Genomic DNA, 92,548 nt, shown 5'->3' on the forward strand with positions numbered 1-92,548 from the left:
TCTACGTGTTGTAAATGAGCATTCCGATTGGACTCGCATCCGAGCCTGTTTTTAACGAAGCATCACCGATGCGCAGCCACTTTTCGTACAGAGCCTAGGCTCGGTGCGCAATATAGGCCATCATCCCCGGCCTTACGCCGATCACGACTCGCGCTGACACCATGACCCGTACCCAGAAAGCCGTTTTCATTGCTGCCGCCATCGTCGCCCTGATTCTGGGCGTGATCCTCAGTCAGGTGCTGCCTGGCCGCAGCTCCCAGGACCAGGCGGCGCTCAACGACGCGGGTATTGTGCTGCTCCCCAAAAGCCGCCAATTGCCGGCCCTGAGCATGACCGACCAGAACGGCGCGGCTATAGCGCTTGATGGCTTGAAAGACCAATGGACGCTGATGTTCTTCGGCTACACCTTCTGCCCGGACATCTGCCCCACGACGCTGGCGCAGATCAAACAGATCAGGACCGAGCTGCCCGAAGAGACAGTCAAGCGTATGCGGGTGGTACTGGTCAGCGTCGACCCGAACCGCGACACGGCGCAGCAGCTCAAGCAGTACCTGGGCTACTTCGATCCGCAGTACATCGGCCTGACGGCACCTGTCGCTGATATTCAGACACTGGCCAATGCGGTGAGCATTCCGTTCATTCCCGCAGACACCAGTAAACCGAACTACTTCGTCGATCACAGCGGTAACCTGGCCCTGATCGGCCCGGACGGTACCCAGCGAGGCTTTATCCGCGCACCGCTGAACAACCAGAAGCTGGTGAAGCAACTGCCGGGAATGCTGGAAAGGGATTAGGACCTGTGAGATTCCTGCGAGAGTGACCGGGGCAGCGATCCGCGTTGCTCACGAAGACTTGGTCCAAACGCTCTATTTTCTGGAGGCTTTACCGGCCTCTTCGCGAGCAAGCTCGCTCCCACGACACGCATGTATAACTATGAGCGCAGAGCGTGGGAGCGATAGAGCGTTCCAGAACGCAGTCCCCGATGCTCTGCGTCGCAAGGGACGCAGAGCATTGGCGCGAGAACCGCAGGTTGCGATCAGATCAGAACGCCGGAACCACAGCGCCTTTGTACTTTTCGGCCAGGAACGTTTTCACTTCCGGGCTCTGCAAGGCGGCGACCAGCTTCTTCATCGCGTCCGAGTCCTTGTTGTCCGGGCGGGCCACCAGAATGTTCGCGTAGGGCGAATCGGCACCTTCGATGATCAGCGCGTCCTTGGTCGGATCGAGCTTGGCGCTCAAAGCGTAGTTGGTGTTGATCAGCGCCAGATCGACCTGAGTCAGTACGCGGGGCAGCGTGGCCGCTTCCAGCTCACGGAATTTCAGGTCTTTCGGGTTATTCACGACATCCGAAGGCTTGGACAGAATGTTGTCCGGCTCCTTCAGGGTGATCAGACCGGCCTTGGCCAACAGCAGCAAGGCGCGGCCTTCGTTGGTGGCGTCATTGGGCAGCGCGACGTTGGCGCCATTGGGCAGGTCTGCCAGCGTCTTGAGCTTGTCCGAGTAAGCGCCGAAAGGCTCGATGTGCACCTTGGCCACGGCCACCAGATCAGTACCTTTGCCCTTGTTGAACTCATCCAGATATGGCTGGTGCTGGAAGAAGTTCGCGTCCATACGGTTCTGCGACACCTGCACGTTAGGCTGAATGTAGTCATTGAACACCTTGATGTTCAAATCCACGCCTTCTTTGGCCAGGGTCGGTTTGACGAACTCGAGGATCTCGGCGTGTGGCACGGCAGAGGCCGCGACGGTCAGGGTTTCGTTGGCTTGCGCGGACAAGGCAGTGACAGCGGCGAATATGGCCAATAGTTTTTTCATGCAACAACTCCTTTGGGCCCGTGCGAGACGGGCCGATACCAACGGGTTCGATCAACGATGTGTGAAATGCGCGACCAGTCTGTCGCCGATGGTCTGCAGAATCTGCACCAGCACCAGCAACAATACGACCGTCACGAACATCACATCGTTCTGGAAGCGTTGATAACCATAACGAATCGCCAGGTCGCCCAACCCGCCAGCGCCCACGGCACCGGCCATGGCCGTGAACGACACCAGCGCAATGGCGGTCACCGTGATCGCTGCCAGAATGCCCGGCCGCGCTTCGGGCAGCAGCGCCTTGACGATGATCTGCCGAGTCGTTGCGCCCATGGCCTGCGTGGCTTCGATGATACCGCGGTCCACCTCGCGCAAGGCTGTCTCTACCAGACGCGCAAAGAACGGCGTGGCGCCGGCGATCAGCGGCGGCAACGTGCCGAGGATGCCCAGTGAGGTGCCGGTAATGATCTCGGTCAGCGGCATCATCACGATCAGCAGGATGATGAACGGCAGCGCGCGCAGCATGTTGACGATCACCCCGACCGTGGCATACAGCTGCTTGTGCTCCAGCAACTGACGCGGCGAGGTGAGAAACATCAGCACGCCCAGCGGCAGGCCGAGCAGGATGGTGAAACCGAGCGATACACCGAGCATGATCAGCGTGTCGCCAGTGGCCACCCAGATCTCGTACCAGTCGACATTGGAAAACAGGTTCAGGAAAGCGTCCATCAGCGCAGCACCTCCATATGAACATCAGCGGCGGTGAAGCGCGCGAAGGCGGCGTCCATGTCGCCGCCGGTGATGGCCAGCGTCAACTGCCCGTAAGGGGTGTCCTTGATGCGGTCGATACGACCGGCGAGGATGCTGTAATCGACGCCGGTTTCCCGCGCCACCGTACCGAGCAACGGCGCGTAGGTGGCCTCGCCCTGAAACGTCAGACGCACGATACGGCCTTGAACGTGAGCGAAGTCGTCACGCTGCTCGTTCTCGTCGACCTGCTCGTCTTCCTGCACAAAGCGCCTGGTGGTCGGGTGTTGTGGATGCAGAAACACATCAGCGACCCTGCCGTGCTCGACGATCACCCCGGCGTCCATCACGGCCACCTGATCGCAGACGCGACGAATCACGTCCATTTCATGGGTGATGAGCACGATGGTCAGCTTCAGCTCACGATTAATCTCGGCCAGCAGTTGCAAGACCGACGCAGTGGTCTGCGGGTCCAGTGCGCTGGTGGCTTCATCGCACAGCAGGATTTTGGGTTTGGTAGCCAGTGCGCGGGCTATGCCGACGCGCTGCTTCTGGCCGCCCGACAGTTGTGCCGGGTACTTTTTGGCGTGATCGGACAGGCCGACCCGCTCCAGCAACTCGGCCACGCGCTGGTCGATCTGCTTGCGCGGCATATCGCCTGCCAGGGTCAGCGGCATGGCGACGTTGTCGGCCACGGTTTTGGACGCCAGCAGATTGAAGTGCTGAAAAATCATCCCGACCTGTTGGCGGAAGCGGCGCAGGCCGTTGGCATCGAGCGCAGTGACGTCTTCGCCATCGACCACGATCTGTCCACCACTCGGGGTTTCCAGGCGGTTGATCAGGCGCAGCAGGGTACTTTTGCCCGCGCCGGAGTGGCCGATGATGCCGAACACCTGGCCGCTGTCGACGCGCAGGCTGGTGGGGTGCAGGGCCGGTATTTCCTTGCCTGCCACCCGATAGGTTTTGTGGACGTTATGAAACTCGATCACGGAGCGAACCTTGTGGGGCGCGTTAAAAAATCAGCGCAGTGGCTAGAGCGCCACCTGCTTCGTTACCTCGGCCGGATAAAGCCGGGCGCGCATTTTAGCCTGTCCGGCCCGCTGTGCTTAGCATTTATTTACCGGCTGTCCTGTGCAATGGGCATAACACGACCGTTGGTGAGCGTATGCGGAAAATAAAAGGAACGGCTGTTTTTAGCTCCGGTCACTTCTTGGATACCGTGATTTCCCGCTTACGCCAGGGAAGTCGTAATCAGCGAACCCAACTCAATGATTGGGGCGAGATAAGGAGTCTCTGATGGCTAGCAAGAACGCACCACCTGTAACCCAAACGCCCAAGAGCGAAATGGCAGGCACCGACACCCTGGACCGTGGCAATACCAACGAGAAGCTGGAAAGTCTCGAGCAGTTTCGCTCGGACGCCACCCAGCAAGCCCTGCGCACCAACCACGGCGTCAAGATTTCCGATAACCAGAACACCCTGAAAGTCGGCAACCGCGGCCCGTCGCTGCTCGAAGACTTCATCATGCGTGAAAAGATCACGCACTTTGACCATGAGCGTATTCCGGAGCGTATCGTTCACGCCCGCGGTACTGCAGCACATGGTTATTTCCAGACTTACGAAGACCATGGCGCCCTGAGTAAAGCAGGCTTCCTGCGTGATCCGGGCAAGAAGACTCCGGTCTTCGTGCGTTTCTCCACCGTTCAGGGCCCACGCGGCTCGGGCGATACCGTGCGTGACGTGCGTGGCTTTGCCGTCAAGCTCTACACCGACGAAGGCAACTTCGACCTGGTGGGCAACAACATGCCGGTGTTCTTCATTCAGGACGCGATCAAGTTTCCTGACTTCGTGCACGCGGTGAAACCCGAGCCGCACAACGAAATCCCGACTGGCGGCTCGGCGCACGACACTTTCTGGGACTTCGTCTCGCTGGTGCCGGAATCCGCGCACATGGTGCTGTGGACCATGTCCGACCGTGCGATCCCGAAAAGCCTGCGCACCATGCAGGGCTTTGGTATCCACACCTTCCGCTTCATCAACACCGAAGGTGAGTCGAGCTTCGTGAAGTTCCACTGGAAGCCCAAGTTCGGCGTCTGCTCGCTGGTCTGGGACGAAGCGCAGAAGCTCGCCGGCAAGGACACCGACTTCCACCGCCGCGACCTGTGGGAGTCCATCGAGATGGGCGACTACCCGGAATGGGAACTGGGTGTACAGATCGTTGCCGAGGAAGATGAGCACAAGTTCGACTTCGACCTGCTCGATCCGACCAAGATCATCCCGGAAGAACTCGTGCCGGTCACCCCGCTGGGCAAGATGGTCCTGAACCGTAACCCGGACAACTATTTCGCCGAGACCGAGCAGGTTGCCTTCTGCCCTGGCCACATCGTGCCGGGTATCGATTTCTCCAACGATCCGCTGCTGCAAGGTCGTCTGTTTTCCTACACCGACACGCAGATCAGCCGTCTGGGTGGACCGAACTTCCACGAAATCCCGATCAACCGTCCGATTGCGCCGAACCACAACGGTCAGCGTGACGCACAGCATCGCACCACTATCGACAAGGGCCGCGCTTCCTACGAGCCGAACTCGATCGATGGCGGCTGGCCGAAAGAAACCCCTCCTGCTGCAGAAAATGGCGGCTTCGAGACCTACCCTGAGCGTGTTGAAGCGCACAAGGTGCGTGAGCGCAGCGAATCGTTCGGCGACCACTTCTCGCAGGCCACCCTGTTCTTCCAGAGCATGAGCCACCACGAGAAAGAGCACATCATCGCGGCCTACAGCTTCGAGTTGGGCAAGGTCGAGCGCGAGTACATTCGTGCCCGTCAGGTCAACGAGATTCTGGCCAACATCGATCTCGAGCTGGCCAAGCGTGTAGCCGCCAACCTCGGCTTGCCAGCACCGACTGCCGGTACCGTACCAGCGCGTCAGACTTCGGTTAAAGAGTCGCCTGCGCTGAGCCAGGTCAACCTGCTGTCTGGCGATATCGTTTCGCGCAAGGTTGCCATTCTGGTGGCTGACGGCGTCGACGGTAAAGCGGTCGAAGCCATGAAAGCCGAGCTGACTGCCGAAGGCGCACACGCCAAGGTATTGGGCCCGACCTCCGCACCGGTCAAGACGGCTGACGGCAAGAGCCTGCCAGTGGACGCATCGGCTGAAGGCCTGCCTTCGGTCGCGTTCGACGCAGTCTTCGTACCGGGTGGCAAGGCTTCGATCGAAGCGCTGAAAGGCGACGGCGTGGCATTGCACTTCATCCTCGAAGCCTACAAGCACCTCAAGGCCATCTCCTTTGCCGGGGAAGCCAAAGAGCTGCTGAGTCTGCTACGCCTGGAAGAAGATGCGGGCCTGCTGGAGGTATCCGATAGCAAATCGTTCAAACCGTTCTTCCACGCGATTGCTCAGCACCGTGTGTGGGATCGTGAAGTGAAAGCCAAGGCTGTTCCGGCTTGATCTGACGCTGCTACGCGTATCGCTCCCACGCTCCGGCGTGGGGGCGCCTCTCCGGACCCTCTGCGTCCGCTTTTACGCTCTCTCCCCCCCCCCGCTTATACTCCCGAACACTTCTCGTTCCTCACGCTCCGCGTGGGAATGCAGTTCTGGACGCTCTGTGTCCGCTTTGAAGGATCGACTCAGGACTTGGCTGGTGTCAGGATGATCTGCGCTTTTTCATTGCGCTCGATCTGGCGACGCAATTGCAGTTCGAAATCCGGATTGGTCTTGACCACTCGCTTGGTCAGCAACGTCGCCAGCCACGGATAGTCTTCGGTGCGCGGCACCACCATCAGCACTTCGCAGTTGAACGCTACGGTATCGGCTGCGATATCGTCCAGTTGGCGACGTAGTGCACGCATATCGCCGATCTTGAGTTCAATCGTCGTGCTTTCTGCCGACGGATCAATCAGCTTGGCAACCCTTCTGGCCTCGGCCGCCTTCAAATCCGCTTCGGCTTTTTCCAGCTCGGCCTTGCGCGCATGGGCAATGGCGCCGTTGACGCCGCTGGTCAGCGCCGGTGCCTTGGGCATCAGGGCGCGTGCACGGCTCAGCGCAGAGGCCGCCGCGTTCATGTCACCCTTCTGCAGGCTGATCTGGCTACGGCTCAGATAGGCTTCGGCCAGACGACGCTGAAAAGGCTCCAGACGGATGTCGGCAGGATTGGCCGCCTGCAACGCCGCCAATTGGTCCTCGGCGGTTGCCAGCTCATTGCCGGCGATGTTCTGCTCGAGCTGAGCGAACGCGTCAGGCTGAGCCTCGGAGGCAGGCGTCTCGACAGTGGGCGCACTCTGGCAGGCACCCAGCAGGATGGAAAATGCGACAAGCAGCAGATAGCGTGGGGCGAACGGCTTCATTCCTGCGATTCTCTAGTTTGCGCAAAAAACGAGCAAGTCTACACCGCTCGCCTGGGTAGAACAAAGCTGAGCAAGAACAACGCCGCAGCGGATACCACTATAGACGGTCCGGCAGGGGTGTCCTTGAACCAGGACAATGATAGCCCGGCACACACGGCTATCACGCCCAACAGGCTCGCGCCCAGCGCCATTTGCTCCGGCGAACGGGCGTGACGCTGTGCCGCAGCCGCCGGGATGATCAACAGCGACGTAATCAGCAGAACACCGACGATTTTCATCGCGACCGCGATCACCACGGCGATCAGCAGCATCAACGTCATGCGCAGTGTAGCAACCGGCAGGCCTTCAACCCGCGCCAGCTCTTCATGCACAGTCATTGCCAGCAGTGGGCGCCACAGCGCGACGATCAGCACCAGCACCAACGTGCTGCCGCCCAGAATCCAGCCCAGATCAACCGGACTGATAGCCAGCAGATCGCCGAACAGGTAGGCCATCAGGTCGATGCGCACTTCGTGCATGAAACTGAGCACCACCAGCCCCAGCGACAAGGTGCTTGGCGCCAGAATCCCCAGCAGCGTGTCCGAAGCCAGCGGCTGACGCTGCTGCAACGTGACCAGCAACACCGCCAGCAGCAGGCAGCCGACCGTCACCGCGATGGTCGGGCTGATATCCAGCAGGAAGCCCAGTGCGACGCCGAGCAGCGCGGCGTGGGACAGTGTGTCGCCGAAATACGCCATGCGCCGCCAGACCACGAATGATCCCAGCGGGCCAGCGACCACGGCCAGAGCAACGCCTGCGAGCAAGGCATACAGTAGAAAATCAGCCATGCTTGCAGCTGTCTCCGTGAACGTGAGTGTGAGAGGTCGCAGCGTCATTCACCACCGCGCCATGCAGATCATGGGCGTGGTCGTGATGGTGGTGATAAATCGCCAGGCTCTGCGCATTGTTGCCGAACAGCTCGACAAAGGCCGGGTCATGGCTGACCTGCTCGGGATGCCCGGAGCAGCAGACGTGGCGGTTCAGGCACACCACCTGATCGGTGGTGCTCATGACCAGATGCAGATCATGGGAAACCATCAGCACGCCGCACTGGTGGCGGTCGCGCAGCCGGGTAATCAGGCTGTACAGCTCGGCCTGTCCAGCCACATCGACACCCTGCACCGGTTCGTCGAGGACCAGCAACTCAGGCTTACGCAACAATGCGCGGGCCAGCAGAACACGCTGCATCTCGCCGCCGGAAATGCCTTGAATCGGGCTGTCGATGACCTTTCCGGCGCCGACTTCTTCCAGCGCCGACGCTGCGGCCGTGCGATCCACACCGGGAACCAGGCGCAGGAAACGCAGCACCGACAGCGGCAGCGTCTGGTCCACATGCAGCTTTTGCGGCATGTAGCCGACACGCAACTTCGGCTTGCGCCAGACGCTACCGGAGTCGGGCTTGAGCAGCCCCAGCACCGCTCGCACCAGCGTGGTCTTGCCGGCACCGTTGGGGCCGATCAGGGTGACGATCTCACCGGGTTTGACGCTCAACTGGATGTCATCCAGAACGTTTTGCCCGGAAAGCGTCACGGCGACCTTGTCCAGACGTATCAATGCATCCGACATCAAGCGGCCTTGCAGCCAGCGCACACGCCGACGATCTCGACCGTCTGGCCTTCGACCGCGAAGCCGACGCCTGCGGCGGCATCGACCACGGCATTGCTGATGGCCGGGTGCTGCAGCTCGATCGCCGCATGACACAGGCGGCAAATCAGGAACTGGCCCTGATGCGCGTGAGTGGGGTGGTTGCAGCCAGTGAAGGCGTTGAGCGAGGCAATCCGGTGCACCAGTCCGTTTTCCAGGAGGAAATCCAGCGCACGGTAAACGGTTGGCGGGGCCGCACGGCGACCGTCTTCATCACTCAGTACTGCAAGGATGTCGTAAGCACCCAGCGGCTTGTGGCTTTGCCAGACCAGTTCCAGCACGCGACGGCGCAAGGTGGTCAGGCGCAGACCCTGTTTGGCGCACAGCGCATCAGCTTCGGCGAGGGCCGAATGCACGCAGTGAGAGTGGTCATGGGGGCGACTGGCCAGGGGAGTATTGGGCATGAGCAGCGACGATATTGGCTAGAGACGTTATTATGTTACCCGTTCCTGGCTGATATGAGTGATTCGAGTGCGCCGTCTTTTAAATCTTGCTGCTGTTTTCTGGGTCAGCCTGCTGATCATCGCCCCTGCTCAGGCCGAGGTCCGAGTGCTGACCAGTATCAAGCCTCTGCAGCTGATTGCGGCCGCTGTGCAGGACGGCGTCGGTACACCGGAAGTGCTTCTGCCACCGGGTGCCTCACCGCATAACTACGCGCTGCGCCCATCCGACGTACGGCGTGTACAGGAAGTCGAGTTGCTCTACTGGATCGGCCCGGACATGGAAACCTTCCTGCCACGCGTCCTTCAGGGCCGCAAACTGCCTGCGGTTGCCGTACAGACACTGCCGGGCATGCATTTGCGTCACTTTGGCGAAGACAATGCCTCGCATGATGACCACGAGCATGATCACGACAACGACGCAGACGAACATGACCACGATCACCGTCCCGGCAGTCTCGATTCGCACCTGTGGCTGTCGACCGTCAACGCGCGAGTGATCGCCGCAAAAATGGCCGCTGACCTGAGCGCTGCCGACCCTGCCAATGCAACACGCTACACCAGCAATGCCGAGGCCTTCAGCAAACGTCTCGATACGCTGGACGCTCGTATCAAGCAGCGTGTCAGCGCAGTGGCAGGCAAGCCGTACTTCGTGTTCCACGAGGCCTTCGATTATTTCGAAGAAGCCTATGGGCTCAAGCATGCCGGCGTATTCGCCATCGCCGCCGAGATCCAGCCCGGCGCCCAGCACGTCGCCGCCATGCGCGAGCGCCTGAAAGCCGCAGGCAAGACCTGCGTATTCAGCGAACCACCCCTGCGCCCGCGCCTGGCCGAAACCCTGAGCACCGGCCTGCCGGTCAAACTGGCCGAACTGGACGGACTGGGCGGCTACACCCCGGCCACCGCGCAGGGTTACGAGCAAGTACTGCAAAAGCTGGCTGATGATTTGGCAGGTTGCCTGAGCAGTCTCTGACTGCCACCGCCCACATAGCAGCACTGCTGTGTGACGCAGAGCGTCACGAACTGCATTCCCACGCGGAGCGTGAGGAACGATAGTCATCAGGGATAACACTATCGTGCCTATGCTCCGCGTCCTCTTGCGACGCAGAGCGTCACCAACTGCATTCCCACGCGGAGCATGGGAACGATAGTCAGCCGCCCAACTAGCTCAGGCTCGCGGAGACAGGTCTGGTCTCAGAGCGCAAACGGCAATGCAATGTGCGCTTCCTGGCGCTCGGCCAGACGGCGCTCGAACTCCGCAGGATCATGAATCAGCACATCCTGCCCGGCGAAGGTTTCGGCGGCGATCAAACGTGACAGCCAGAAACGCACACAAGCGATACGCAACATGATCGCCCACAGCTTCGACTCCGCAGCCGTGAACGGTCGCAAGCCCGCATAGGCACCCAGCAAGGCGCGCGCGCGAACAGCGTCGAGCTGACCGTTTTCCCGGGAACACCAATCGTTCAGGGCAATCGCCAGGTCGTACAACATCGGACCCGAGCAGGCATTGTAGAAATCGATCAACCCGGTCAGGTGCGTCCCTTCGAACAGTACGTTGTCGCGAAACAGGTCGGCATGCAGGTTGGCGCGCGGCAGCGCCATGATCTGCGGCTTGAACGCCTCGATTTCCTGAAGGCTCTTTTCAAGCAGCGCTCGCTGAGTCTCGCCCAGGTGCGACAGAAAATTGCGCCCCTCGCTCAGCATCCAATCCAGACCGCGATCAGTCTTGCGCTCGACGATCTGCCCGCGGGTTGCCAGATGCAGGTTGGCCAGCAACTCACCAATCTGCACGCAGTGCTGGGTGTTCGGCTCGCTGATGTGCTTGCCCGGCAGACGCGGCTGCAACAGCGCCGGTTTGTCTGCCAGCTCGCGCAGCGCCCGACCGTCGGTGGTGCGCAGCGCATAAGGCACTGGCAGATCGGCTTCATGCAGCACGTCGAGCAGTTCGATGAAGAACGGCATCTCCTGAACCGGGCCGCGCTCGACCAGCGTCAGCACGAACTCGCCCTGCTCCAGGCTGATGAAGTAATTGGTGTTTTCACTACCGGCAGCGATGCCCTGATAGTCAAGCAGACGGCCGAGCCCGTAAGGGGCGAGAAATGTTTCCAGCTCGGGCCGAGCCAGAGGGGTAAAAACGGACATATCAGGACTGCCAACGATTGAAGTGAATGTAGGGTGCTACCAGCTGAATATTTCCCACTGCGGGATCAGCATGTCCGGTTGGTCCGAACGAATGAAATTGGGGCTTGTACCATCGGCGCGCACCAGAAAATAGGGTTTGCCGTGTTTCGGGGTGATTTTAACCGCATACAGAAAGCCGTTCTGGCGGTATTCCTGAATGGTTCTGTCACCGTCAGTGCGAATAGTAACGTCCGGCGCCGCAGAAGGTGGATCTTCTGCTGCAACAGCGAGCAAAGGGCAAAAGGCCAACAGCCCGGTCAATATCAGTCGATTTACCTTGCGCATGATAACCTTGTCCCTTTGTCGTCAATGGTTCGCGCATTCTAGCGCCGACCCCGCCGAAAAGGTTGATTCTGCTCATGACCCAAGCGCCACTCGTCCTGGTAGACGGTTCCTCCTACCTCTACCGCGCCTTCCACGCACTGCCACCACTGGCCACCTCCAAAGGATTGCCGACCGGTGCCGTCAAGGGCGTGCTCAACATGCTCAAAAGCCTGCGGCGCCAGTACCCGGACAGCCCGCTCGCCGTGGTGTTCGACGCCAAGGGCGGGACGTTCCGTGATGCGCTGTACAACGACTACAAAGCCAACCGGCCGAGCATGCCGGACGATCTGCGCGTGCAGGTCGACCTGCTGCATGCCTGCGTCAAAGGCATGGGTTACCCGTTTCTGTGCGTCGAAGGCGTCGAAGCCGATGACGTGATCGGCACGCTGGCACGCAGCAGCGCGGCAGCCGATCGTCCAGTGGTGATCTCCACCGGCGACAAGGACATGGCGCAACTGGTCGACGGCCACATCACCCTGGTCAATACGATGACCGGTAGCGTGATGGATGTGGCGGGCGTGAAAGAGAAATTCGGCGTCGGTCCGGAGCACATCATCGATTACCTGGCTTTGATGGGCGACAAGGTCGATAACATTCCCGGCGTGCCCGGCGTTGGCGAGAAGACTGCGGTCGGTCTGCTGGTCGGCATTGGCGGCGGCATCAAGGAGCTTTACGAGAACCTCGACAAGGTCGCTTCCCTGCCGATCCGTGGCGCCAAGACCCTGGCCGCCAAACTCGAAGAACATCGTGAGATGGCCTTTCTGTCTTACGAACTGGCGACCATCAAGATCGACGTCCCGCTGGACATCGAGCTGGATCAATTGCATTGCGGCGAGCCCGACCGCGGCACGTTGATGGAGCTGTACGCCGAGCTGGAATTCAAGAGCTGGATCGAAGACCTGCAACGCGACGCCAAACGTGCCGGCCAGGAGTTGACCGTCGAAGAGCCGACTGTCGAGGCCAGGGAAGCGGCTTATGAAGTCATTCTTCAACAGGGCCAGTTCGATGCGTGGCTGAAGAAGCTGCAGGCCGCGCCGCTGTTTGCCTTCGTCACCCAGAGCAACGGCACCGATGCCCAGCGTGCGCAACTGGTCGGCCTGTCCTTCGCCATTCAGACCCACGAAGCCGCTTACATTCCGCTGACCCACTCGTACATGGGCGTGCCGCAGCAATTGGACCGCGACACCGTGCTCAAGGCGCTCAAGCCGCTGCTGGAAGACCCTGACAAAACCAAGGTCGGCCAGCACGCCAAGTTCGCTATCAACCTGCTTGCAAATTGCGCGATCGACGGCGATCAGGCGCAAGGCATCGATCTGCAGGGCGTGCGCTTCGACACCATTCTGGAATCCTACGTACTGGACTCCACCGCCACCCGCCACGACCGTGACAGCCTGGTGGCCAAGTACCTGACGCACACGCCGATCAATTTCCAGGAAATTGCCGGCAAAGGCGCCAAACAACTGAGCTTTGACCAGATTGCCCTGGAACAGGCGGGTAATTACGCCGCCGAAGAAGCGGACCTGACCCTGCGCCTGCATGAAGTCTTCGACGCACGGCTGGCCGCGATTCCGACCCTGCAGCCGGTATTGAACGATATCGAGATGCCGCTGGTGCCTGTGCTGGCGCGTATCGAGCGCCAGGGCGCGCTGGTCGATGCCAACCTGCTGGGCATCCAGAGCGTCGAACTGGGCGACAAGATGACTGCGCTGGAGCGCGAAGCCTTCGCCATTGCCGGCGAAGAGTTCAACCTCGGCTCACCCAAGCAGTTGGGCGTGATTCTCTACGAAAAACTCGGCATGCCGATTCTCAGCAAGACCGCCACCGGTCAGGCATCGACTGCCGAGGCCGTGCTCGCCGAGCTCGCGGAGCAGGATTTCCCGCTGCCCAAGGTGTTGATGCAATACCGCTCGATGAGCAAGCTCAAGAGCACCTACACCGACCGCCTGCCGGAGCAGATCAACCCGCGTACCGGGCGGATTCACACCTCCTATCATCAGGCGGTGGCCGTCACCGGTCGCTTATCGTCCAGCGATCCGAACCTGCAGAACATCCCGATTCGTACTGCTGAAGGCCGGCGCATCCGTCAGGCGTTCGTGGCCCCCAAGGGTTACAAACTGCTGGCCGCCGACTATTCGCAGATCGAACTGCGGATCATGGCGCATCTGGCTCAGGACGAAGGCTTGCTGCATGCGTTCCGCAATGACCTGGACGTTCACCGCGCGACGGCTGCGGAGGTGTTTGGCGTCGAGCTGGAAAACGTCACCACTGACATGCGTCGCAGCGCCAAGGCAATCAACTTCGGTCTGATATACGGCATGAGCGCTTTCGGTCTGGCCAAGCAGATTGGCGTGGACCGTAAGCAGTCACAGGCGTATGTCGACCGCTACTTCGCCCGCTACCCTGGCGTGCTGAACTACATGGAGCGCACCCGCGCCCAGGCTACCGAGCAAGGTTTTGTCGAAACCATCTTCGGTCGTCGCCTGTACCTGCCGGACATCAACGCCAAGAACCAGTCCCTGCGCAAAGGCGCGGAACGCATGGCGATCAACGCGCCGATGCAGGGCACCGCTGCGGACATCATCAAGAAAGCCATGGTGGCGGTGAATGGCTGGCTGGACGAGTCCGGCCTGGATGCTCGGGTCATCCTGCAGGTTCACGACGAACTGGTGCTTGAAGTGCGCGAGGACCTGGTCGATCAGGTCAGTGAACAGATCCGTCCACACATGAGCGGCGCAGCAGAACTGGCAGTGCCATTGCTGGTGGAAGTGGGGGTTGGCAACAATTGGGACGAGGCTCACTGAGCCTGAAATGGCGAACCTGTGCGCAGGTTCGTCAAATATTGTAGGAAATGTGAACTTTTCTTCACTGCTGGAACTTAACCGTTTGGACAGGAGTCAGACGTGTCGATTGGTTGAAAAATCGATCGTGCTCCTAGTTGTGTTAAGTGTTGGCAGTTATCCAGATCCCACCCTAAGGTCTGGACCTTAAGCCCCGGAACTTCCCCCTCCCCATGCGAAGTCCGGGGTCTTTTTTGCCTGCGATTTACTCCGCAGGTGCCTTGTCTTCCAGTTCCATCCAGTCGGCCAGCACGGTGTAGGCCTCTTCCAGCCCCATGCGCTTGGGGGCCGAGAACAACTGGATGCTCACTGCATCGCCCCAGCCTTTGCGAATCTCGGCCTGAACCTTGAGCAGCGTGTTCTTGGCCGCGCCGTAGGTCAGCTTGTCGGCCTTGGTCAACAGAATGTGCATCGGCATGTTGCTGGCGATGGCCCAATCGAGCATCAGCACGTCGAAGTCGGTCATTGGATGACGGATATCCATCATCAGGATCAGACCCTTCAGGCTTTCGCGGCTGCCCAGATAGGCTTCCAGGTGACGCTGCCAGTGCAGCTTGAGCGGGATGGGCACTTTGGCGTAGCCGTAACCGGGCAGGTCGACCAGACGGCGATCTTCGTCCAGACCGAAAAAGTTCAGCAACTGGGTACGCCCAGGGGTCTTGGATGTACGCGCCAGGCTGGCGTGGGTCAGGGTGTTCAGTGCGCTCGATTTGCCCGCGTTGGAGCGACCGGCAAACGCGACCTCAAAACCTTCGTCGTCGGGGCATTGGTCGACCTTGGCGGCGCTGAGCATGAACGTGGCCTGTTGGCACAGACCGAGGATGGGGTTTTTGAGTTGCATGTGATTTCCGGTGAAGACCTGCCTGCAGGGGGTGCGGCAGGAGGTGTCGGTTTCGTTTGGATGCGTGCGCATATAATGACACACCTGTCCCCCGGCCCACACTCACACCGTATCGGGCCGCTCTGACGGATGTGCTGGAACATTCAGACATGACCTGCTTCACTCCTTATGCAAAAAGGCCGTCCTCGGTCGCCCATTTTTACAACCTCAGCGTTACACTAACGAACTCAGGCTTTCGCGTCCGGTCGAAACCACCGTCGCTTGAAGGCGATTCAATCTGCTCAGGAGTAAAGCATGCGTAATCTGATCATCAGCGCCGCTCTGGTTGCCGCCAGTCTGTTCGGTATGTCCGCCCAGGCCGCCACGCCCATCGAGGCCGGCAAGCAATACGTCGAGCTGGCAAGCGCTGTGCCTGTTGCCGAGCCAGGCAAGATCGAAGTCGTCGAGCTGTTCTGGTATGGCTGCCCGCATTGCTACGCGTTCGAGCCAACCATCAATCCGTGGGTTGAAAAACTGCCGTCCGACGTCAAGTTCGTACGCATCCCTGCCATGTTCGGCGGCCCTTGGGACGCTCACGGCCAACTGTTCATCACCCTGGACACCATGGGCGTCGAACACAAGGTTCACGCAGCCGTATTCGAAGCCATCCAGAAAGGCGGCAAGCGTCTGACCGACAAGAATGACATGGCTGATTTCGTCGCCACACAGGGCGTGAACAAGGAAGACTTCCTGAAGACGTTCGACTCTTTCGCAGTCAAGGGCAAGATCGCCCAGTACAAGGAACTGGCCAAGAAGTACGAAGTGACTGGCGTTCCGACCATGATCGTCAATGGCAAGTACCGCTTTGACCTGGGTTCTGCCGGTGGTCCGGAAAAGACCCTGGAAGTTGCCGACCAGTTGATTGCCAAAGAGCGAGCGGCTACCACAGCCGCCAAGTAAGCGCACATCATGCGCCGCTGGGGCAAAGGCAGTACCCGTATCGTTGGCCTGCATGATCCGCAGGTCAACGAACATCATCTGCTGCAAAACGGCCTGCCGGAAGACGGCAGGCTGCGTTTGCTCAGTTTCAATATCCAGGTGGGTATCAGTACCCAGCGCTACCATCACTACCTGACACGCAGCTGGCAGCACTTGCTGCCGCATGGCGGTCGGGCGGGCAACCTGCAGAAGATCGGCGATCTGATCAACGATTTCGATCTTGTCGCGCTGCAGGAAGTCGACGGCGGCAGCATGCGCTCCGGCTTCGTCAATCAGGTCGAGCATCTCGCCCAACTGGGCGGCTTTCCGTACTGGTATCAACAGCTCAATCGCAATCTCGGGCGTCTGGCGCAGCACAGCAACGGCGTGCTGAGCCGTCTGCGTCCGACCAAGATCGAGGATCATCCGCTGCCAGGCCCGGCCGGGCGCGGCGCAATCCTTGTGCGTTTCGGCGAAGGCGAGGATGCGCTGGTCGTGGTCATGATGCACCTGGCGCTGGGGACTCGGACCCGAACCCGGCAGCTTGCCTACATTCGCGAACTGATTGGCGGTTATCGCCATCAGGTGCTGATGGGCGACATGAACACCCACGCCAATGACCTGCTGGAACACTCGCCGCTACGGGATCTGGGGCTTCTGGCCCCGCAGATAGAGGCGACCTTTCCGAGCTGGCGGCCACAACGCTGCCTCGATCACATTTTGCTCAGCCCGACCCTGACGCTCGAACGCGTGCAGGTGCTGGCGCAACCCATTTCCGATCACCTGCCTGTCGCTGTCGAGATTCGCCTGCCTGACTCACTGCGTGGGGACTCACTGCCTGTGCCCTCTGGTGGAAGCCTTGCATGAGCGACGACGCGGAGCGTTGGAAAGAGAAATACCTCAAAGGGATCGAGCAACAGGATAAGCTCGAAAAGCGCTGGGATGCGCGGCTCGATTTGTTGCGACGCGGTCTGGTGCGCAGCAGCCTGGCGGCGGAGGGCTCTGACCGCGCTGTCGATGAATGCATGAAGGAAATGCGCGAAATCGTCCGCAAGGACGATATGGATGCGGGCCTGGCAGCCCTGATCCCGCGCCTCGAAAAAGCCGTACTGGACTCTGAACAACGCCGCGAAGTACGGGCCGCGCAAATCAGCTCGGCACTGACCGCACTGGTTGCACAGCTGCAGTCACTGCCGCTGCCGCGCGACGTACGCAAGCCGCTCAAGCGCTTTGCCAAGGAGCTTGAAGAGCGCGCCTCCCAGGCCCGCGAGCTGCCCCTGTTGCTCGGCGAGTTGAGCAATTTGCAGGGCCAGGCCCTGACCCAGGTTGAAAAACCCGAAGAAGGTCCGCGCCAGGGATTGCTGCAACGCCTGTTCGGTTCGCGCGAAGGCCACAGCAACGACTCCCATCCCGAGACTGCTCACCCCGACGACGCCACCTTCTCCGCGCCGGAATCGCATGAACCCGATGCCGAGCCGCGAGCAGCGAACACTCACGCCCCGCCAGACGCCCCTCCTGTCGAAGCCGAGGCTGTTGATTCCCCTGCCGCAGCACCCATTGCCGAAGACAGCACGCCGCCAGCGCCTGCCCCGGAAACCGCTGCGTCTGCCGCAGTGATACCCGCTGCGGTGACGTCTGAAGAACCTGCGCCACAGGCTACCGCCGCGGACATTGCGCCGGTATCGGCAGAAGCCGTCGCCGAACCTGCACCTGCCACCGTCGAACCCATCGATTTCGCGGATGTTCTGGCGCCAGTCCCATCAGTGCCCTACCAGCAGCGGCCCGCGCCAATCGAGGTGACAGTTGAGGAACCCGACGCAGAGGCCGAGCAGCAGCCCGAATCGGCAGAGGGCGAAGAAGGTTACGCGCTACCCTCCTCACCGGAGCCCAGCTACAGCTCGGTGGCGGCACACATTGAACAAACTCTGCTGGGCCTGCTGGACGACCTGACCCTGTCCGAGCACTTTCGCCCGCAGGTCGAGGACATGCAGTTACGCTTGAAACATGGGCTTAACTGGTACGAACTGCTGCCTATCCTCGACGATCTGGCGGTGTTGATGCTGGCGATCAACAACGGTGGTCAGCAGGAGTTCGGCACTTACCTCAAGCAGCTCAATGAGCGGCTCGAATCCTTTCAAAGCCACTTGCAGGCCGCCAGTGAAGATCACGCCGAGGATCAGACCACTGCGCGCGACCTGAACGACCAGTTGCGCGAACAGGTGGGCGGCCTGCAAAGCAGTGTTCAGGACGCCTCCGATCTGCCCAGCCTCAAGCGGGTGCTCGACAATCGGCTTGAGGCCCTGCTCGGCACCATGGATCACTACCAGCTCAAACGCGATGCCCGCGAGCGCGAAGTGGCCTCGCGCCTGCAAGGTCTGGCGGCCCGCGTCGCGAGCATGGAGCAGGAAGCCCTGGGTTTCAGGACTCACCTGGAGGAACAGCGTCAAAAGGCCCTGATCGACCCGCTTACCGGACTGCCCAATCGTGCCGCCTGGGGTGAGCGCCTCGAACAGGAGATGGCCCGGTGGCAGGAAGAAAAAAACAGCTTGCTGGTGTGCATTCTGGACCTGGACCATTTCAAACGCATCAACGATGGCTACGGGCACCTGGCTGGCGACAAGGTATTGAAGATCGTCGCCAATGTCCTCAGCAAACGCCTGCGTGCCGATGACTTCATGGCACGGTTTGGCGGCGAAGAATTTGTCATGCTGCTGCCTGCAACGCCTCTTGCCACCGGGTTGACGCTTCTGGATGAACTGCGCGCCGCCGTCGAGTCATGCCCTTTCCACTTCAAGGGCGAGCGAGTCACCATCACCGTCTCCATTGGCCTGACGGCTTTTCGCCCGTCAGAGAAGAGCGACACCGCCATCAAACGTGCCGACCAGGCGCTTTACAAGGCCAAGGAGAACGGCCGGAACCGCATCGAACAGGGCTGACTGAAACATTTTGACCTGAACAAATAGCGGGTGCCCCATGCTATTCGCACACATTTTGTTATGATGTTTCATTTCCTGCCGACGCTGCCGACCTCATGAAGCTGTATTTCTCTGCCTTGCTCATGCTCCTCCTCACTGCCTGTGCCAGCGGCCCCAGGCTGGATACCAGCCATCCCTCGGTAAATTTCGATGGCCGTGCCCAGTATGTGGTGATGCACTACACCTCGGCTTCGCTGGAACGCTCGCTGCAGTTACTGACCCATGGCGAGGTCAGCGCCCACTACCTGATCGGTGACGACAGCAAGGCCACCATCTACAAACTGGTCGATGAAAACGCACGTGCCTGGCATGCCGGCGAAAGCGAGTGGGAAGGCCGCACCTGGCTCAACTCCAGCTCGATCGGCATCGAGATCGTCAACCCGGGTTTCAAGGAAACACCGACCGGTCGCCTGTGGTATCCGTACACCGAAGCACAGACCCAGTCGATCATTGTGCTGCTCAAGGACATCGTCAAACGCAATAAGATCGACCCCAAACACATCATCGGTCATAGAGACATCGCCCCGTCGCGCAAGCAGGATCCGGGGCCGTTGTTCCCGTGGAAACGCCTCGCTGCCGAAGGTCTGGGCAACTGGCCGGACGAACGCCAGGTTGCCCAGCGTCAGGCATTGCTGGCAGTCAATCTGCCGAGCATCACCTGGTTCCAGCAGCAATTGGCACGCTTGGGCTACAGTACCCCGAAGACCGGTGAACTGGACGTCGCAACACGCCAGGTACTGGCCGCCTTCCAGATGCACTATCGCCCGGCTCGCTTCGACGGCGAGCCCGACGCACAAAGCGCGGCCATCCTGCAGGTGCTCAATCACTCGAATTGAAGCGCATGAGGGCCTGGCGCTCAAGCCCTCAGAGCGGTAAAGCCATATAGAACTGCGTGCCCTGCCCCGGCCGTGAATAAACGCCCATGCGTCCGCCGTGCAGCTGGACAATCTCCTTGCACAGCGCCAGCCCGAGCCCGGCACCGCCTTTCTTGCGGCCGACCTGGACGAAGGGTTCGAAGATCCGCCCCTGCTGTCCGTAGGCAATGCCCTCGCCGTTATCTTCGACGCTGATGATCGCCCGCTCGCCGTGACGCCTGGCCTGCAGGCGAATCAGGCCGTTCGGCGGCGTATGACGCAAGGCATTGTCCAGCAGATTATCCAGCACCCGTTCCAGCTGGGACTGATCGGCATGCAGGCGCGGCATCGGCTCCTGCATATCCAGCATCAGCACAATATCCTGTTCCTGGGCCTGATCCTCAAAGCGCACCTTGGCTTCTTGCAGCAAGGTCTCGATGGAGCACGGTGCAAGTTTGAGCTTCTGCAGACCGTTCTGATAACGCGAGAAATTCAGCAGGTCGTTGATGAGCTGCATCAGGCGCTGCATTTCTTCGGTGACCGTATTGAGCAGATCCGCCTCACGTGACTCGGGAGCGAAATGCAGACGCTCCTGAAGGAGGCCGAACGCCATGTGCATACCCGTAACCGGCGTGCGCAACTCATGCGAGGCGCGCAGGACGAACTCGCTGCGTACCCGCTCGAAAGCACGCTGCTCGGTCACATCGTGCAGCACCATCACCGCACCCAGGATGTGGCCCTTGGTGTGGCTGACCGGCGTCATGCTGTAGGTCAGCAGTCGTGACTCGCCGTCGATCTCGATGGCCAAGTCTTCCGGCGCACGCTCCAGCGTTCCGCCTCGCAGCACCAGATGCAATTGCTCATCCAGCTCGGGGCGGCCCAACGCCTCGCCCAGACTGTGCCCGAGGCGACTCTCGTCCCATCCGAGCTGGCGCTGCGCAACAGGGTTGAGGTGCTCCAGGTGGCCTTGCCGATCGATCATCAGCAGGCCATCGTCAATACTGTCGAGGACCGCCTGCAGGCGCTGCTGGCCCGCCAGAAGCTCATCGACGTTGGTCGCCTGATGCTGACGCAGGGCTTCGGCCATGATGCCGAAGCGCCGGGTCAGCAGGTTCATTTCGGCGGCCGAGGAAATGGGCAGCGTGACCTCGTAATCACCCTCACCGATGCGATCGGCAGCCTTGGCCAGCGCCTCGATCGGCGCACCGAAACGACGGGCGATGCCATGCGCGGTCACAAAGCCGATGCACAGCACCGCCAGCCCGACCAGGCCCAGCAAGCCGGCGATCCACAATGCACGATCCCTGGAGTTGATCTCGGCGTTGCTGATGTTCTCCAGCGCCTTGCGATGCACATCCATCAGACCGTTACGCAGCGTGTCGAAACTGTCGCTCAATTGCGGGTTGCCGCGTATGCCTCGCGGATCATTGCGATACTGCTGCCAGGCGGCAATGAATCGCTGATAATCGCCCCGGGTCTTTTCAAAACCGTTGCGTACGTTTTGCTGGGTGTCCTGCACCGATCCTTGCTCCAGCAGCTCTTCGAACTGCTTCTGGATTCTGTCCAGCTCAACGTCATTGCGATTGGAACCGGTCATCAACACCAGTTGATCACCCATGTTCTGGCGCAACTTCAAGCCCAGATCGAGGATGGCGAAGTTATGCTGAATCAGTGATTCCTGAGTCCGGGCCATCTGCATGACACTGACGAGCCCCAGCAGCAGCCCGAGCAAAGCGACCGTGATAAGCGCCGAAATGCTCAGAAAGAGGCGGGTGCGCAACTTCATGGCCAGCTTCATTTGAGGTATTTCATAGGTTGTACTGTTTTCGTTTGCGGTAAAGCGTCGAAGCATCGATACCCAGCGTCTTGGCGGCCTGATCAAGGGTTTCACTGGTTGCCAGTACGGCCCCGATGTGTGCCTTTTCAAGCTCGTCCAGACTCAAGGCCGCTCCCACTCGCGGTGCGTTGTTGGTCGGCTGCTCAGCCATGCCCAGATGGCTGACTTCCACGCGTTCCTGTGGACAGATGATGCTGGCTCGCTCGATCACGTTACGCAGCTCACGAATGTTGCCCGGCCAGCGGTAATTGAGCAGCGCCGCACGGGCTTCTTCGCTGAAGCCGCGAGCCGGACGAGCGTACTCCTTGACGAAACGCGCCAGAAAGCGGTCCGCCAGGGTCAGAATGTCTTCGCTGCGCTCACGCAGGGCTGGCAGATTCAGGGTGATTACGTTCAGGCGGTACAGCAGATCCTCACGGAAACGCCCGCTGCGCACCATGTCCTCAAGGTTGAGGTTGGTGGCGGCCAGGATGCGCACGTCGGCACGTCGGGTCACCGGGTCGCCGACGCGCTCGTATTCCTTGTCCTGAATGAAGCGCAGCAACTTGGGCTGCAACGTCAGCGGAAAGTCGCCGATCTCGTCGAGAAACAGGGTGCCGCCATCGGCCTGATTGACACGACCCAGCGTGCTTTCGCTGGCACCGGTGAAAGCGCCGCGGCTGTGGCCGAACAGTTCGCTTTCCATCAGTTCTGCAGTCAGCGACGGGCAGTTGATGGTGACGCAGGACTTCTTGGCCCGCTTGCTCCAGCCGTGAATCGCCCTGGCCAGCTCGCCCTTACCGGTACCCGACTCGCCCAGAATCAAGATGTTGGCATCGGTGACCGCCACCTGACGGGCCGTTTCCAGAATGGCCATCATCGAAGGGCTGTGGGAATCCAGACCATCCTTGGGCTTGCGAACCTCGCCTTCCAGTGCTTCGAGACGTGCAGACAGTTGCCTGACTTCAAGCTGCTTGGCCGTTGCAAGACGCAACTGGTCAGGACTGCACGGCTTGACCAGATAGTCGGCTGCGCCAGCCTGAATGGCATCGACAGCCGTATCCACCGCCGAATGGGCAGTCACGATCACCACACGCATCCACGGCGCCTGAATCCGCATCTGCGCCAGCACGTCCAGGCCATTGTCTTCGCCCAGACGCAAATCGAGAAAGCACAGATCGAATACTTGGCGCTGCATGAGCGTGTCAGCCTGGGCTGCGCTGTTGGCAGTGGCGACACTGTAGCCTTCGTCTTCCAGACAGTACCGGAAAGTGCGGAGGATGGCGGACTCGTCGTCCACAAGCAGAATACGGCCCTGATTCTCAGTGGCTGCTTCCATTTTTCCTACGCTCCTTAATGAATTGTCTCAGTTAGTCTCGGAATCATCGGGCAAGTTGCATGGTCAATTCTGATTGATTCTTCGGCATGCATGGTAGCTTTCTGATCAGCTAATGGCGAACAGCCTGATTAATCCGCGTTTATGCCGTTAAAACCGTCTATTCGGAGACGAAATCTCACCGCAAAAGGAACGCTCTTATGTTTTCACTGAAAAAGATTGCTCTGATCACCGCCGCCGCTGCGCTACTGGGCAGTGGCCCGGTACTCGCCCAGCCTGACCTGCCCACTCAGCTCACCGAGGCGCGCCAGGAAGGCTCGATCTGGACAGCTTTCGCGCTGAACAAGCATCTGAGCCCGTTCAAGATCGATGTGGGTGTCGAACAAGGCACTGCGACGCTCAAGGGCAAGGTTGAAAACGAGGTGGACCGCGAGCTGGCCGAGCGCATCGCGCTGGATACCAAAGGCATCGAAAAGGTCGACAACCAGCTGGAGGTGGATCCTGCTGTCGCCAGCGAGCCTGGCACCCGGACCAACATGGCTCAGCGCTTCGAGGATGCAACGCTGGTCGCGACGGTGAAATCCAAGCTGCTGTGGAGCAGCGTGACCGAAGCGCTGAATATCGAGGTCGACAGCAAGGACGGCGTCATCACCCTCAAGGGCCGGGCACAGAGTCCCGAAGCCAAAGAGCTGGCGGGTAGCCTGGCCAGCAATACCGATGGCGTGGTCAGCGTCAATAACCTGATCAGCCTCAGCGCGGCCGACTCGATCGCGGCCAAGACCCAGCCACAGTCACTGACCCCGACCGAGGAAATGAGTGACGCCTGGATCACCAGCAAGGTGAAGGCGAGCCTGATCTACAGCCGGACGCTGGATGGGCTGAACATCAAAGTGGACACCAAGGCCGGTGTAGTCAGCTTGAATGGCGTGGTTGCCAACTTCGCCGAGAAAGAACTGGCGGTGGAAATCGCGAAAAATATTCGTGGTGTCAAAGGCGTCAACGGCGATGCGCTGAAGGTCATGGCGCGCAGCGCAGGCTGAGGGTTCAGCGCCATCGCGCTGAGCGCTTCGTGCAGAACGCACGATTACAAAGGGGTAATCGTGCAGGTTGCTGGTAGGACGCTCTTGAGTGACTTATTAACATATTGATTTTAAAGAGATTTATATCGATCAAAAACTGGCATGCAGTCTGCAATAACCCATTCAACAAAGGTCGATCCACAACGACCCATCAGATTGAATGCCCACTCAGGCAAGGGGATTTTGCAGATGAACAGCCAGCGTATTGCACAATTGCGTATCTCTCCCCTGCACATCCAGCAAGGTCTTTTTCTGCTCCTTGCCTTGCTCGTCACTCTGATCGCCATTCAGCAGTTCCAGCGTTGGAATCAAACCAACGAGGCAGCTCAACCGAAACAGCAATTCATCCAGACCAGCAGCATCTCCTATCGCGGTGTTAGTGCACCAGCAGTCAAGGACATGTCCTCAAGCCTGCGCAATGTCGACGGCCTGGTTTCTGTAGATGAAGTCGCTCCGCAGCAAAAATGGGTTTTCTGACCCGACCTTAAAAAGCAGCACCCTTATTAAAACGGCATCAAAAGGAGTATCACCATGTTGAGTTGGGCAATCACGTTTCTGATCATCGCTATCGTCGCTGCAGTACTGGGCTTCGGTGGTATCGCGGGCACGGCTACTGGTATCGCCAAGATCCTGTTCGTCGTCTTCCTGGTGATGTTCGTTGTGTCGTTCTTCTTCGGTCGTCGCGGTCGAGGCTGATAATGCACACGTCATTTCGCACACTGGCCGCCGCCCTGTTGATGGGTGGCAGTGCCATGGTCATGGCAGCCAATGATGGGCAGTCTCGGGTCAATGAGCTTCTAAGCTCCGCCCCCGAGTACCGCACCACCTGGGCGAAGGTCGTCAAGAAGGAAGAGCGTTTGCCGGATTGGGTGATCAACCTGTCCGGTGCTTCCGAGCAGCAGATGACAGCGGCCACTGAAGACGGTGACAACTATCTGGTTGGACCGCTCTGCGAAACGGCCGATACGTGCAAAAGCAAGCGCCTGATCGTGGCTTTCAGCCTCGACAAGGAAGATGCTTACGCCATGTTGGTTGAAGTGCCTGCCGGTCTTCCTGCAGACAAATCGCCAACACGTCACGCGACTTACCGTTACCTGGGTAAGCCTGACGAGGGTATGCAAAAGCTCTTGAATGAAGAGCTGCGCAAGGACCCGAACTGGTATTGATCCAGAAGAAAGGTGTCGGCTCCAGGAGTCGACACCTTTCGGCTTTGTGCGGCCTGAGGAAGGTACGCACATGACCAGGGGGCCGGGACGCGTTGATCAAGTGGATCGGCGTGACCTAGGGGTACAGGGAGTACCTCCGCCAAGGGCCGGGTCAGGCAAGCCGCCGTGCAAGGCTACGAGAATGCGTCGACCTTTCGAACGCCTCCCGTGGCCTTGCAAGGCGCTTTATATTTCCTTCCTGCTTCGATCCCTAAATAGCATCCCTGGGCAACATCAGCCCCAGCGGCAGCCTGACGCGTGCTTCCAGTCCGCCTCCCGAACGATTTCTCAACTCGACATTACCGCCGTGCATGGCAGCGATACGCTTGACGATGGCCAGGCCGAGGCCGGTGCCCTTGCCACTGCGTGCGCGATCACCACGAATGAACGGGTTGAAGATGGTGTCCAGCTCGGACGGATCGATGCCCGCGCCCCTGTCCAGCACACTCAACACCACGTAGGGCGCGTTTCGGTCACCGGATACGTAGGCGGCGACTTCGATACCGTTACCGGCATGGTGCTTGGCGTTGCCAATCAGATTGGTCAGCAGGCGCTTCATCGAGACACGGCGCAGCGGGAACGGCGGAATGGGCTCCAGGCACAGACGAATGCTGTCTTCATCGTCATTGAAGGGTGCAACCACATCGCGCACCAGGTGCCCCAGATCGACCTCTTCGATCTCTTCGTCGCGCCCATCGCGGATGAACGCCAGGAACTGATCGAGAATGGCGTCCATGTCCTCGATATCGCGCACCATGCCTTCGGAGAACTCATTGTCGTTCATCAGTTCGAGAGACAGGCGCAAGCGCGTCAGCGGTGTGCGCAAGTCGTGGGAAACCCCGGCCAGCATCAGTTCGCGCTCCTGCCCGGCCTGCTCGACGTCTTCAGCCATCTGATTGAAGGCGCGGTAGACTTCGGTCATCTCGCTCGGCGTGTCACTCACCGGCAGCCGCACGCTGCGCCCCTGCCCCAACTGGCGCGCCGCAAACACCAGACGCTTGAGCGGCTGACTCAGTTGACGCACGAAAATCCAGGCGGATGCCGTGGAAAGCAACCCGATGGCCAGGAACCAGCCCAGCACGTTCCAGATCTTCTGACCGCGCAACGGGTGCGGATAAAGCGGCACTTTCAGCCAGCCATCACCCAGGCTCGGCGCTCGCACCCACAGCGCGGGTGGCGCGTGTACCCGCAGACGCACTTCCGTATCGGCGCCCAGCTCAGCCTGCATCTGCCGCTGATAGATCTCACTGTAAGGCCAGTGCTGCTCACCTTCCGGCACGCCGCCGCCCACCACCCGAATCAGACCTGCCGCCTCGGCAATCGCCTCGCGATCGTTTTCACCGGCGGCCCAGTACGCGCGCAGGGTCAGAGCAACGCCGTGGCTGTATTGCCTGTCGACCAGCACGTCTTCGTTCATCAGCAGATATACCAGCGTCAGGGCCTTGGAAAACAGCACGACGATGAGCACCAGCCAGAGCGTGCGGGAGAAAAAGCTTTGCGGGAACCAGAGCGGAGTCTTCATAACTGCAGCCATACACTTTGCAGGGCGAGCGAGGCTCGCAGGTTTGCCGAACGCGGGCCGGACCCGATGTACGAACGCAAAAAACCAGTACGTCGATAACCCTTTTAAGATTATCGACGTGACTGGCAGCAATGACGGATTTCCAGGCCGACAACCGGGTTATCAGCGACTTCCGGCACCGTCCGGAACAAATACATAACCTACGCCCCAGACCGTCTGGATATAACGGGGCTTGGACGGGTCAGGCTCGATCAGGCGACGCAGGCGGGAAATCTGCACGTCGATGGATCGCTCCAGCGCATCCCACTCCCGGCCACGCGCCAGGTTCATCAGTTTGTCGCGGGTCAGCGGCTCGCGAGCGTGCATGACCAGCGCTTTCAGTACCGCGAATTCACCGGTGGTGAGCATGTGCACTTCTTCACCGCGCTTGAGCTCGCGGGTTGCCAGAGACAGCACGTAGTCACCGAAACTGACCGACTCGTCCTCGCTGCCGGGTGCGCCGGGCACCGGTGCCGCCTGACGACGCAACACCGCCTTGACCCGCGCCATCAACTCGTCCGGGTTGAACGGCTTGGCCAGATAATCATCAGCACCCAGTTCGAGCCCCTTGATGCGGCTCAGCTCATCGCCCTTGGCGGTCAGCATGATAATCGGCACCTGATTGTTCGCGGCACGCAGACGACGACAGGCTGAAAGGCCGTCTTCACCGGGCAGCATGAGGTCCAGCACCACAAGGTTGAACACCTCACGGGCCAGTAACCGGTCCATTTGTTCCACATTTGCCACGGCGCGGGCACGATAGCCCTTGCTGGTGAAAAAACGTTCCAGAAGGCTGCTCAGCCCCGGATCGTCATCGACAATAAGGATTTTTTCGCCTTCGGCATTTTGTGCGGTGCTGCTCATCGGATGCTCCTCTGATCTCGGGGCGCATTATGGCGTAGCTGCGGTGATGCGCACCTTGTGCATTGTTAGCAGATTTTACTGGAGGCGACACTTGTGCCTGCGTTTTCGCCGAAAAAACACCCCATTTATCGGCCGATCCCCTAATCCGGCTTCGCTGGGTATAATGCGCCGCCCTCGAAGTCAGGCAACGCCGGACTCATGGCGGTTCGCCAGCCCTGAAAATAAATGCTGGCGCACGATACCCAGGCAAGGCAATTCGTACATAGCCCAGTTTTTTGCTCACAACTCCAGGTGGTTTTATGGACAGCATCAACAGCCGCATCGCCGAAGAACTCGGCGTACGCCCACAACAGGTCGCAGCGGCCGTAGCACTACTGGATGAAGGCTCGACCGTGCCCTTCATTTCCCGCTACCGCAAGGAAGTGACCGGCAGTCTTGATGACACGCAACTGCGCCATCTGGAAGAGCGCCTGCGTTATCTGCGTGAACTGGACGAGCGGCGCGTCAGCATTCTTGCCAGCATCGAAGAGCAAGGCAAGCTGACCCCGGAGCTGGCCCGCGATATCAAGCTGGCCGACACCAAGACCCGCCTCGAAGACTTGTACCTGCCTTATAAGCAGAAACGCCGCACCAAGGGCCAGATCGCCCTTGAAGCCGGTTTGGGCGAACTGGCTGACGGCCTGTTCAACGACCCGAGCCTGGCCCCGGAAGCAGAAGCAGCCCGCTTCGTCGACGCGGAAAAAGGCGTGGCCGATGTAAAGGCCGCGCTGGAAGGCGCCAAGTACATTCTGATGGAGCGCTTTGCCGAAGATGCCTCGCTGCTGGACAAGCTGCGCAGCTTCCTCAAGCAGGAAGCGGTGATCAGCGCACGCGTGGTGCCGGGCAAGGAAGAGGAAGGCGCCAAGTTCCGCGACTACTTCGAACACGACGAACCGCTCAAGAGCATGCCGTCGCACCGTGCGCTGGCGATTTTCCGCGGTCGTAACGAAGGCTTCCTGAGTTCCGCACTAAAAGTCGGTGAAGAATTGCCGGGCGCCATGCACCCGTGCGAACTGATGATCGGTGAGCGTTTCGGCATTCAGAACCAGAACCGTCCGGCAGACAAATGGCTGGCCGAAGTGGTGCGCTGGACCTGGAAGGTCAAGCTGTACAGCCACCTTGAAACCGATCTGCTGGGTGAGCTGCGTGACGGCGCGGAAACCGAAGCGATCAATGTCTTCGCCCACAACCTGCACGACCTGCTGCTCGCCGCGCCGGCCGGTCAGCGCGCCACGCTGGGGCTCGATCCTGGCCTGCGCACCGGCTGCAAGGTCGCCGTGGTCGACGCCACCGGCAAGCTGCTCGACTACGCCACCGTCTATCCGCACGTACCGAAAAACCAGTGGGACCAGACCATCGCTGTACTGGCCGCACTGTGCGCCAAGCATTCGGTCGATCTGATTGCCATCGGCAACGGCACCGCCAGCCGTGAAACCGACAAGCTGGCTGCCGACCTGATCAAAAAATACCCAGGCCTGAAGATGACCAAGGTCATGGTTTCCGAAGCAGGCGCTTCGGTGTACTCGGCATCGGAACTGGCCGCCAAGGAATTCCCGGACCTCGACGTGTCGATCCGTGGCGCGGTGTCCATTGCCCGTCGCTTGCAGGACCCGCTCGCCGAACTGGTGAAAATCGACCCGAAATCCATCGGGGTCGGCCAGTACCAGCACGACGTTTCGCAGCTCAAGCTGGCGCGCGGCCTGGATGCAGTGGTGGAAGACTGCGTAAACGCCGTGGGCGTGGACGTGAACACGGCCTCCGTGGCGCTGCTGGCACGCATTTCCGGCCTCAACACCACGCTGGCGCAGAACATCGTTGCGCATCGTGATGAAAACGGCGCGTTCAAAACCCGCGCGGCGCTGAAGAAAGTCAGCCGCCTGGGCGAAAAGACCTTTGAACAGGCCGCCGGCTTCCTGCGCGTCATGACCGGTGACAACCCGCTCGACGCCTCCGCCGTTCACCCGGAAGCCTACCCGCTGGTGCAGCGCATTGCGGCTGAAACCGACCGCGATATACGCTCGCTGGTCGGCGACGCCAGCTTTCTCAAGCGTCTGGACCCGAAGAAATTCACCGACGAGACCTTTGGTCTGCCGACCGTGACCGACATCCTTCAGGAACTCGAAAAGCCGGGCCGCGATCCGCGTCCGGAGTTCAAGACCGCAGAGTTCCAGGACGGGGTCGAAGACCTCAAGGACCTGCAACTGGGGATGATCCTCGAAGGCGTGGTCACCAACGTCACCAACTTCGGTGCATTCGTCGATATCGGCGTGCATCAGGACGGTCTGGTGCACATCTCGGCGTTGTCCGAGAAGTTCATCAAGGACCCGCGTGAAGCGGTCAAGGCCGGTGATGTGGTGAAAGTGAAGGTCATGGAAGTCGATATCCCGCGCAAACGCGTCGGTCTGTCGATGCGCATGAGCGACACGCCCGGCGAGAAAATCGATGGTGCACGCGGTGCCCGTCCAGGTTCTTCGCCTCGCCAGAACAACGCTCCGCGCAAGGAAACCACTGCCCCAGCGCCCGCCAACAATGCCATGGCGTCGCTGTTCGCCAATGCCAAGCAACTGAAGAAGCGCTGATGGATATTCCTGAAGATCTGACCCACAGCGCCTACTTCAAGATGCTCGGCTGCGAGCTGCGGCGTCTGGACGAGGGCGTTGCCGAGGTTGCGTTGCCGCTGGAGGCGCACCTGCGCAATCGCGGCAACGTGATGCACGGCGGTGCAATCTTCAGCCTGGTCGATATCGCCATGGGCCTGGCCTGTTCCAGCGTTCACGGTTTCGACCAGCGCAGCGTGACTATCGAGTGCAAGATCAACTACGTGCGTGGCGTCTCCGAGGGTGAAGTCCTGTGCATCGCCAAGGTGCTGCACGCGGGTCGCCGCACGCTAGTGGTCGAGGCCGAAGTCGTTCAGGGCGACAAGCTCGTCGCCAAAGCCCAGGGCACATTTGCGGTGATCTAGACTTGATCGAGGGCTGATGAACAGCATCCCTGCGAACTGAACCTAGCCGTACCGACATCATTTGGGTTAATTTCGGCACCATTAGCGTGGTGCCGAGTCCATTTGGGTAGTACGACAAAGAGCAGTGATTGTGAACAGGCGCTACCGACCAACCAGGCGACTACGCCAGTTCCTTTCTTCACCCTTGTAGACCGTCAAGTCCACCCCCATATCGGGGCGACCGATGCGTGAAGGATTACACCTTGAGCGAACTTTTAAACCGTCGTCTTGCATTGCTCGGCGAGCGTAACAACCTCTCTCTTCTGGAGCAGTGCCTGCACGGTATCGAGCGTGAGTGCCTGCGCGTTACCGCAACGGCAGAACTGGCCCGGACGCCCCACCCGCAAGCTCTGGGTGCCGCCCTGACCAATGGTCAGGTGACGACCGATTATTCCGAATCGCTGCTGGAGTTCATCACCCCTGCGTTGAAGAACCCGGCCGAGACCATCGACAACCTGGACCGGATCCACCGCTTCGTTTACAGCAAGCTGGGCGACGAGCTGCTGTGGAGCCCTTCGATGCCGTGCCCGTTGCCCGATGAAGAGCACATACCGATTGCCTATTACGGCACGTCGAACATCGGCAAGCTCAAGTACGTGTACCGCAAGGGCCTGGCGCTGCGTTATGGCAAGACCATGCAGTGCATTGCCGGCATTCACTACAACTTCTCGTTGCCGGAAGACGCCTGGGCGCTGCTCAAGCAGACCGAGGACTTTGCAGGCGATGCGCGCGACTACCAGTCGCATTCCTACATCGCGCTGATTCGTAACTTCCGCCGCTACAGCTGGCTGCTGATGTACCTGTTCGGCGCTTCACCGGCACTCGACGCGGGTTTCCTGCGCGGCCGCAAGCATCAGCTGGAGCAGCACTTCGACGCCGATACCCTGTATCTGCCGTACGCCACCAGTCTGCGTATGAGCGACCTGGGTTATCAGAGTGACGCCCAGGCCGATCTGACCCCTTGCTACAACGACCTGGTCAGCTACACCGACAGCCTGCGCAAGGCCGTGGCCACGCCTTACAAGCCTTACGTCGAGGTCGGCACCCATGACCAGAATGGTGAGTGGGTGCAGCTCAACACCAACGTGCTGCAGATCGAGAACGAGTACTACTCCAACATTCGTCCCAAGCGTGTGACCTATAGCGGCGAACGCCCTATTCAGGCGCTGGTGGCCCGTGGTGTGCAGTACGTCGAAGTGCGCTGCCTGGACATCAACCCGTTCCTGCCGACCGGCATCAGCCTGGAGCAGTCGCGCTTCATCGATGCCTTCGTGCTGTATTGCGCCCTCGAGGAAAGCCAGCAACTGGCCAGCCACGAATGCTCCAACGCAAGCTCGAACTTCCTGTCAGTGGTCAAGGAAGGGCGTCGCCCCGGCCTGAGCCTGATGCGCGACAACCGCCCTGTCGATCTCAAGACCTGGGCAACCGAGCTGGTGGAGAAGATCACGCCGATTGCCCGCCTGCTCGATCAGGCTCAGGGCACCGATGAGCACCTCAAATCGATTGCCGTGCAACAGGCCAAGATCGACGATACCGCGCTCACGCCGTCTGCCCAGGTGCTGGCCAGCATGGAAGCGCATAACGAGGGCTTTACCGCGTTCTCCCTGCGCCAGAGCCAGGTCCACGCCAAATACTTCCGCACTCACCCGCTGAGCGCCCAGGAACAGGCAGACTTCGAAGCCCAGGCCAAAACCTCGATCGAAGATCAGGCCGAGCTGGAAGCAACCGAGGAAGTGGTGGATTTCGACACGTTCGTGGGTTCGTATCAGGCGAGCATTCTGTCGATCAGCAACTGATCGTGCAACTACTGTGGGGGGCTTGCTCACGAAGGTGCCGGTGCAGGCGCGACTATCGTGCGGCGCTCTGCGTCGCATGCCTTTCTGGACGCTCCGCGTCCTCTTGACGACGCAGAGCGTCGAGAACTGCATTCCCACGCTGGAGCGTGAAGAGCGATCATCTCAACTATCGTGCCCAATGCTCTGCGCTTCTGCCCGAAGGGCGTGGGTGAGCTTGCTCACGAAATGGACGGTTCAAACGCCCCTTTCTGGGGGCTTGTTCCAGCCTCTTCGTGAGCAAGCTCACTCCCACAAAATATAGTCCGCACTCAGGCTTATATCGCCTTTTCGAAGATCTTCGAATTACGCTGGTAGTTGTACAGCGAGGCGCGGGCGCTTGGCAGGCGGTCGACGCTGCTGGGTTCGAAACCGCGTTCGCGGAACCAGTGTGCGGTGCGGGTGGTGAGGACGAACAGGGTCTTGATACCCAAAGCCCGGGCGCGGTTTTCAATACGCTCCAGCAACTCGTCGCCACGGCCACCGTGCCGGTATTCCGGATTGACGGCCAGACACGCCAGCTCGCCCGACTCCGAATCGGCAATCGGATACAGCGCCGCACAGGCGATGATCAGCCCTTCGCGCTCGACCACGCTGAACTGGGTGATCTCGCGTTCCAGCACTTCGCGGGAACGACGCACCAGAATGCCCTGCTCTTCCAGCGGCGTGATCAGGTCCATCAAACCGCCGACATCCTCGATGGCCGCTTCGCGCACCAGTTCGAACTGTTCCTGCGCGACCAGCGTGCCGCCACCGTCACGGGTAAACAGCTCGGTCAGCAGCGCGCCGTTCTCGGCATAACTGACGATATGGCTGCGCGCCACGCCGCCACGGCAGGCCTCGGCCGCAGCATCCAGCAGTTCTGCCTGATAGTTGGAACCCAGGCGCTGCAGGTGCGCGGGCACCTGTTGCGGACGCAGTTCGCGCACCAACCGGCCCTGCTCGTCCAGCAGGCCGGTTTCGGCGCCGAACAGCAGCAGTTTGTCAGCGGCCAGATCGATGGCTGCGCGGGTGGCGACGTCTTCGCAGGCCAGATTGAAAATCTCGCCCGTCGGTGAATAACCCAGTGGCGACAGCAGCACGATATGGCGCTCGTCCAGCAGGCGATTGATACCCTTGCGGTCGACCCGGCGCACTTCGCCGGTGTGCTGATAATCGACACCCTCAAGCACCCCGATAGGCCGTGCGGTGACGACGTTGCCGCTGGTCACTCGCAAGCGCGAGCCCTGCATGGGCGATGCAGCCATGTCCATCGACAGACGCGCCTCGATCGAAATGCGCAGCTGACCCACGGCATCGATCACGCACTCCAGCGTTTCGGTATCGGTGATCCGCAGGTCACGGTGGTAACGCGGCGTAATCCCGCGCTGGGCCAGACGGCTTTCAATCTGCGGACGGGAACCGTGAACCAGCACCAGACGCACACCCAGGCTGTGCAGCAGGACCAGATCGTGGACGATATTGCCGAAATTGGGGTGCGCAACGCCGTCGCCGGGCAGCATGACGACGAAGGTGCAATCGCGGTGAGCATTGATGTACGGAGACGCGTGGCGAAGCCAGTTGACGTATTCGGGCATGACAACAAGAGCCTGTAGAAAAAATGGACGAAGAAAAGAAGCACGCACAACGGTGTGGTGGTTATCGTCGGAACAGGCTTGGCAGCACGCGCAGTCTCCTTTTACTCAAGATGCTTTCATTAAAGCGGGTTATGCCTGACTCACTGGGGCGTCAGGCAGTAATGTTCGATCAATTGACGTAACAGACGCACTGTAGGGTCAAGACGTGACATTTCGAGGTATTCCCCCGGCTGATGCGCACAGGCGATGTCGCCCGGGCCGAGCACCAGTGTCTCGCAGCCGAGGCGCTGAAGATAAGGCGCTTCGGTGCCGAATGCTACTGCTGCGGCCGTATGACCGGTCAGACGTTCAGCGACACGCACGAGCTCAGCGTCAGCGACCTGCTCGAACGGCGCGCATTCGGGGAACAATGGCGCATAGTCGATCTGTACCTGATGCAGCTCGGCCAGCGGCTGCAGCTTCTGCCGAATGGCCGAGCGCAGCATCTCCGGGTCCATGCCCGGCAGCGGGCGCAGGTCGAATTCCAGCGAGCACTGGCCACAAATCCGGTTCGGGTTGTCGCCGCCATGAATACAGCCCAGGTTCAACGTCGGCTGCGGCACCGTGAATTGCGGGTTGCGGTACTTCGCCTGCCACTGCGTGCGCAGGCCCTTGAGTTCGCTGATGGCGTCGTGCATGGCTTCGAGCGCGCTGTGCCCAAGGCTCGGGTCGGAGGAATGGCCGCTGCGCCCGAGAATGTCGATGCGCTCCATCATCACGCCCTTGTGCAGGCGGATCGGCTTGAGCCCGGTCGGCTCGCCAATCACTGCCGCACGACCCAGCGGGCGTCCGGCCTCGGCCAGCGCGCGGGCACCGGCCATCGAGCTTTCCTCGTCGCAGGTGGCGAGGATCAGCAGCGGCTGCTTGAACGGCTGGTCAAGAAGGCCACGCACCGCCTCGATGACCAGCGCAAAGAAGCCCTTCATGTCGCAACTGCCCAGCCCGACCCAGCGGCCATCCACCTCGGTCAGCTTCAAGGGGTCGGTCTTCCACAGTGCCTCATCGAACGGCACGGTATCGCTGTGCCCCGCCAGTACCAGACCGCCTGGGCCTGTTCCGTAGGTCGCCAGCAGATTGAACTTGCCGGGCGACACTTGCTGGATGTCGCAGGCAAACCCCAGATCGCTGAGCCATCCGGCCAGCAGATCGATGACGGGACGGTTGCTCTGGTCCAGGGAAGGCTGAGTGCAGCTCACCGAGGGTGCGGCGATCAGGGCGGCGAACTGGTCTTTCATGGACGGCAACGGCATGGACGCTTCCTGTAATCGAGACGGAATACGGCCCATCATAGGGCCATAGCAACCCAGGAATAAACCGTTTCGGGCCATGTCCTGTACACTGACGGCCTCAGCAGCCGTTCAATCATGGGCTGCGCTCCCGTTTATCCGTATCAGCGTTTGGATTCCCCCGGCCATGCAAAAAGAAACTGAAATCAAACTCCGCGTCAGCCGCGAGACCCTCGCTGCACTGCGTGAACACCCGTTGCTCAAGAAGCGCAACAAAAGTGGCTGGGAGCGCCTTGAACTGTCGAACCAGTATTTCGATACCCCCGAAGGTGAGCTGGCGCAGGCCAAAGTCGCCCTGCGTATCCGCCGCGACGGCGATCAGATCATCCAGACCATGAAGACTCGCGGGCAAAGCGTGGCCGGTCTGTCCGAGCGCAATGAGTACAACTGGGACCTGAGCAAGGCCAAGCTGGACCTGAAAAAACTCGAAGGCGATTGCTGGCCCGAGCAACTGGCCGATCTGGACAAGAAAACCATCAAGCCGCTGTTCACCACCGATTTCGTGCGTGAGAAAGCCGAGATTGCGTGGGGCCGTGGCAAGGCCAAAGTGGTGATCGAAGCCGCACTGGACCTGGGTCAAGTGGTGGCCGGCAAGCAGAAGGAAGAAATCTGCGAGCTGGAACTCGAGCTGCGTGAAGGCGAACCTGCCGCGCTGCTGGAACTGGCCGCCGAGCTGGCTGCAACGCTGCCGCTGATGCCGTGTGATATCAGCAAGGCCGAACGCGGCTACCGTCTGCTCGATGCCAGCAGCTACTCGCTGAGCCTGCAGGCGCCCGCCCTGACTGCCGAAACGCCACTGGACGACGCTTATTCCGCGCTGGCCTGGCACCTGCTGGGCAGCAGCCAGCGTCTGGCCGAGCAATACCGTTTCAACGGCCACTGGCGTCTGCTGCAGGACTGGGTCGAGATGCTCGCCGAACTGCGTGCTCTGACCAGCAGCCTCGGCCAGGCCGCGCCACGCACCTCGACCGCACACCTGCGTACTGCGCTGGACGCCTTGCTGGAAGACTGGCGACCGCTGGTTCAGGCCGGGCAGGACGATGCCGATGTACGCGGTGCCGCCCACGAGCAATTCCTCGAAGAATTGCAGGACACGCGCTGGGGCGAGTTCTCGCTGAATACCTCACGCTGGTTGCTGGCCCGCAGCTGGACCGCCGAACGCAACACCCGCGGCAATCGTCAGGGCGCCGCGCTGTTGAGCAGTTGGCTGCCACGCCTGCTGGGCGAAGAAGCCACGTCCTTGCAGTTGAGCCGTTATCAGCAGCAGCCGGAAGACCTGGCCGAGCAACTGCCCCGCATCGAGCGCATCCAGTCCTGGCTGCACTGGGCACGCGGCGCGCTGGACCTGCCGGAACTGGATCGCCTGTATGGCGAACTGCGCAAACTGGAAGAACTGGCACATCTGGACATCAGCGACGAAGTCCTCGATGCCCGCGTGCAACAGGCAATCACCGTCTTCCAGAGCCGCGCCTGGAAAACCCTGCTGCGCTTGTAAGGCTGGATCAGAAGGCCGTAGAAGTGGACCAAGCGACGCTTCGTTTGTCCGCGACTGCCTGAAACGTTTTAGGGCCGCTTCGCAGCCATCGCGGACAAGTCCGCTCCTACGCCCTCCGGGCAGAAGCACTGCTGCAGGCCAGATCATTCAGCGTCATACGCAAGTCCGCTTTTGATTCTGCCCGAAGGGCGTGGGAGCAGACCGGGCGACGCTGCGCTTGTACATGATCTCCCGTTTTTTGGAGCGGACAAGTCCGCTCCTACGCCCTCCGGGCAGAAGCACTGCTGCAGGCCAGATCATTCAGCGTCATACGCAAGTCCGCTTTTGATTCTGCCCGAAGGGCGTGGGAGCAGACCGGGCGACGCTACGCTTGTACATGATCTCCCGTTTTTTGTAGGAGCGGACTTGTCCGCGAACTGCCGGGAACCGGCAGCAAAACCAGCCACCTCGGTGCACGAGGCACAACCGAGGCGGGCGCAACTCCGGGCACCAGCCCCGTCAGCGCAACAGCGGCAGGCTGGTAGTGGATTTGATCTCGGAGAGGGCCACTGTCGAGTTCACCTCCTGAATGCCGGGTACCAGCGACAGTTTTTCGAAGAAGAACCGCTCGTACGCCTCGATATCTGGCGTCACGATGCGCAGCAGAAAATCCACCGAGCCCATCAGCACATAGCACTCCAGCACCTCCGGGAAGCCACGAATCGCGTCGGTGAACTCGGTGAAGTTGGAGCGCCCGTGGGCGTTGAGTTTTACCTCGGCGAATATCTGCGTGTTCAGACCGATTTTCTTGCGGTCCAGCAACGCCACCTGACGGCGAATCACCCCTTCATCCTTGAGCCGCTGAATACGGCGCCAGCAGGGTGATTGCGACAGACCGACCTGCTCGGCAATCTGCGCACTGGAAAGCGAAGCATCTTCCTGCAGCAGCGCCAGAATCCTGCGATCGTAACTGTCCAGCTCGATTTGCATAATTAATTTTCCGAAATAGCCTGCAGCGCATTAACAAGTCTTATAAAGACTAATCCACCCAATGATGGACCAGAAATTTCTTTTCACGCATGCAAAGATTTCCAGCATCCTTGTGGAGTATCAGCATGCCCAATCTCGAAGCCCTCACCCTCCCTTCGCAACGTCCAGATAGCTGGTCGTCCAGCAATGCGCAGTGCTGCGCACGCTACCGTGTCTGCGCCGAAGCCGAGCCTGCCTTGCTCTGTCAGGTGTTGAACCTGTTTGCCATGCAGTACCTGATTCCCGACCAATTGAGTGCCGTGCAGCAAGAGAACCTGCTGCTCATCGACCTTCAGGTTTCCAGATTGAGCTGGCATCGAGCCCAGGTGATCGGCGAAAAAATGCGCAACCTGATCGACGTCTGCTCAGTGGAAGTCGAGCAGGTCGACGCCCGGAACACCGCGCAATCCCGTGCCGCCCTGGCGACGGGCTGAATCAATTCGCCTGCTCCGGCAATTCCCGGTCGCATAGAACCAATAACGCTGTCACGCTTGGCGTCTACTCTTGTTCATCGTCCAATGACGAATTGCCTCAAGGAGCGCACATGGCAGCCCTGGCCCCCTCTTCACAGGATCGCTGGCTCGATCTGAATGATGTGTTGCGTGATCTGGTTGCCGAAGGCTATCTCGGCCAGGACGACGCGGAAACGGCACTCACCCAACGTCGCAGTGCGGTGAACATCCAGCTGCATCCCCTCGAGTTTCTCGCTTCGCTGCAGTTTGACGACCTCAAGCGACCGGGCAAGAAGCTGGACGTGGAAACCCTGACCGCCTGGCTGGCCAAAACCTGTGGCCAGCCTTACATGCGTATCGACCCGCTGAAGATCAACGTCGCGGCGGTCACGCCATTGATGTCCTACGCCTTTGCCCAGCGCCACAAGATTCTGGCCGTGGCGGTCGATCGCGAATCGGTGACCATCGCCAGCGCGCAGCCTTATGTGCGCTCATGGGAAGCCGACCTGGCGCACGTGCTCAAGCTGCAGATCAAACGTGTCGTCGCCAACCCGGCAGACATCCAGCGCATGGCGATGGAGTTTTTCAGGCTGGCCAAATCGGTCAGCGGTGCCAGCGCCTCCGAGCAAAAAATGAGCAACATGGGCAACTTCGAACAGTTGCTCAAGCTCGGTGCCAGCGATCAGGAGCCTGACGCCAACGACGCGCACATCGTCAATATCGTCGACTGGCTGTTCCAGTACGCCTTCCAGCAACGCGCCAGTGATATTCACATCGAGCCGCGCCGCGAACAGGGCACCGTGCGCTTTCGCATCGACGGGGTGCTGCACAACGTTTACCAGTTTCCGGCGCAGGTGATCATGGCGATTGTCAGCCGCCTGAAAAGCCTGGGGCGGATGAACGTCGCCGAAAAGCGCAAACCACAGGACGGGCGGGTCAAGACCACTACGCCTGAGAATCGCGAAGTGGAGTTGCGCCTGTCGACCCTGCCGACCGCTTTCGGCGAAAAAATGGTCATGCGGATCTTCGACCCCGAGGTATTGCTCAAGGACTTCGACCAACTGGGCTTTTCCAGTGACGACCTGCGGCGCTGGCAGGAAATGACCCGCCAGCCCAACGGCATCATTCTGGTCACCGGCCCGACCGGTTCGGGTAAGACCACCACGCTGTACACCACCCTCAAGAAACTGGCGACCTCCGAGGTCAACCTGTGCACCATCGAAGACCCCATCGAGATGGTCGAACCGGCCTTTAACCAGATGCAGGTGCAGCACAACATCGACCTGAGCTTCGCCGCCGGCGTGCGCGCACTGATGCGACAGGACCCGGATATCATCATGATCGGCGAGATTCGCGACCTGGAGACGGCAGAAATGGCGATTCAGGCGGCACTCACCGGTCACCTGGTGCTGTCGACGCTGCACACCAACGATGCGCCCAGCGCAATCAGCCGGATGCTCGAACTGGGTGTGCCGCACTACCTGCTCAAGGCGACCATCCTCGGCGTCATGGCCCAGCGCCTGGTGCGCACCCTTTGCCCCCACTGCAAGGCGCCCATCAACCTCAACGAGACCGACTGGCAAACCCTGACGCGCCCCTGGCAGGCACCGGTGCCACCCGGCGCGCATCAGGCGGTCGGCTGCGTGGAGTGTCGCGATACCGGCTATCGGGGCCGGGCGGGTGTCTACGAGATCATGGTCATGTCCGACAACATCAAGGCATTGATCTCGGCGGACCTGGACCTGACCGCCATGCGTCGTCAGGCCTTCAAGGAAGGGACGCGCAGCCTGCGTCTGTCCGGCGCGCAGAAAGTCTCGGCGGGCCTGACTACACTTGAGGAAGTGCTGCGGGTAACACCGCAAAGCGAACAACGCTGATCAGGGTTGAAAGCGTTGTTCCAGAAGGCCGCACGGCATGGCGAGCCAGCTAAAGTGAACTATGCGGTACACCTTGATTGAACTAGTTCGTGGCTTTGGCTATCCAACCCCTCAGAACAACCACAGCTGGAGTAATTCATCATGCGTCTCAAGTTCGCTGTCGCCACCGTAGCCTTGCTTTCCATCCCAATGGGTTCAGCGATGGCTGACACCTTCTGGCGTAATGTGCTGTCTTCCGGTGCAACCACCGGCTCGACTTACCTGACCTTCAAGGATCACAAACTGATCGTTGCCGCCCAGGACGACGCAGGCAGCTTCGTCGCCAGCGACGGTGGCATCCGCGGTCCGTTCCTGGAAGCGGCCATCGAGCAGGTACGCAAAGACAATCCAGGCCTGAAAGCCACCGACATGGAACTGGCCAACGCGATCCTGGATAAGAATCTGGTCGCTGAAAACCAGTAAGTCTTGCCGATTAGCTTCGCGCATAAAAAATGCCGCTCCATGAGCGGCATTTTTGTGAGCGGTAATCGGTTATTCGCCGATAGCGCTCGTGTACCCGGCTGCATCCAGCAGCTTGGCCAGATCGCCTTCAGCGTCGCTTGGCTTGAGCTTGAAGATCCAGGCACTGTATGGCTTGCTGTTGAGCAACTCGGGCGAACCGCTCAGTTCTTCATTGATCTCGATGACCTCGCCCGCAACCGGCGAGTAGATATCCGAAGCAGCCTTGACCGACTCGACAACACCGGCGGTGTCACCGGCAGCGAACACCTTGCCGACTTCCGGCAGTTCGACGAAGACCACATCGCCCAGTGCTTCCTGTGCATGGTCCGAGATGCCGACGGTCACGGTGCCGTCTGACTCCAGACGTGCCCATTCATGACTTTCGGCGAAACGCAGCTCGGCGGGAATATTGCTCATTTAGTCATCCTCAACATCGGGTCAGCGGAAAACCCGCCATTAGGTTAGATCAAGGTTTTGCCATGGCGCACGAACGCAGGCTGCACCACCCGCACCGGGTACCATTTGCCGCGGATTTCCACCTCGGCCCGGTCAGCGGTCGCCATCGGAACGCGAGCCAGTGCAATGGATTTGCTCAGCGTAGGAGAGAAACTACCACTGGTGATCTCTCCTTCGCCAATTTCTGCGACACGTACCACCTGATGCGCCCTTAAAACGCCGCGCTCTTCGAGCACCAATCCGACGAGTTTGAAGGCGGTTCCTTCAGCCCGTTCGCTCTCAAGCGCCTTGCGACCGACAAAATCACGCTCGGCAGGCTCCCAGGCGATGCTCCAGGCCATATTCGAGGCCAAGGGCGAAACATGTTCACCGATGTCTTGGCCATACAGGTTCATGCCGGCCTCGAGGCGCAGCGTGTCGCGAGCGCCCAGGCCGATCGGGGAAATACCCGCGCCAACCAATTCATTGAAAAAGCTTTGGGCCTCTTCGGCAGGCAGCATGATCTCCAGGCCGTCCTCGCCGGTATAGCCGGTGCGCGCGATGAACCAGTCGCCATCATCAAGCCCTTCGAACGGCTTGAGCTGGTGAATCAGTTCGGCGCGGGCGCTTGAAACCAGCTCGGCAATGCGGGTTCTGGCCTTGGGGCCTTGAATGGCGAGCATCGCCATTTCACTGCGCTCGACCAGTTGCACGTCGAAATCGCCCAGTTGCGCCTGCATCCAGGCAAGATCCTTGACGCCGGTCGCCGCGTTGACGACCAGCCGATAACCTTCGGGCGTGAGGTAGACGATCATGTCATCGATCACCCCGCCGCGCTCGTCCAGCATGGCGCTGTACAAGGCACGACCGGGGGTTTTGAGCTTGTCTACATCATTGGCCAGCAAGTAACGCAGCCAGGCATTGGCCTGAAGGCCGCGCACATCGATCACGTTCATGTGAGAGACATCGAAGACCCCACAGTCGCGACGCACCTGATGGTGTTCCTCGACCTGCGATCCGTAATGCAACGGCATGTCCCAGCCACCAAAATCGACCATTTTCGCGCCAAGGGCGAGGTGCAGGTCGAACAGGGGGGTACGCTGTCCCATGGGTTTCTCCTTCCGGGCGTGGCGAAGGTGCGGGCAGAAGAGATCGGCAAGCCCCCCAATAAACCGGGGTTTGCAGCACGTAACAGCTGACCGAATTATCTGACAGACCGCACCAATTGCGGCGCATTGTAGCCGCTAGGTGAGGCCCCCGCACCTAGCCAATCTGACGGGCAGAGCGACGAATCAGCCCAATGACGGGCAATAATCCTACAAGCACCAGCGACAAAGCTGGCAACGCAGCCCGGGCCCACTCGCCCTCGCTGGTCATTTCGAAGATGCGTACCGCCAGCGTATCCCAGCCAAACGGGCGCATGAGCAGGGTTGCCGGCATTTCCTTGAGCACATCGACGAACACCAGCAGCGCCGCGCTCAGCGCCCCTGGTACCAGCAACGGCAGATACACGTTGAGAAACAACTTTGGCCCGCTGACCCCTAGGCTGCGCGCGGCTTCAGGCAATGACGGGCGGATACGCGACAGGCTGTGTTCCAGCGGACCGAAGGCGACGGCGATGAAGCGCACCAGATACGCCAGCAGCAAGGCCGAGAGGCTACCGAGCAGCAAAGGCTTGCCTGCGCCGCCCAGCCAGCCGGACAGTGGAATGACCAGTTCGCGGTCCAGGTAACTGAACGCCAGCATGATTGAAACCGCCAGTACCGAGCCTGGCAATGCGTAGCCCAGGTTGGCGAGGCTGACGCCGGAGCGGATCGCAGGCGTGGGCGCCATACGTCGGGCAAATGCCAGAATCAGCGCCACACTGACGGTGATCAACGCCGCCATGCCGCCCAGATAGAGCGTGTGCAGAATCAGCCCGGTGTAGCGCTCATCCAGATCGAAGCGGCCGCGCTGCCAGACCCAGACGATCAATTGCAGCATTGGCACCACGAAGGCACAGAGAAACACCAGCCCACACCAGAAGCTCGCGGCCCATGCCTTGATGCCGCGTAACCGGTAAAGCGCAGCGCCACGCGGACGCTCGTTGGCCGGTCGGCTTGCACCCCGGGCGCGGCGTTCGCCGTACAGCAGCACCAGCACGGCCAACAGCAGCAGGCTGGCCAGTTGCGCGGCGCTGGACAGGCTGAAGAAGCCGTACCAGGTCTTGTAGATGGCTGTGGTGAACGTGTCGAAGTTGAACACCGACACCGCACCAAAATCGGCCAGGGTCTCCATCAGCGCCAGCGCCACCCCCGCGCCGATGGCCGGACGCGCCATTGGCAGCGCCACGCGCCAGAATGCCTGCAAGGGCGTATTGCCCAGCACTCGCGCAGCTTCCATCAGGCCCTTGCCCTGCGCCAGAAACGCCGTGCGCGCCAACAGGTAGACGTAGGGATAGAAAACCAGCACCAGGACGATGATCACCCCACCAGTGGAGCGCACCCGAGGCAGGCGCAGACCGGAGCCGAACCATTCGCGCATCAGGGTCTGCACCGGACCGGAAAAATCCAGCAGCCCGACGAACACGAACGCCAGCACATAGGCGGGGATCGCGAACGGCAGCATCAGCGCCCAGTCCAGCCAGCGGCGACCGGGGAATTCACACAGGCTGGTGAGCCACGCCAGGCTTACCCCCAGCAGCGTCACGCCCACGCCGACACCCAGCACCAGGATCAGCGTATTGCCCAGCAGACGCGCCATCTGGGTTTCGAGCAGGTGCGACCATATCTGCTGGTCAACCGTCTCCCACGACAGCAGCAGAACGCTCAGCGGCAGCACGACCAGCGCAGCGATGGCAAAGACCAGGGGGTACCAGCGGCGTTGGGCAGGATGGGCCAAGGAGGTTCTCGAAATGAGGGGGGTCAAGAGGGGTGCACAGGCCTGCTTCTGATTCTGGCTGAAAGCCGTAGGAGCGGACTTGTCCGCGAAAAGGCCGGTACATTCTCAGAAAATGCACTATCTGAACTGACGGCTTCGCGGACAAGTCCGCTCCTACGCCCTGCGGGCAGAAGCCTGAAAGCCCCGTGTCCCAGGCTATTCAGTACCTGAGCTAACGCTGAGCACTGAAGCGTGAAGCGATAAGGCGCTGGATATTAAATCAATTCCAGCCCGCGCGATCCATCATGCGTATCGCTTCTGCCTGACGCTTGCCTGCCACTTCGACCGGGAGGGTGTCGGCCTTGAACGGCCCCCAGCTGGCCACTTCTTCTGAAGGCGCCACGTTCGGGTTGGCCGGGAACTCCTGATTGACGCTGGAAAAAATCTTCTGCGCCTCGGGGCCGGTCATCCACTCGACCAGCGCCTTGGCCGCTTCAGGGTGCGGGGCGTACTTGGTCAGACCGATACCCGACAGGTTGACGTGCACACCGCGATCCGCCTGGTTCGGCCAGAACAGCTTCACCGCCAGGTCGGGTTTTTCCTTGTGCAGGCGACCGTAGTAATAGGAATTGACGATGCCCACGTCGCACTGCCCGGCATTGATCGCCTCGAGCACCGCGATGTCATCGGAGAACACGTCGGTGGACAGGTTGTTGACCCAGCCCTTGAGGATTTTCTCCGACGCTTCGGCACCGTGGGTTTCGATCAGCGTAGCGGTCAGCGACTGGTTGTAGACCTTCTTCGCGGTACGCAGGCACAGACGGCCTTCCCAGTTCTTGTCGGCCAGCGCCTCGTAGGTGCTCAGCTCGGCAGGCTTCACCCGGTCGGTGGAGTAGGCGATGGTGCGCGCGCGAAGGCTCAGACCGGTCCAGCCGTGGGTCGACGAGCGATACTGCGGAGGAATGTTGGCTTCGATCACCGGCGAGGTGAACGGCTGCAGGATACCCATCTGCTCGGCCTGCCAGAGGTTGCCCGCATCGACCGTCAGCAACAGGTCGGCGGTGGCATTCTCGCCCTCGGCCTTGATGCGCTGCATCAGCGGCGCTTCCTTGTCGGTGATGAATTTGATCTTCACCCCGGTACTGGCCGTGTACGCATCGAATACCGGCTTGATCAGCTCGTCGATCCGGGATGAATACACCACCACTTCATCGGCAGCCTGAGCGGTGCTGCCCAGTAAGGTCAGTGTCAGAGCAGCCAGAAGACGCTTGCTTGCCTGCATCAGGGTATCTCGCGTTCGCAAAGGAGGCGAAATGGTAGTGAATCCCATTTGCTATCTCAATCGAAGCGACAGCGGAGCCGTTACCGGATGTGTCCAGGCTCGATCATGACCGGTGATCAGCACACAGCCCTGGCTCTGGAAAAGTTCGCCACCCTGCGCAGCTTGTCCACATCGAACACTTCCAGGTGTCCCTCTCCCAGGCGCACGATCCTGCGCTCATGCAGGTCCTGGAGCACTTCCAGCAAGGCCGGCGAGGCAAGCGCGAGGCGCTCCGCCGCCTGAATGTCATCCAGCGCAATCAGGCGGCGTGCCTGGCTCAACGGGCCATACCCCTCGCTGAGCATCAACAGGCGCCAGGCAACCCGCGCCCGCGGCGGCAGGCGACGCATTTTCTCGGGGCTCTGCAGTGGCAAGCCGACCTTCTGGCTGAGCAGTGCGGCAAACCAGCGCCAGTACTCGGGGTGCCTGTCGAGCAGCCGGGCCAGGAATGGCTGGGGAATGTGCAGGAAGATGCTCTGTTCCAGCGAGCAGACTTCGAAACGGCGCGGCAGCCCGTCAAACAGCGAGACTTCGCCAAACCAGCACGGCGCGCTCGCCGATTCCACGTGCGTCAGCAGCCGCTGCTCGTGGGCGGCGCCGATCCGCACGCTGCCCTCCAGCAGCACATAAACACCGCACGGCAGATCGCCCTTGTCGAACAGCCGCCTGCCGGGCGTCTTGCGGCGCTGGCGGGCAGCCTCCAGCAGGCTATCCTGCAGATCGGCAGGCAGATGGGAAAACCAGTAATCGGATAGCAATCGTGACCGCCACGACACTCCATTTGTCATTTTTGCTCCCTTCTCTTTCAGCCATGCATGTTGTACAAGAAATCAGGCTCAAGCCGGCCATCGTCTCAGGCAGGAATAATAATGAAAAACCTTGTCGATCATCTCAGCCAATATGCGGCTTATCACCGTGATTCACGCAATATCGTGACGCACTTCGTGGGTATTCCATTGATCGTGCTGGCCGTGGCGGTGCTTCTCTCGCGACCGGGCTGGCATATCAGCGGGCTGTGGCTTTCACCGGCGGCGCTGCTGGCCTTGGGCTCGACGATCTTTTACCTGCGACTCGACCGCGCTCTGGGCGTCGTCATGGCGGTGTTACTGGCGCTGTGTCTATGGGCCGGGGCCAACCTTGCGCAGCAGGCAACCATGGTCTGGCTGAGTGCGGGCGTCGGGCTCTTTGTGATTGGCTGGATCATCCAGTTCGTCGGCCATTACTATGAGGGGCGCAAACCGGCCTTCATCGATGACCTGACCGGGCTGATCATCGGCCCGTTGTTTGTGGTCGCAGAGCTGGCGTTCCTGATGGGCCAGCGCAAACCGCTGCAGCACGCCATCGAAGAGCGCGTCGGCCCGGTCGGGCGTGCGACACGCAAGGCGACGACCTAGGCGCCAAGCGCCGGGCACCGATCGTCGCCAGCGGCAACGATCAGTGCCCGCCTCTTAGCCGGCAAGCCCGGAGCTGTTCTGCAACCCGGCCAGCAACAGCAGCTGATACAACTCTTCGCGCAAGCCCTGCGGCGCGTCGAGCTGCATGCGTTGCAAGTGTGCGAGGAAGGCTTCGGGGTCCGGAGCGTCGAGGGTCGCCTTGCCCAGCTCGAGGATTTCAGTGAGCTTGAGCTTGCTCTTCAGCCAGTTCAAGGCTCTCAGCAGGTCGCGCTCCTCGGCGGTAAAGTCGCAACCCAACGGGTACTCGGTAAACAGTGACGGGTAGCGTGATGCAGTGTCCTTGAGGCGCTCGGGCGTGTTGTCGGTAAAGCGCGGATCGAGACGGAAGTCCTTGGGCAGCTTGCCAGCCTTTTGCGCCTGCTCGATCAGGCCCGATTGAAACCGCGAGTCAGTGATATTCAGAATTCGCTCGATCACCGTCGCGTCGGTCTGCCCGCGCAGATCGGCGATGCCGTATTCGGTCACGACAATGTCGCGCAAGTGTCGGGGAATGGTGGTGTGGCCGTACTGCCAGACGATGTTGGAGCTGACCTCGCCGCCCGACTCGCGCCAGCTGCGCAGCATCAGAATCGAACGGGCGCCTTCCAGTGCATGGGCCTGCGCCACGAAGTTGTACTGACCGCCCACGCCACTGAGCACCCGGCCATCTTCCAGCTGATCAGCCACTGCCGCGCCCATCAGGGTGACGGTAAACGCACTGTTGATGAAGCGCGCATCGCGGCGTTGCAGGCGCTTGAGTTCTTCCTGGCCGTAAAGCTCGTTGATGTAGCTGATGGCGGTCATGTTGAACTGCGCGAGCCGCTCGGCGGGCAGCTCGCGCAGCCGCGCGTAAAAACTCTGCGGGCCGAGGAAAAAGCCGCCATGCACGACCACGCCACCAGGATGGGCATCCTCATCCAGCGTGCCCATGTTGGCCAGCCGTTGCAGCTCTGCATCGGCATACACCTTGCGCCGCACGATGCCGGCATCGGCGAGTACCAGCAGGCCGTTGACGAACATTTCGCTGCAACCGTAAAGGCCGCTGGCGAACGGCTGAACGCCGCCTTCCCGATCTATCAGGGTCTGCCAGTTACTCATGTTCAACTCGGCCAGCAGGCCGCGCCAGGTTTCGTTATCGGCCTGGCGGGCCAGCAGCGCGCCGGTCAGTGCATCGCCCATCGAGCCGATGCCGATCTGTAGCGTGCCGCCGTCACGCACCAGCGTGCTGGCGTGCAGGCCGATCAGGTGGTCCTGATAGCCCACCGGCATATTGGGGGTGGAAAACAGCGTACTGCGCTCGTCTTCGTCGATCAGCACATCGAAGGTGTCGACATCCAGTTCCGAGTCGCCCGGCATGTAAGGCAGGTCGGCGTGCACCTGGCCGAGCATCAGAATGGTCTCTCCGGCAGCCCGGCGCTTGGCGATCATGGGCAACAGGTCGAGGGTCACGTCCGGGTTGCAGCTCAGGCTCAACGTGCCTGGGCGCTGTTCGTCACGGGCCACCAGTTGCGCGACCAGATTCAGGCCATTGGCATTGATGTCGCGGGCGGCATGGCTGTAATTGCTGCTGACGTAGTCTTGCTGGGCTGAGTGGCTGTTGAGCAAACTGCCCGGCTGCATGAAGAATTGTTGCACACGGATATTGGCAGGGAGTTTGTCGCGGCGCAGTGCAGCGAGGAAATCGAGCTCCGGATAGTCAGCGAAGACGCGCTCCAGAAACGGCTCGAGAAAGCGCGCCTGCAAACCCTCCCCCGGCGTCGGCCGTCCGAGTGTCAGCGCGGTATAGATCGTCAGCCGTCGTTCGGGCAACTCGCTGATGCGCTGGTACAACGCGTTGACGAAGCGGTTGGGCTTGCCCAGCCCCAGCGGCATGCCGAGGTGGATATGCTCGGGTAACTGCGCAAGAACGTGATCGACGGCATGCTCGATGGAACAGGAATACGGCATCCCAGCTCTCCTGAATTGTTATTGGGTGCAGGTTGGACCGACGACAACGTCAAAGTGCTGCATGCTCTGCCGCGCAGAACATCATCGTTATACACAAGTCCTGGAACGCCCGGAACAAAAGGCTCCCAGGCTTCTGCCCGAAGGGCGTAGGAGCGAACTTGTTCGCGAAAGGGCGTGGAATATCGCCAAAAAAGCATCGATCTAAACATCATCTTCGCCAGCGAGCGAAGCGTCGCCCGGCTCGCTCCCACAAAACGTATGCACAGCGCCGGGCGCTCAGGCACGGGAACGAGGGTGCACCTCACTTCAGCCCGGACATGCTCTGGATGGCGCTCTTCAGTTCGTCGTTTGTGCAATCGCCGCAGGTGCCTTTCGGGGGCATGATGCCGAGGCCTTTGATGGTGCTGGCCAGCAGTCCATCGAGGCCGCCTTTTTGCTGGGCGCGCTGTTCCCAGGCCGCCGTGTCACCGATCTTCGGCGCGTTGAGCAGGCCGACGCTGTGACAGGCGACGCAATGCGCCGCGATGATGTCGTCAGGGGCTCGGGCGCTATCGGCGGCTTGCACATTAAACGCCCACAACGTCAGAACGCCTGCGCTGCTCAGAATCTTCCAGGTCAGTTTCACGCGTCACTCATCGTAAGGGACAGGTCAGAAATTGGCCGGGGTGGCCGCACTGATCAATCGTGCCGGGACGTCGAACGGGTTACGAAAGCGATGCGGCCGGGTGCTTTCGAAATAATAGCTGTCACCTGCTTCGAGCACGTAGGTATCCAGCCCGACCACCAGTTCCAGCCGCCCCTCGACCAGGATGCCGGTCTCTTCACCTTCGTGAACGAGCATTTCTTCGCCGGTGTCGGCACCCGGTGGGTAGGTCTCGGTGAGAAAGGCAATGGCACGACCCTGATGCGATTTGCCAACCAGCTTCATGGTCACGGCACCGTCCGATATATCAATCAGCTCGCTGGCCTTGTACACCACTTGAGCCGCGTTTTCGGGCACGGATTCTTCCGAAAAAAATTCGACCATGGACATGGGGATGCCGCCGAGCACCTTGCGCAGCGAACTGATCGAGGGGCTGACGCTGTTTTTTTCGATCATGGAGATGGTGCTGTTGGTCACACCGGCGCGCTTGGCGAGTTCACGCTGGGACAAGCCCTTGAGCTTGCGAATCGATTGCAGTCGTTCACCCACGTCCAATGCGATATTCCCCCAGGTTTTGTCAGGTCTAGTCGATATGAACGCCATCATGGCAACAGCGTTCGATATTTACAACACTTCGACAGACACCTGACCCACCGCGGCCTGGGGCAGAGAGGACTGAATCAGTCTTCGGAATAGATGCGCGGAACGCGACGCAGATTGCAGAAGATTTCGTAGGGAATGGTTTCCGCGCGCTGGGCCACTTCACTGGCGAGCACCTGCTTGCCCCATAGCTCGACACGGCTGCCGAGCCCGGCCTGGGGCACATCGGTGAGGTCCACGCAGAGCATGTCCATGGACACGCGTCCGAGCAGCCTGGATGGCTGGCCGTCGATCTGCACGGGCGTGCCGGTCGGCGCGTGACGCGGATAGCCGTCGGCGTAGCCCATCGCCACAACACCGATACGCGACGGCCGGTCACAGACAAATGTCGCGCCATAGCCCACGGGTTCACCAACGGGCAGTTCACGCACGCTGATGATTTTCGATTCCAGGGTCATCACCGGTTGCAGGCGATCCGCCAGCGGGTGCATCTGATCAAACGGCGTAGCACCGTAGAGCATGATGCCCGGGCGCGACCAGTCGCTCGGAATCTGTGGCCAGCCCAGCACCGCCGGGGAGTTTTTCAGACTGGTTTCTGCTGCCAGCCCCTTGCGAAAGGTCTCGAATACCGCGAGCTGTTCATCACTGCAGCCGCTGTTCAGCTCATCGGCGCGGGAGAAGTGGCTCATCAGCACGATTCTGGCCACTTTGCCGGTTGCCAGCAGACGCTGATAAGCCGCCTGGTACTCGTGAGGATGCAGGCCAACCCGGTGCATGCCAGTGTCGAGCTTGAGCCAGACCGTTATCGGCTTGCCCAGGCGCGCCTGCTCGATGGCCTCCAGTTGCCAGGTCGCGTGTACAACGGTCCACAGGTCATGCTCGACAATCAGCGCCAACTCGTCGGCCTCGAAAAAACCTTCGAGCAGCAGAACGGGCGCACGGATACCTGCCGCGCGCAGCTCTAGTGCTTCTTCAATGCAGGCCACTGCAAAACCGTCGGCCTGTGACTCCAGTGCCCGAGCGACGCGCACCGCGCCGTGACCGTAGGCATCGGCCTTGACGACGGCGAGCGCTTTGCCGCCGCTGTTTTCACGGGCCAATTGGTAGTTGTGACGCAGTGCCTGAAGATCGATAAAGGCGCGGGCTGGACGCATGATGACGTTTACTTGCCTGAAAGGATGGAAGGGGACGATCAACCCGACGCGGGGACGCGCCGGGCAAAAAGGGTCAGGGCAGCGCGGCAACCACCGACAGTTCAACGAGGATTTCCGGCTCGCACAGCTTGGCCTCGACCGTTGCACGTGCAGGCGCGAAACCCTTGGGCAGCCATTTGTCCCAGACGCTGTTCATGCCTGCGAAGTCGGCGTCGATGTCTTTCAGGTAAATGGTGACCGACAGGATACGCGTCTTGTCGGTGCCGGCCAGGTCGAGCAGGCGCTCGATGCTGTTCAGAACCTCTCGGGTCTGCTGCTCGACACCGGCGGTCATGTCATTGCCGACCTGGCCCGACAGATAGACGGTGCCATTGTGGACAACGACCTGACTCATGCGCTCATTGGTGAGCTGGCGCTGGATGGACATGCTGTGCATTCTCCTGAGTGTTGCCGTAACGAGAGATATCAAGGCCTTCAGCACTGATACGGGGTGTCTTGCGGGCAATGAGGTCTGCCAGCAAACGACCGGAACCACACGCCATCGTCCAGCCCAGAGTGCCATGGCCGGTATTGAGGAACAGGTTACGGAACGGTGTTGCACCCACAATCGGTGTGCCGTCGGGCGTGGTCGGACGCAACCCGGTCCAGAAATCGGCCTGGGTCAGGTCGCCGCCCTGAGGATAGAGGTCACCGACGATCATCTCCAGTGTTTCGCGTCGACGCGGATTGAGCGACAGGTCAAAACCGGCGATTTCCGCCATGCCGCCGACGCGGATCCGGTTGTCGAAACGGGTGATCGCGACTTTATAGGTTTCATCGAGAATGGTCGAAGTCGGCGCCATGTCCGGGTTGGTGATCGGCACGGTCAGCGAATAGCCCTTCAGCGGATAGACCGGCGCCTTGATGCCCAACGGCTTGAGCAACTGCGGCGAGTAACTGCCCAGCGCCAGCACGTAACGATCGGCAGTTTCGAGCTTGCCGTCGATCCACACGCCATTGATGCTGTCGCCTGCGTGATCGAGGCGTTCGATGTTCTGCCCGTAGCGGAACTCGACTCCCAGCGCGACGGCCATTTCCGCCAGGCGCGTGGTGAACAGCTGACAGTCACCGGTCTGGTCATTGGGCAGGCGCAACGCACCGCTGAGGATGCCGGTCACACTGGCCAGCGCGGGCTCGACACGGGCGATGCCTTCGCGATCCAGCAGTTCATAGGGCACACCGGACTGCTCGAGCACGGCGATGTCCTTGGCAGCGTTATCCAGCTGGGCCTGGGTACGGAACAACTGTGTGGTGCCCAGGCTGCGCCCTTCGTAGGCAATGCCGGTCTCCAGGCGCAGTTCATCCAGGCAATCGCGGCTGTATTCGGACAGGCGTACCATGCGCTCTTTATTGATGGCATAGCGGCTGGCCGTGCAGTTGCGCAGCATTTGCGCCATCCACAGGTACTGTTCGATATCCGCTGTTGCCTTGATCGCCAATGGCGCATGACGCTGCAGCAGCCATTTCAGCGCTTTGAGCGGAACACCCGGCGCAGCCCATGGCGAGGCATAGCCCGGAGAAACCTGGCCGGCATTGGCAAAACTGGTTTCCATGGCAGCAGCCGGCTGACGGTCAACGACGGTCACCTGGAAACCGGCACGCGCCAGATAATAAGCACTGGTTGTACCGATGACGCCACTACCCAGGACCAGAACGCGCATGTCGATGACCTCATCGCGGATATCCGCTGATAATTCGAAGTTTTAAGCAAGGATGTGCGCAGTATATTGAGCAATGGGCAGTGCTTCTCACTGTATAAAGATCTATATTCAGTTTTTATTCGCGGCGATAAACGCTTTGCTAGAGGGGAAATGACCCGTGCGCACTCAACACCAGTCAAATCGTGAACTGGACAAGATCGATCGCAATATTCTGCGCATCCTGCAGGCCGACGGGCGCATCTCGTTCACCGAGCTTGGCGAGCGGGTCGGCCTGTCTACCACGCCTTGTACCGAACGGGTGCGCAGGCTGGAGCGCGAAGGGATCATCATGGGCTACACCGCCCGACTGAACCCGCAAAGTCTCAAGGCCAGCCTGCTGGTATTCGTCGAGATCAGCCTGGACTACAAGTCTGGCGACACCTTCGAAGAATTCCGCCGTGCCGTGTTGAAGCTCCCCCATGTGCTGGAGTGCCATCTGGTGTCCGGCGACTTCGACTATCTGGTCAAGGCGCGGATTTCCGAAATGGCGTCCTACCGCAAACTGCTGGGCGATATCCTGCTCAAACTGCCGCACGTACGTGAGTCCAAGAGCTACATCGTTATGGAGGAAGTCAAAGAGAGCCTGAATCTGCCGATTCCCGACTGATTGCTCGCTATACCAGGACTTGCCGGGTCGAGGCCATATACTCATGAATCTGCTTTTCGACCCGGGGATGGATCAACTCGACCGGGCGACGTCCATTCGGGCAGGGCAGGCTTGCGGTGGTGCCGAACAGGCGGCAGATCAGCGGACGCTCGTCATACACGGTGCAGCCTTGCGGACCCAGGTGCACGCAATTGAGTTCGTCCAGCGCAGCGTCCTGTTCGGCAGCCGTCTTGCGCGGCAGACGCGACATTTCTTCGGGCGACGTGGTCACCGGCCCACAGCAGTCGTGGCAGCCAGGCACACACTCGAACGAAGGAATCTGGCGACGCAGATCCGCTATTTTCTGACGGTTGCAGCTCATTGACTCGACCACTCCTACACAAGGCCGAGAGTTTGCCTCAGTTGGCAGGCTCATGACAGCGGCTTATCCTCCCGACACGCCATCCGCCACCAACAGGACACGCTCATGAACGCCCGCGTTCAGCACTCGACTCGTCACGATCAGCACGCTGCTTCCTACTACGCCGCCAGCAGCCATGCGCAAGCGGATCATCCTGCGCTGCAAGGTGAGGTGAAGGTGGATGTGTGCGTGGTCGGCGGTGGATTCTCCGGCCTCAACACCGCCATCGAACTGGCCGAGCGCGGGTTCAGCGTTGCGCTCCTCGAAGCGCGCAAGATCGGCTGGGGGGCCAGCGGACGCAACGGCGGTCAGTTGATTCGCGGGGTCGGTCATGGTCTCGAACAGTTCGCCAATGTCATCGGCAGCGAAGGCGTGCGGCAGCTCAAGCTGCTGGGCATCGAGGCCGTCGAGATCGTGCGGCAGCGCATCGAACGGCATGCTATCGATTGCGACCTGAAGTGGGGTTATTGCGATCTGGCCAACAAACCGCGCGACCTGCACAGCCTTGCCGAGGACGCAGAAGAGTTGCGCAGCCTGGGTTATCGCCATGCACTGCAGTTGCTGCAGCCCGAAGAGATGCACAGCGTGGTGGGCTCCTCGCGCTATGTCGGCGGCCTGATCGACATGGGCTCGGGGCATTTGCATCCGTTGAACCTGGCCTTGGGCGAAGCGGCTGTGGCGCAGTCGCTCGGCGTTCAGTTGTTCGAGCATTCAGCGGTCACGAAAATCGACTACGGCCCGCAGGTCAGGGTGCATACGGCTGGCGGCTCGGTGCAGGCGCAGACCCTGGTGCTGGGTTGCAACGCCTACCTCAATGACTTGAATCCGGAAATCAGCGGCAAGGTGCTGCCTGCCGGCAGCTACATCATCGCCACCGAGCCGTTGAGCGAAGCGCAGGCCCATGAAGTGTTGCCGCAGGACATGGCGGTCTGTGATCAGCGGGTGACGGTGGATTACTACAGGCTGTCTGCCGACCGCCGCTTGCTGTTCGGCGGTGCCTGCCATTACTCGGGGCGTGACCCTCAGGACATTGCCGCGTACATGCGACCGAAGATGCTCGATGTGTTCCCGCAACTGGCCGCCGTGAAGATCGATTACCAGTGGGGCGGGATGATCGGCATCGGCGCCAATCGCCTGCCGCAGATAGGCCGGCTCAAGCAACACCCCAACGTGTTTTATGCCCAGGCCTACTCAGGCCACGGTCTGAATGCCACGCATCTGGCGGGGCGGCTGCTGGCCGAAGCCATCGCCGGGCAACACAGCGATGGCTTCGAGTTGTTCGCCAAAGTGCCGCACATGACCTTTCCCGGCGGCAAGCACTTGCGCTCGCCTCTGCTGGCATTGGGCATGCTCTGGCACCGCCTCAAAGAGCTGCGCTAGGCTCAGGGCCTCCAGAACGGCTTCATGGCCTCGACCCGCGCCTGGCGGAAATCCAGGCCGATGTCGCGCAACTGATCGTCGGTCAGTGTCAGCAAGCTGCGGCGCGACGCCCAGCGATGGCGGTACAGCGCCCAGCGCCCCATGCCTGCCAACAGATCGGCCTTGTTCGCGCGGACGGTTCTGAACGTCGCTGGCCGATACTCATTCAATTCATGGCTGTGAAGCACAAGGCGCACATCGCTGAACCCGTTCATGTCCTGTTCCCTCATCCTGGGTGGCTGTGGGTCCATGATGAAGCGAACAGCAAAACCAATACAGATTCAAAAGTCTTTTATATTTTCCATACAGATGATCAAAAAACGCCACTGAATGCTATATTTCCGGCCAATCTGTATTGCTTTACCGCACTTTACTTCCTGAGAGTACGCCATGACGCTCTACGTCAACCTCGCCGAACTGCTCGGCTCGCGCATCGAAAACGGCTTCTACCGCCCCGGCGACCGCCTGCCCTCGGTACGCGCGTTGAGCGTCGAACATGGTGTCAGCCTGAGTACCGTGCAGCAGGCGTATCGGGTGCTGGAAGACAATGGCCTGGCCGCGCCGAAACCTAAATCCGGCTATTTCGTCTCGGTCAGCCGAAAAGCCCCTGCACTGCCAGCGGTCGGCAGGCCTGTGCAGCGGCCCGTGGATATCTCTCAATGGGATCAGGTGCTGGACCTGATTCGCGTGGCCCCTCTTGAAGCCGTCACGCAACTGGGGCGCGGCATGCCGGATGTCACCAGCCCGACCCTGAAACCGCTGATGCGCGCGCTGAGTCAGTTGAGTCGCCATCAGGACATGCCGGGGCTGTATTACGACAACATCTACGGCGTGCGCAGGCTGCGCGAACAGATTGCCCGGCTGATGCTCGACTCGGGCTGCAACCTGACCGCCAATGACCTGATCGTCACCAATGGCTGTCATGAAGCGCTGTCAGCCAGTGTCCGGGCCATCTGCTCGCCGGGGGACATCGTGGCGGTGGACTCGCCGAGCTTCTTCGGCGCCATGCAGACGCTCAAGGGCGTGGGCATGAAAGCCATGGAAATCCCTACCGACCCGTTGACCGGCATAAGCCTCGAAGCGCTGGAACTGGCGCTGGAGCAATGGCCGATCAAGGTCATTCAGCTGACGCCCAACTGCAACAACCCGCTGGGTTATGTCATGCCCGAAGAACGCAAGCGGGCACTGCTGACCCTGGCGCAGCGCTTCGACGTGGCGATCATCGAGGATGATGTGTATGGCGACCTGGCCTACAACTACCCTCGCCCGCGCACCATCAAATCCTTCGACGAAGACGGTCGCGTCCTGCTGTGCAGTTCGTTTTCCAAGACCCTGGCACCGGGGCTGCGGATCGGCTGGGTAGCGCCGGGTCGCTATCTGGAGCAGGTGCTGCACATGAAATACATCGGCACCGGCTCGACCGCCCCGCAGCCGCAGCTGGCCATCGCCGACTTCATCGAAGGCGGCCATTACGAGCCTCACGTGCGGCGCATGCGCAGCCAATACCAGCGCAGTCGCGACCAGATGATCGACTGGGTGATGCGCTATTTCCCTGAAGGCACCCGCGCCAGCCGGCCACAAGGCGGCTTCATGCTGTGGGTGGAACTGGCCGAAGGCTTCGACACCCTGCGCCTGAACCGCGCCTTGCTGGGCAAGGGTGTGCAGATTGCGGTGGGGAGTATCTTTTCGGCATCGGGCAAGTACCGCAACTGCATGCGCATGAACTTCGCGGCCAAACCCAACCGCGAAATCGAGAATGCTGTGCGTATCGTGGGCGAGACAATTGCCCTACTGAATGCGCAAACTGACTGATGCGGGCAAATCTTTCCCGGTTTTGCCGGTCATATCGCCAAGTCGAGCCATGTCCAGACGCGGAAGATCAATTTGAATAACTCATGGGCCTTGCCCTTTTGCTTGCTGGTTGCGTTGTGCGTCAGCGGTTGTGCGCATCAACAGATCACCAGTGAGCCAAGCCAGGCCATGCCGTCTTCAGGCTCCGCGTTCGGCCGCTCGATCCAGGCCATGGCCATGCCGCACGAAGGGCGTTCGGGCTTTCGCCTGCTGCCTGACAGCAGTGACGCTTTCAAGGCTCGCGCCGAACTGATCCGCAACGCCAAAAGCAGCCTTGATCTGCAGTATTACATCGTCCACGACGGCCTGAGCACGCGCGCCCTGATCGACGAACTGCTCAAGGCGGCAGACCGTGGCGTTCGTGTGCGCATCCTGCTGGACGACACCACCAGCGACGGCCTGGATCAGGCCATCGCCACCCTCGCCGCTCACCCGAACATCCAGATTCGCCTGTTCAATCCGCAAAACCTGGGGCGCGAGACCGGCATCACCCGAAGCCTCGGGCGCCTGATGAACCTGTCGCGCCAGCACCGGCGCATGCACAACAAGCTATGGCTGGCCGACAGCAGTGTGGCCATCGTCGGCGGGCGCAACCTGGGCGATGAATACTTCGATGCCGAGCCGAACCTGAACTTCACCGATATCGACATGCTCAGCGTGGGGCCAGTGGCCGAACAGCTCGGCCACAGCTTCGACCAGTACTGGAACAGCACGCTCAGCAAGCCTATCGGTGAGTTCATCTATTTCCTGCCCGACGGCGAGGATCTGGCCGAGGCCCGGCGCAAGCTGGATGACTCTCTGGAGCAGGCGCACCAGCAGCACAAGGCGCTGTATGAGCGACTGATGGCCTACAAGACCCAGCCGCGCATGAAAACCTGGCTCAACGAACTGGTCTGGGCATACAACCAGGCGCTGTGGGACGCACCGACCAAGGTTCTGGCGCAGGGCGAGCCTGATCCGCACCTGCTGCTGACCACGCAACTGGCACCTGAACTGCTGAACACTCACAAGGAACTGATGCTGATCTCGGCCTACTTTGTACCGGGCCAGGAAGGCTTGCTGTACCTGACCGGGCGGGCCGATGCCGGCGTCAATGTCAGCCTGCTGACCAACTCCCTGGAAGCCACCGACGTGCCTGCCGTGCATGGCGGCTATGCGCCGTACCGCAAGGCACTGCTGGAGCATGGCGTGAAACTGTTCGAGCTGCGCCGGCAGCCTGGCGATACCGAGACGATGCGCGGCAGCGGCCCGCATCTGTTCAAGAAAAGCCATTCTCTGGTCAGTTCCGAATCGAGCCTGCACAGCAAGGCGATGATCTTCGATCGACAGAAAGTCTTTGTCGGCTCATTCAACTTCGACCCGCGCTCTGTGCTGTGGAACACCGAAGTGGGCGTACTGGTCGACAGCCCGCAACTGGCCGAGCAACTGCGCGAACTGACCTTGCAGGGCATGGCCCCGTCGCTCACCTACGAAGCGCGGCTGGAGGACGGCAAAGTGGTGTGGGTGACCGAAGACAACGGCCAGATCCACACCCTGCATACCGAACCGGGCGACTGGTGGCGGCGTTTCAACGCGTGGATGAGCCGCGCCATCGGCCTGGAAAGAATGCTTTAAGCGGGCGCAGCCTGCGCATCCCCGAACGCGCCGCGTCGCCGGATCAGTATCAGCAGGCCCAAGGCACCTGCAGCCATCATCAGCGGCAAGGCCTCACCGCTGACCCACTGGCTGCCCGCGCCGGCTATCAACGGGCCGAGCAGGCAGCCGATGCCCCACAGTTGCGCCACATGCGCGTTGGCGCGGACCAGCGAGTCATCGCGATAGCGTTCGCCGATCAGAATCAGCGACAGGGTAAACAGCCCGCCGGCACTGGCACCGAACACGGTCCACAGCGGCCAGATCAGAACAGTGTCGATCAGCAATGGCACCAGCAGACTGGACGCCAGCAGCAAGGCGGCGCAACCGGTGAACATCGCGCGACGTGAAATGCGGTCGGCGAGCATGCCGATCGGCAGTTGCAGCAGTGCGTCACCGACCACCACCACGCTGACCATGATCAGGGCGATTTCCGGGGTGAAGCCGTGGCGTATGCAGTAAAGCGGCAACAGGGTGAGGATCAGCGCTTCGAACGCAGCAAACAGGGCGACCGCCCAGGCGATGGCAGGCATGCCGCGACAGAAGCCGGACAGATCGGCAAACGTCACGTTGCAGGCTTCGGTCGACGGCGCGCCGGTACGCCCCAGCAGCAGAAACGGTGAGCCGACCAGCAGCGCGACACCAATCCAGAAACCATAGTCGGCCTGGGTGCCGATCACGCCCAGCAGCAGCGGACCTGCCAGTTGGCTCAATGCGTAGGTGCTGCCATACAGCGCCACCAGACGCCCGCGCAGGCGCTCGATGACCAGTTGATTGATCCAGCTTTCCCCCAGCACGAAGACGATGGTCAGAATCACCCCGAGCGTCAGGCGCAAGACCAGCCAGATCCAGTAATACGGCAGCAGCGCCAGCGCACCGACCGAAACCGCCCCGGCCCACAGGCACAGACGCATGAGATTGGCCGTGCCAAAGCGCGCCGCCAGACGACTGGCCAGCGCCGCGCCGAGCAGCACGCCCACCGCAGGCATCGCCGCCATGATACCAATGGCAAACGAGCCATAGCCCCAGCCTGCCAGCCGCAATGAAACCAGCGGCATGCTGACGCCCATTGCCAGACCGACGCCCAGTACGGACGCCAGCACAGCAAAATAAGTCCCCCAACGCATTTCCACGCTCCTGCCCGGCGCTGCGCTACGCGCTTATCGCCTTGTACAAATCCTGTGTGGCGCGATGATCAATCTTGAGATGACCATCGTGCCAATGCTCCGAGGGCAGAGCCTCGGAGCGATAGGCAAATGACTACAGCTTGATCCAGGTCGACTTCAGCTCGGTGTATTTGTCGAACGCATGCAGCGACTTGTCACGACCGTTGCCCGACTGTTTGAAGCCACCGAACGGTGCGGTCATGTCGCCGCCGTCGTACTGGTTGACCCATACGCTGCCTGCGCGCAAAGCCTTGGCGGTCAGGTGCGCCTTGGAGATGTTCGCGGTCCATACGGCAGCCGCCAGGCCATACTGCGTGTCGTTGGCGATCTGGATCGCCTCTTCGGCGCTGTCGAACGTCAGCACCGAAAGCACCGGGCCGAAGATTTCTTCCTGAGCGATTCTCATCGCATTGTTCACGCCATCGAAAATGGTCGGCTCGACATAGGTGCCGCCGGTTTCCTGCAGGATGCGCTTGCCGCCCGCAACCAGCTTGGCGCCATCGGTGTGGCCCGCTTCGATATAGGACAACACAGTGTTCATCTGTTGGGTATCGACCAGCGCGCCCACAGTGGTCGCAGGGTCCAGCGGATTGCCGGGCTTCCAGGCGCTAAGGGCCTCGATCACCATCGGCAGGAAGCGATCCTTGATGGAGCGCTCGACCAGCAGACGCGAACCGGCGGTGCAGACTTCGCCCTGGTTGAAGGCAATCGCGCTGGCGGCTGCGCTGGCGGCGGCCTGCAGATCAGGCGCGTCGGCAAAGACGATATTCGGGCTCTTGCCACCGGCTTCCAGCCACACGCGCTTCATGTTCGATTCGCCCGCGTAGATCATCAGTTGCTTGGCGATCTTGGTCGAGCCGGTGAACACCACAGTGTCCACATCCATATGCAGGGCAAGCGCCTTGCCGACGGTGTGGCCATAGCCAGGCAGTACGTTGAGCACGCCCGCAGGAATGCCAGCCTCGATGGCCAGTTGTGCGATACGAATGGCCGTCAGCGGAGATTTTTCCGATGGCTTGAGGACGACCGAGTTGCCAGTGGACAGCGCAGGACCCAGCTTCCAGCAGGCCATCATCAGCGGAAAATTCCACGGCACGATGGCGGCCACGACACCCACCGGCTCGCGCGTTACCAGGCCCAGTTGGTCATGAGGCGTTGCCGCGACTTCGTCATACAGTTTATCGATGGCCTCGCCGCTCCAGCTCAGGGCTCTGGCGGCACCGGGGATGTCGACACCGAACGAGTCGCCAATCGGCTTGCCCATGTCCAGCGTTTCAAGCAGCGCCAGCTCTTCGGCATTATGCTTGAGCAGCTCGGCGAAACGGATCATCGTTTCCTTGCGCTTGGCCGGAGCCAGTCGCGACCAGGCACCGGAGTTGAAGGCGCTGCGCGCACTGTCGACCGCGCGTTGTGCGTCAGCGGTGTCGCAGCTGGCAACCTTGGCAAGCATCCGGCCATCGACCGGGCTGATGCAGTCAAACGTCTCGCCGGAGGAGGCTGCGGTGTATTCACCTTGAATGAAGGCACGGCCTTCGATCTTCAAATTCTGGGCGCGTTGCTCCCAGTCAGCACGAGTCAGGGTGGTCATTTGCATGTCCTCCTCTTGTTGAATGTGGGTGTGTCATGGTTGATTAAAGACACAATCTGAAATTTTTCAGGACGGCCGTTACCCTAAACCAGCGGCCCGACAAAACCAATATATTTGACATAAATAGCCGCTACGGTGCTTTTATGTTGATTTTATTAAACAGCTCCGCACGCGCGCCGAGGCACTAACGCACTGCACGCACGTCAAACCTTCAACGCATTCAGGACAAGGGGCCCATCATGAGCATCGAAAGCATCGTCGACTTCAGTGAAGCCAGCACCGCCGCCGAGCACTATCGCCCTGCACCGGAAAAGGTCTTCAAGGGCGATCCGGCACAAACCCTCTACAACCACTACAACAGCCCCTGCGGACAGATGAGCGCGGGCGTCTGGAATGGCGAGCCCGGGCAGTGGCAGGTGAATTATTCAGAGCATGAGTATTGCGAGATTGTGCAGGGTGTTTCAGTCCTGCGCGACGAGCAGGGCCACGCGAAAACCCTGCGCGCAGGCGACCGCTTCGTGATCCCGGCAGGCTTCAAGGGTACCTGGGAGGTGCTGGAAACATGCCGCAAGATTTATGTGGTGTTTGAGGCGGCGGCAGATAAATAAATACCACCCTGGCAGCGACGCCAGGAGCGCAGGCACAAAAAAACCCGCCAGAGCGGGTTTTTTTGTAGCCGACAGAATCAATTACTTGATTTTGCCTTCTTTGTAGATCACGTGCTTGCGTACAACCGGATCGAATTTTTTGATTTCGATTTTATCCGGGGTAGTACGTTTGTTCTTGTCGGTGGTGTAGAAATGGCCTGTACCAGCGCTCGACACCAAACGGATCAATTCACGCATGATTTTCTCCCTTAAATTTTGCCGTCGCGACGCAGTTCAGCGAGCACAACTTCAATGCCACGCTTGTCGATGATACGCATGCCTTTAGCAGATACGCGCAGACGAACAAAACGCTTCTCGCCTTCAACCCAGAAGCGGTGATGCTGCAGGTTTGGCAGGAAACGACGACGGGTTTTGTTGTTTGCGTGGGAAATGTTATTCCCAGTCACCGGACCCTTACCGGTAACTTGACATACTCTCGACATGCCTCAGCCCTCTAAAACCACATGCCCAACCCGGCATGGGTTGGCCGCTTAATCTCTCAGTCATTTGGCGCCAGGCGCCGCGTTTCTTTAAGGGTCTTACCGGCTACACCTACAGTGAAGGAACCGGGCCCCTAGAAAAGAGCGCTGCTTTATACCAGAAAGCCTTGGGCACAACAACAGGCAAAGCACTTTGACCCGAATGATCACGCCTCGCGCAGCGGTATGCTCAAGCACTGCGGGGGCACAGGCAAATCGACCGCTCGTCGCTCCATGACGATTGTTCTGCGCCAGTACATGGTCTAGGGTTAGTCCCTCACCAGACTGCGCCGGCAGATGGGGCCCTTTCTGAACAGGAAATAACGCCATGCGCCTAGCTGCACTCCCTTTTTTACTAGTTCCACTCCTGCTTCCCGTCGCTGCCCAGGCATCGAACCTTGTGGTCTGCACCGAAGCCAGCCCCGAGGGTTTCGACGTTGTACAGTACAACTCGCTGACCACCACCAACGCATCGGCCGACGTGCTGATGAACCGCCTTGTGGACTTCGATGCCAAGAGCGGCAAGCTGGTGCCGAGCCTGGCAGAAAGCTGGACCGTGTCCAAAGACGGCCTGACTTACGACTTCAAGCTGCACCCCGGAGTGAAATTCCACACCACCGATTATTTCAAGCCGACTCGCGAGCTGAGCGCGGATGACGTGCTGTTCAGCTTCCAGCGCATGCTCGACCCGCAGAACCCGTGGCACAAGATCGCCCAGAGCGGTTTCCCGCATGCGCAGTCCATGCAGTTGCCCGCCTTGATCAAGAGCATCGAAGCGCCTGACGCACACACCGTGCGCTTCACGCTCAACCATGCGGACTCGACCTTCCTGGCCACGCTGAGCATGGGTTTCGCCTCGATCTACTCAGCCGAATATACCGCGCAGTTGTTGAAGGCGGGCACGCCGGAGAAACTCAACAGCCAGCCGATCGGCACCGGGCCGTTCGTGTTCAAGCGCTTCCAGAAAGATGCCGTGGTGCGCTATGAGGCGTTCGACGATTACTTCGCCGGCAAGTCTGATATCGACACACTGGTGTATGCCATCACCCCGGACGCCAATGTGCGCCTGCAGAAAATCCGTCAGGACGAGTGCCAGATAGCGCTCTCGCCCAAGCCCCTGGATATACAGGCAGCCAGCAAGGACGACTCGCTCAAGGTCGAGAAGACTGAAGCGTTCATGACCGCATTTGTCGCGATCAACAGCCAGCATCCACCGTTCGACAAGCCGGAAGTTCGCCAGGCTATCAACCTGGCGTTCGACAAGGACAATTACCTGAAAGCCGTGTTCGAAGGCACCGCTGAAAAGGCCAATGGCCCTTACCCGCCCAACACCTGGAGTTATGCCAAGGACCTGCCCGGCTATCAGCACGATGTTGCCAAGGCCAAGGCGCTGCTGGCCAAGGCCGGTGTAAAAGAGGGCTTGAAGACCACCATCTGGACGCGACCATCCGGGAGCCTGCTGAACCCGAACCCGAGCCTGGGCGCTCAATTGCTGCAGGCTGACTTGAAACAGATCGGCATCAATGCCGAGATCAAGATCATTGAATGGGGCGAGCTGATTCGCCGCGCCAAGGCTGGCGAGCATGACCTGCTGTTCATGGGCTGGGCGGGCGACAATGGCGACCCGGATAACTTCCTGACCCCGCAGTTCTCGTGTGCGGCCGTGCAGTCGGGCACCAACTTCGCCCGCTATTGCGACAAGACACTGGACAAGCTGATCGCAGACGGCAAATCAGTCAGTGATCAGACCGAACGCAGCAAGCTGTATCACCAGGCTCAGCAACAGATTCAACAGCAGGCACTGTGGCTCCCCCTCGCCCACCCGACGGCTGCAGCCCTGGTACGCAAGGACGTCACCGGTTATCAGGTCAGCCCGTTCGGCAGGCAGGATTTCTACAAGGTGCAGGTCAAGTAAGTCGCCAGACTGACCTTGCCTTCCGTGTGTGATGTCGTGCCAATGCCTGCATTGGCACGACCCACCTCAAGACCGGGAAGAGCTCGCTACATCAACCCGCGTTCCACCATCGACAGTGGCTCGCCGTCCCCAACGATCACGTGATCAAGCACATGAACATCCACCAGCATCAGTGCTTCCTTGAGGCGCTTGGTCAGGTCGATGTCGGAACGGCTGGGCGTGGTGATACCGGAAGGATGGTTGTGGCAGAGGATCAGGCAGGCAGCGTTGTGCGCAATGGCCCGCTTTACCACCTGGCGCGGGTGCACGTAGGACGCGTTGATCGTCCCGCGAAACAATATCTCGAAGGTCATGACCCGGTGTTTGGTATCGAGAAACAGACAGCCGAAGACTTCGTGCGGCTCATGCCGCAGCAGGGCCTTGAGATAGCTGCGGACCTGGGTCGGGTTTTCCAGCGCTGATTCACGGCGCAGGGACTCGGCCATGTGCCGACGCGCCATTTCCATGACCGCCTGCAACTGCGCGAACTTGGCGGGCCCAAGCCCCAGTTGCGAGGTGAATGCCGACATATCCGCATCCAGTAACGATCTGAGACCGTCAAATTGATTCAGCAGATGACGCGCAAGGTCTACAGCGCTTTTTCCGGCCACGCCGGTGCGTAAAAAGATAGCCAGCAACTCGGCGTCGGAAAGGCTCGCCGCCCCTAACTCCAACAAGCGTTCCCGGGGGCGTTCAGCCGCGGGCCAACTGCGAATACTCATAGCACCTCCATGTGATTGGGCACCGCTGTTCCGGTGCGGTCGCTGTGCTATCTTAGCCCATCTTTTTTGCACGACGATCTGGCCTGGGGAGGCGTCATGGCCGTCGTGTGTTCACTCGACCAAAAAGGCAGGTCTATGCAGCGGCTGTATCGAAAACGCATCGTTCTTGGCGTCGGCGGCGGCATCGCGGCCTACAAGAGCGCTGAGCTGGTCCGCCGCCTGCGCGATCAGGGCGCTGAAGTGCGTGTGGTCATGACCCGGGGCGGCGCAGAGTTCATCACCCCTCTGACCATGCAGGCCCTGTCCGGGCACCCTGTGCACCTGGACCTTCTCGACCCGGCCGCCGAGGCCGCGATGGGCCATATCGAACTGGCCAAATGGGCTGACCTGATTCTCATCGCACCGGCCACCGCCGACCTCATCGCGCGCCTGGCGCAAGGCATCGCCAACGACCTGCTGACCACCATCGTGCTGGCCACCGACGCGACTGTCGCCATCGCCCCGGCGATGAATCAGGCGATGTGGCGTGACGCCTCGGTGCAGGCCAATACCCGTCTGCTCGAAGACCGCGATTTTCGCGTGTTCGGGCCGGCGTCCGGCAGTCAGGCGTGTGGCGATGTCGGCTTCGGGCGCATGCTGGAGGCCGACGACCTGGCCCAGTGCGCGGCCGACTGCTTCCAGCGCCTGACCCTGACCGGCAAGCATGTGCTGATCACCGCAGGCCCGACCCAGGAAAACATCGACCCGGTGCGCTACATCACCAACCACAGCTCGGGAAAAATGGGCTTTGCCCTGGCCGAAGCGGCGGTGGAAGCCGGCGCTCGCGTCACGCTGATCACCGGGCCGGTCAACCTGCCCACGCCTGATCGCGTCTCGCGCATCGACGTGGTCAGCGCCCGCGACATGCTGGCAGCGTGTGAGGCGGCCATCCCCTGCGACCTGTTCATCGCTTCTGCAGCCGTGGCCGACTACCGCCCGGAAGTCGTTGCCCCGCACAAATTGAAGAAAGATCCTTCGAACGGTGATGGCTTGCTGCTGCAGATGGTGCGCAATCCGGATATTCTGGCGACCATCGCAACCCGCCCGGATCGCCCCTTCAGTGTCGGCTTTGCCGCCGAGACCGAACACCTGCTCGACTACGCTGCCCGCAAGCTCAAGGACAAGAACCTCGACCTGATTGTCGCCAACGATGTCGCTAACCCGAGCATTGGCTTCAACAGTGAGGAAAACGCCTGCAGCGTGATTGACCGAGGGTTGCACGCAACGCTTTTCGCCCAGACCAGCAAGGCCAAGATCGCTCGCCAGCTGGTCACTTTTATCGCCGACCGCATGAATCAGGTTTAACTACGAATGCACGCTCTACAAGCCAAGATCCTCGACCCTCGCATTGGCAACGAATTCCCGCTGCCGGCCTACGCCACTGTCGGCTCGGCTGGCCTGGACCTGCGCGCCATGCTCAAGGAGGACACGCTCCTCGAGCCCGGCCAGACCCTGCTGATCCCTACCGGCCTGTCGATCTACATTGGCGATCCGGGCCTTGCCGCGCTGATCCTGCCGCGCTCCGGCCTGGGCCATAAACACGGCATCGTGCTGGGCAATCTGGTGGGCCTGATCGACTCCGATTATCAAGGCGAACTGATGGTCTCCTGCTGGAACCGCGGCCAGACGGCTTTCAACATTGCCGTGGGCGAGCGCATCGCCCAATTGGTCCTGGTGCCGGTCGTACAGGCGCATTTCGAGCTGGTTGAAACGTTCGACGAAAGTCAGCGTGGCGCTGGCGGCTTCGGTCATTCCGGCAGCCATTGATCGCCATTCGGCACATAATCCGGGTTCGGGACAAGGCTCAGGGAGAGGTCGGTGAAAGGTAGTCAGCACAGCGCTTCACAGCACGTCGTACCCGCCGATAACTCGCCTCCGGCTGCGAGCCTCAAAGGCCTCGCGCCCGGCCTGGTGCCTGCCGCCATCGGCCTGCTCATCGCTGCGGCACTGGTCTGGATGGCTCTGGCCACCGGCCCGCAGCAACAGGACCAGCTGGTTCAGGCCTGGGGCGGCAGTCAGGCGGCAGCGGTGGGTCTGGCCCTGCGCCAGATCAACGCGGACACTCAGTCGGCCGCCTCCGGTGCTGCGCTTGTGCAGACACTGCAAAGCAATGATGCCGCTGCCCTGCTGTCCGCTCAGGATCGATTCACCCGTTGGGACGGTCTTGCAGGCGCCCGGCTTTACCCCAAGGGGCTGGCCGATGTGGATACGCAAGGCACACTGCCCGTCAGCTTCGCCACCCTGGACATGCTCAACAAGGCTGCACAAGGTGAGGCCGTCGCTCCGGAGGCGCGCAAGGTCGGCGAGCGCTGGTTGATCTACAGCGCCGCGCCGGTGCGTGCCGCTGCCAGTCAGCCGGTGGTGGGTACGTTGCTGTTGGCCTTTGATCTGCAGCGTTTGCTCAATGCCTTGCCGACGCTGCCTGCCGATGCAGGGCAAGTGGTGCTCAGCCAGCAGTTCGGCAGCGGACCTGCGCAGGTTTTCCTGCAGCGCGGTCAGGCCGATGAAGGCAAAGCCCAGGCCTTCGATACCGGTTATCCCGGCTGGAAACTCGAATTCACGCCCGGTCCCGGGCTGAAACCCTCTCCGTCCGTGCTGCTTCTGCTGCTGGCACTGATTATCGCTGCAGCAGGCGTGCTGCTTGGCTTGCACCGTAATGAGCGGGCCCTGCAGAAGCGTATTTGCGCCGACGCAAGGCAACTGGATCAGTTGCTCCAAGAACTCTCACGCGGAAAAGCCGTCAAACCCTTCGGTTTGAGCCTCCCGGCCCTTAGTGGCCTGGCTCAGGCCCTTGCTCGTGTCTCGCTTCGTAGTCAGCCTCAGGCAGCGCCTGTCCTGGCGGCGGGCGAGCAGCGCGATGCAGATATTGCCAAAGGCAGTGCTTCGTCCACCGTGGCTGCATCACGCACCGACTGGACCGATCCGCTGTTTCAAGATACCGATATCCTTGATATCGACCTTCTCGACGAAAACCAGGATTTCCTGAGATCGGAGCATAACCTCGCTATGAACAGCCCAGCACCCGTGGCACCCAACCTTCCCGAGACTATTTTCCGTGCCTACGACATTCGTGGCGTGGTCGGGGACACCCTCAACGCTGAAACGGCTTACTGGATCGGCCGCGCCATTGGCTCCGAAAGCCTGGCGCAGAACGAACCCAACGTCAGCGTTGGCCGCGATGGTCGCCTTTCCGGTCCTGAACTGGTACAGCAACTGATTCAAGGCCTGCACGACAGCGGCTGCCACGTCAGCGATGTGGGCCTGGTGCCAACGCCTGCGCTGTATTACGCAGCCAACGTGCTGGCCGGCAAAACCGGCGTCATGCTGACCGGCAGCCATAACCCGAAGGACTACAACGGCTTCAAGATCGTCATCGCTGGCGACACCCTCGCCAACGAGCAGATCCAGGCGCTGCACGAGCGCATCAAGACCAACAACCTGACGTCGCAGAAAGGCAGCATCACCCAGGTCGACATCCTTGAGCGCTACTTCCAGCAGATCAAGAATGACATCGTCATGGCGCGCAAGCTGAAGGTCGTGGTCGACTGCGGCAACGGCGCGGCAGGCGTGATCGCTCCGCAACTGATCGAAGCGCTGGGCTGCGAAGTGATTTCGCTGTTCGCGGAAGTCGACGGCAACTTCCCTAACCACCACCCGGATCCGGGCAAGCTGGAAAACCTGCAGGACCTGATCGCCAAGGTCAAGGAAACCGGTGCCGACCTGGGCCTGGCTTTCGACGGTGACGGCGACCGTGTCGGTGTCGTGACCAACGCAGGCAACGTGGTGTACCCGGACCGCCTGTTGATGCTGTTCGCGCTGGACGTGCTCAAACGCAATCCGGGTGCCGACATCATTTTCGACGTCAAATGCACACGCCGCCTGACTCCGCTGATCAGCGAACATGGCGGTCGTCCGGTGATGTGGAAAACCGGTCACTCGCTGATCAAGAAAGAAATGAAGAAAAGCGGTGCGCTGCTGGCAGGCGAAATGAGCGGCCACATCTTCTTCAAGGAACGCTGGTTCGGTTTCGACGACGGCATCTACAGCGCAGCACGCCTGCTGGAGATCCTCAGCCAGGAGTCGGCCAATGCCGAAGACCTGTTCGAGACCTTCCCGAACGATATTTCGACGCCTGAAATCAACATCAAGGTGACGGATGTCACCAAGTTCAGCATCATCGAGGCCCTTGAGACGGATGCACAGTGGGGCGACGCCAAACTGACCACCATCGACGGTGTCCGTGTGGACTATCCGAAGGGCTGGGGTCTGGTTCGCGCTTCCAATACCACGCCGGTACTGGTGCTACGCTTCGAAGCCGAGACCGAGGCCGAATTGCAGCGTATCAAGGACGTGTTCCACGCAGAATTGAAGAAAGTTGCGCCGGACCTCGACCTGCCATTTTGATTGTTTTTCCTTTTGACTGGAGCCCTGAATGACCCTCGAACGCGATGCCGCCTCTAATGTAGCCAAGGTCCTTTCCGAAGCGCTGCCTTACATTCGCCGCTTTGTCGGCAAGACGCTGGTTATCAAGTACGGCGGCAACGCCATGGAGAGCGAAGAGCTGAAAACCGGCTTTGCGCGCGACATCGTGTTGATGAAAGCAGTGGGCATCAACCCGGTGGTGGTTCACGGCGGCGGCCCGCAGATCGGTGATCTGCTCAAGCGCCTGTCCATCGAAAGCCACTTCATCGACGGCATGCGAGTTACCGATGCGCAAACCATGGATGTCGTGGAGATGGTACTGGGCGGTCAGGTCAACAAGGACATCGTCAACCTGATCAACCGTCACGGCGGCAGCGCGATCGGTCTGACCGGCAAGGACGCTGAGCTGATTCGTGCGAAGAAGCTCACCGTCACGCGCCAGACGCCGGAAATGACCAAGCCCGAAATCATCGACATCGGTCAGGTCGGTGAAGTGGTCGGGGTCAACACCGGGCTGCTCAACATGCTGGTCAAAGGGGACTTCATTCCGGTCATCGCGCCTATCGGCGTGGGCCCGGACGGCGAGTCGTACAACATCAACGCCGACCTGGTCGCAGGCAAGGTTGCCGAAGCCCTCAAGGCCGAGAAGCTGATTCTGCTGACCAACATCGCCGGCCTGATGAACAAGCAGGGCGAAGTCCTGACCGGCCTGACCACCGAGCAGGTCGACGGCCTGATCGCCGACGGCACCATCTACGGTGGCATGCTGCCGAAGATTCGCTGCGCGCTGGAAGCGGTTCAGGGCGGGGTCAACAGCTCGCACATCATCGACGGTCGAGTGCCCAACGCGGTCCTGCTGGAGATCTTCACCGACAGCGGTGTAGGTACCCAGATCACCAACCGCAAGCGGCACTGATGCACACGTAACACCCAAAGGCCCCGTGAGCTAACACTCACGGGGCCTTTTTTGTTGGCTGATGCTCGAGAACACTATCGTGTTCATGCTCCGCGCTCAGCGTCATATACAAGTCTGCTCTTGATTCTGGCCGCAGGCCGTGGGAGCGAGCTTGCTCGCGAAGAGGCCGGTAAAGCCCCTGAAAATGGGGCGTCTGGACCATCGTATTCGTGAGCATTGCGGATCGCCGCCCGGTCACTCCCACGCACTTCGGGCAGAAGCCGGAAAGTCACGTTTCACGGGCTCTTCAAGACTTATGTATAACGTTGAGTGCTCCGCGTGGGTATGCCGTTCTGGACGCTCTGCGTCCTATTCTGATTGAGCGGCGCGGCGCAGATTTGTGACGCAGAGCGTCACGACAGGCATTCCCACGCTGGAGCGTGAGGAACGATAGGTGTCCGGGAGATCAAGGAGCGTAACGTGCCCGGAAGAACACTATCGTACCCATGCTCCGCGTGGGTATGCCGTTCTGGACGCTCTGCGTCCTATCCTGAATATGTGGCGCGGCGCAGATTTGTGACGCGGAGCGTCACGACAGGCATTCCCACGCTGGAGCGTGCGGAACGATAGGTGTCTGGCGGCGGCTCCTTTCGCGAACAAGTTCGCTCCTACGGCCTTCGGCCAGAATCAAAAACAGACCCGGGCATGACGATAGTGTCCGGTCATTGAGTCAGCCGCTGGACGCGGGCGCGGTCCACGGCGAAGTCTGCTTCGGCCTTTACGCGTGCGGCCTGATACCCGGTGATATCGGCTTGCAGTTTCTGCTGCTGATCGCGCAGGTCGTTCAGTTGATCGACAAGTGCCTGCTGAACCGGACGCCCTGCGCGCTCAAGGTCGGCGGCCTGGCCTTGCAGACTGCGCTGCTGCGCCGCCAGCCCCTGAATGTTGCCCTGGGCAACGCCAACCAGTGCATCGAGCTCAGCCAGTTTGCGGGCCTTCATGCGGTCCACTTCAGCGACGCTGCTGTACAGGCTCAGCAGCTGTGCATCGGCGGCGGCCTGACGTTTGTCCGCATCGGACTGGCGAATCTGCTCAGCCGTAGGCGCAGGTGGTACGACCTGAACCACCCGGCCACGGCTGTTGAGTACTTCATAGCCTTTGGCAACGTAGTCGGGCGGCACGCCTTGCGTGTCGATCACTGTCACCCCGCGGCTGTCGACGTAGCGATAAAGCCGTGGCTCAGGTGCGTCGGCCGCTTGGGCGAGCATGGGCGCAAGCATGACGACAGCCAGCAAGGCCCGAAAAACGCTCAGCGCGTCTGAAACTGATCCCCAAGACCTGCCGCCGACCGCCATAGGCACGTCCTCAGATTCCGAATTGCGCGCGATAGGCTTCGACGGCAGGCAGATGCTGCTTGAGCTGCGGATCGTCGGCCAGGAACTCGAGCACCTGATTCAGCGAGACGATACTCACCACCGGAATCCCGAAGTCACGCTCGACTTCCTGAATCGCCGACAACTCGCCATTGCCACGCTCCTGACGATTGAGCGCGATCAGCACGCCAGCAGCTGTCGCGTCCTGGTCCTTGATGATCTGCATGACCTCACGGATCGCAGTGCCTGCAGTGATCACGTCGTCGATAATCAGCACATTACCCGCCAGCGGGGAGCCCACCAGACTGCCGCCTTCGCCGTGTGCCTTGGCTTCCTTGCGGTTGAAACACCACGGCAGATCACGGTCATGATGCTCGGCCAGCGCCACAGCAGTGGCCGACGCGAGCGGAATGCCCTTGTAGGCCGGACCGAACAGAACGTCGAAGGCAATACCGCTTTCAACTACGGCTGCTGCGTAGAAACGCCCCAGTTGTGCCAGTGCGGAACCGGTGTTGAACAGCCCCGCATTGAAGAAGTACGGGCTGGTGCGCCCGGACTTGAGAGTGAACTCACCGAAGCGCAGAACACCGCGATCGATGGCAAAACGAATGAAATCGCGTTGATACGCTTGCATGAAAAAAGCTCCGAATACCACGGATTTAGCTAATTAGGTAGAGCTCGGGTATCATACACGCACGTGATTTTTGGGGCCATTTATGCGGATCATCAGTGTGAACGTAAATGGCATTCAGGCTGCGGTCGAGCGTGGTTTGCTCAGCTGGCTGCAAGCTCAGAATGCCGACGTCATCTGCTTACAGGACACCCGCGCCTCCACCTTTGAACTGGACGATCCAGCCTTTCAGCTGGATGGTTACTTCCTCTATGCCTGCGAAGCCGAGGTTCCCGCTCAGGGTGGTGTGGCGCTGTATTCGCGGTTGCAGCCGAAGGCGGTAATCAGCGGCCTCGGCTTCGAGACAGCCGACCGCTACGGGCGCTACCTGCAAGCAGATTTCGACAAGGTCAGTATCGCTACCCTGCTCTTTCCGTCGGGGATGAATGGCGATGAAGACCTGAATCAGAAATTCAAGCTCATGGACGATTTCGGCAAGTACATGGACAAGCAGCGCCGCAAGCGTCGCGAATACATCTACTGCGGATCGCTCTATGTGGCGCAGCAGAAGCTCGATATCAAGAACTGGCGCGACAGCCAGCAGTCGCCCGGCTTCCTCGCGCCCGAGCGCGCCTGGATGGACGAGATCGTCGGCACCATGGGCTACGTCGATGCCCTGCGCGAAGTCAGCCGTGAAGGTGACCAGTACAGCTGGTGGCCGGACAACGAGCAGGCCGAGATGCTGAATCTGGGTTGGCGCTTCGATTATCAGATCCTGACCCCAGGCCTGCGCCGCTTCGTGCGCAGCGCCCGTCTGCCACGCCAGCCGCGCTTCTCGCAGCACGCGCCGTTGATCGTGGATTACGACTGGACCCTGACTATCTGATAGCCAGGCAAGGCCGCGAACACGAAAAAGCCGACTTGAAGTCGGCTTTTTGCGTTGCCTGAAGTGATGCTACTTGATCAGGCGCAAGGTGAACGGATAGCGATAATCGACGCCGTCATTGGCTTTTATCCCGGCAATGATCGCCAGCACTGCGGCTCCGATCCCCACCAGCGTCAGTAACGCAAAGCCGATGATCAGCAGCACCAGCAGCATGCTGACGGTGGCCGCAATGGCGACCGTGATCTGAAAGTTCAGCGCTTCCTTGCCTTGCGCGTCGATAAACGGATCGGAATCTTTCTTCAACTGCCAGATAATCAGCGGGCCCAGCAGATTGCCAAACGGAAACATCAGTCCGGCAAACGCCGACAAGTGACAGAACATCGCCCACTGGCGAGCGCTTTGCGGCGGTTTGCTGAACGGTTGCAAGCTGTCACTCATGATCGGACCCCTTCTGGGTATCAGTCGGCCAACGCGGCGCGCTGCAATTCAAACAACTCGGTCATGCCTTTCTGCGCCAGCGCGAGCATCGCGTTCAGCTCTTCAGGCTGGAACGGCGCGCCTTCGGCAGTACCTTGAACTTCAATGAAACCGCCTGCACTGGTCATCACCACGTTCAGGTCGGTTTCGGCAGCCGAGTCTTCGAGGTAGTCCAGGTCGAGCACCGGCTCACCCTGATACATGCCAACCGAAACGGCCGCGATCATCTGCTTGAGCGGGTCGCCGCCTTTCAGGCCGCCGCGCTTCTTGATCACCTTCAGCGCATCTGCCAGAGCAACCATCGCACCGGTAATAGAAGCCGTACGAGTGCCTCCGTCAGCCTGAATGACATCGCAATCGACGTAGAGGGTGACGTCGCCCAGCTTGGACATGTCCAGCGCAGCGCGCAGCGAACGACCGATCAGGCGCTGGATTTCGAGTGTACGACCACCCTGCTTGCCGCGGCTGGCTTCGCGCTGATTACGCTCGCCGGTAGCGCGTGGCAACATGCCGTATTCGGCTGTCAGCCAGCCCTGGCCTTGGCCCTTGAGAAAGCGTGGCACGCCGTTTTCGACGCTGACGGTGCAAATCACCTTGGTATCACCAAACTCGACCAGTACAGAACCCTCGGCGTGTTTGGTGTAGTTGCGGGTGATGCGGATCGAGCGGAGCTGATCGGCGGCGCGACCACTTGGACGTTTCATCTGGGATACCTGTACTGAGACGGAAAACTGCTGGGCATTATAGAGGCCACAGCTGCCGCTGGGCATCTCTAAAAGCCGTCAATGCCGATCCGGCGCAACCAGAAGGCCCTGAATCAAGGCTTTCGACGCGCAGATAGGGGGTAAAACAACGCCTTGCGTCACTTGTCACACTGTCGGATTGGGAGCCTGCGCCGCACTGCGCTACAATCCTGCGCCTCTACAGCCAGCCGGCTTTCACGACGCCCATGACCGCCACTTCTGCGCGCTCATGAACCGAACAACGCTTTTGCAAGCGAACCAAGAGGTATCTCCCATGGTGCACAGCATGACTGCCTTTGCCCGAGTAGAGCGGGCCGGTGCCCAGGGCACACTGAGCTGGGAACTGCGCTCGGTCAACCACCGCTATCTTGAGCCGCACCTGCGCCTGCCGGAGTCGTTCCGCGATCTGGAAGGCGCGATTCGCGAAGCACTGCGTCAGGGCCTGTCGCGCGGCAAGGTCGAGTGCACACTGCGCTTTGTCGAGGAAACCGCCGGCAAGCCGCTGCAGGTGGACCTTGAACGCGCTGGCCAATTGATCGCCGCAGCCGAGTCGGTTGCCGGTTTGATCAAACAGCCTGCCGCCTTGAACCCGCTCGAGGTGCTGGCATGGCCGGGCGTGCTGGTCGCCGATGCCAACGATCCGCAGGTGTTGAACACCGAGGCCCTGAAACTGTTCAATGATGCGCTGACCGAATTGAAAAGCGGGCGCGGGCGCGAAGGCGCAGATCTGGCGCGGCTACTCGACGAGCGTCTGTCCTCCATCGTCGAAGAAGTCGCCACCTTGCGCACGCTGGTGCCACAGATGCTCGCAACCCAGCGGCAGAAGGTGCTGGATCGCTTTGCCGACATGAAAGCCGAACTCGACCCCCAGCGCCTGGAGCAGGAGATGGTCCTGCTGGCACAGAAAAGCGATGTCGCCGAAGAACTGGACCGCCTCAGCACCCACGTCACTGAAGTGCGTCGCGTACTCAAGGCTGGCGGCCAGGCAGGACGCCGTCTTGATTTCCTGATGCAAGAGCTTAACCGCGAAGCGAATACACTGGGCTCCAAGGCCTTTGACCCACGCAGCACGCAGGCTGCCGTCAACCTCAAAGTGTTGATCGAGCAGATGCGTGAGCAAGTGCAGAATATTGAGTAAGGCTAAACCTGACATGACCCATATCACTGGCACCCTGTACATCATTTCCGCTCCGTCCGGCGCGGGCAAGACCAGTCTGGTCAAGGCGCTGATGGACGCTCAGCAAGAGCCTCAGCACGGCGCGCAGGCAAAGATTCGCGTCTCTGTCTCGCACACCACGCGCGCCATGCGCCCAGGCGAAGTGGACGGTGTGAACTACAACTTCGTCGATCGTGCCACGTTCCTGAGCATGATCGAGCACGGCGACTTTCTCGAGCAGGCCGAGGTCTTCGGCAACCTGTACGGCACGTCGCAGAGCCACCTGCAGCAGACGCTGGACGAAGGCCACGACCTGATTCTGGAAATCGACTGGCAGGGTGCGCGTCAGGTTCGCGCGCAGATGCCGCAGGCCCGCTCCATCTTCATTTTGCCGCCGACCCAGCAGGCCTTGCGCCAGCGCCTGACCAATCGCGGCCAGGACAGCGACGAGATCATCGAAGCGCGGATGCGTGAAGCGGTCAGCGAAATGAGCCACTACAACGAGTATGAGTACGTCGTGGTCAATGATGACTTTGCTGGCGCGCTGGAAGACCTCAAGGCGATTTTCCGCGCCAACCGCCTGACTCAACAGCACCAGCAAGAGCAATACAGCGAGCTTTTTCAGGAGTTGCTGGCTTGATCGAAACGTTTCCAGACATCAGGCAACAGGTTAAAAGCATGCCGTTGGTGGCATGCCGCTTGATGACTGGTGCTGTCCGCTTGTAAACTACCGAGTCCGCTCGCCCATCCGGGCATCGCGCATCCGCATTTGCTACGAGGAATACCCATGGCCCGCGTAACCGTTGAAGACTGCCTAGAACACGTGGATAACCGCTTTGAGCTGGTCATGCTCTCTACCAAGCGTGCCCGTCAACTGGCAACCGGCGGCAAAGAACCAAAGCTGGCCTGGGAAAACGACAAGCCTACCGTTATGGCCCTGCGTGAAATCGCAGCTGGCGTAATGGATTACTCTGTAATCGCAGAAGCTGAAATCGTTGAAGATGAGCCATTGTTCGCAGCGTTCGAGGACGAGTCCAACGAGGCCGTCTAAGCCTATGCCAGGTCGACGTAGTACGGCGCAGGGTAAAAGCCATTGGCAAGGGGTAGCGCCTTGCCGAGCATAGACGCCCTCGCCGACAGACTGTCGGCCTACCTCGGCAAGGACCAGGTCAATCTGGTCCGCCGAGCGTATTTCTACGCCGAACAAGCCCACGATGGCCAACGCCGTCGCAGCGGTGAAGCCTACGTCACCCATCCTCTTGCGGTGGCGAACATTCTTGCCGACATGCACATGGACCATCAGAGCCTGATGGCTGCAATGCTGCATGACGTCATCGAAGACACCGGGATTGCCAAGGAAGCGCTCAGCGCCCAATTTGGCGAGACCGTCGCGGAACTCGTCGACGGGGTCAGCAAACTGACCCAGATGAATTTCGAGACCAAGGCCGAAGCCCAGGCGGAAAACTTCCAGAAAATGGCCATGGCCATGGCGCGCGACATTCGCGTCATTCTGGTCAAGCTCGCCGATCGCCTGCACAACATGCGCACGCTGGAAGTCCTGTCCGGCGAAAAGCGCCGGCGCATCGCCAAGGAAACCCTCGAAATCTATGCGCCCATCGCCAATCGGCTGGGCATGCACAGTGTGCGCATCGAATTCGAGGACCTGGGTTTCAAGGCGATGTACCCGATGCGCTCCTCGCGAATCAACCAGGCGGTCAAGCGCGCCAGGGGCAATCGCAAGGAACTGGTCAACAAGATCGAAGAGTCCCTGAGTCATTGCCTGGCCGTCGATGGCATCGAAGGCGACGTCAGTGGGCGGCAGAAACATCTGTACGGCATCTACAAGAAGATGCGTGGCAAACGTCGCGCCTTCAACGAGATCATGGATGTCTACGCGTTCCGCATCATCGTCGACAAGGTCGACACCTGCTATCGCGTGCTCGGCGCTGTACATAATTTGTACAAGCCGCTGCCCGGTCGCTTCAAGGATTACATAGCGATCCCCAAGGCCAACGGCTATCAGTCCCTGCATACCACCTTGTTCGGCATGCATGGCGTGCCTATCGAGATCCAGATTCGCACCCGCGAAATGGAAGAAATGGCCAACAACGGCATCGCGGCGCACTGGCTGTACAAGTCCAGCGACGACGAGCAGCCCAAGGGCACTCACGCCCGAGCCCGACAGTGGGTCAAGGGCGTGCTGGAAATGCAGCAGCGCGCCGGCAACTCCCTGGAATTCATCGAAAGCGTCAAGATCGACCTGTTCCCGGACGAGGTCTACGTTTTCACGCCCAAAGGCCGAATCATGGAGCTGCCCAAAGGCTCCACAGCGGTGGACTTCGCCTACGCGGTACACACCGATGTCGGCAACAGCTGCATTGCCTGCCGGATCAACCGCCGACTGGCACCGCTTTCCGAACCGTTGCAAAGTGGCTCGACCGTCGAGATTGTCAGCGCCCCCGGCGCACGTCCGAATCCGGCCTGGCTGAACTTCGTCGTCACCGGCAAGGCGCGCACCCACATTCGTCACGCACTCAAGCTGCAACGCCGCTCCGAGTCGATCAATCTGGGCGAGCGCCTGCTGAACAAGGTCCTCAACGGGTTTGAGTGCAGCCTCGACAAGATCGGTCAGGAGCGCATTCAACTGGTGCTCAACGAATACCGGGTCGAAGTGCTGGAAGACCTGCTCGAAGACATCGGCCTGGGTAATCGCATGGCTTATGTCGTTGCCCGCCGCCTGCTGGGCGAAGGCGATCAACTGCCAAGCCCTGAAGGCCCGCTGGCGATTCGTGGCACCGAAGGTCTGGTGCTCAGCTACGCCAAGTGCTGCACGCCAATCCCGGGCGACCCGATTGTCGGCCACCTGTCTGCAGGCAAGGGCATGGTTGTGCACCTGGACAACTGCCGCAACATCAGCGAAATCCGCCACAACCCGGAAAAATGCATTCAGCTGTCCTGGGCCAAGGACGTGACGGGCGAATTCAACGTCGAGCTGCGTGTCGAACTCGAGCATCAGCGCGGCCTGATCGCGCTGCTGGCCAGCAGCGTCAACGCGGCGGACGGCAATATCGAAAAAATCAGCATGGACGAACGCGATGGTCGCATCAGCGTGGTCCAACTGGTGGTCAGCGTGCACGATCGCGTGCACCTGGCTCGTGTGATCAAGAAACTGCGCGCCCTGACCGGTGTCACACGCATCACCCGGATGCGCGCGTAGGCCATCCCACTATCAGGAGTTCTCATGACCAAGACTGTCATCACCAGCGATAAAGCCCCTGCGGCCATCGGCCCTTACTCACAGGCCATCAAAGCTGGCAATACCGTCTACATGTCCGGACAGATCCCGTTGGACCCGAGCACCATGGAACTGGTCGAGGGCATCGAAGCCCAGATCACTCAGGTTTTCGAAAACCTCAAGTCGGTTGCCGAAGCAGCGGGCGGATCCTTCAAGGACATCGTCAAACTGAACATCTTTCTGACTGATCTGGGCCACTTCGCCAAGGTCAACGAGCTGATGAGCGCCTACTTCACCCAGCCTTATCCGGCCCGTGCAGCCATCGGCGTTGCGGCCTTGCCGCGTGGCGCCCAGGTTGAAATGGACGCGATTCTCGTCATCGAATAAATCCCCGACGGAGCGTGCCTTGCGCTCCGTTCTCCCTGAAGGAAGGAATCCGTTATGCGCTCCGCGCTCGCCATCTCGCTGCTCGCCGTCATTCTGGGCGGCTGCGCCAGCCACGCCGACCGCAATCCGGACGGCACCTGGATCAACCAGACCGCCATCGACGCCGCCGTCAAGCAAGGCAACTTGCGCCAGGCCCTGCTCGCCAATGGTCCCAATCTGGAGTGGAAAATCAACTCCAAGGCCAATCAGGCCATTTACTCCAATGGCTTCGAGCTCGGCGAAGGCAAGATCGTCAGCGCTGCCGAAGGCAAGATGCATGTCGATTTCTACGGCAACTTCTTCGAAGACCTGAGCGTCAAGGGCGACGAACTGGTCCAGGCGGCCAGCGAATCAGGCCCTGAACAGCACTTCCAGAAACCCGAAGATCCGGCACCGGACGGCGCTCAGCCAGGCAGCAGCTTCGAAAAAGCTCTGTATGGCGCCTACATGGGCGGCAAGTGGACGGTCGTCGAAGGCGACGGTCAGGGCAGCACTGTGCAATTCATGCCTGACGGCAGTGTGCAGGGGCTTCCGGAAAACGATCGTTACGCGCTCTGCCTGGCAGGCGATTGTGCAGCGATGAGCGGCGAATACGACAGCATGTGGCTGGAGAAGGCCGAGAAAGGCAACCCGTGGATTTTCGCCCGCAAAGGCAAGCAGCTGGAGATATTCCAGGCTGTGAACAACGCCGGCGCGGACCAGATGCCCGAGCTGCGTCCCGGCCCACGTCGCTGGTTGCTCGAACAGCAGTAAGCGATTCAGGCATCAGGAGCGCCCTGCTTGGCGCTCCTGATCGACCACTGTTTTAGCCCAGCAAAGCCGCATAACCGGCCCTGTAGTCCGGGTACATGGGTTTCCACCCCAACGCTCGCGCCCTGGCATTGCTGCAACGCTTGCTGCCCACGCGCTGCACGCTGACCTCCTCTGACCATTCGGTCACCCCCAGATACTCACGGATCCACGCCACCACATCGGCCAGCGCGGCCGGATCGTCGTCGACGCCCAGGTAGCAACTCTCCAGCGCAACGCCGCGTTGATCCGCCAGCAGCACGTGCTCCAGCAGACCGGCCGCATCGTCGGCATGAATGCGATTGGCGTAGACCGGCGGATCGATCCTCACGCTGTGCCCTTGGCGGACGCGGTTCGACAGGTCACTGCGGCCCGGGCCGTAAATACCGGTCAATCTCACCGCCGTGGCCGGAAACCCGCTGTTCAGCGCGACCTGCTCGGCTTCCAGCATCACCGTGCCGGTGTAGTTGCCGGGCTCGGTGGCGGAGGTTTCATCCACCCATTCCCCATTCTGCTGACCGTAAACACCGCTGCTTGACACGAAGATCAGGCGCTTTGGCCGCTGCCCGGTCTGCTTGAGCCAGCTCAACACATTACGCAGGCCCTCGACATAAGCCATCCGGTAACCCGCTTCGTCACGCTGCGAGGGGGTCGCGCAATACACCACATAATCCAGTGCCGCAGCAGGCCATTGGGCAGGTTTTGGCGTCTCGAACAGATCGCCCGCCACACCGATAACACCGGCAGGAAGCTCGGAAACAGTGCGCCGCAGCCCATGCACGGTCCAGCCGTGAGGCAGCAGGCGAGTAGCGAGTCGCGAACCAATGTCGCCACAGCCGGCGATCAGAAGCGAAGGAGCAGTCATTCGGTATCTCCAGAAAAGGCGGTGTCAGTATCGTTAAAAACGCTCATCGACAGGCAAGCGTTCGGGCGAATATGTAAAAAAGATACTGTATTACTTTTGTTAACAAGAACGATTTGCAATAATGGCGGCCCATTCGTTCCCCGTGAGCGTCGACAGCACCACGCGACGCACTGGAACCATCCCCTTTTTTCCTCTCAGGTCCGGCCAGCATGAAACGCATTCAATCAATCGCTTCGCCTACCCAGATGCCTCGCCTGCCTCGTGCATGGCGCAGTATCGCAGCCCTTGTCTTGAGCCTGATGTTCGTCCCCATGGCACTCGCGGATCAATCGGCTCCGACCGCGGCCCCTGCGACCTCCACCGCACCTGCGGCAACGGCACCTGCCGCACCTGACGCAGCAGTCCCGGTGCAGGCCATGGAGCCCGCCGCCGAAGACAACAGCCTGGGCATGGCGCATGACCTGTCGCCGTGGGGCATGTATCAGAATGCCGACGTCGTGGTCAAAGCGGTCATGATCGGTCTGGCCATCGCCTCGATCATTACGTGGACCATCTGGATCTCCAAGGGTTTCGAGCTGCTGGGCGCCAAGCGCCGGTTGCGCGGCGAGATCGTCAACCTGAAAAAAGCCCGCTCCCTGACTGAAGCGAGCGCCACCGCCAGCACGGAAGGCACCCTCGCCCACCTGCTGGTGCACGACGCCCTCGAAGAGATGCGCCTGTCCGCCAACAGCCGCGAGCGCGAAGGGATCAAGGAGCGTGTCAGCTTCCGCCTCGAGCGTCTGGTCGCCGCCTGTGGCCGCAACATGAGCATGGGCACCGGCGTGCTGGCGACCATCGGTTCGACTGCGCCGTTCGTGGGTCTGTTCGGTACGGTATGGGGCATCATGAACAGCTTCATCGGCATCGCCAAGACCCAGACCACCAACCTCGCCGTGGTCGCACCCGGCATCGCCGAAGCCCTTCTGGCCACGGCGCTGGGCCTGGTCGCTGCGATCCCTGCGGTGGTGATCTACAACGTCTTCGCCCGCTCCATCGCCGGTTACAAGGCTCAGGTGTCCGATGCCTCGGCACACGTCCTGCTGCTGGTCAGCCGCGATCTGGATCATCTGCCAGAGCCGTCCGAGCGCAATCAACAACAACCGCACATGGTCAAGGTGGGCTAACACGTGGGCCTGCATCTTAACGAAGGCGGCGACGATCTCGCCGAGAACCATGAAATCAACGTGACGCCGTTCATCGACGTCATGCTGGTGCTGCTGATCATCTTCATGGTGGCTGCGCCGCTGGCGACCGTAGACATCAAGGTCGATCTGCCAGCGTCTACCGCCACACCGCAGCCCAGGCCCGAGAAGCCGATCTTTCTCAGCGTGAAAACCGACAAGAGCCTGTACCTGGGCGAAGAGAAGGTTGCCCGCGAGCAGATCGGTCAGGTGCTGGACGCCCGCACCAAGGGCAAGAAAGACACCACGATCTTCTTCCAGGCCGACAAGGGCGTGGATTACGGCGATCTGATGGAGGTCATGAACACGCTTCGGGGTGCGGGTTACCTGAAGGTCGGTCTGGTGGGTCTTGAGACGGCTGGTAAGAAATGATCAGTACGCGCCAAAAACTGACGCGCTATAGCGGTAGTCTGTTGTTGGTGCTGGCCGTGCACGCCATCGCAATCATTGTTGCCGTTCGCTGGCCTGCCCCGCAGCCTGTCGAATTGCCACCGGCCGCCATGATGGTCGAACTTGCACCAGTGCCCGAGCCCGCTCCGCCGCCACCGCCCAAGGTCGTTCAGCCGCCCCCGCCGCCAGCCCCGGAGGAGCCGACACCGGTGCCGGAAGTCGTGCAGGCGCCGAAGCCGGAAATCGTGGTGCCCAAGAAGGTCGAGAAGCCCAAGCCCAAACCACAGCCGCCAAAGCCGCAGAAGAAGCCTGAGCCGCCCAAGGAAAAGCCTGCCGACGAAAAGCCGGTCGATACACCGCCGACCACGGCGCAACCGGCAAAGCCGGTGGCTCCCAAGCCTGCTCCTGCACCTTCGCCACCCAGCAACGCATTACCGAACTGGCAGGGTGATTTGCTCGGTCATCTGAGCAAGTACAAGAAGTACCCTGAGGATGCACGCCGTCGTGGCATGCAGGGTGTTGCTCGTTTGCGCTTCGTGGTGGACGCTGACGGCAACGTGCTGTCCTACTCGATTGCCGCCAGTTCAGGCAGCTCTTCGCTGGACCGGGCGACCATGGAAATGATCCGTCGCGCTCAGCCTTTGCCCAAGCCGCCTAAGGAAATCCTCAACAACGGCACCATTGAAATCCTCGCACCGTTCGTTTATTCGCTGGATAAACGCTGAATTGTACTTTTGTTACTCATAAGTACTTCTGATAACGTGCGTCTATCGATTGCACCCGCTATGCTGGGGTCGCAACTTCATGGACGCACGTTATGACTCTTACAGAATTGCGCTACATCGTTACGCTCGCCCAGGAGCAGCACTTTGGCCATGCGGCGGAACGCTGCCATGTCAGCCAGCCAACGCTGTCGGTGGGTGTCAAAAAACTCGAAGACGAACTCGGCGTGCTCATTTTCGAGCGCAGCAAGAGCGCTGTACGCCTGACACCGGTCGGTGAAGGCATCGTGGCACAGGCGCAGAAAGTGCTGGAGCAGGCCCAGGGTATTCGCGAGCTGGCCCAGGCCGGCAAGAACCAGCTGACCGCCCCGCTGAAAGTCGGCGCGATCTATACCGTCGGTCCTTACCTGTTTCCTCACCTGATCCCGCAACTGCACCGGGTCGCCCCGCAGATGCCGTTGTACATCGAAGAAAACTTCACACATGTGCTGCGCGACAAGCTGCGTAACGGTGAGCTGGATGCCGTCATCATTGCCTTGCCGTTCAACGAAGCCGACGTGCTGACCCTGCCGCTTTACGACGAACCGTTCTCCGTCCTGATGCCGGCCGACCATCCCTGGACTCAGAAAGAGACCATCGATGCCTCGGCGCTCAACGACAAGAGCCTGCTGTTGCTAGGCGAAGGTCACTGCTTCCGTGATCAGGTTCTGGAAGCCTGCCCGACGCTGGGCAAGGGCAACGAAGGCGCCAAGCACACGACAGTAGAGTCCAGCTCGCTGGAAACCATTCGGCACATGGTCGCCTCCGGGCTGGGCATTTCGATCCTGCCACTGTCGGCAGTCGACAGCCACCACTACGCGCCCGGCGTGATCGAAGTCCGCCCGCTGACGCCGCCCGTGCCTTTCCGCACGGTCGCCATCGCCTGGCGTGCAAGCTTCCCGAGACCCAAAGCCATCGAAATCCTCGCTGACTCTGCACGTCTGTGCTCGGTGGCACGTCCGAAAACAGTCGCTAGCTAGGCAGAACAGAAATGAGCGAGCTTTCCAGGGTCTCGGTCACGGCGCTCAAGGGTGTCGGCGAAGCGATGGCAGAAAAGCTGGCCAAGGTCGGGCTGGAAACCCTGCAGGACGTGCTGTTCCATCTGCCGCTGCGTTATCAGGACCGTACGCGCATCGTACCGATCGGTGCGCTGCGTCCTGGTCAGGATGCCGTCATCGAAGGCGTGGTCAGCGGTGCCGATGTGGTAATGGGCAAGCGCCGCAGCCTGCTGGTCCGGCTCGGCGACGGCACGGGGGTCGTCAGCCTGCGCTTCTACCATTTCAGCAACGCCCAGAAAGAAAGCATGAAGCGTGGCACACACCTGCGTTGCTTCGGCGAAGCGCGTCCCGGTGCTTCCGGACTGGAAATCTATCACCCGGAATATCGGGCGATTACCGGTGATGAGCCCGCGCCCGTCGAACAGACCCTCACGCCGATCTACCCGACGACCGAAGGCCTGACCCAACAGCGTCTGCGCCAGCTGTGCCAGCAAAGCCTGGCGATGCTCGGCCCCAAAAGTCTGCCGGACTGGCTGCCTGAAGAACTGGCCCGCGATTATCAGTTGGCCCCGCTGGATGATGCGATCCGTTACCTGCATCACCCACCGGCCGATGCCGACGTGGAGGAGCTGGCCCTCGGGCATCACTGGGCGCAGCACCGACTGGCTTTCGAAGAACTGCTGACACACCAGCTTTCCCAGCAACGCCTGCGTGAAAGCCTGCGTTCACAGCGCGCACCGGCATTGCCCGTTGCGAAAAAACTGCCGAAACAGTTTCTCGCCAACCTTGGCTTTGCCCCCACCAGCGCGCAGCAGCGTGTCGGCAAGGAAGTCGCCTATGACCTCAGTCAGCCCGAGCCGATGCTGCGGCTGATCCAGGGCGACGTGGGCTCGGGCAAGACCGTGGTTGCTGCGCTGGCTGCCTTGCAAGCACTGGAAGCGGGTTATCAAGTGGCGCTGATGGCGCCCACCGAGATTCTCGCCGAGCAGCACTACATCAACTTCCAGCGCTGGCTCGAGCCCTTGGGCGTGGGCGTGGCCTGGCTGGCAGGCAAGCTCAAAGGCAAGGCGCGCATCGCGTCCCTGGAGCAGATCGCCGGTGGCACACCCATGGTGGTCGGCACCCATGCGCTGTTTCAGGACGAAGTGCAGTTCAAGAACCTGGCGCTGGTGATCATCGACGAACAGCACCGGTTCGGCGTGCAGCAGCGCCTGGCGCTGCGCAAAAAGGGCGTTGGTGGCCTGATGTGCCCGCATCAGTTGATCATGACCGCCACACCGATCCCGCGCACGCTGGCCATGAGTGCCTACGCCGACCTGGATACTTCGATCCTCGACGAACTGCCGCCGGGCCGGACGCCGGTCAATACCGTGCTGGTTGCCGACAGTCGTCGCCTGGAAGTCGTGGAGCGGGTGCGCGCCGCCTGCGCAGAAGGTCGCCAGGCCTATTGGGTGTGCACGCTGATCGAAGAATCCGAAGAGCTGACCTGCAAGGCCGCTGAAACCACCTACGAAGAATTGAGCAGCGCGTTGGGTGACGTGCGCGTCGGGCTGATTCACGGGCGCATGAAACCCGCAGAAAAAGCCGCGATCATGGCCGAGTTCAAGCAAGGTGCGCTGCAATTGCTGGTGGCGACGACGGTCATCGAAGTCGGTGTCGACGTGCCGAACTCCAGCCTGATGATCATCGAGAACCCCGAACGCCTCGGCCTGGCGCAATTGCACCAGTTGCGCGGCCGTGTCGGGCGCGGCAGCGCGGTGAGTCATTGTGTGCTGCTCTACCACCCGCCGCTTTCACAGATCGGACGGCAGCGACTGGGCATCATGCGCGAAACCAACGATGGTTTTGTCATCGCCGAAAAAGACCTCGAACTGCGCGGCCCCGGCGAAATGCTAGGTACCCGACAAACGGGCCTTCTGCAATTCAAGGTCGCCGACCTGATGCGCGACGCAGACCTGCTACCGGCCGTACGCGACGCGGCTCAGGCGCTGTTGGAGCGCTGGCCGCAACACGTCAGCCCGCTGCTCGACAGGTGGCTGCGTCATGGCCAGCAGTATGGCCAGGTGTGATGCAGACTATGCTTTGCAAACCGCGTGCGACCCAAATCGAATAACGTGGTTATACTTCAGAAAATGTAGGAATTTGGACATAGCTCATGACAGAAGTCGCCCACGTCAATGATCCGCACCATGCGCCGTCGGTAATCCGGCAGTTGCTTGAAAAATTGGCTATCAGCTACAACGAAGTCGTGGACGAAAAAAGCCTTCCTCCAGCTCGCAAGGTGCAGGCTGTGCTGGTCGAGGACGCTGTCGGTGCATTGCTTATCCTGTTTCCGCAAAGCCAGTTGCTCGACCTCTCCCGCATCACTGAGCTGACCGGCCGCAAACTGACCGCCGTGCCGCACGAGCGGCTGGAGCGCATGCTCACCAAGCACAACCTGCGCGTACTGCCAGGTCTCCCGGCGCTGACCAGCTCACCGTGCCTTTACGACGAGCGCCTGCTTCAGGAGCCCACCCTGCTGGTGGGTTCGGGCGAGCCAGGTGTCCTGCTGGAAATCAGCAGCGACGACTTCAAGGGCATGCTGAGCAAGGCCAGCGCCGCGCACTTTGGTCAACCGGTGGCGACGATCCGGCCGAACCTTGATCGTCCTGACGACGATCCTGCAGAAATCACCCAGGCCATGCATGCCTTTACAGCGCGCCGCATCCAGCAGCGTCTGGAGGCGACCCTGGAGATTCCGCCGCTGGCTGGCACTGCGCAAAAAATCATCAAACTGCGTGTCGACCCCGATGCGACCATCGATGACATCACCGGCGTCGTCGAAACCGATCCAGCGCTGGCCGCTCAGGTCGTCAGCTGGGCCGCTTCGCCGTATTACGCGTCGACCGGCAAGATTCGTTCGGTCGAAGACGCAATCGTCCGCGTACTGGGCTTCGATCTGGTGATCAATCTGGCACTGGGCCTCGCACTGGGCAAAACCCTGAGCCTGCCCAAGGATCAGCCACAACAGACCACGCCGTACTGGCAGCAATCGATCTACACCGCTGCCGTCATCGAAGGCCTGACCCGCGCCATTCCGCGCGCCAGCCGGCCGGAGGGTGGTCTGAGCTACCTCGCCGGTTTGCTGCACAACTTCGGTTACCTGCTGCTGGCGCACGTGTTTCCACCGCACTTCACCCTGATCTGCCGGCAACTGGAAGTGAACCCGCATTTGCACCACAGCTTTATCGAGCAGCATCTGCTGGGTATCAGCCGCGAGCAGATCGGGGCGTGGCTGATGCGCTATTGGGACATGCCGGATGAGCTGTCCATCGCATTGCGTTTCCAGCACGACCCGCACTACAAGGGTGAGCATCACGTCTATGCCAACCTGGTCTATCTGGCAGTGCGCCTGCTGCGAGCCAACGGTATCGGCTCCGGTCCCGAGCAGGACATCCCGGACGAACTGTTCGATCGCCTGGGTCTGACGCGCGAAAAAGCCAACGAATCAGTAAAAAAAGTGCTCGAGGCCGAAGTGCTGCTGCGTGAACTGGCGTCGCAGTTCAGCAAGTAACCTGCGGATCTAGTATGCGAATAGTGCCGACGGCTCCGACCTTGGCGCTCTCCCCTCGAGCCTTAGAAAGGCTCGCCTTCAACTCCCGGCAGGTGCTCATCCAGGCGTAGCCATGGAAGCCGGTTCTCTATCCAGATGTGTCGAGAGGGCGCGGCCAGCTCCGGTTGGTCAAGTGTTGCAATGGTGACATCGATCTCGTCAGGGCTGTTGCGCGTGAACAACGCCAGGTGAGCGCCGCACTTGCCGCAGAAATAGCGGACGCAGCTGGGTGCAGAGTCATAAGCGCAGGGGCTGCCCGTCAGCCACATAAACGAAGCCAGCGGCACACTTATCCAGGTGACGACCGTTGCACCCGAGGTGCGTCGACAGATGGAGCAATGACAGTGAGCGATGTCCCGCAACGGCGCATCGAACTGGTAACGCAGCCCGCCGCAATGGCAGCCACCCGAGTGTATCTCGCTCATCCGTGCTTCTCCTGTTCATGCCCATAATCCCTGTGACAATAAAATTCCGGCAACTGCCGAATGAAAGCTCGGTGAAAGCTTGGCCAATTAGCATCAACCCACTTCCGGCAAAAAGACCGGTTAGCCAGGAACGGATTCCGAGGTGTTTCAGGCTCAATTAACAACAATAATGGTGATTCCGATGCTTCCTGACTTCTCGCTCCACACTCTCCTTGCGCCCCCACTCCACGTACCGATCTGCTGAGCTGACTCGTTCATTTCACGTTCTGTAGCCGTATTACGTCTGGAGTATTCCCATGCTGACTTTCCTTGGCTTTGCCATGGTTATTGCGTTCATGTACCTGATCATGAGCAAGCGCCTGACTGCGCTGATCGCCTTGATCCTGGTGCCGATCATCTTCGCCCTGTTCGGTGGCTTCGCGTCGCAGATCGGCCCGATGATGCTGGCAGGTATCACCAAGCTGGCGCCGACCGGCGTGATGCTGATGTTCGCCATTCTGTACTTTGCGCTGATGATCGACTCCGGTCTGTTCGACCCGGCCGTGCGCAAGATCCTGAAAATGGTCAAGGGCGACCCGATGCGCATTTCGGTCGGCACCGCCGTACTGGCGCTGGTGGTGTCCCTCGACGGTGACGGCGCGACCACCTACATGATCTGCGTCGCCGCCATGCTGCCGCTGTACAGCCGCATCGGCATGAGCCCGCGCATCATGGCCGGCCTGATCATTCTGGCCGGCGGCGTGATGAACATGACCCCTTGGGGCGGCCCGACCGCTCGTGCGGCCAGTGCCCTGCACGTCGATGCCTCCGACATCTTCGTACCGATGATCCCGGCCATGCTGGCAGGTGTGATCGCGATCCTGGCGATTGCCTACTTCTACGGCAAACGCGAGCGTGCCCGTCTGGGTGAACTGCACCTGCAGGGTGATGAAGTCGACCACAGTGAAATCAGCGTCTCGCAATTCCCCGACGCGCGTCGTCCAAAGTTGATCTGGTTCAACGCCGCCCTGACCCTGACCCTGATGGTCGCCCTGATCATGGGCCTCCTGCCGCTGCCGGTTCTGTTCATGATCGCGTTCAGTATCGCGATGATCATCAACTACCCGAACCTGCAGGACCAGAAGGACCGCGTATCGGCCCACGCAGGTAGCGTGCTGGCGGTGGTCGGCCTGATCTTCGCCGCGGGTATCTTCACCGGCATCCTGTCCGGCACCGGCATGGTCGACGCGATGTCGAAAAGCCTGCTGGCCGTGATCCCGGATGCGCTGGGCCCGTACCTCGCCGTGATCACCGCACTGGTGAGCATGCCGTTCACCTTCTTCATGTCCAACGACGCGTTCTACTACGGCGTACTGCCAGTGCTGTCCGAAGCCGCTGCCCACTACGGCATCAGCCCGGTGGAAATGGCCCGTGCCTCGATCGTCGGTCAGCCGGTCCACCTGCTCAGCCCGTTGGTGCCTTCGACCTACCTGCTGGTGGCACTGGCCGGTATCGAGTTCGGTGACCACCAGCGCTTCACCCTGAAATGGGCGATTCTGGTGTGCATGTGCATTCTGGTTGCCGCGCTGCTGATGGGGATCTTCCCGTTCTATAGCAGCATGTAAGCGTCTTTAGCTGTCCCAAAACTCGCCGTCGACTTGATCGTTGACGGCGAGTTTTTGCGTTTGCGGCCATCAATTGGTTGAAGGCCGATACTGCAAGGCCTCGGCCAGATGACTGCGGTTGATCGCGTCCACCTGCTCCAGATCCGCCAACGTCCGCGCCACCTTCAGCAATCGATGCGCCGAGCGTAATGAGAGGGTCAGACGCTCACACGCCGTCTCCAGCCAGCTTTCATCGACACTGGACAGCGCGCAGTACTCGCGCAGCCCCGGCAGATCGAGAAACGCATTCGCACAGCCCTGACGACGTTGCTGACGGTCTCTCGCCTCAGCGACCACGGCTGCGGCACTGGCAGTGTTTTCACTGGTGGTCGGGTCAGGGTTGAGGGCGGTGGCTTCGCGAGCGACGGTCAGGTGCAGGTCGATCCGGTCCAGCAGCGGGCCGGACAACTTGTTGCGATAGCGCTGCACCTGCTCGGTGGAACAACGGCAGCGCCCGGTCGGCTCACCAAGATAGCCACAGGGGCACGGGTTCATCGCCGCCACCAACTGGAACCGCGCCGGAAAGCGCACGCGATCCCGCGCCCGGGAAATCACGATATGCCCGGACTCCAGCGGCTCGCGTAAAACCTCCAGCACGCGGCGATCGAACTCTGGCAACTCGTCTAGGAATAGAACGCCGTGATGCGCCAACGTGATCTCGCCAGGTTGCGGACGACTGCCACCGCCGACCAACGCAGGCCCGGACGCCGAGTGATGCGGCTGGCGAAACGGCCGCTGCGGCCAACTGGTCAGTGGCACCTGGCTGGCAACCGACTGAATCGCCGCCACCTCCAGCGCTTCATGCTCGTCCAGCGGCGGCAACAAACCCGGCAGGCGGCTGGCGAGCAGCGTCTTGCCGGTGCCGGGCGGCCCGCTGAACAGCAGGTTATGCGCCCCCGCAGCGGCAATCACCAAGGCACGCTTCGCGGCGGTCTGGCCCTGCACTTCGCTAAGGTCCGGATACGGCTTGGGCTGATGCAGCAGACCGCTGGACTGATACGGCGCAATCACCGTGCGCCCGTTGAAATGCGCGACCAGCTCCAGCAAGTGGCTCACCGCAATCACCCGCAGCCCCGACGCCAGGCACGCTTCCTCGGCGTTCACCGCCGGAATGATCAGCGTCCGCTCCGCAGCACGCGCCGCAAGTGCAGCAGGCAGCACCCCCTGAATCGGCCGAATCGCCCCCGACAACGCCAACTCGCCCAGACATTCAACATCCTGTAACGCAACAAGCGGCACCTGCCCACTGGCGGCCAGCAAACCCAGCGCAATCGCCAGATCAAACCGCCCGCCATCCTTGGGCAAATCAGCCGGGGCAAGGTTGAGCGTGATCCGCCGCGCCGGAAAATCCAGCCCGGAATTGAGAATGGCACTGCGCACCCGGTCCTTGCTCTCCTTGACCGCCCCCTCCGGCAACCCCACCAGCGTCAGGGCCGGCAGGCCGTTGGCCAGATGTGCTTCAACAGTAACCGCCGGGGCTTCCACCCCGACCTGGGCACGACTATGGACGATAGCCAGCGACATGGATCATTCCTTGATATGAGCGATGGGCGGGTATCGTGCTTTATTTACGGGATGGGGGTGAGGGGGGAATGGATACAGGGTGTGAGTGGGGTCGACAGGCACGACACTTAGTCGGCTAAAGGCTGCATGCAAAACATAGATGCGCAAATTTTTGCGCATCCGATGGCCGGGGCTTAACCAGCAAAGCCCTATATTCAAAGCGATGCGGCACACATTCACGAGTCAGCGCAGGTGCGCAGACGCTTGCGCACTATTTCACGCTTTTTTTGCTCGATGTCTTTGCTTTAAATCTCTATCTATTTGTTTTTTAAGGATAAATAGACAGTCGGCACATATCTTGGAATGCACCTCTGTATACAGCGGGCGATATCGCCCGTTTCTGCGCAGAGATTCCATGCATGACCGATAAATCCGGCACACTAACGCAACGACGTGCTGCAACGTTCGCCAAGATACCCGCCACGGCCACCAGTCTGTGCCCCTTCCGAAAACCTGACGTCGCCATCGTGCCAGTGCGC

At 60.6% G+C, this 92,548-nt stretch carries 86 protein-coding genes; 44 read left to right on the top strand and 42 right to left on the bottom strand.

Features of this window, described 5'->3' with window-relative positions; genetic code table 11:
• The first annotated feature begins 161 nt into the window (after positions 1–161).
• Positions 162–794, top strand: coding sequence for an SCO family protein (locus P406_RS10100; protein ID WP_046236103.1), 633 nt, complete (start codon positions 162–164; stop codon positions 792–794).
• A gap of 247 nt (positions 795–1,041) precedes the next feature.
• Here the strand turns inward: P406_RS10100 and P406_RS10105 are convergent, their stop codons facing one another.
• From P406_RS10105 to P406_RS10115, 3 genes are read right to left on the bottom strand one after another with little or no spacing between them, the layout of a single operon-like run.
• Positions 1,042–1,815 carry a MetQ/NlpA family ABC transporter substrate-binding protein gene (locus tag P406_RS10105; RefSeq protein ID WP_046236104.1) on the bottom strand — a complete coding sequence of 258 codons (774 nt, stop codon included), beginning with the start codon at positions 1,813–1,815 and terminating at the stop codon, positions 1,042–1,044.
• A 51-nt stretch (positions 1,816–1,866) separates the two neighbouring features.
• Positions 1,867–2,541 (bottom strand): methionine ABC transporter permease, encoded by a 675-nt coding sequence (locus tag P406_RS10110; RefSeq protein ID WP_003317371.1) that lies wholly within the window; start codon positions 2,539–2,541, stop codon positions 1,867–1,869.
• Positions 2,541–3,548 (bottom strand): methionine ABC transporter ATP-binding protein, encoded by a 1,008-nt coding sequence (locus P406_RS10115; RefSeq protein ID WP_003317372.1) that lies wholly within the window; start codon positions 3,546–3,548, stop codon positions 2,541–2,543. Before P406_RS10115 ends, P406_RS10110 begins: the two co-directional genes overlap by 1 nt.
• A 307-nt stretch (positions 3,549–3,855) precedes the next feature.
• On the opposite strand from P406_RS10115, the gene katE reads away from it, so the two are divergent.
• A complete protein-coding gene (gene katE, locus P406_RS10120; RefSeq protein ID WP_046236105.1) occupies positions 3,856–6,006 on the top strand; it encodes a catalase HPII in 2,151 nt (716 codons plus the stop codon).
• Between the two features lie 179 nt (positions 6,007–6,185).
• On the opposite strand, the gene P406_RS10125 is transcribed toward katE, so the two are convergent.
• The 4 genes from P406_RS10125 to P406_RS10140 are packed head-to-tail and all read right to left on the bottom strand — an operon-like array spanning position 6,186 to position 8,989.
• Complete coding sequence (locus tag P406_RS10125; RefSeq protein WP_003414093.1) at positions 6,186–6,902, bottom strand: PA5502 family lipoprotein; 717 nt, start codon at positions 6,900–6,902, stop codon at positions 6,186–6,188.
• 38 nt (positions 6,903–6,940) lie between these two features.
• Positions 6,941–7,729 (bottom strand): zinc ABC transporter permease subunit ZnuB, encoded by a 789-nt coding sequence (gene znuB, locus P406_RS10130; RefSeq protein ID WP_046236106.1) that lies wholly within the window; start codon positions 7,727–7,729, stop codon positions 6,941–6,943.
• Complete coding sequence (gene znuC, locus P406_RS10135; protein ID WP_046236107.1) at positions 7,722–8,507, bottom strand: zinc ABC transporter ATP-binding protein ZnuC; 786 nt, start codon at positions 8,505–8,507, stop codon at positions 7,722–7,724. The genes znuB and znuC overlap by 8 nt, the downstream gene beginning before the upstream one ends.
• Positions 8,507–8,989: a Fur family transcriptional regulator gene (locus P406_RS10140; RefSeq protein ID WP_003425978.1), complete on the bottom strand. Its 483-nt coding sequence runs from the start codon at positions 8,987–8,989 to the stop codon at positions 8,507–8,509. The genes znuC and P406_RS10140 overlap by 1 nt, the downstream gene beginning before the upstream one ends.
• A gap of 67 nt (positions 8,990–9,056) precedes the next feature.
• Between P406_RS10140 and znuA the strand changes: the two genes are divergently transcribed.
• Positions 9,057–9,998, top strand: a complete 942-nt coding sequence (gene znuA / locus P406_RS10145; RefSeq protein WP_082100762.1) for a zinc ABC transporter substrate-binding protein ZnuA — start codon at positions 9,057–9,059, stop codon at positions 9,996–9,998.
• 221 nt (positions 9,999–10,219) lie between these two features.
• Here the strand turns inward: znuA and P406_RS10150 are convergent, their stop codons facing one another.
• On the bottom strand, positions 10,220–11,170 hold the full coding sequence (locus P406_RS10150) for a homoserine kinase (RefSeq protein WP_046236109.1): 951 nt from the start codon (positions 11,168–11,170) through the stop codon (positions 10,220–10,222).
• 36 nt (positions 11,171–11,206) lie between these two features.
• Positions 11,207–11,494 carry a DUF2782 domain-containing protein gene (locus P406_RS10155; protein ID WP_024693376.1) on the bottom strand — a complete coding sequence of 96 codons (288 nt, stop codon included), beginning with the start codon at positions 11,492–11,494 and terminating at the stop codon, positions 11,207–11,209.
• Positions 11,495–11,568: 74 nt separating this feature from the next.
• Here P406_RS10155 and polA point away from each other — a divergent pair, with 74 nt between their 5' ends.
• Positions 11,569–14,334, top strand: a complete 2,766-nt coding sequence (gene polA, locus P406_RS10160) for a DNA polymerase I (protein ID WP_046236110.1) — start codon at positions 11,569–11,571, stop codon at positions 14,332–14,334.
• Positions 14,335–14,575: 241 nt separating this feature from the next.
• On the opposite strand, the gene yihA is transcribed toward polA, so the two are convergent.
• Complete coding sequence (gene yihA, locus P406_RS10165; RefSeq protein ID WP_003341625.1) at positions 14,576–15,211, bottom strand: ribosome biogenesis GTP-binding protein YihA/YsxC; 636 nt, start codon at positions 15,209–15,211, stop codon at positions 14,576–14,578.
• Positions 15,212–15,505: 294 nt separating this feature from the next.
• On the opposite strand from yihA, the gene P406_RS10170 reads away from it, so the two are divergent.
• The 4 genes from P406_RS10170 (at position 15,506) to P406_RS10185 (ending at position 19,979) form a co-directional block, all read left to right on the top strand.
• Complete coding sequence (locus tag P406_RS10170) at positions 15,506–16,150, top strand: thiol:disulfide interchange protein DsbA/DsbL (RefSeq protein WP_003414077.1); 645 nt, start codon at positions 15,506–15,508, stop codon at positions 16,148–16,150.
• 9 nt (positions 16,151–16,159) lie between these two features.
• Positions 16,160–17,035, top strand: a complete 876-nt coding sequence (locus P406_RS10175; protein ID WP_003414076.1) for an endonuclease/exonuclease/phosphatase family protein — start codon at positions 16,160–16,162, stop codon at positions 17,033–17,035.
• Positions 17,032–19,104 carry a GGDEF domain-containing protein gene (locus tag P406_RS10180; RefSeq protein ID WP_046236111.1) on the top strand — a complete coding sequence of 691 codons (2,073 nt, stop codon included), beginning with the start codon at positions 17,032–17,034 and terminating at the stop codon, positions 19,102–19,104. The genes P406_RS10175 and P406_RS10180 overlap by 4 nt, the downstream gene beginning before the upstream one ends.
• A gap of 95 nt (positions 19,105–19,199) precedes the next feature.
• On the top strand, positions 19,200–19,979 hold the full coding sequence (locus P406_RS10185; RefSeq protein ID WP_046236112.1) for an N-acetylmuramoyl-L-alanine amidase: 780 nt from the start codon (positions 19,200–19,202) through the stop codon (positions 19,977–19,979).
• 28 nt (positions 19,980–20,007) lie between these two features.
• On the opposite strand, the gene P406_RS10190 is transcribed toward P406_RS10185, so the two are convergent.
• Positions 20,008–21,795, bottom strand: a complete 1,788-nt coding sequence (locus P406_RS10190; protein WP_046236113.1) for a KinB sensor domain-containing domain — start codon at positions 21,793–21,795, stop codon at positions 20,008–20,010.
• Positions 21,796–21,805: 10 nt separating this feature from the next.
• Positions 21,806–23,152: a sigma-54-dependent response regulator transcription factor AlgB gene (gene algB, locus P406_RS10195; protein WP_003318895.1), complete on the bottom strand. Its 1,347-nt coding sequence runs from the start codon at positions 23,150–23,152 to the stop codon at positions 21,806–21,808.
• Positions 23,153–23,349: 197 nt separating this feature from the next.
• Here algB and P406_RS10200 point away from each other — a divergent pair, with 197 nt between their 5' ends.
• The 4 genes from P406_RS10200 to P406_RS10215 all read left to right on the top strand — a co-directional run bounded on the left by P406_RS10200 (position 23,350) and on the right by P406_RS10215 (position 25,394).
• Positions 23,350–24,189, top strand: coding sequence for a BON domain-containing protein (locus P406_RS10200; protein ID WP_003414069.1), 840 nt, complete (start codon positions 23,350–23,352; stop codon positions 24,187–24,189).
• A gap of 228 nt (positions 24,190–24,417) precedes the next feature.
• The gene (locus P406_RS10205) at positions 24,418–24,705 is read left to right on the top strand and encodes a hypothetical protein (RefSeq protein ID WP_046236114.1); all 288 of its coding nucleotides are present in this window, start codon (positions 24,418–24,420) and stop codon (positions 24,703–24,705) included.
• 54 nt (positions 24,706–24,759) lie between these two features.
• On the top strand, positions 24,760–24,924 hold the full coding sequence (locus P406_RS10210) for a DUF1328 domain-containing protein (protein WP_002555679.1): 165 nt from the start codon (positions 24,760–24,762) through the stop codon (positions 24,922–24,924).
• 2 nt (positions 24,925–24,926) lie between these two features.
• Positions 24,927–25,394, top strand: a complete 468-nt coding sequence (locus tag P406_RS10215) for an inhibitor of vertebrate lysozyme family protein (RefSeq protein ID WP_046236115.1) — start codon at positions 24,927–24,929, stop codon at positions 25,392–25,394.
• A gap of 250 nt (positions 25,395–25,644) precedes the next feature.
• Here the strand turns inward: P406_RS10215 and P406_RS10220 are convergent, their stop codons facing one another.
• Complete coding sequence (locus P406_RS10220; RefSeq protein WP_003392530.1) at positions 25,645–26,955, bottom strand: ATP-binding protein; 1,311 nt, start codon at positions 26,953–26,955, stop codon at positions 25,645–25,647.
• Between the two features lie 162 nt (positions 26,956–27,117).
• Complete coding sequence (ompR, locus tag P406_RS10225) at positions 27,118–27,858, bottom strand: osmolarity response regulator transcription factor OmpR (RefSeq protein WP_003318889.1); 741 nt, start codon at positions 27,856–27,858, stop codon at positions 27,118–27,120.
• A gap of 299 nt (positions 27,859–28,157) precedes the next feature.
• Here ompR and P406_RS10230 point away from each other — a divergent pair, with 299 nt between their 5' ends.
• The 3 genes from P406_RS10230 to gshA all read left to right on the top strand — a co-directional run bounded on the left by P406_RS10230 (position 28,158) and on the right by gshA (position 32,694).
• Positions 28,158–30,476 carry a Tex family protein gene (locus P406_RS10230; protein ID WP_046236116.1) on the top strand — a complete coding sequence of 773 codons (2,319 nt, stop codon included), beginning with the start codon at positions 28,158–28,160 and terminating at the stop codon, positions 30,474–30,476.
• Entirely contained in the window at positions 30,476–30,859 is a 384-nt protein-coding gene (locus P406_RS10235; RefSeq protein WP_003314033.1) for a PaaI family thioesterase, read from the top strand. The genes P406_RS10230 and P406_RS10235 overlap by 1 nt, the downstream gene beginning before the upstream one ends.
• A 242-nt stretch (positions 30,860–31,101) precedes the next feature.
• On the top strand, positions 31,102–32,694 hold the full coding sequence (gene gshA / locus P406_RS10240; protein WP_046236117.1) for a glutamate--cysteine ligase: 1,593 nt from the start codon (positions 31,102–31,104) through the stop codon (positions 32,692–32,694).
• Positions 32,695–33,008: 314 nt separating this feature from the next.
• Here gshA and argA read toward each other — a convergent pair whose 3' ends face one another.
• Both argA and argE read right to left on the bottom strand, forming a co-directional pair.
• Positions 33,009–34,307 carry an amino-acid N-acetyltransferase gene (gene argA / locus P406_RS10245; protein WP_003414058.1) on the bottom strand — a complete coding sequence of 433 codons (1,299 nt, stop codon included), beginning with the start codon at positions 34,305–34,307 and terminating at the stop codon, positions 33,009–33,011.
• A gap of 140 nt (positions 34,308–34,447) precedes the next feature.
• Complete coding sequence (gene argE, locus P406_RS10250; protein ID WP_046236118.1) at positions 34,448–35,596, bottom strand: acetylornithine deacetylase; 1,149 nt, start codon at positions 35,594–35,596, stop codon at positions 34,448–34,450.
• A 163-nt stretch (positions 35,597–35,759) separates the two neighbouring features.
• Between argE and P406_RS10255 the strand changes: the two genes are divergently transcribed.
• A complete protein-coding gene (locus tag P406_RS10255) occupies positions 35,760–37,127 on the top strand; it encodes a CYTH domain-containing protein (protein ID WP_004408989.1) in 1,368 nt (455 codons plus the stop codon).
• A 498-nt stretch (positions 37,128–37,625) separates the two neighbouring features.
• Here P406_RS10255 and P406_RS10260 read toward each other — a convergent pair whose 3' ends face one another.
• Entirely contained in the window at positions 37,626–38,096 is a 471-nt protein-coding gene (locus P406_RS10260) for an Lrp/AsnC family transcriptional regulator (protein ID WP_003305413.1), read from the bottom strand.
• A 125-nt stretch (positions 38,097–38,221) separates the two neighbouring features.
• Here P406_RS10260 and P406_RS10265 point away from each other — a divergent pair, with 125 nt between their 5' ends.
• The 3 genes from P406_RS10265 to P406_RS10275 all read left to right on the top strand — a co-directional run bounded on the left by P406_RS10265 (position 38,222) and on the right by P406_RS10275 (position 40,926).
• On the top strand, positions 38,222–38,569 hold the full coding sequence (locus tag P406_RS10265) for an ACT-like domain-containing protein (RefSeq protein ID WP_046236119.1): 348 nt from the start codon (positions 38,222–38,224) through the stop codon (positions 38,567–38,569).
• Positions 38,570–38,679: 110 nt separating this feature from the next.
• Positions 38,680–40,464, top strand: a complete 1,785-nt coding sequence (gene tfpB / locus P406_RS10270; protein ID WP_003347463.1) for a type IV pilus assembly ATPase TfpB — start codon at positions 38,680–38,682, stop codon at positions 40,462–40,464.
• A 141-nt stretch (positions 40,465–40,605) separates the two neighbouring features.
• Positions 40,606–40,926, top strand: coding sequence for a DUF2388 domain-containing protein (locus P406_RS10275; RefSeq protein ID WP_002551535.1), 321 nt, complete (start codon positions 40,606–40,608; stop codon positions 40,924–40,926).
• A gap of 69 nt (positions 40,927–40,995) precedes the next feature.
• On the opposite strand, the gene gcvH is transcribed toward P406_RS10275, so the two are convergent.
• From gcvH to P406_RS10300, 5 genes are all read right to left on the bottom strand, one after another.
• Positions 40,996–41,382: a glycine cleavage system protein GcvH gene (gcvH, locus tag P406_RS10280; protein WP_046236120.1), complete on the bottom strand. Its 387-nt coding sequence runs from the start codon at positions 41,380–41,382 to the stop codon at positions 40,996–40,998.
• A gap of 44 nt (positions 41,383–41,426) precedes the next feature.
• The gene (gene gcvT, locus P406_RS10285) at positions 41,427–42,509 is read right to left on the bottom strand and encodes a glycine cleavage system aminomethyltransferase GcvT (RefSeq protein ID WP_003414046.1); all 1,083 of its coding nucleotides are present in this window, start codon (positions 42,507–42,509) and stop codon (positions 41,427–41,429) included.
• A 154-nt stretch (positions 42,510–42,663) separates the two neighbouring features.
• The gene (locus tag P406_RS10290; protein WP_046236121.1) at positions 42,664–44,280 is read right to left on the bottom strand and encodes an ABC transporter permease; all 1,617 of its coding nucleotides are present in this window, start codon (positions 44,278–44,280) and stop codon (positions 42,664–42,666) included.
• A 259-nt stretch (positions 44,281–44,539) separates the two neighbouring features.
• Positions 44,540–45,541, bottom strand: a complete 1,002-nt coding sequence (locus P406_RS10295) for an extracellular solute-binding protein (protein ID WP_003414043.1) — start codon at positions 45,539–45,541, stop codon at positions 44,540–44,542.
• 116 nt (positions 45,542–45,657) lie between these two features.
• Complete coding sequence (locus P406_RS10300; RefSeq protein WP_032697593.1) at positions 45,658–46,368, bottom strand: Crp/Fnr family transcriptional regulator; 711 nt, start codon at positions 46,366–46,368, stop codon at positions 45,658–45,660.
• An 81-nt stretch (positions 46,369–46,449) separates the two neighbouring features.
• Between P406_RS10300 and P406_RS10305 the strand changes: the two genes are divergently transcribed.
• On the top strand, positions 46,450–46,974 hold the full coding sequence (locus tag P406_RS10305) for an Mpo1 family 2-hydroxy fatty acid dioxygenase (RefSeq protein ID WP_003414039.1): 525 nt from the start codon (positions 46,450–46,452) through the stop codon (positions 46,972–46,974).
• A 54-nt stretch (positions 46,975–47,028) separates the two neighbouring features.
• Here the strand turns inward: P406_RS10305 and P406_RS10310 are convergent, their stop codons facing one another.
• The 6 genes from P406_RS10310 to dadA all read right to left on the bottom strand — a co-directional run bounded on the left by P406_RS10310 (position 47,029) and on the right by dadA (position 53,057).
• Positions 47,029–48,960, bottom strand: a complete 1,932-nt coding sequence (locus P406_RS10310) for an acetyl-CoA hydrolase/transferase C-terminal domain-containing protein (protein WP_046236122.1) — start codon at positions 48,958–48,960, stop codon at positions 47,029–47,031.
• Between the two features lie 301 nt (positions 48,961–49,261).
• Positions 49,262–49,585 carry a c-type cytochrome gene (locus P406_RS10315; RefSeq protein WP_003347482.1) on the bottom strand — a complete coding sequence of 108 codons (324 nt, stop codon included), beginning with the start codon at positions 49,583–49,585 and terminating at the stop codon, positions 49,262–49,264.
• A 24-nt stretch (positions 49,586–49,609) separates the two neighbouring features.
• A complete protein-coding gene (locus P406_RS10320) occupies positions 49,610–50,158 on the bottom strand; it encodes a cupin domain-containing protein (protein ID WP_003314015.1) in 549 nt (182 codons plus the stop codon).
• Positions 50,159–50,283: 125 nt separating this feature from the next.
• Complete coding sequence (alr, locus tag P406_RS10325; protein ID WP_046236123.1) at positions 50,284–51,357, bottom strand: alanine racemase; 1,074 nt, start codon at positions 51,355–51,357, stop codon at positions 50,284–50,286.
• Between the two features lie 73 nt (positions 51,358–51,430).
• Positions 51,431–51,784 carry a RidA family protein gene (locus P406_RS10330; protein ID WP_003392569.1) on the bottom strand — a complete coding sequence of 118 codons (354 nt, stop codon included), beginning with the start codon at positions 51,782–51,784 and terminating at the stop codon, positions 51,431–51,433.
• Positions 51,756–53,057 carry a D-amino acid dehydrogenase gene (gene dadA, locus P406_RS10335; protein ID WP_046236124.1) on the bottom strand — a complete coding sequence of 434 codons (1,302 nt, stop codon included), beginning with the start codon at positions 53,055–53,057 and terminating at the stop codon, positions 51,756–51,758. The genes P406_RS10330 and dadA overlap by 29 nt, the downstream gene beginning before the upstream one ends.
• A 157-nt stretch (positions 53,058–53,214) precedes the next feature.
• Here dadA and dadR point away from each other — a divergent pair, with 157 nt between their 5' ends.
• Entirely contained in the window at positions 53,215–53,703 is a 489-nt protein-coding gene (dadR, locus tag P406_RS10340) for a transcriptional regulator DadR (protein ID WP_003314011.1), read from the top strand.
• Positions 53,704–53,710: 7 nt separating this feature from the next.
• Here the strand turns inward: dadR and P406_RS10345 are convergent, their stop codons facing one another.
• Positions 53,711–54,064 carry a YkgJ family cysteine cluster protein gene (locus tag P406_RS10345; protein ID WP_003314010.1) on the bottom strand — a complete coding sequence of 118 codons (354 nt, stop codon included), beginning with the start codon at positions 54,062–54,064 and terminating at the stop codon, positions 53,711–53,713.
• A gap of 105 nt (positions 54,065–54,169) precedes the next feature.
• Between P406_RS10345 and P406_RS10350 the strand changes: the two genes are divergently transcribed.
• Complete coding sequence (locus P406_RS10350; RefSeq protein ID WP_046236125.1) at positions 54,170–55,483, top strand: NAD(P)/FAD-dependent oxidoreductase; 1,314 nt, start codon at positions 54,170–54,172, stop codon at positions 55,481–55,483.
• A 2-nt stretch (positions 55,484–55,485) separates the two neighbouring features.
• On the opposite strand, the gene P406_RS10355 is transcribed toward P406_RS10350, so the two are convergent.
• Entirely contained in the window at positions 55,486–55,737 is a 252-nt protein-coding gene (locus P406_RS10355; RefSeq protein WP_046236126.1) for a DUF1127 domain-containing protein, read from the bottom strand.
• 175 nt (positions 55,738–55,912) lie between these two features.
• Between P406_RS10355 and P406_RS10360 the strand changes: the two genes are divergently transcribed.
• On the top strand, positions 55,913–57,334 hold the full coding sequence (locus tag P406_RS10360; RefSeq protein ID WP_046236127.1) for an aminotransferase-like domain-containing protein: 1,422 nt from the start codon (positions 55,913–55,915) through the stop codon (positions 57,332–57,334).
• A 72-nt stretch (positions 57,335–57,406) separates the two neighbouring features.
• Positions 57,407–58,987 (top strand): phospholipase D family protein, encoded by a 1,581-nt coding sequence (locus P406_RS10365; protein ID WP_046236128.1) that lies wholly within the window; start codon positions 57,407–57,409, stop codon positions 58,985–58,987.
• Here P406_RS10365 and P406_RS10370 read toward each other — a convergent pair.
• Together P406_RS10370 and P406_RS10375 are read right to left on the bottom strand one after the other, a co-directional pair.
• A complete protein-coding gene (locus tag P406_RS10370; protein ID WP_024684568.1) occupies positions 58,984–60,132 on the bottom strand; it encodes an MFS transporter in 1,149 nt (382 codons plus the stop codon). The two genes, P406_RS10365 and P406_RS10370, sit on opposite strands and share 4 nt — an antisense overlap.
• A 133-nt stretch (positions 60,133–60,265) precedes the next feature.
• The gene (locus P406_RS10375; RefSeq protein WP_004408939.1) at positions 60,266–61,759 is read right to left on the bottom strand and encodes an aldehyde dehydrogenase; all 1,494 of its coding nucleotides are present in this window, start codon (positions 61,757–61,759) and stop codon (positions 60,266–60,268) included.
• Between the two features lie 239 nt (positions 61,760–61,998).
• Here P406_RS10375 and P406_RS10380 point away from each other — a divergent pair, with 239 nt between their 5' ends.
• Positions 61,999–62,367: a cupin domain-containing protein gene (locus P406_RS10380; protein ID WP_003403970.1), complete on the top strand. Its 369-nt coding sequence runs from the start codon at positions 61,999–62,001 to the stop codon at positions 62,365–62,367.
• Between the two features lie 81 nt (positions 62,368–62,448).
• Here P406_RS10380 and rpmG read toward each other — a convergent pair whose 3' ends face one another.
• The gene (rpmG, locus tag P406_RS10385) at positions 62,449–62,604 is read right to left on the bottom strand and encodes a 50S ribosomal protein L33 (RefSeq protein ID WP_002551515.1); all 156 of its coding nucleotides are present in this window, start codon (positions 62,602–62,604) and stop codon (positions 62,449–62,451) included.
• A gap of 11 nt (positions 62,605–62,615) precedes the next feature.
• Positions 62,616–62,849 (bottom strand): 50S ribosomal protein L28, encoded by a 234-nt coding sequence (gene rpmB, locus P406_RS10390; protein WP_002551514.1) that lies wholly within the window; start codon positions 62,847–62,849, stop codon positions 62,616–62,618.
• A 364-nt stretch (positions 62,850–63,213) separates the two neighbouring features.
• Between rpmB and P406_RS10395 the strand changes: the two genes are divergently transcribed.
• Positions 63,214–64,800, top strand: a complete 1,587-nt coding sequence (locus P406_RS10395; RefSeq protein WP_046236129.1) for an ABC transporter substrate-binding protein — start codon at positions 63,214–63,216, stop codon at positions 64,798–64,800.
• A gap of 86 nt (positions 64,801–64,886) precedes the next feature.
• Here P406_RS10395 and radC read toward each other — a convergent pair whose 3' ends face one another.
• Complete coding sequence (gene radC, locus P406_RS10400) at positions 64,887–65,561, bottom strand: RadC family protein (protein WP_046236130.1); 675 nt, start codon at positions 65,559–65,561, stop codon at positions 64,887–64,889.
• A gap of 135 nt (positions 65,562–65,696) precedes the next feature.
• Between radC and coaBC the strand changes: the two genes are divergently transcribed.
• The 4 genes from coaBC to argB are packed head-to-tail and all read left to right on the top strand — an operon-like array spanning position 65,697 to position 70,938.
• Positions 65,697–66,905: a bifunctional phosphopantothenoylcysteine decarboxylase/phosphopantothenate--cysteine ligase CoaBC gene (coaBC, locus tag P406_RS10405; RefSeq protein WP_046236131.1), complete on the top strand. Its 1,209-nt coding sequence runs from the start codon at positions 65,697–65,699 to the stop codon at positions 66,903–66,905.
• A 6-nt stretch (positions 66,906–66,911) separates the two neighbouring features.
• Positions 66,912–67,367, top strand: coding sequence for a dUTP diphosphatase (dut, locus tag P406_RS10410; protein WP_003313999.1), 456 nt, complete (start codon positions 66,912–66,914; stop codon positions 67,365–67,367).
• Positions 67,368–67,418: 51 nt separating this feature from the next.
• Positions 67,419–70,004 (top strand): phosphomannomutase/phosphoglucomutase, encoded by a 2,586-nt coding sequence (locus tag P406_RS30005; protein WP_046236132.1) that lies wholly within the window; start codon positions 67,419–67,421, stop codon positions 70,002–70,004.
• Positions 70,005–70,032: 28 nt separating this feature from the next.
• A complete protein-coding gene (gene argB, locus P406_RS10420; RefSeq protein WP_002551508.1) occupies positions 70,033–70,938 on the top strand; it encodes an acetylglutamate kinase in 906 nt (301 codons plus the stop codon).
• Between the two features lie 701 nt (positions 70,939–71,639).
• Here the strand turns inward: argB and P406_RS10425 are convergent.
• Together P406_RS10425 and pyrE are read right to left on the bottom strand one after the other, a co-directional pair.
• Positions 71,640–72,272, bottom strand: a complete 633-nt coding sequence (locus P406_RS10425; protein ID WP_003313994.1) for a hypothetical protein — start codon at positions 72,270–72,272, stop codon at positions 71,640–71,642.
• Between the two features lie 10 nt (positions 72,273–72,282).
• The gene (gene pyrE / locus P406_RS10430; protein ID WP_003403990.1) at positions 72,283–72,924 is read right to left on the bottom strand and encodes an orotate phosphoribosyltransferase; all 642 of its coding nucleotides are present in this window, start codon (positions 72,922–72,924) and stop codon (positions 72,283–72,285) included.
• Positions 72,925–73,006: 82 nt separating this feature from the next.
• Here pyrE and crc point away from each other — a divergent pair, with 82 nt between their 5' ends.
• Positions 73,007–73,786: a catabolite repression control protein Crc gene (crc, locus tag P406_RS10435; RefSeq protein ID WP_002551505.1), complete on the top strand. Its 780-nt coding sequence runs from the start codon at positions 73,007–73,009 to the stop codon at positions 73,784–73,786.
• A gap of 69 nt (positions 73,787–73,855) precedes the next feature.
• Here crc and P406_RS10440 read toward each other — a convergent pair whose 3' ends face one another.
• Together P406_RS10440 and rph are read right to left on the bottom strand one after the other, a co-directional pair.
• Positions 73,856–74,224, bottom strand: coding sequence for a DUF4870 domain-containing protein (locus P406_RS10440; protein WP_003313990.1), 369 nt, complete (start codon positions 74,222–74,224; stop codon positions 73,856–73,858).
• A 20-nt stretch (positions 74,225–74,244) separates the two neighbouring features.
• Positions 74,245–74,967, bottom strand: coding sequence for a ribonuclease PH (gene rph / locus P406_RS10445; protein WP_003313989.1), 723 nt, complete (start codon positions 74,965–74,967; stop codon positions 74,245–74,247).
• Positions 74,968–75,280: 313 nt separating this feature from the next.
• Here rph and P406_RS10450 point away from each other — a divergent pair, with 313 nt between their 5' ends.
• The 6 genes from P406_RS10450 (at position 75,281) to P406_RS10475 (ending at position 80,576) form a co-directional block, all read left to right on the top strand.
• The gene (locus P406_RS10450) at positions 75,281–76,144 is read left to right on the top strand and encodes a YicC/YloC family endoribonuclease (RefSeq protein ID WP_003344441.1); all 864 of its coding nucleotides are present in this window, start codon (positions 75,281–75,283) and stop codon (positions 76,142–76,144) included.
• 13 nt (positions 76,145–76,157) lie between these two features.
• Positions 76,158–76,802 (top strand): guanylate kinase, encoded by a 645-nt coding sequence (gmk, locus tag P406_RS10455; protein ID WP_003344442.1) that lies wholly within the window; start codon positions 76,158–76,160, stop codon positions 76,800–76,802.
• Between the two features lie 147 nt (positions 76,803–76,949).
• Positions 76,950–77,213, top strand: coding sequence for a DNA-directed RNA polymerase subunit omega (gene rpoZ / locus P406_RS10460; RefSeq protein ID WP_003320174.1), 264 nt, complete (start codon positions 76,950–76,952; stop codon positions 77,211–77,213).
• Positions 77,214–77,273: 60 nt separating this feature from the next.
• On the top strand, positions 77,274–79,379 hold the full coding sequence (gene spoT / locus P406_RS10465) for a bifunctional GTP diphosphokinase/guanosine-3',5'-bis pyrophosphate 3'-pyrophosphohydrolase (protein WP_003404001.1): 2,106 nt from the start codon (positions 77,274–77,276) through the stop codon (positions 79,377–79,379).
• A 24-nt stretch (positions 79,380–79,403) separates the two neighbouring features.
• Positions 79,404–79,784: a deaminase RidA gene (ridA, locus tag P406_RS10470; protein WP_003313984.1), complete on the top strand. Its 381-nt coding sequence runs from the start codon at positions 79,404–79,406 to the stop codon at positions 79,782–79,784.
• 54 nt (positions 79,785–79,838) lie between these two features.
• The gene (locus P406_RS10475) at positions 79,839–80,576 is read left to right on the top strand and encodes a lipoprotein (protein ID WP_046236133.1); all 738 of its coding nucleotides are present in this window, start codon (positions 79,839–79,841) and stop codon (positions 80,574–80,576) included.
• 52 nt (positions 80,577–80,628) lie between these two features.
• On the opposite strand, the gene P406_RS10480 is transcribed toward P406_RS10475, so the two are convergent.
• Entirely contained in the window at positions 80,629–81,477 is an 849-nt protein-coding gene (locus tag P406_RS10480) for an SDR family oxidoreductase (protein ID WP_046236134.1), read from the bottom strand.
• 209 nt (positions 81,478–81,686) lie between these two features.
• Between P406_RS10480 and exbB the strand changes: the two genes are divergently transcribed.
• The 6 genes from exbB (at position 81,687) to P406_RS10510 (ending at position 88,399) form a co-directional block, all read left to right on the top strand.
• Positions 81,687–82,640: a tonB-system energizer ExbB gene (gene exbB, locus P406_RS10485; protein ID WP_003413988.1), complete on the top strand. Its 954-nt coding sequence runs from the start codon at positions 81,687–81,689 to the stop codon at positions 82,638–82,640.
• Between the two features lie 3 nt (positions 82,641–82,643).
• Complete coding sequence (gene exbD / locus P406_RS10490; RefSeq protein ID WP_002551495.1) at positions 82,644–83,069, top strand: TonB system transport protein ExbD; 426 nt, start codon at positions 82,644–82,646, stop codon at positions 83,067–83,069.
• Positions 83,066–83,812, top strand: coding sequence for an energy transducer TonB (locus P406_RS10495; RefSeq protein WP_003413986.1), 747 nt, complete (start codon positions 83,066–83,068; stop codon positions 83,810–83,812). The genes exbD and P406_RS10495 overlap by 4 nt, the downstream gene beginning before the upstream one ends.
• A gap of 92 nt (positions 83,813–83,904) precedes the next feature.
• The gene (locus tag P406_RS10500; RefSeq protein WP_002551493.1) at positions 83,905–84,828 is read left to right on the top strand and encodes a hydrogen peroxide-inducible genes activator; all 924 of its coding nucleotides are present in this window, start codon (positions 83,905–83,907) and stop codon (positions 84,826–84,828) included.
• An 11-nt stretch (positions 84,829–84,839) separates the two neighbouring features.
• Positions 84,840–86,915: an ATP-dependent DNA helicase RecG gene (recG, locus tag P406_RS10505; protein WP_046236135.1), complete on the top strand. Its 2,076-nt coding sequence runs from the start codon at positions 84,840–84,842 to the stop codon at positions 86,913–86,915.
• Between the two features lie 86 nt (positions 86,916–87,001).
• A complete protein-coding gene (locus P406_RS10510; protein ID WP_004408917.1) occupies positions 87,002–88,399 on the top strand; it encodes an aminoacyl-tRNA deacylase and HDOD domain-containing protein in 1,398 nt (465 codons plus the stop codon).
• Between the two features lie 62 nt (positions 88,400–88,461).
• On the opposite strand, the gene P406_RS10515 is transcribed toward P406_RS10510, so the two are convergent.
• On the bottom strand, positions 88,462–88,863 hold the full coding sequence (locus P406_RS10515) for a GFA family protein (RefSeq protein WP_046236136.1): 402 nt from the start codon (positions 88,861–88,863) through the stop codon (positions 88,462–88,464).
• Positions 88,864–89,159: 296 nt separating this feature from the next.
• Here P406_RS10515 and P406_RS10520 point away from each other — a divergent pair, with 296 nt between their 5' ends.
• The gene (locus P406_RS10520; RefSeq protein WP_003313973.1) at positions 89,160–90,467 is read left to right on the top strand and encodes a CitMHS family transporter; all 1,308 of its coding nucleotides are present in this window, start codon (positions 89,160–89,162) and stop codon (positions 90,465–90,467) included.
• Between the two features lie 69 nt (positions 90,468–90,536).
• On the opposite strand, the gene P406_RS10525 is transcribed toward P406_RS10520, so the two are convergent.
• Positions 90,537–92,030, bottom strand: a complete 1,494-nt coding sequence (locus P406_RS10525; RefSeq protein WP_003413980.1) for a YifB family Mg chelatase-like AAA ATPase — start codon at positions 92,028–92,030, stop codon at positions 90,537–90,539.
• Positions 92,031–92,548: the final 518 nt, after the last annotated feature.

It is taken from the genome of Pseudomonas syringae pv. coryli str. NCPPB 4273 (assembly GCF_000972175.1).
GTDB classification, from domain to species: domain Bacteria; phylum Pseudomonadota; class Gammaproteobacteria; order Pseudomonadales; family Pseudomonadaceae; genus Aquipseudomonas; species Aquipseudomonas syringae.

Bases quoted from the DNA above. Each gene is read 5' to 3' on its own strand.
- P406_RS10480 (WP_046236134.1), bottom strand. From the start codon at position 81,477: ATGACTGCTCCTTCGCTTCTGATCGCCGGCTGTGGCGACATTGGTTCG.
- yihA (WP_003341625.1), bottom strand. From the start codon at position 15,211: ATGCAACTCAAAAACCCCATCCTCGGTCTGTGCCAACAGGCCACGTTC.
- P406_RS10200 (WP_003414069.1), top strand. From the start codon at position 23,350: ATGTTTTCACTGAAAAAGATTGCTCTGATCACCGCCGCCGCTGCGCTA.
- P406_RS10310 (WP_046236122.1), bottom strand. From the start codon at position 48,960: ATGCCGTATTCCTGTTCCATCGAGCATGCCGTCGATCACGTTCTTGCG.
- P406_RS10210 (WP_002555679.1), top strand. From the start codon at position 24,760: ATGTTGAGTTGGGCAATCACGTTTCTGATCATCGCTATCGTCGCTGCA.
- P406_RS10255 (WP_004408989.1), top strand. From the start codon at position 35,760: ATGCAAAAAGAAACTGAAATCAAACTCCGCGTCAGCCGCGAGACCCTC.
- P406_RS10215 (WP_046236115.1), top strand. From the start codon at position 24,927: ATGCACACGTCATTTCGCACACTGGCCGCCGCCCTGTTGATGGGTGGC.
- rph (WP_003313989.1), bottom strand. From the start codon at position 74,967: ATGAAACGTCCAAGTGGTCGCGCCGCCGATCAGCTCCGCTCGATCCGC.
- ompR (WP_003318889.1), bottom strand. From the start codon at position 27,858: ATGAGCAGCACCGCACAAAATGCCGAAGGCGAAAAAATCCTTATTGTC.
- P406_RS10230 (WP_046236116.1), top strand. From the start codon at position 28,158: ATGGACAGCATCAACAGCCGCATCGCCGAAGAACTCGGCGTACGCCCA.
- P406_RS10500 (WP_002551493.1), top strand. From the start codon at position 83,905: ATGACTCTTACAGAATTGCGCTACATCGTTACGCTCGCCCAGGAGCAG.
- P406_RS10100 (WP_046236103.1), top strand. From the start codon at position 162: ATGACCCGTACCCAGAAAGCCGTTTTCATTGCTGCCGCCATCGTCGCC.
- P406_RS10185 (WP_046236112.1), top strand. From the start codon at position 19,200: ATGAAGCTGTATTTCTCTGCCTTGCTCATGCTCCTCCTCACTGCCTGT.
- P406_RS10265 (WP_046236119.1), top strand. From the start codon at position 38,222: ATGCCCAATCTCGAAGCCCTCACCCTCCCTTCGCAACGTCCAGATAGC.
- ridA (WP_003313984.1), top strand. From the start codon at position 79,404: ATGACCAAGACTGTCATCACCAGCGATAAAGCCCCTGCGGCCATCGGC.
- P406_RS10380 (WP_003403970.1), top strand. From the start codon at position 61,999: ATGAGCATCGAAAGCATCGTCGACTTCAGTGAAGCCAGCACCGCCGCC.
- exbB (WP_003413988.1), top strand. From the start codon at position 81,687: ATGAAACGCATTCAATCAATCGCTTCGCCTACCCAGATGCCTCGCCTG.
- P406_RS10170 (WP_003414077.1), top strand. From the start codon at position 15,506: ATGCGTAATCTGATCATCAGCGCCGCTCTGGTTGCCGCCAGTCTGTTC.
- P406_RS10330 (WP_003392569.1), bottom strand. From the start codon at position 51,784: ATGTCCATCCAGCGCCAGCTCACCAATGAGCGCATGAGTCAGGTCGTT.
- dadA (WP_046236124.1), bottom strand. From the start codon at position 53,057: ATGCGCGTTCTGGTCCTGGGTAGTGGCGTCATCGGTACAACCAGTGCT.
- alr (WP_046236123.1), bottom strand. From the start codon at position 51,357: ATGCGTCCAGCCCGCGCCTTTATCGATCTTCAGGCACTGCGTCACAAC.
- P406_RS10295 (WP_003414043.1), bottom strand. From the start codon at position 45,541: ATGCAGGCAAGCAAGCGTCTTCTGGCTGCTCTGACACTGACCTTACTG.
- argA (WP_003414058.1), bottom strand. From the start codon at position 34,307: ATGCCCGAATACGTCAACTGGCTTCGCCACGCGTCTCCGTACATCAAT.
- P406_RS10355 (WP_046236126.1), bottom strand. From the start codon at position 55,737: ATGAACGGGTTCAGCGATGTGCGCCTTGTGCTTCACAGCCATGAATTG.
- gcvH (WP_046236120.1), bottom strand. From the start codon at position 41,382: ATGAGCAATATTCCCGCCGAGCTGCGTTTCGCCGAAAGTCATGAATGG.
- polA (WP_046236110.1), top strand. From the start codon at position 11,569: ATGACCCAAGCGCCACTCGTCCTGGTAGACGGTTCCTCCTACCTCTAC.
- rpmB (WP_002551514.1), bottom strand. From the start codon at position 62,849: ATGTCGAGAGTATGTCAAGTTACCGGTAAGGGTCCGGTGACTGGGAAT.
- znuB (WP_046236106.1), bottom strand. From the start codon at position 7,729: ATGGCTGATTTTCTACTGTATGCCTTGCTCGCAGGCGTTGCTCTGGCC.
- P406_RS10370 (WP_024684568.1), bottom strand. From the start codon at position 60,132: ATGCGTTGGGGGACTTATTTTGCTGTGCTGGCGTCCGTACTGGGCGTC.
- P406_RS10345 (WP_003314010.1), bottom strand. From the start codon at position 54,064: ATGAGCTGCAACCGTCAGAAAATAGCGGATCTGCGTCGCCAGATTCCT.
- argE (WP_046236118.1), bottom strand. From the start codon at position 35,596: ATGCCGTTGCCGTCCATGAAAGACCAGTTCGCCGCCCTGATCGCCGCA.
- P406_RS10275 (WP_002551535.1), top strand. From the start codon at position 40,606: ATGCGTCTCAAGTTCGCTGTCGCCACCGTAGCCTTGCTTTCCATCCCA.
- gmk (WP_003344442.1), top strand. From the start codon at position 76,158: ATGACCCATATCACTGGCACCCTGTACATCATTTCCGCTCCGTCCGGC.
- argB (WP_002551508.1), top strand. From the start codon at position 70,033: ATGACCCTCGAACGCGATGCCGCCTCTAATGTAGCCAAGGTCCTTTCC.
- crc (WP_002551505.1), top strand. From the start codon at position 73,007: ATGCGGATCATCAGTGTGAACGTAAATGGCATTCAGGCTGCGGTCGAG.
- P406_RS10305 (WP_003414039.1), top strand. From the start codon at position 46,450: ATGAAAAACCTTGTCGATCATCTCAGCCAATATGCGGCTTATCACCGT.
- katE (WP_046236105.1), top strand. From the start codon at position 3,856: ATGGCTAGCAAGAACGCACCACCTGTAACCCAAACGCCCAAGAGCGAA.
- P406_RS10525 (WP_003413980.1), bottom strand. From the start codon at position 92,030: ATGTCGCTGGCTATCGTCCATAGTCGTGCCCAGGTCGGGGTGGAAGCC.
- P406_RS10495 (WP_003413986.1), top strand. From the start codon at position 83,066: ATGATCAGTACGCGCCAAAAACTGACGCGCTATAGCGGTAGTCTGTTG.
- P406_RS10375 (WP_004408939.1), bottom strand. From the start codon at position 61,759: ATGACCACCCTGACTCGTGCTGACTGGGAGCAACGCGCCCAGAATTTG.
- P406_RS10220 (WP_003392530.1), bottom strand. From the start codon at position 26,955: ATGAAGACTCCGCTCTGGTTCCCGCAAAGCTTTTTCTCCCGCACGCTC.
- P406_RS10260 (WP_003305413.1), bottom strand. From the start codon at position 38,096: ATGCAAATCGAGCTGGACAGTTACGATCGCAGGATTCTGGCGCTGCTG.
- P406_RS10190 (WP_046236113.1), bottom strand. From the start codon at position 21,795: ATGAAGCTGGCCATGAAGTTGCGCACCCGCCTCTTTCTGAGCATTTCG.
- recG (WP_046236135.1), top strand. From the start codon at position 84,840: ATGAGCGAGCTTTCCAGGGTCTCGGTCACGGCGCTCAAGGGTGTCGGC.
- coaBC (WP_046236131.1), top strand. From the start codon at position 65,697: ATGCAGCGGCTGTATCGAAAACGCATCGTTCTTGGCGTCGGCGGCGGC.
- P406_RS10235 (WP_003314033.1), top strand. From the start codon at position 30,476: ATGGATATTCCTGAAGATCTGACCCACAGCGCCTACTTCAAGATGCTC.
- P406_RS10520 (WP_003313973.1), top strand. From the start codon at position 89,160: ATGCTGACTTTCCTTGGCTTTGCCATGGTTATTGCGTTCATGTACCTG.
- P406_RS10175 (WP_003414076.1), top strand. From the start codon at position 16,160: ATGCGCCGCTGGGGCAAAGGCAGTACCCGTATCGTTGGCCTGCATGAT.
- P406_RS10140 (WP_003425978.1), bottom strand. From the start codon at position 8,989: ATGCCCAATACTCCCCTGGCCAGTCGCCCCCATGACCACTCTCACTGC.
- P406_RS10110 (WP_003317371.1), bottom strand. From the start codon at position 2,541: ATGGACGCTTTCCTGAACCTGTTTTCCAATGTCGACTGGTACGAGATC.
- P406_RS10395 (WP_046236129.1), top strand. From the start codon at position 63,214: ATGCGCCTAGCTGCACTCCCTTTTTTACTAGTTCCACTCCTGCTTCCC.
- radC (WP_046236130.1), bottom strand. From the start codon at position 65,561: ATGAGTATTCGCAGTTGGCCCGCGGCTGAACGCCCCCGGGAACGCTTG.
- P406_RS10510 (WP_004408917.1), top strand. From the start codon at position 87,002: ATGACAGAAGTCGCCCACGTCAATGATCCGCACCATGCGCCGTCGGTA.
- P406_RS10155 (WP_024693376.1), bottom strand. From the start codon at position 11,494: ATGCGCAAGGTAAATCGACTGATATTGACCGGGCTGTTGGCCTTTTGC.
- P406_RS10150 (WP_046236109.1), bottom strand. From the start codon at position 11,170: ATGTCCGTTTTTACCCCTCTGGCTCGGCCCGAGCTGGAAACATTTCTC.
- rpoZ (WP_003320174.1), top strand. From the start codon at position 76,950: ATGGCCCGCGTAACCGTTGAAGACTGCCTAGAACACGTGGATAACCGC.
- algB (WP_003318895.1), bottom strand. From the start codon at position 23,152: ATGGAAGCAGCCACTGAGAATCAGGGCCGTATTCTGCTTGTGGACGAC.
- P406_RS10180 (WP_046236111.1), top strand. From the start codon at position 17,032: ATGAGCGACGACGCGGAGCGTTGGAAAGAGAAATACCTCAAAGGGATC.
- znuC (WP_046236107.1), bottom strand. From the start codon at position 8,507: ATGTCGGATGCATTGATACGTCTGGACAAGGTCGCCGTGACGCTTTCC.
- P406_RS10360 (WP_046236127.1), top strand. From the start codon at position 55,913: ATGACGCTCTACGTCAACCTCGCCGAACTGCTCGGCTCGCGCATCGAA.
- P406_RS10425 (WP_003313994.1), bottom strand. From the start codon at position 72,272: ATGGCGGTCGGCGGCAGGTCTTGGGGATCAGTTTCAGACGCGCTGAGC.
- rpmG (WP_002551515.1), bottom strand. From the start codon at position 62,604: ATGCGTGAATTGATCCGTTTGGTGTCGAGCGCTGGTACAGGCCATTTC.
- P406_RS10105 (WP_046236104.1), bottom strand. From the start codon at position 1,815: ATGAAAAAACTATTGGCCATATTCGCCGCTGTCACTGCCTTGTCCGCG.
- P406_RS10450 (WP_003344441.1), top strand. From the start codon at position 75,281: ATGGTGCACAGCATGACTGCCTTTGCCCGAGTAGAGCGGGCCGGTGCC.
- gcvT (WP_003414046.1), bottom strand. From the start codon at position 42,509: ATGGGACAGCGTACCCCCCTGTTCGACCTGCACCTCGCCCTTGGCGCG.
- P406_RS10440 (WP_003313990.1), bottom strand. From the start codon at position 74,224: ATGAGTGACAGCTTGCAACCGTTCAGCAAACCGCCGCAAAGCGCTCGC.
- P406_RS10125 (WP_003414093.1), bottom strand. From the start codon at position 6,902: ATGAAGCCGTTCGCCCCACGCTATCTGCTGCTTGTCGCATTTTCCATC.
- dut (WP_003313999.1), top strand. From the start codon at position 66,912: ATGCACGCTCTACAAGCCAAGATCCTCGACCCTCGCATTGGCAACGAA.
- tfpB (WP_003347463.1), top strand. From the start codon at position 38,680: ATGGCAGCCCTGGCCCCCTCTTCACAGGATCGCTGGCTCGATCTGAAT.
- P406_RS10205 (WP_046236114.1), top strand. From the start codon at position 24,418: ATGAACAGCCAGCGTATTGCACAATTGCGTATCTCTCCCCTGCACATC.
- pyrE (WP_003403990.1), bottom strand. From the start codon at position 72,924: ATGCAAGCGTATCAACGCGATTTCATTCGTTTTGCCATCGATCGCGGT.
- P406_RS10300 (WP_032697593.1), bottom strand. From the start codon at position 46,368: ATGACAAATGGAGTGTCGTGGCGGTCACGATTGCTATCCGATTACTGG.
- P406_RS10350 (WP_046236125.1), top strand. From the start codon at position 54,170: ATGAACGCCCGCGTTCAGCACTCGACTCGTCACGATCAGCACGCTGCT.
- P406_RS10515 (WP_046236136.1), bottom strand. From the start codon at position 88,863: ATGAGCGAGATACACTCGGGTGGCTGCCATTGCGGCGGGCTGCGTTAC.
- P406_RS10475 (WP_046236133.1), top strand. From the start codon at position 79,839: ATGCGCTCCGCGCTCGCCATCTCGCTGCTCGCCGTCATTCTGGGCGGC.